This window comes from Cupriavidus necator (genome assembly GCF_016127575.1).
GTDB classification, from domain to species: domain Bacteria; phylum Pseudomonadota; class Gammaproteobacteria; order Burkholderiales; family Burkholderiaceae; genus Cupriavidus; species Cupriavidus necator_D.
Genome location: NZ_CP066018.1, coordinates 2,701,204 through 2,814,255, shown reverse-complemented (window position 1 = coordinate 2,814,255; position 113,052 = coordinate 2,701,204). Strand labels below are relative to the sequence as shown.

General features: G+C 66.5%; 107 protein-coding genes, 4 tRNA genes and 2 pseudogenes (1 of these 113 only partly in view). 30 read left to right on the top strand and 83 right to left on the bottom strand.

The annotated features are described in order from the left end of the window. Positions 1-759 carry the 3' portion of a LysR family transcriptional regulator gene (locus tag I6H87_RS13155; RefSeq protein ID WP_011615715.1) on the top strand. The gene continues 171 nt to the left of window position 1, outside the view, so 759 of the gene's 930 nt are visible here — the last part of the coding sequence; the start codon falls outside the window, past its left edge; it ends in the stop codon at positions 757-759. Between the two features lie 18 nt (positions 760-777). Here the strand turns inward: I6H87_RS13155 and I6H87_RS13150 are convergent, their stop codons facing one another. The 6 genes from I6H87_RS13150 to uvrC form a co-directional block, all read right to left on the bottom strand. Continuing rightward, the gene (locus I6H87_RS13150) at positions 778-2,022 is read right to left on the bottom strand and encodes a cation:proton antiporter domain-containing protein (RefSeq protein WP_010814700.1); all 1,245 of its coding nucleotides are present in this window, start codon (positions 2,020-2,022) and stop codon (positions 778-780) included. A gap of 394 nt (positions 2,023-2,416) precedes the next feature. Next, positions 2,417-2,490 (bottom strand) — tRNA-Cys (locus I6H87_RS13145). A gap of 120 nt (positions 2,491-2,610) precedes the next feature. After that, a tRNA-Gly gene (locus I6H87_RS13140) sits at positions 2,611-2,686 on the bottom strand. Between the two features lie 60 nt (positions 2,687-2,746). After that, positions 2,747-2,822: transfer RNA gene (locus tag I6H87_RS13135), tRNA-Gly, on the bottom strand. Positions 2,823-2,993: 171 nt separating this feature from the next. Continuing rightward, on the bottom strand, positions 2,994-3,593 hold the full coding sequence (pgsA, locus tag I6H87_RS13130) for a CDP-diacylglycerol--glycerol-3-phosphate 3-phosphatidyltransferase (RefSeq protein WP_010814699.1): 600 nt from the start codon (positions 3,591-3,593) through the stop codon (positions 2,994-2,996). Between the two features lie 103 nt (positions 3,594-3,696). Beyond that, positions 3,697-5,742, bottom strand: a complete 2,046-nt coding sequence (gene uvrC / locus I6H87_RS13125; RefSeq protein WP_011615716.1) for an excinuclease ABC subunit UvrC — start codon at positions 5,740-5,742, stop codon at positions 3,697-3,699. A 106-nt stretch (positions 5,743-5,848) separates the two neighbouring features. Here uvrC and earP point away from each other — a divergent pair, with 106 nt between their 5' ends. Both earP and efp read left to right on the top strand, forming a co-directional pair. Further along, the gene (gene earP / locus I6H87_RS13120) at positions 5,849-7,006 is read left to right on the top strand and encodes an elongation factor P maturation arginine rhamnosyltransferase EarP (protein WP_011615717.1); all 1,158 of its coding nucleotides are present in this window, start codon (positions 5,849-5,851) and stop codon (positions 7,004-7,006) included. Positions 7,007-7,218: 212 nt separating this feature from the next. After that, a complete protein-coding gene (gene efp / locus I6H87_RS13115) occupies positions 7,219-7,779 on the top strand; it encodes an elongation factor P (protein WP_010814696.1) in 561 nt (186 codons plus the stop codon). A gap of 88 nt (positions 7,780-7,867) precedes the next feature. Here efp and nagZ read toward each other — a convergent pair whose 3' ends face one another. The 23 genes from nagZ to I6H87_RS13000 all read right to left on the bottom strand — a co-directional run bounded on the left by nagZ (position 7,868) and on the right by I6H87_RS13000 (position 27,999). Further along, entirely contained in the window at positions 7,868-8,917 is a 1,050-nt protein-coding gene (gene nagZ / locus I6H87_RS13110) for a beta-N-acetylhexosaminidase (RefSeq protein WP_011615718.1), read from the bottom strand. 14 nt (positions 8,918-8,931) lie between these two features. After that, complete coding sequence (acpS, locus tag I6H87_RS13105; RefSeq protein ID WP_010814694.1) at positions 8,932-9,354, bottom strand: holo-ACP synthase; 423 nt, start codon at positions 9,352-9,354, stop codon at positions 8,932-8,934. Next, on the bottom strand, positions 9,351-10,133 hold the full coding sequence (gene pdxJ / locus I6H87_RS13100; protein WP_011615719.1) for a pyridoxine 5'-phosphate synthase: 783 nt from the start codon (positions 10,131-10,133) through the stop codon (positions 9,351-9,353). Before pdxJ ends, acpS begins: the two co-directional genes overlap by 4 nt. Positions 10,134-10,174: 41 nt before the next feature. Next, positions 10,175-11,068, bottom strand: coding sequence for a DNA repair protein RecO (recO, locus tag I6H87_RS13095; RefSeq protein ID WP_010814692.1), 894 nt, complete (start codon positions 11,066-11,068; stop codon positions 10,175-10,177). 19 nt (positions 11,069-11,087) lie between these two features. Continuing rightward, a complete protein-coding gene (era, locus tag I6H87_RS13090) occupies positions 11,088-12,026 on the bottom strand; it encodes a GTPase Era (protein ID WP_010814691.1) in 939 nt (312 codons plus the stop codon). Further along, on the bottom strand, positions 12,023-12,793 hold the full coding sequence (gene rnc / locus I6H87_RS13085; protein WP_010814690.1) for a ribonuclease III: 771 nt from the start codon (positions 12,791-12,793) through the stop codon (positions 12,023-12,025). Before rnc ends, era begins: the two co-directional genes overlap by 4 nt. Position 12,794: 1 nt before the next feature. After that, on the bottom strand, positions 12,795-13,187 hold the full coding sequence (locus I6H87_RS13080; protein ID WP_011615720.1) for a DUF4845 domain-containing protein: 393 nt from the start codon (positions 13,185-13,187) through the stop codon (positions 12,795-12,797). A 50-nt stretch (positions 13,188-13,237) separates the two neighbouring features. After that, on the bottom strand, positions 13,238-14,137 hold the full coding sequence (lepB, locus tag I6H87_RS13075) for a signal peptidase I (RefSeq protein WP_011615721.1): 900 nt from the start codon (positions 14,135-14,137) through the stop codon (positions 13,238-13,240). A 95-nt stretch (positions 14,138-14,232) separates the two neighbouring features. Beyond that, complete coding sequence (lepA, locus tag I6H87_RS13070; protein WP_010814687.1) at positions 14,233-16,026, bottom strand: translation elongation factor 4; 1,794 nt, start codon at positions 16,024-16,026, stop codon at positions 14,233-14,235. Between the two features lie 208 nt (positions 16,027-16,234). Beyond that, entirely contained in the window at positions 16,235-16,519 is a 285-nt protein-coding gene (locus tag I6H87_RS13065) for a glutaredoxin family protein (RefSeq protein ID WP_010814686.1), read from the bottom strand. 15 nt (positions 16,520-16,534) lie between these two features. Next, the gene (locus I6H87_RS13060) at positions 16,535-18,019 is read right to left on the bottom strand and encodes a DegQ family serine endoprotease (protein WP_010814685.1); all 1,485 of its coding nucleotides are present in this window, start codon (positions 18,017-18,019) and stop codon (positions 16,535-16,537) included. Positions 18,020-18,152: 133 nt separating this feature from the next. Beyond that, positions 18,153-19,232 carry a MucB/RseB C-terminal domain-containing protein gene (locus I6H87_RS13055; RefSeq protein ID WP_011615723.1) on the bottom strand — a complete coding sequence of 360 codons (1,080 nt, stop codon included), beginning with the start codon at positions 19,230-19,232 and terminating at the stop codon, positions 18,153-18,155. Positions 19,233-19,240: 8 nt separating this feature from the next. Continuing rightward, entirely contained in the window at positions 19,241-19,867 is a 627-nt protein-coding gene (locus tag I6H87_RS13050) for a sigma-E factor negative regulatory protein (protein ID WP_010814683.1), read from the bottom strand. A gap of 115 nt (positions 19,868-19,982) precedes the next feature. After that, positions 19,983-20,582 (bottom strand): RNA polymerase sigma factor RpoE, encoded by a 600-nt coding sequence (rpoE, locus tag I6H87_RS13045; protein ID WP_010814682.1) that lies wholly within the window; start codon positions 20,580-20,582, stop codon positions 19,983-19,985. A 111-nt stretch (positions 20,583-20,693) separates the two neighbouring features. Continuing rightward, a complete protein-coding gene (locus tag I6H87_RS13040) occupies positions 20,694-21,167 on the bottom strand; it encodes a hypothetical protein (protein ID WP_231881359.1) in 474 nt (157 codons plus the stop codon). A gap of 52 nt (positions 21,168-21,219) precedes the next feature. Beyond that, complete coding sequence (gene fabF, locus I6H87_RS13035) at positions 21,220-22,452, bottom strand: beta-ketoacyl-ACP synthase II (RefSeq protein WP_010814680.1); 1,233 nt, start codon at positions 22,450-22,452, stop codon at positions 21,220-21,222. A 190-nt stretch (positions 22,453-22,642) separates the two neighbouring features. Continuing rightward, complete coding sequence (gene acpP, locus I6H87_RS13030; protein WP_008644813.1) at positions 22,643-22,882, bottom strand: acyl carrier protein; 240 nt, start codon at positions 22,880-22,882, stop codon at positions 22,643-22,645. 170 nt (positions 22,883-23,052) lie between these two features. Next, positions 23,053-23,802 (bottom strand): 3-oxoacyl-ACP reductase FabG, encoded by a 750-nt coding sequence (gene fabG, locus I6H87_RS13025; protein WP_010814679.1) that lies wholly within the window; start codon positions 23,800-23,802, stop codon positions 23,053-23,055. Positions 23,803-23,818: 16 nt separating this feature from the next. Continuing rightward, a complete protein-coding gene (gene fabD / locus I6H87_RS13020; RefSeq protein ID WP_011615725.1) occupies positions 23,819-24,748 on the bottom strand; it encodes an ACP S-malonyltransferase in 930 nt (309 codons plus the stop codon). Between the two features lie 83 nt (positions 24,749-24,831). Next, a complete protein-coding gene (locus I6H87_RS13015) occupies positions 24,832-25,812 on the bottom strand; it encodes a beta-ketoacyl-ACP synthase III (RefSeq protein ID WP_010814677.1) in 981 nt (326 codons plus the stop codon). A 52-nt stretch (positions 25,813-25,864) separates the two neighbouring features. Continuing rightward, on the bottom strand, positions 25,865-26,944 hold the full coding sequence (gene plsX / locus I6H87_RS13010; protein ID WP_010814676.1) for a phosphate acyltransferase PlsX: 1,080 nt from the start codon (positions 26,942-26,944) through the stop codon (positions 25,865-25,867). 165 nt (positions 26,945-27,109) lie between these two features. Continuing rightward, positions 27,110-27,289: a 50S ribosomal protein L32 gene (rpmF, locus tag I6H87_RS13005; RefSeq protein WP_010814675.1), complete on the bottom strand. Its 180-nt coding sequence runs from the start codon at positions 27,287-27,289 to the stop codon at positions 27,110-27,112. A gap of 119 nt (positions 27,290-27,408) precedes the next feature. Further along, entirely contained in the window at positions 27,409-27,999 is a 591-nt protein-coding gene (locus tag I6H87_RS13000; protein ID WP_011615726.1) for a DUF177 domain-containing protein, read from the bottom strand. A gap of 205 nt (positions 28,000-28,204) precedes the next feature. Between I6H87_RS13000 and I6H87_RS12995 the strand changes: the two genes are divergently transcribed. Beyond that, positions 28,205-28,804, top strand: coding sequence for a Maf-like protein (locus tag I6H87_RS12995; RefSeq protein WP_010814673.1), 600 nt, complete (start codon positions 28,205-28,207; stop codon positions 28,802-28,804). 16 nt (positions 28,805-28,820) lie between these two features. Continuing rightward, positions 28,821-29,552 (top strand): SAM-dependent methyltransferase, encoded by a 732-nt coding sequence (locus I6H87_RS12990; RefSeq protein WP_010814672.1) that lies wholly within the window; start codon positions 28,821-28,823, stop codon positions 29,550-29,552. 57 nt (positions 29,553-29,609) lie between these two features. Here the strand turns inward: I6H87_RS12990 and I6H87_RS12985 are convergent, their stop codons facing one another. From I6H87_RS12985 to I6H87_RS12970, 4 genes are all read right to left on the bottom strand, one after another. Beyond that, positions 29,610-30,794 (bottom strand): S49 family peptidase, encoded by a 1,185-nt coding sequence (locus tag I6H87_RS12985; RefSeq protein WP_010814671.1) that lies wholly within the window; start codon positions 30,792-30,794, stop codon positions 29,610-29,612. A gap of 79 nt (positions 30,795-30,873) precedes the next feature. Next, the gene (locus tag I6H87_RS12980; protein ID WP_011615727.1) at positions 30,874-31,272 is read right to left on the bottom strand and encodes a Rieske (2Fe-2S) protein; all 399 of its coding nucleotides are present in this window, start codon (positions 31,270-31,272) and stop codon (positions 30,874-30,876) included. After that, complete coding sequence (locus tag I6H87_RS12975) at positions 31,265-31,924, bottom strand: HAD-IA family hydrolase (protein WP_011615728.1); 660 nt, start codon at positions 31,922-31,924, stop codon at positions 31,265-31,267. Before I6H87_RS12975 ends, I6H87_RS12980 begins: the two co-directional genes overlap by 8 nt. A gap of 30 nt (positions 31,925-31,954) precedes the next feature. Beyond that, entirely contained in the window at positions 31,955-32,959 is a 1,005-nt protein-coding gene (locus I6H87_RS12970) for an RluA family pseudouridine synthase (protein WP_010814668.1), read from the bottom strand. A 793-nt stretch (positions 32,960-33,752) separates the two neighbouring features. On the opposite strand from I6H87_RS12970, the gene I6H87_RS12965 reads away from it, so the two are divergent. The 5 genes from I6H87_RS12965 (at position 33,753) to I6H87_RS12945 (ending at position 40,563) form a co-directional block, all read left to right on the top strand. Then, positions 33,753-36,827 carry an Rne/Rng family ribonuclease gene (locus tag I6H87_RS12965; protein WP_011615730.1) on the top strand — a complete coding sequence of 1,025 codons (3,075 nt, stop codon included), beginning with the start codon at positions 33,753-33,755 and terminating at the stop codon, positions 36,825-36,827. Between the two features lie 220 nt (positions 36,828-37,047). Continuing rightward, the gene (moaA, locus tag I6H87_RS12960) at positions 37,048-38,172 is read left to right on the top strand and encodes a GTP 3',8-cyclase MoaA (RefSeq protein WP_010814666.1); all 1,125 of its coding nucleotides are present in this window, start codon (positions 37,048-37,050) and stop codon (positions 38,170-38,172) included. A gap of 20 nt (positions 38,173-38,192) precedes the next feature. Beyond that, positions 38,193-38,792 (top strand): molybdenum cofactor guanylyltransferase MobA, encoded by a 600-nt coding sequence (gene mobA, locus I6H87_RS12955; protein ID WP_010814665.1) that lies wholly within the window; start codon positions 38,193-38,195, stop codon positions 38,790-38,792. 6 nt (positions 38,793-38,798) lie between these two features. Beyond that, positions 38,799-40,088 (top strand): molybdopterin molybdotransferase MoeA, encoded by a 1,290-nt coding sequence (moeA, locus tag I6H87_RS12950; protein ID WP_011615731.1) that lies wholly within the window; start codon positions 38,799-38,801, stop codon positions 40,086-40,088. 193 nt (positions 40,089-40,281) lie between these two features. Beyond that, entirely contained in the window at positions 40,282-40,563 is a 282-nt protein-coding gene (locus I6H87_RS12945; protein ID WP_010814663.1) for a hypothetical protein, read from the top strand. Between the two features lie 77 nt (positions 40,564-40,640). On the opposite strand, the gene I6H87_RS12940 is transcribed toward I6H87_RS12945, so the two are convergent. The 6 genes from I6H87_RS12940 to I6H87_RS12915 form a co-directional block, all read right to left on the bottom strand. Beyond that, a complete protein-coding gene (locus I6H87_RS12940; protein ID WP_011615732.1) occupies positions 40,641-42,128 on the bottom strand; it encodes a DNA recombination protein RmuC in 1,488 nt (495 codons plus the stop codon). Between the two features lie 27 nt (positions 42,129-42,155). Then, positions 42,156-43,151 carry a 2-hydroxyacid dehydrogenase gene (locus tag I6H87_RS12935; RefSeq protein ID WP_010814661.1) on the bottom strand — a complete coding sequence of 332 codons (996 nt, stop codon included), beginning with the start codon at positions 43,149-43,151 and terminating at the stop codon, positions 42,156-42,158. 4 nt (positions 43,152-43,155) lie between these two features. Then, positions 43,156-44,580: a sodium:proton antiporter gene (locus I6H87_RS12930; protein WP_010814660.1), complete on the bottom strand. Its 1,425-nt coding sequence runs from the start codon at positions 44,578-44,580 to the stop codon at positions 43,156-43,158. 157 nt (positions 44,581-44,737) lie between these two features. Further along, positions 44,738-45,424, bottom strand: coding sequence for a LutC/YkgG family protein (locus I6H87_RS12925; RefSeq protein ID WP_010814659.1), 687 nt, complete (start codon positions 45,422-45,424; stop codon positions 44,738-44,740). A gap of 109 nt (positions 45,425-45,533) precedes the next feature. Then, positions 45,534-46,712 (bottom strand): nicotinate phosphoribosyltransferase, encoded by a 1,179-nt coding sequence (pncB, locus tag I6H87_RS12920; RefSeq protein WP_010814658.1) that lies wholly within the window; start codon positions 46,710-46,712, stop codon positions 45,534-45,536. Positions 46,713-46,787: 75 nt separating this feature from the next. Then, positions 46,788-47,351 (bottom strand): hypothetical protein, encoded by a 564-nt coding sequence (locus tag I6H87_RS12915; RefSeq protein ID WP_011615733.1) that lies wholly within the window; start codon positions 47,349-47,351, stop codon positions 46,788-46,790. Between the two features lie 312 nt (positions 47,352-47,663). On the opposite strand from I6H87_RS12915, the gene fdxA reads away from it, so the two are divergent. From fdxA to I6H87_RS12900, 3 genes are all read left to right on the top strand, one after another. Next, on the top strand, positions 47,664-47,987 hold the full coding sequence (gene fdxA, locus I6H87_RS12910; RefSeq protein WP_011615734.1) for a ferredoxin FdxA: 324 nt from the start codon (positions 47,664-47,666) through the stop codon (positions 47,985-47,987). Positions 47,988-48,064: 77 nt separating this feature from the next. Then, positions 48,065-49,174 carry an NAD(P)/FAD-dependent oxidoreductase gene (locus tag I6H87_RS12905; RefSeq protein WP_010814655.1) on the top strand — a complete coding sequence of 370 codons (1,110 nt, stop codon included), beginning with the start codon at positions 48,065-48,067 and terminating at the stop codon, positions 49,172-49,174. A 242-nt stretch (positions 49,175-49,416) separates the two neighbouring features. Beyond that, positions 49,417-49,492 (top strand) — tRNA-Asn (locus tag I6H87_RS12900). A gap of 138 nt (positions 49,493-49,630) precedes the next feature. On the opposite strand, the gene I6H87_RS12895 is transcribed toward I6H87_RS12900, so the two are convergent. The 7 genes from I6H87_RS12895 to I6H87_RS12865 form a co-directional block, all read right to left on the bottom strand. Then, positions 49,631-50,398: an IclR family transcriptional regulator gene (locus tag I6H87_RS12895; RefSeq protein WP_010814654.1), complete on the bottom strand. Its 768-nt coding sequence runs from the start codon at positions 50,396-50,398 to the stop codon at positions 49,631-49,633. Positions 50,399-50,466: 68 nt separating this feature from the next. Then, positions 50,467-51,630, bottom strand: a complete 1,164-nt coding sequence (locus tag I6H87_RS12890) for a CaiB/BaiF CoA transferase family protein (protein WP_010814653.1) — start codon at positions 51,628-51,630, stop codon at positions 50,467-50,469. Positions 51,631-51,642: 12 nt separating this feature from the next. Continuing rightward, complete coding sequence (locus I6H87_RS12885) at positions 51,643-52,809, bottom strand: acyl-CoA dehydrogenase family protein (RefSeq protein WP_010814652.1); 1,167 nt, start codon at positions 52,807-52,809, stop codon at positions 51,643-51,645. Positions 52,810-52,868: 59 nt separating this feature from the next. Then, the gene (locus I6H87_RS12880; protein WP_010814651.1) at positions 52,869-53,846 is read right to left on the bottom strand and encodes a Bug family tripartite tricarboxylate transporter substrate binding protein; all 978 of its coding nucleotides are present in this window, start codon (positions 53,844-53,846) and stop codon (positions 52,869-52,871) included. Positions 53,847-53,896: 50 nt separating this feature from the next. Beyond that, complete coding sequence (locus I6H87_RS12875) at positions 53,897-54,286, bottom strand: cupin domain-containing protein (RefSeq protein ID WP_010814650.1); 390 nt, start codon at positions 54,284-54,286, stop codon at positions 53,897-53,899. A 167-nt stretch (positions 54,287-54,453) separates the two neighbouring features. Next, a complete protein-coding gene (gene kdpE / locus I6H87_RS12870; RefSeq protein WP_010814649.1) occupies positions 54,454-55,149 on the bottom strand; it encodes a two-component system response regulator KdpE in 696 nt (231 codons plus the stop codon). 31 nt (positions 55,150-55,180) lie between these two features. Continuing rightward, positions 55,181-58,030, bottom strand: a complete 2,850-nt coding sequence (locus I6H87_RS12865) for a sensor histidine kinase (protein ID WP_011615735.1) — start codon at positions 58,028-58,030, stop codon at positions 55,181-55,183. 390 nt (positions 58,031-58,420) lie between these two features. On the opposite strand from I6H87_RS12865, the gene rpsU reads away from it, so the two are divergent. The 3 genes from rpsU to I6H87_RS12850 all read left to right on the top strand — a co-directional run bounded on the left by rpsU (position 58,421) and on the right by I6H87_RS12850 (position 60,625). Continuing rightward, complete coding sequence (rpsU, locus tag I6H87_RS12860) at positions 58,421-58,633, top strand: 30S ribosomal protein S21 (RefSeq protein WP_010814647.1); 213 nt, start codon at positions 58,421-58,423, stop codon at positions 58,631-58,633. 202 nt (positions 58,634-58,835) lie between these two features. After that, positions 58,836-59,747: a nodulation factor ABC transporter ATP-binding protein NodI gene (gene nodI, locus I6H87_RS12855; protein ID WP_026200447.1), complete on the top strand. Its 912-nt coding sequence runs from the start codon at positions 58,836-58,838 to the stop codon at positions 59,745-59,747. A 14-nt stretch (positions 59,748-59,761) separates the two neighbouring features. Continuing rightward, positions 59,762-60,625, top strand: coding sequence for an ABC transporter permease (locus tag I6H87_RS12850; protein ID WP_010814645.1), 864 nt, complete (start codon positions 59,762-59,764; stop codon positions 60,623-60,625). A 19-nt stretch (positions 60,626-60,644) separates the two neighbouring features. On the opposite strand, the gene sugE is transcribed toward I6H87_RS12850, so the two are convergent. Continuing rightward, entirely contained in the window at positions 60,645-60,965 is a 321-nt protein-coding gene (gene sugE, locus I6H87_RS12845; protein ID WP_011615737.1) for a quaternary ammonium compound efflux SMR transporter SugE, read from the bottom strand. Between the two features lie 56 nt (positions 60,966-61,021). On the opposite strand from sugE, the gene I6H87_RS12840 reads away from it, so the two are divergent. Next, positions 61,022-61,276: a hypothetical protein gene (locus I6H87_RS12840; protein WP_010814643.1), complete on the top strand. Its 255-nt coding sequence runs from the start codon at positions 61,022-61,024 to the stop codon at positions 61,274-61,276. 4 nt (positions 61,277-61,280) lie between these two features. On the opposite strand, the gene I6H87_RS12835 is transcribed toward I6H87_RS12840, so the two are convergent. The 29 genes from I6H87_RS12835 to I6H87_RS12700 form a co-directional block, all read right to left on the bottom strand. Continuing rightward, positions 61,281-62,486: an O-succinylhomoserine sulfhydrylase gene (locus tag I6H87_RS12835; protein WP_010814642.1), complete on the bottom strand. Its 1,206-nt coding sequence runs from the start codon at positions 62,484-62,486 to the stop codon at positions 61,281-61,283. A 340-nt stretch (positions 62,487-62,826) separates the two neighbouring features. Beyond that, positions 62,827-64,356 carry an amidophosphoribosyltransferase gene (gene purF / locus I6H87_RS12830; RefSeq protein WP_010814641.1) on the bottom strand — a complete coding sequence of 510 codons (1,530 nt, stop codon included), beginning with the start codon at positions 64,354-64,356 and terminating at the stop codon, positions 62,827-62,829. Positions 64,357-64,460: 104 nt separating this feature from the next. Next, the gene (locus I6H87_RS12825) at positions 64,461-64,958 is read right to left on the bottom strand and encodes a CvpA family protein (RefSeq protein ID WP_010814640.1); all 498 of its coding nucleotides are present in this window, start codon (positions 64,956-64,958) and stop codon (positions 64,461-64,463) included. A gap of 42 nt (positions 64,959-65,000) precedes the next feature. After that, the gene (locus I6H87_RS12820; protein ID WP_041687813.1) at positions 65,001-65,723 is read right to left on the bottom strand and encodes an SPOR domain-containing protein; all 723 of its coding nucleotides are present in this window, start codon (positions 65,721-65,723) and stop codon (positions 65,001-65,003) included. A gap of 108 nt (positions 65,724-65,831) precedes the next feature. Continuing rightward, the gene (gene folC / locus I6H87_RS12815) at positions 65,832-67,142 is read right to left on the bottom strand and encodes a bifunctional tetrahydrofolate synthase/dihydrofolate synthase (RefSeq protein ID WP_010814638.1); all 1,311 of its coding nucleotides are present in this window, start codon (positions 67,140-67,142) and stop codon (positions 65,832-65,834) included. Between the two features lie 156 nt (positions 67,143-67,298). Then, positions 67,299-68,171: an acetyl-CoA carboxylase, carboxyltransferase subunit beta gene (accD, locus tag I6H87_RS12810; RefSeq protein ID WP_010814637.1), complete on the bottom strand. Its 873-nt coding sequence runs from the start codon at positions 68,169-68,171 to the stop codon at positions 67,299-67,301. 180 nt (positions 68,172-68,351) lie between these two features. Beyond that, positions 68,352-69,149, bottom strand: coding sequence for a tryptophan synthase subunit alpha (gene trpA, locus I6H87_RS12805; RefSeq protein WP_011615741.1), 798 nt, complete (start codon positions 69,147-69,149; stop codon positions 68,352-68,354). 1 nt (position 69,150) lies between these two features. After that, positions 69,151-70,077, bottom strand: coding sequence for a DNA-methyltransferase (locus tag I6H87_RS12800; RefSeq protein WP_010814635.1), 927 nt, complete (start codon positions 70,075-70,077; stop codon positions 69,151-69,153). After that, the gene (gene trpB / locus I6H87_RS12795) at positions 70,077-71,270 is read right to left on the bottom strand and encodes a tryptophan synthase subunit beta (RefSeq protein WP_010814634.1); all 1,194 of its coding nucleotides are present in this window, start codon (positions 71,268-71,270) and stop codon (positions 70,077-70,079) included. The genes I6H87_RS12800 and trpB overlap by 1 nt, the downstream gene beginning before the upstream one ends. 124 nt (positions 71,271-71,394) lie before the next feature. Beyond that, positions 71,395-72,138, bottom strand: a complete 744-nt coding sequence (locus I6H87_RS12790) for a phosphoribosylanthranilate isomerase (RefSeq protein ID WP_010814633.1) — start codon at positions 72,136-72,138, stop codon at positions 71,395-71,397. After that, positions 72,125-72,943 carry a tRNA pseudouridine(38-40) synthase TruA gene (gene truA, locus I6H87_RS12785; RefSeq protein ID WP_011615742.1) on the bottom strand — a complete coding sequence of 273 codons (819 nt, stop codon included), beginning with the start codon at positions 72,941-72,943 and terminating at the stop codon, positions 72,125-72,127. Before truA ends, I6H87_RS12790 begins: the two co-directional genes overlap by 14 nt. Before the next feature lie 149 nt (positions 72,944-73,092). Beyond that, on the bottom strand, positions 73,093-75,948 hold the full coding sequence (locus tag I6H87_RS12780) for a motility hub landmark protein FimV (RefSeq protein ID WP_011615743.1): 2,856 nt from the start codon (positions 75,946-75,948) through the stop codon (positions 73,093-73,095). 286 nt (positions 75,949-76,234) lie between these two features. Next, entirely contained in the window at positions 76,235-77,371 is a 1,137-nt protein-coding gene (asd, locus tag I6H87_RS12775; protein ID WP_010814630.1) for an aspartate-semialdehyde dehydrogenase, read from the bottom strand. A gap of 90 nt (positions 77,372-77,461) precedes the next feature. Continuing rightward, positions 77,462-77,593 (bottom strand): hypothetical protein, encoded by a 132-nt coding sequence (locus I6H87_RS34695; protein ID WP_013957414.1) that lies wholly within the window; start codon positions 77,591-77,593, stop codon positions 77,462-77,464. Between the two features lie 113 nt (positions 77,594-77,706). Further along, positions 77,707-78,774, bottom strand: a complete 1,068-nt coding sequence (gene leuB / locus I6H87_RS12770) for a 3-isopropylmalate dehydrogenase (protein WP_010814629.1) — start codon at positions 78,772-78,774, stop codon at positions 77,707-77,709. 22 nt (positions 78,775-78,796) lie between these two features. Beyond that, the gene (gene leuD, locus I6H87_RS12765) at positions 78,797-79,447 is read right to left on the bottom strand and encodes a 3-isopropylmalate dehydratase small subunit (RefSeq protein WP_010814628.1); all 651 of its coding nucleotides are present in this window, start codon (positions 79,445-79,447) and stop codon (positions 78,797-78,799) included. Between the two features lie 19 nt (positions 79,448-79,466). Continuing rightward, complete coding sequence (gene leuC, locus I6H87_RS12760; RefSeq protein ID WP_010814627.1) at positions 79,467-80,876, bottom strand: 3-isopropylmalate dehydratase large subunit; 1,410 nt, start codon at positions 80,874-80,876, stop codon at positions 79,467-79,469. 332 nt (positions 80,877-81,208) lie between these two features. Then, positions 81,209-81,910, bottom strand: coding sequence for an ABC transporter ATP-binding protein (locus I6H87_RS12755; RefSeq protein ID WP_010814626.1), 702 nt, complete (start codon positions 81,908-81,910; stop codon positions 81,209-81,211). Beyond that, on the bottom strand, positions 81,910-82,677 hold the full coding sequence (gene livG / locus I6H87_RS12750) for a high-affinity branched-chain amino acid ABC transporter ATP-binding protein LivG (protein WP_010814625.1): 768 nt from the start codon (positions 82,675-82,677) through the stop codon (positions 81,910-81,912). The genes I6H87_RS12755 and livG overlap by 1 nt, the downstream gene beginning before the upstream one ends. Beyond that, positions 82,674-83,957 (bottom strand): high-affinity branched-chain amino acid ABC transporter permease LivM, encoded by a 1,284-nt coding sequence (locus I6H87_RS12745; RefSeq protein ID WP_011615744.1) that lies wholly within the window; start codon positions 83,955-83,957, stop codon positions 82,674-82,676. The genes livG and I6H87_RS12745 overlap by 4 nt, the downstream gene beginning before the upstream one ends. Positions 83,958-83,970: 13 nt before the next feature. Further along, positions 83,971-84,897, bottom strand: a complete 927-nt coding sequence (gene livH, locus I6H87_RS12740) for a high-affinity branched-chain amino acid ABC transporter permease LivH (RefSeq protein WP_010814623.1) — start codon at positions 84,895-84,897, stop codon at positions 83,971-83,973. 85 nt (positions 84,898-84,982) lie between these two features. Further along, positions 84,983-86,098, bottom strand: a complete 1,116-nt coding sequence (locus I6H87_RS12735) for a branched-chain amino acid ABC transporter substrate-binding protein (protein WP_011615745.1) — start codon at positions 86,096-86,098, stop codon at positions 84,983-84,985. A gap of 525 nt (positions 86,099-86,623) precedes the next feature. Continuing rightward, positions 86,624-87,925, bottom strand: coding sequence for a citrate synthase (gene gltA, locus I6H87_RS12730; protein WP_010814621.1), 1,302 nt, complete (start codon positions 87,923-87,925; stop codon positions 86,624-86,626). Between the two features lie 43 nt (positions 87,926-87,968). Next, the gene (locus tag I6H87_RS12725) at positions 87,969-88,256 is read right to left on the bottom strand and encodes an FAD assembly factor SdhE (protein ID WP_010814620.1); all 288 of its coding nucleotides are present in this window, start codon (positions 88,254-88,256) and stop codon (positions 87,969-87,971) included. A gap of 79 nt (positions 88,257-88,335) precedes the next feature. After that, entirely contained in the window at positions 88,336-89,037 is a 702-nt protein-coding gene (locus I6H87_RS12720) for a succinate dehydrogenase iron-sulfur subunit (protein ID WP_010814619.1), read from the bottom strand. A 34-nt stretch (positions 89,038-89,071) separates the two neighbouring features. Beyond that, positions 89,072-90,850, bottom strand: a complete 1,779-nt coding sequence (gene sdhA, locus I6H87_RS12715) for a succinate dehydrogenase flavoprotein subunit (RefSeq protein ID WP_010814618.1) — start codon at positions 90,848-90,850, stop codon at positions 89,072-89,074. Between the two features lie 3 nt (positions 90,851-90,853). Further along, a complete protein-coding gene (gene sdhD / locus I6H87_RS12710; RefSeq protein ID WP_010814617.1) occupies positions 90,854-91,219 on the bottom strand; it encodes a succinate dehydrogenase, hydrophobic membrane anchor protein in 366 nt (121 codons plus the stop codon). 11 nt (positions 91,220-91,230) lie between these two features. Next, a complete protein-coding gene (sdhC, locus tag I6H87_RS12705; RefSeq protein ID WP_010814616.1) occupies positions 91,231-91,641 on the bottom strand; it encodes a succinate dehydrogenase, cytochrome b556 subunit in 411 nt (136 codons plus the stop codon). A 280-nt stretch (positions 91,642-91,921) separates the two neighbouring features. Beyond that, entirely contained in the window at positions 91,922-92,803 is an 882-nt protein-coding gene (locus I6H87_RS12700) for a GntR family transcriptional regulator (protein ID WP_011615746.1), read from the bottom strand. Between the two features lie 430 nt (positions 92,804-93,233). Here I6H87_RS12700 and I6H87_RS12695 point away from each other — a divergent pair, with 430 nt between their 5' ends. The 7 genes from I6H87_RS12695 to I6H87_RS12665 all read left to right on the top strand — a co-directional run bounded on the left by I6H87_RS12695 (position 93,234) and on the right by I6H87_RS12665 (position 101,989). Further along, positions 93,234-94,217: a malate dehydrogenase gene (locus I6H87_RS12695; RefSeq protein ID WP_010814614.1), complete on the top strand. Its 984-nt coding sequence runs from the start codon at positions 93,234-93,236 to the stop codon at positions 94,215-94,217. A 133-nt stretch (positions 94,218-94,350) separates the two neighbouring features. Continuing rightward, positions 94,351-95,331, top strand: a complete 981-nt coding sequence (locus I6H87_RS12690) for an HpcH/HpaI aldolase/citrate lyase family protein (protein WP_010814613.1) — start codon at positions 94,351-94,353, stop codon at positions 95,329-95,331. A gap of 50 nt (positions 95,332-95,381) precedes the next feature. Next, positions 95,382-96,578, top strand: a complete 1,197-nt coding sequence (gene prpC, locus I6H87_RS12685) for a bifunctional 2-methylcitrate synthase/citrate synthase (RefSeq protein WP_011615747.1) — start codon at positions 95,382-95,384, stop codon at positions 96,576-96,578. A 165-nt stretch (positions 96,579-96,743) separates the two neighbouring features. Then, the gene (locus tag I6H87_RS12680) at positions 96,744-97,301 is read left to right on the top strand and encodes a hypothetical protein (protein WP_010813536.1); all 558 of its coding nucleotides are present in this window, start codon (positions 96,744-96,746) and stop codon (positions 97,299-97,301) included. A 279-nt stretch (positions 97,302-97,580) separates the two neighbouring features. Beyond that, the gene (acnA, locus tag I6H87_RS12675) at positions 97,581-100,286 is read left to right on the top strand and encodes an aconitate hydratase AcnA (RefSeq protein WP_011615748.1); all 2,706 of its coding nucleotides are present in this window, start codon (positions 97,581-97,583) and stop codon (positions 100,284-100,286) included. 238 nt (positions 100,287-100,524) lie between these two features. After that, positions 100,525-100,680, top strand: coding sequence for a hypothetical protein (locus I6H87_RS12670; protein WP_010813538.1), 156 nt, complete (start codon positions 100,525-100,527; stop codon positions 100,678-100,680). Positions 100,681-100,786: 106 nt separating this feature from the next. Then, on the top strand, positions 100,787-101,989 hold the full coding sequence (locus I6H87_RS12665; protein WP_010813539.1) for a DUF2863 family protein: 1,203 nt from the start codon (positions 100,787-100,789) through the stop codon (positions 101,987-101,989). A 65-nt stretch (positions 101,990-102,054) separates the two neighbouring features. Here I6H87_RS12665 and trmB read toward each other — a convergent pair whose 3' ends face one another. Then, the gene (trmB, locus tag I6H87_RS12660) at positions 102,055-102,741 is read right to left on the bottom strand and encodes a tRNA (guanine(46)-N(7))-methyltransferase TrmB (RefSeq protein ID WP_010813540.1); all 687 of its coding nucleotides are present in this window, start codon (positions 102,739-102,741) and stop codon (positions 102,055-102,057) included. A 137-nt stretch (positions 102,742-102,878) separates the two neighbouring features. Here trmB and I6H87_RS12655 point away from each other — a divergent pair, with 137 nt between their 5' ends. Continuing rightward, on the top strand, positions 102,879-104,510 hold the full coding sequence (locus tag I6H87_RS12655; RefSeq protein ID WP_011615749.1) for an ABC transporter substrate-binding protein: 1,632 nt from the start codon (positions 102,879-102,881) through the stop codon (positions 104,508-104,510). 52 nt (positions 104,511-104,562) lie between these two features. Here I6H87_RS12655 and I6H87_RS12650 read toward each other — a convergent pair whose 3' ends face one another. The 3 genes and pseudogenes from I6H87_RS12650 to I6H87_RS12640 all read right to left on the bottom strand — a co-directional run bounded on the left by I6H87_RS12650 (position 104,563) and on the right by I6H87_RS12640 (position 107,453). Beyond that, positions 104,563-105,435, bottom strand: a complete 873-nt coding sequence (locus I6H87_RS12650; protein ID WP_010813542.1) for a class I SAM-dependent methyltransferase — start codon at positions 105,433-105,435, stop codon at positions 104,563-104,565. 54 nt (positions 105,436-105,489) lie between these two features. Beyond that, the gene (locus I6H87_RS12645; protein ID WP_011615751.1) at positions 105,490-106,242 is read right to left on the bottom strand and encodes a tetratricopeptide repeat protein; all 753 of its coding nucleotides are present in this window, start codon (positions 106,240-106,242) and stop codon (positions 105,490-105,492) included. Between the two features lie 74 nt (positions 106,243-106,316). Continuing rightward, positions 106,317-107,453: pseudogene (locus tag I6H87_RS12640) on the bottom strand (PLP-dependent cysteine synthase family protein). Positions 107,454-107,776: 323 nt separating this feature from the next. Here I6H87_RS12640 and I6H87_RS12635 point away from each other — a divergent pair. Beyond that, positions 107,777-108,646: a spermine/spermidine synthase domain-containing protein gene (locus tag I6H87_RS12635; RefSeq protein ID WP_011615752.1), complete on the top strand. Its 870-nt coding sequence runs from the start codon at positions 107,777-107,779 to the stop codon at positions 108,644-108,646. A gap of 56 nt (positions 108,647-108,702) precedes the next feature. Beyond that, positions 108,703-109,512, top strand: a pseudogene (locus I6H87_RS12630) (YoaK family protein); the annotation flags it as partial. A 43-nt stretch (positions 109,513-109,555) separates the two neighbouring features. Here the strand turns inward: I6H87_RS12630 and I6H87_RS12625 are convergent. After that, entirely contained in the window at positions 109,556-109,993 is a 438-nt protein-coding gene (locus I6H87_RS12625) for a universal stress protein (protein ID WP_010813547.1), read from the bottom strand. A 52-nt stretch (positions 109,994-110,045) separates the two neighbouring features. After that, complete coding sequence (locus tag I6H87_RS12620) at positions 110,046-110,537, bottom strand: MFS transporter (RefSeq protein ID WP_162166394.1); 492 nt, start codon at positions 110,535-110,537, stop codon at positions 110,046-110,048. 29 nt (positions 110,538-110,566) lie between these two features. On the opposite strand from I6H87_RS12620, the gene I6H87_RS12615 reads away from it, so the two are divergent. The 3 genes from I6H87_RS12615 to I6H87_RS12605 all read left to right on the top strand — a co-directional run bounded on the left by I6H87_RS12615 (position 110,567) and on the right by I6H87_RS12605 (position 112,510). After that, positions 110,567-110,785 carry a type 2 periplasmic-binding domain-containing protein gene (locus I6H87_RS12615; protein ID WP_174549479.1) on the top strand — a complete coding sequence of 73 codons (219 nt, stop codon included), beginning with the start codon at positions 110,567-110,569 and terminating at the stop codon, positions 110,783-110,785. Positions 110,786-111,027: 242 nt separating this feature from the next. Further along, positions 111,028-111,708, top strand: coding sequence for a methyl-accepting chemotaxis protein (locus tag I6H87_RS12610; protein WP_041687462.1), 681 nt, complete (start codon positions 111,028-111,030; stop codon positions 111,706-111,708). Between the two features lie 13 nt (positions 111,709-111,721). Beyond that, positions 111,722-112,510, top strand: coding sequence for a type IV pili methyl-accepting chemotaxis transducer N-terminal domain-containing protein (locus tag I6H87_RS12605; RefSeq protein ID WP_011615756.1), 789 nt, complete (start codon positions 111,722-111,724; stop codon positions 112,508-112,510). Positions 112,511-112,528: 18 nt separating this feature from the next. Here the strand turns inward: I6H87_RS12605 and I6H87_RS12600 are convergent, their stop codons facing one another. Beyond that, on the bottom strand, positions 112,529-113,041 hold the full coding sequence (locus I6H87_RS12600) for a DNA-deoxyinosine glycosylase (RefSeq protein ID WP_011615757.1): 513 nt from the start codon (positions 113,039-113,041) through the stop codon (positions 112,529-112,531). Positions 113,042-113,052: the final 11 nt, after the last annotated feature.

Genomic DNA, 113,052 nt, shown 5'->3' with positions numbered 1-113,052 from the left:
CTCGACAGCCCGCTGTTCGACCGCGTGGCCCGTCGGCTCAGCATCAACGAGACCGGCCGCCAGTTTTTCCCGCGCGCGCTGTCGCTGCTGGACCAGGCCCAGGAACTGGAGCGCTTTGCCACCCAGACCGGCGTGCAGCTGCGCATCGCGGCCAGCAATACCATAGGCAGCTACATCCTGCCGCCGCTGCTGGCGGGCTTCCGCCATTCGCGCAGCGGCCCGTGCACGCTGGACCTGCGCATCGGCAATACCCGCGAGGTGCTGCAATCGTTGCTGCAGTTCGACGCCGATATCGGCCTGGTCGAAGGCGCCAGCCATGAGCGCGACCTGCGCAGCGTGCCCTGGTGCGATGACGAGATGGTGGTGGTAGTCGGCCCCTCGCATCCGCTTGCGGCCGTGCCGCACGACCTGGTGGCGCTGCGCGATGCCGAGTGGATCGTGCGCGAGCCGGGCTCGGGCACGCGCGAGGTCATCGAGGAACGGCTGGTGCCGCTGCTGGGCGAGCTGCGCTTCGCGCTGGAGCTGGGCAACGCCGAAGCCATCAAGCGCGCAGTGATGAGCGGCTTCGGCGTCAGCTGCCTGTCGCTGCATGTGGTGCACGATGAACTGGAGCGCGGCACGCTGGTGGCGATCCGCGACGGCCTGCCACGCATCGTGCGGCCGCTGCAGCTGGTGGTGCACCAGGACAAGTTCCCGACCCAGGGGCTGCTGGCCTTTACCGAATACCTGCGCACCATGGCGCCGCGGATCGGCGGCTGAGCCGCACCCAGGCTCCGGTCAGGCCGGCTGCGGATCCGCGCTGCGATTGCGCCGCGCCGTGTACAGGTCGAGCAGGTGGAACAGCACCGGATTGAGCATGATCGACAGCAGCGCCCCGGCCAGGATCAGCGCCTGGCCGCGCTCGGGCAGGATCTTCAGGTAGACGCCGAGGCTGGCGAGAATGAACGAGAACTCGCCGATCTGCGCCAGGCTCACGGCAATGGTCATGCCGGTCTGCCCGGAATGCCCGAAGGCACGCACGATGCCCAGCGCCGCCAGCGACTTGCCCACCACGATGATAAACACCGTCGCCAGCACACCCCACGGATCGTTGACCAGCACCATCGGGTCGAACAGCATGCCCACGGATACGAAGAAAAGCACGGCGAAGGCATCGCGCAGCGGCAGCGACTCTTCGGCCGCACGATGACTGAACTCGGACTCCGCCAGCACCATGCCGGCAAAGAACGCGCCCAGCGCGAACGACACGCCAAAGAGCGCATAGGCGCCGTAGGCCACGCCCAGCGCCGTCGCCAGCACGCCCAGGCGGAACATCTCGCGGTTGCCGGTCCAGACGATGCGCTCCAGCATCCACGGGATAAAGCGCCGGCCGATCACCAGCATCACCGCGACGAAAGCGGCCACCTTGCCCAGCGTCGCGAAGATCGCGAGCACCACGTCACCGGTAGCCGGCGCGGCCTCGCCCGATGTTTCGCCCGAGGTTACGCCGGAAGCCGCCAGCAGACCTGCCATCGCTGGCAGCAGCACCAGGGCCAGCACCATCGCCAGGTCTTCCACGATCAGCCAGCCGACCGCGATGCGGCCCTGCGGCGACTCCACCAGGTCACGCTCCTGCAAGGCCTTTAGCAGCACCACGGTGCTCGCCACCGACAGCGCCAGTCCGTACACCAGCCCCTGCCCCCATGACCAGCCGAAGCCCCAGGCCACCAGCATGCCCATCAGCGTGGCGATGCCGATCTGCACCACCGCCCCCGGAATGGCGATGCGCTTGACCGCCATCAGGTCCTTGATCGAAAAGTGCAGCCCCACCCCGAACATCAGCAGGATCACGCCAAGCTCGGCCAGCTCCGGCGCCAGGGCCTGGTCGGCGGTATAGCCGGGCGTGTGCGGACCGACCACGATGCCCGCGCACAGGTAGCCGATCAACGGCGGCAGGCGCAGCCGGCTGGCGATGGCGCCAAGGATAAAGGCCAGGACGATACCGCCGACGATGGTACTGATAAGCGGGGTGGCGTGATGCATGCGCGCGGGATTCCTCGTGTCAGGGGCTGAACGGCTAACCCGCTCCCGGCCCTGGCAACCGCGACAGCGCATCCGGCGCGCACCAGCGGTCAGCGCGGGGAAATCGCCGCAACAATTGGCAGCAGCATCGGAACGGGGAAGAACGGGAAGTGCCGCAGCGGCCCCGGACACGCCGGCGGCGCGTCACGGATCGGGGATGGCGATTGACATGCTGCCCCGCAATCCATCACGCGGAGCCCCCCGAAAAGCGTACGACAGGAGTAATGTAACATGCCCGCCACGTGCCCGAGGCGCGGAGATGGCGGACGATCCGGCGCCTGCTTGACTGAAGGCGAGGCAGGGAACTGGCCCGGAAAACAAAAACGGCGCCGCGAGGCGCCGTTCTGCATGCAACTGGAGGCGGAGGTCGGAATCGAACCGGCGTACACGGCTTTGCAGGCCGCTGCATAACCACTCTGCCACCCCGCCAGGTGACGTGCTGCTGGATTGTATCCGCATTCAGCCGATGCTGCCGGAGCGCAGCTTCCGGCAATGTCTTGCGGCGATTCAACCCAAACAAAAAGGGAAGCGGTGCTTCCCTTTGGGGATTGGAGCGGGAGACGAGTCTCGAACTCGCGACCTCAACCTTGGCAAGGTTGCGCTCTACCAACTGAGCTACTCCCGCATACAACTTTTTACTGCCAGCCCCGCACCGCGCAAGCACGCTGCCGGACCTTCTTTAACCTGGAGCGGGAGACGAGTCTCGAACTCGCGACCTCAACCTTGGCAAGGTTGCGCTCTACCAACTGAGCTACTCCCGCAGGGGCACTACCGAATTCCAATAAGGTGTTTTATGCCGCAACACGCTACTATCTCACAACATCTTGCGCTAAACCCACCTTATCTCGCTGCTTTCGTTTGTGTCGTCAGCAACGAGAATGAGATTATGCAAAGAACTGCTCTCGCCGTCAACACCTTTTCAAAAATTCTTTTCATTTCTGCGCGCCGGCGCGCGCCACCATCCCGCTGCGCTCGCGGATTTGCGGCCAGGCCAGCTTCATGTAATAGAACATCGACCACAGCGTCAGCACCGCCGCCACGTAGATCATCCACGTGCCGAGCAGGTGGGCATCGAAGCCGAACAGGCGGTCGCTGTACAGCAGCAGCGGGATCGCCACCATCTGCACCGTGGTCTTGAGCTTGCCGAGGAAGTTCACCGCGACGCTCTTGGAAGCGCCGATCTGCGCCATCCATTCACGCAGAGCCGAAATGGTGATCTCGCGCCCGATGATCACCAGCGCGATCAGGTCCGTGACCCGGCCCAGTGCCAGCAGCGAAAGCAGCGCTGCCGTCACCATCAGCTTGTCGGCGACCGGATCCAGGAAGGCCCCGAACGACGAGGTCTGGTTCCAGCGCCGCGCAAGGAACCCGTCCAGCCAGTCCGTGACCGCGGCAATGATGAAGAACGACGCCGCCGTCAGGTTCTTGGCGTGCATCGGCAACCACGCGTCGGGCAGGTAGAACACGCCAACCACCAGGGGAATCATGGCGACGCGAAGCCAGGTCAGCAGGATCGGGAAATTGAAGGGCATGGAACTCGGGCGGCGGGGGACGGTAACCAATCTTGCGATTGTCGCCGATTTCCGGACCAATCGACCATCACTGGTCAATTTCCCACCGCGCGGCCCCGCGCGCTCAGTGCAACTGCCGGTAGATCTCTTCGGCCAGGCCGCGTGAAATGCCCTCGACGCTGGCCAGTTCGTCGATGCTGGCGGCCATCACGCCGCGCAGCCCACCGAAGCGGGTCAGCAGCTTCTGGCGCCGGCGCGCGCCGATGCCCTCGATCTCTTCCAGCCTCGAGGTGGTGCGCGTCTTGGCGCGGCGCGCGCGCATGCCGGTGATGGCAAAGCGGTGCGCCTCGTCGCGGATCTGCGCCACCAGCATCAGCGCGGCGCTGCCCTGCCCCAGTTCCAGCGACGGACGGCCATCGGCGAACACCAGCGTCTCCAGGCCGACCTTGCGGCCCTCGCCCTTGGCCACGCCGACCAGCAGGCCGATATCCAGCCCGAGTTCTTCGAACACCTGCCGTGCCACCTCGACCTGTCCCTTGCCGCCGTCGATCAGCACGATCTGCGGCACCTGCGCCGCGGCTTCGCTGCCGGCCTCCATGCCGCCGTCTTCCTGGATCTGCTCGACCAGCTTCTGGTAGCGCCGCGTCAGCACCTGGCGCATGGCCGCGTAGTCATCGCCGGGAATGATGTCCTGGATGTTGTAGCGGCGGTATTCGCTGTTCTGCATGTCGTGGTGGTGGTACACCACGCACGATGCCTGGGTGGCCTCGCCGGCGGTATGGCTGATGTCAAAGCATTCCACGCGCAGCAGCGCCAGGTCTTCCAGGTCCAGCCCGATGGTTTCGGCCAGCGCGCGCGTACGCGCCTCCTGGCTGCCCTGCTCGGCCAGCCGGCGCGACAGCGCCAGCGCGGCGCCCTGCTGCGCCATCTCCAGCCAGACCTTGCGCTGGCCCTGCGGCTGGCGCACCAGCGTGACCTTGCGCCCGGCGTGCAGCGTCAGCGCCTCGAGCACCGTGGCATCGTCCGGCGCATGGCTGACGACGATGATGGGCGGCGCCGGCTGCTCCAGGTAGTGCTGCACCATGAAGGCCGACAGCACCCGGGTGGCGATGCGGTCGACGGTCAGCGGCGGCGCGGCGGCGGCGGCGCTGTCATCCTCGCGCTCATCGGCATCCTCGACGATCATCGCCGCTTCGTCGGCATGGGCCGGGAAGTAGGCCTTGTCGCCCAGATGGCGGCTGCCGCGCACCATGGCCAGGTTGACGCAGGCACGCCCGCCCTCCACGGCGACGGCCAGCACGTCGATGTCGCGCGCCTGCCCGCCTACCTCTTCCACCGCCTGGCGCTTGAGCACGGTCGACAGCGCCGCGATCTGGTCGCGCACGGCCGCGGCCTGCTCGAACTCCAGCCGCTCGGCGTGCTGTTCCATCTTGCCCTGCAGGCCTTCCAGCACCTCGGTCTGGCGGCCTTGCAGGAAGCGCGCCGCATTGGCGACGTCGCGCGCGTAGTCCTCTTCGCTGATGGCGTTGACGCACGGACCGGTGCAGCGATGGATCTGGTGCAGTAAGCACGGCCGCGTGCGGTTGTTGAAGACGGTGTCCTCGCAGGTGCGCAGCTGGAACACCTTCTGCAGGATCTGCATGCTCTCGCGCACCGCATAGGCGCTCGGGAACGGCCCGAAGTACTGATGCTTGCGGTCGGTGGCGCCGCGGTAGTACGCCATGCGCGGGAAGCGGTGCCCGGTCAGCTTCAGGAACGGGTACGATTTGTCGTCGCGGAACAGGATATTATAGCGCGGCGCCAGCGCCTTGATCAGGTTGTTCTCGAGCAGCAGCGCCTCGGCCTCGGTGCGCACCACCGTGGTATCGATGCGGGCAATGCGCGCCACCATCATCGCAATACGCGGCGACAACTGGGTCTTGTTGAAGTAGCTCGACACCCGCTTCTTCAGGTCGCGCGCCTTGCCCACGTACAGCACATTGCCTGCCGCGTCGAAATAGCGGTACACGCCCGGCAGGCCGGGCAGGCGGGAAATGACCGGGCGCGGGTCGAACGGCTCCGGCGGCGCTTCAGCAGCCGCCTCGGCAGTCACCTCGGCTGGCCGGGCGGCCGCCGCTTCGGCCGGAACTTCGTCGGCGGGATTTGGGGAATCGGGTTGCTGGTCGGACATTGGGGACGGTGACCGCTACACGGCCTGCGCGCATCAAAACGGCATGGCCTCTAAAATCGCAAGTTTAGAGCAATTCAGCGCGCGCCCCGCCCGCCCCTCACCCGCCATGCCTATCCGCTCCTGGGACATCTTCTGCACCGTGATCGACAATTTCGGCGACATCGGCGTCTGCTGGCGGCTGGCACGCCAGCTCGCACAGGAACACGGGCACGCGGTGCGGCTGTGGGTCGATGACCTGGCCAGCTTCGCGCGGCTGGCGCCGGAACTCGATACCGGCGCCACGGTGCAGCGCCTGGCGGGCGTGGAGATCCGTCCGTGGCGGCCGGGTGGCGACAGCGTGGATGACACCGCCGGGGTCGAGCCACACGATGCCGTCATCGAAGCCTTCGCCTGTGATGTGCCGCAAGCCTTCCTGGCCCGCATGGCCGCGCGTGACCCCAAACCCGCCTGGATCAACCTGGAATACCTGAGCGCCGAGCCCTGGGTACGGGAGCACCATGCGATGCCCTCGCCCCATCCCCGGCTGCCGCTGGTGAAGCATTTCTTCTTCCCCGGCTTCGAGCCCGGCACCGGCGGCCTGCTGCGGGAATCGATGCTGGGCGCGCAGCGCGCCGCCTTCCTCGGCGGCACGGCTGCCCAGGCGGCCTTGTGGCACCGGCTGAGCGTGACGCCCCGGCCCGATGCGCTGCGCGTGAGCCTGTTTGCCTACCGCAACCCGGCCCTGCCCGCGCTGCTGGAGCAGTGGCGCGATGCCGCCGAGGCGGTCCATTGCCTGGTGCCCGCAGGCCTGGCCGCGGACCAGGTCGCCGAATGGCTGGGTGCCCCGCTGCGGATTGGCGACCCGGTGGAACGCGGCAGCCTGTGCCTGCAGCTGATCCCTTTCGTACGCCAGGAGCACTTTGACGAACTGCTGTGGGCCTGCGACCTGAACTTCGTGCGCGGCGAGGATTCCTTCGTGCGCGCGCAATGGGCGGCGCGGCCGCTGGTGTGGCATATCTACCCGCAGGACGATGCCGCGCACCGGGTCAAGCTGGACGCCTGGCTCGACCTGTTCGGCCAGGGCGGCGTGGCGCCGGAAGCAGCCGCCGCGCTGACGGACTTCTGGCACGCCTGGAACGGCTACGGCAATGCCGTGGACTGGCCGCGTCTGCGTGCGCACCTGCCGGCACTTGCCGCGATCGCAGCGCGCTGGGAGCGGCGTTTGCAGCATCCTGGCGATCTTGCCGCCAACCTGGTGGCGTTTTGCGAAAATCGGGTAAAATGATCGGTTGATTCAAATGGCGACCTGGGCCGGAGAACCAGGGCCTTTCCCAGGCGTCAGACCGACACTGGGCGAAGACCTGAATGCAAGCTGAGCACGGGGTCGCGAGCGCGTGAACGCCTCTCGTTGGGGCTCACAGGCTCACCGCAGGTGATGCCGGCAGCGCGCCTTCGCCATTCCAAATTCCTACTTTCTATTTCAGGAAAACAGTTCAGATGAAAATCGCACAGGAACTCCGCGTCGGTAACGTGTTCATGATCGGCGGCGATCCGATGGTCGTGCAGAAGGCCGAATACAACAAGTCGGGCCGCAACGCCGCTGTGGTCAAGATGAAGTACAAGAACCTGCTGACGGACGCACCGGGCGAGTCGGTGTTCAAGGCCGACGACAAGTTCGAAGTTGTGGTGCTGGAGCGCCGCGAATGCACCTACTCGTACTTCGCTGACCCGATGTACGTGTTCATGGACGCCGACTACAACCAGTACGAAGTCGAGAAGGACAGCATGGGCGACTCGCTGAACTACCTCGAAGACGGCATGAACGTTGAAGTGGTGTTCTACAACGACAAGGCCATCTCGGTTGAAATGCCGACCACGCTGGTCCGTGAGATCGTCTACACCGAGCCGGCGGTCAAGGGCGACACCTCGTCGGGCAAGGTGCTCAAGGGCGCCAAGATCAACACCGGCTTCGAGCTGCAAGTGCCGCTGTTCTGCAACATCGGCGACAAGATCGAAATCGACACCCGCACCGGCGAATACCGCAGCCGCGCCAACTAAGGCGCTTGCCTCACCCCGCCTCAGCGCGGGGCCGGTCAACAAAAATGGCAGCCTCGGCTGCCCTTTTTGTTTGTGCACGCGGCCCCGTTCAGGCGATCAGGTCGTGCTCTTTCAGCGTGCGCAGCGCGGCGCGGTACTCGCCCTCCTGGTGCAGCTTGTTCCAGTCCAGCGGCTTCCTGCGCGCGAACAGCTTGCGGATGCGGCGCTGCGAGGTCTTGTCGATGCCCACGTCCAGCTCGGTCAGCAACTGGTCGGCGCGCTCCGGGTGGTTGCAGATCAGCACCATGTCACAGCCCGCGGTCAGCGCGGCGCGCGCGGCCTCGGTGACATTGCCGACGACGCTGGCGCCTTCCATGCTGAGGTCGTCGCTGAAGATCACGCCCTCGAAGCCCAGCTGGGCGCGCAGCACGTCCTGCAGCCAGTAGCGCGAGAAGCCGGCCGGGTTCGGGTCGACCTTGGGGTAGATCACGTGCGCCGGCATCACCGACGACAGCGACAGGCCCAGCCACTCGTACGGGCGCGCATCCTGCTCCAGGATCTCGTCCAGCGAGCGCTCGTCGACCGGGATCGCCACGTGCGAATCGGCCTCGACATAGCCGTGGCCAGGGAAGTGCTTGCCGCAGTTGCTCATGCCGGCCAGCAGCAGGCCATGGTTCAGGTGGCCGGCCAGCATCGACACCACGCGCGGATCGGCGTGGAAAGCGCGGTCGCCGATCACGGCGCTGCGGCCGTAGTCCAGGTCCAGCACCGGGGTGAAGCTCAGGTCGATGTCGCAGGCGCGCAGTTCGGCGGCCAGCACATAGCCGCAGGCCACGGCGGCCTTGGTCGCGGCCAGCACGTCGCGCTCCCACAGCTCGCCCAGGCAGTGCATCGCCGGCAGGTGGGTGAAGCCGTCGGTCTTGCAGCGCTGCACGCGCCCGCCCTCATGGTCGATGCAGATCAGCACGTCGTCTCGCACCGCGCGAATGGCGCGCGTCAGCGCCTGCAGTTGCGCGCGCGACTCGAAATTGCGCGCGAACAGGATCACGCCGCCGGTCAGCGGATGCGCGATGCGGCGCAAGTCCTCCGCGTCGAGCTGCTTGCCGACGACGTCGAGGACCACCGGGCCCGGCCGCTTGCCAGAGTTCTTCTTGGACATGGAAGTTGTTGGATTCACAAGGCTGTAGGTTGGGAAGCCGCCCCGCCCGCACGCTCGGCAATGGCGAAGGCGACGGCAAAGTCGTGCTCGTCACTGACACTGACCCGCACGGAGAGCCCGCGTTCCGCCAGCCATGCGGCCAGCTCGCCATGGCATATCGGCGTGGGCTCGCCGGACGGCAGGTTCATCAGCTCCATGGCGCGCCACGTCATCGGCCAGCGCATGCCCAGGCCAATGGCCTTGGAGAACGCCTCCTTGGCAGCGAAGCGCGTGGACAGGAAGGCCAGCCCGCGCTTCTCGGAGCGCGCCTTGCGCGCGTGGTACTTGGCCAGCTCATCGGGGCCCAGCACCTTCTCGGCGAAACGGCCGTTGGTGCGTTCCATCACGCCCTGCACGCGGGCGATCTGGATGATGTCGGTGCCGACGCCGTAGATCACGCCGGCGCGCCCGCGGCAGGATAGCGCGTGCCCAGGCGCGCGGCGACCATGATGGCCTTCATCTCGCGCACCGCGTTCTCCCAGCCCGCGAACACCGCATGCGCCACGATCGCGTGGCCGATGTTCAGCTCCTTGATGCCGGGCAGCGCGGCGATCGGCTGCACATTGGTGTAGTGCAGGCCATGGCCGGCGTTGACCACCAGGCCGTGCTTCTGGCCCGCATCGACGCCATCGGCGATGCGGCGGAACTCGAGCGCCTGCTCATCGGGCGTATGCGCATCGGCATAGCGGCCGGTATGCAGCTCGATCACCGGCGCGCCGCACGCGGCCGCCGCGGCGATCTGGTCGGCATCGGCATCAATGAACAGCGACACGCGGATGCCGGCACCGGCCAGCTGCGCGCACGCCGCCTTGACCTGCTCGAAACGCCCGGCCACATCGAGCCCGCCCTCGGTGGTCACTTCCTCGCGGCGCTCCGGCACCAGGCATACGTCCTGCGGACGGATCTCGCAGGCGATGTCGAGCATCTCCTGCGTGAGCGCGCATTCCAGGTTCATGCGCGTGGCCAGTTGCGGGCGCAGCGCGCGCACGTCGGCATCGCGGATATGGCGGCGGTCTTCGCGCAGGTGCAGCGTGATCAGGTCGGCGCCGGCCTGTTCCGCCAGCAGCGCGGCACGGATGGGATCGGGGTACACGGTGCCGCGCGCGTTGCGCAGCGTGGCGACGTGGTCGATATTGACGCCAAGGTCGATGACGCCCGGATTTGCGTGGAAGATCATGCGAGCAGGTGCAGGAGTAAGTCGGATGGTTCTTGAGTCGGTCAGAGATACTGCAGGTCGATCAGAATCTGGCGCGTCTTCAGCGGCGCGCCTTGCAGATAATAATGCAGCAGGAACCGCATCAGCGCGCGGCTTTGCGCGGCGGTCTGCGCGCGGCTGTAATCGTCCTGCGCCATGTCCAGCAGGGTCTGGCCGGTCACCACCGGCCACGACGACGGGTCGCTCGGCTGCGCGCGGCGCACGCCGCGCTCTGGCTGGTAGACATAGTCCAGGCCCGGCTGGACCCGCTCGCCGGTGCTCAGGCACTGGTCAAAGGCAACCGCGAAGCCAGTTTCCTGCAGCAGCACGCGTTCAAAGCTGCGCAGCACCAGCCCGGCTTGCTCGCCGTGCGCCAGCCGCGTCAGCGTCGTCAGGTAATGGCGGAACAAGGCCGGATGCGCATCCTCGCGCGGGCAGAAGCGCATCAGCAGCTCGTTCAGGTAGAACGCCGACAGCAACGCATCGCCGGCCAGCGGCGGCATGCCGCCGACCCACTCGGCCTTGGTCAGGGTCTTGACCTCGCCGCGGCCGCTCCATGACACCGAGACCGGGTGGAAATGCTGCAACACCGCACGCAACGCGGAGTGCGGGCGCTTGGCGCCCTTGGCCACCATCGAGATGCGGCCGTAGTCGCGCGTGAACAGGTCCAGGATCAGGCTGGTCTCGCGATACGGCCAGGCGTGCAGCACAAAGCCGGGCTGCTCGGCCACGCGCGACTCGGGCCGGGCCGGCACGATGCGCATGGCACGATCCATCATCGCGCGCGCGGCAGCGTCGGCCATGCCGGGCAGCGCCCTGCTGTCGAGCAGTTCGGCGGCCTCGTCGACCACGGGGTCGGCGCGGCGGGACCGTGGCGCCGGCGCCGGCGCGCGCGCGATGTCAGCCGTCTTGCTCACTGGTCGCTCGCTGTTGTGCTCACTCGTAGCCGTACGCGCGCAGCCCTGCTTCGTTGTCGGCCCAACCGCTCTTCACCTTGATCCACATTTCCAGGTAGACCTTGCCGTCGAACAGCTTTTCCATGTCCAGGCGCGCCTCGGTGGAGATCTGCTTGAGCTTGGCGCCCTTGTTGCCGATGATCATGGCCTTGTGCGCGTCTCGCTCGACCAGGATGGTGGCAAAGACGCGGCGCAGGCGGCCTTCGGTCTCGAACTTGTCGATGATCACGGTGCTGGTGTACGGGAGCTCGTCGCCGGTCCAGCGGAACACCTTCTCGCGGATGATCTCCGAGGCCAGGAAGCGCTCGCTGCGGTCGGTCATGGCGTCGGCGTCGTACATCGGCTCGCCTTCCGGCAGGTAGGGCCGGATGATCTCGAACAGGCGCGCGATATGGTCGTGGGTCTTGGCCGTCATCGGCACCACTTCGCGGAACGGGAACTGCTGCCCCATCTTTTCCAGGAAGGGCATCATCACTTCCAGGCGGTTCTCGCCGTTGACGCGGTCCAGCTTGTTGGCGACCAGCAGCACCGGCGTGTTCTTCGGCAGCAGCGACAGCACCTTCTCGTCGTCGGCGCCGTAGTAGCCGGCCTCGACCACGAACAGGACCAGGTCCACCGACGACAGCGTGGACGTGACCGCGCGGTTCAGCGAACGGTTCAGCGCGCTGGCGTGGCGGGTCTGGAAGCCCGGCGTGTCGACGAACACATACTGCGCGTCATCCGTGGTCTGGATGCCGACGATGCGGTGGCGCGTGGTCTGCGCCTTGCGCGAGGTGATGCTGATCTTCTGGCCGACCAGCGCGTTCATCAGCGTGGACTTGCCCACGTTGGGGCGGCCGACGATGGCCACGGTGCCGCAGCGGAACGCCGCGGCCGGGGTATCCGCCGCGTCTTGCTGCGGATGGGTAGATTCGGTCATTCCTTCAACCTGAGAGACAGCTGTGGGTCCTGCGGCACGGGTTGCTTGCGGGTCTTGCCGGTGCGCTCGGCGCGGCTGCGCTTGAGCAGCTGCGGCACCAGCTTCTGGACTTCGTCCAGCGCCAGCTTGGCGGCGGCCTGCTCGGCAGCGCGCCGCGAGGCGCCGGTGCCAAACACCCGGACTTCCAGTTTAGGCACCGTGCACTCGACTTCAAACTGCTGGCTGTGCGCGGCCCCGTGTGTGGCGATTACGTTATATTGCGGCAGGGCGATCTTGTGGCCCTGCAGGTATTCCTGCAGCAGGGTCTTGGCGTCCTTGCCCAGCGTGCGCGGGTCGACCTGCTCCAGGATCGGGATATAGAGCTTGCGGATCAGCGCGCGCGCGGCGTCGAAGCCGGCGTCGAGGAAGACCGCGCCGACGATCGCTTCGAGCGCATCGGCGAGGATGGACGGACGGCGGAAGCCTCCGCTCTTGAGTTCGCCCTCGCCCAGGCGCAGCGTGTCGGACAGCTGCAACATCTGGGCGATCTCGTACAGGGCCTGCTGCTTGACCAGGTTGGCCCGCACGCGCGACAGGTCGCCCTCGTCGAGCTTGCCGAACATGCCATAGAGCATGTCGGCCACGGCGCAGTTGAGCACCGAATCGCCCAGGAATTCAAGGCGTTCGTTGTGCTGGGCGCTGTGGCTGCGGTGCGTCAGCGCCTGTTGCAGCAATTCGGGCTTGCTGAATCGGTAGCCGAGTCGTTGCTGCAAGGCGTCAAGGTTCATATCAGTGCTGCGTTCCTGAATAGGTAATCAGTAGGCTCAGGGGTCCGTAGACGGGCACCTCGGTCCGGTACGAGAAATCGACCGACTGGATGGTGCCGTTCTCGTCTTCCCGGATCAGGAGGTCCTCGGCCTTGACTGCGGTAATCCGGTCGATGGCTGCCTGCTTTTCAAAAAAATCGGCCACTTCGCGCTTGTTGGCGGCGCGCTGCTTGGCATAGCTGGCGGCGCGCTTGACCGAAAAATACTCCACCAGGCTCGGGATCGCGCGCAGGGCCGGCAAGGCCACCCCGATCACGAACACCACGATCACCAGCAGCGTCCAGACGGAAAACCCGCCCATGCCTGCCCGGCGTCGTACCGGAATCCTGCCCACCACCTTCCCAAGTTGACCCATGATGCGCTCGTCCTCGTTTTGCGTTGAGTGTTCTTGCGCCGCGGGGATTCTTATTTGAACGTTCCCACGCGTCCGAAATTGCCGAGGTTCATCCAGATCACAAAGGCCTTGCCGACGATATTCTCATCCGGCACGAACCCCCAGAAACGGGAATCCAGGCTGTTGTCCCGGTTGTCACCCATGACGAAATAGTGACCTGCAGGTACCTTGCAGGTCACGCCCTGCTGATTGTAAGTGCAGTTTTCCCGGTACGGGAAATCCGGGTCCGCCCCCGCGATAAACGCCGGGCGGTCGGCGTCGTTCAGGATGCCATGATCGACGCTGCCTGGCAGCTTTTCGCGGAAATGCCTGGAATATGCCAGGCGCTCCTCGTCCAGGAAATCCGGCAGCGCGGCGTACTCGGCCGGCTTGCCGTTGATGGTCAGGCGCTTGTTGGCATACTGCACCACGTCGCCTGGCACGCCGATCACGCGCTTGATGTAGTCGAGCGACGGGTCTTTCGGGTAGCGGAACACCATGACGTCGCCGCGCTGCGGCTCGCCCATGTCCATGACCTTCTTGTTCACCACCGGCAGGCGGATGCCGTACTCGTACTTGTTGACCAGGATGAAGTCGCCGATCAGCAGCGTCGGGATCATCGAGCCGGACGGGATCTTGAACGGCTCGACCACGAACGAGCGCAGCACGAACACCGCCAGGATCACCGGAAAGAAACTGGCCGAATATTCCAGCCACCACGGCTGGCGCAGCTTTTCCTCGGCCAGGCGCTTGCGCGTGGCGTCAGCTTCCGCCGCGCCGAAGCGGCCCTGCAGGTCGGCCTGGCGCGAATCGAATTCGGCCAGCGCCAGCCGCGCCGAAGAGCGGCGCTGTCGCTCGAACACGAGCTTGTCCGCAACCCACGCGACGCCCGTAATCACCACCAGCACAAAAAGGATCAGTGCAAAATTCATGACGGCTTCTGGTTTTTTGAAATCCTGGTACAGCCTGTTCTTTCACCACGGCGGCAAGCCGCCGCGCGTGGCACTGCCCTGCTCGCGGCGCCTTCTTACTTGTCATCCACCTGCAGGATGGCCAGGAAAGCCTCCTGCGGGATCTCGACCGTACCGACCTGCTTCATCCGCTTCTTGCCCGCCTTCTGCTTCTCCAGCAGCTTCTTCTTGCGCGTGATGTCGCCGCCGTAGCACTTGGCCAGCACGTTCTTGCGCAGCGCCTTGACGTTTTCGCGCGCAATGATATTCGCGCCGATGGCGGCCTGGATCGCCACGTCGTACATCTGGCGCGGAATGATCTCGCGCATCTTGGCTGCGACCTCGCGGCCGCGGTATTGCGAGTTCGAACGGTGCACGATCACCGACAGCGCATCGACCTTGTCGCTGTTGATCAGGATGTCGACCTTGACCACGTCCGACGGGCGATATTCCTTGAACTCGTAGTCCATCGACGCATAGCCGCGCGACACCGACTTCAGGCGGTCGAAGAAGTCCATCACGATTTCCGCCATCGGGATCTCGTAGGTCAGCTGCACCTGCTTGCCGTGGTAGCTCATGTTGATTTGCGAGCCACGCTTCTGCGTGCACAGCGTAATCACCGAGCCGACATATTCCTGCGGCATATACAGGTTGACGGTGACGATCGGTTCCAGGATCGCCTCGATCTTGCTCGGGTCCGGCATCTTCGCCGGATTTTCCACGGTGATCACGGTGCCGTCGCGCATCTCGACCTGGTACACCACCGTCGGCGCGGTGGTGATCAGGTCCATGTCGAACTCGCGCTCCAGGCGCTCCTGCACGATCTCCATGTGCAGCAGGCCGAGGAAGCCGCAGCGGAAGCCGAAGCCCAGCGCCTGCGACACTTCCGGCTCGAACATCAGCGAGGCATCGTTGAGCCGCAGCTTTTCCAATGACTCGCGCAGCGCCTCGTACTGGTTGGCCTCAACCGGGTACAGGCCGGCGAACACCTGCGGCTTGACTTCCTTGAAGCCCGGCAGCGGCGCTTCGGCCTTGCGCTGCATGGTGGTGATGGTATCGCCCACCTTGGCCGCCTTCAGTTCCTTGATGCCGGCGATGACAAAGCCCACCTGGCCCGCCGTCAGCGCATCGCGGGGGATCGACTTCGGCGTAAACACGCCCACCTGCTCGACCAGGTGCTGTGAGCCGTTGGCCATCAGCAGTACCTTGTCCTTGGGACGCAGGGTGCCGTTGACCACGCGAACCAGCATCACCACGCCGACGTAGTTGTCGAACCACGAGTCGATGATCAGCGCCTGCAGCGGCGCGTCGGCGTCGCCCTCGGGCGGCGGCACCTTGGCGATCAGCGCCTCGATCACGTCCTGCACGCCCTGCCCGGTCTTGGCCGAGCACGGCGTGGCGTCCTGCGCGTCGATGCCGATCACGTCCTCGATCTCCTGGATCGCGTTATCGGGGTCGGCCTGCGGCAGGTCGATCTTGTTCAGCACCGGCACCACTTCCACGCCCAGCTCGATCGCGGTGTAGCAGTTGGCCACGGTCTGCGCCTCAACGCCCTGTGAGGCGTCGACCACCAGCAGCGCGCCTTCGCAGGCGGACAGCGAGCGGCTCACTTCATAGCTGAAGTCGACGTGTCCCGGGGTGTCGATCAGGTTCAGGTTGTAGACCTTGCCGTCGCGCGCCTTGTAGCTGAGCGCAGCGGTCTGCGCCTTGATGGTGATGCCGCGCTCCTTTTCGATATCCATCGAATCGAGGACCTGCGCTTCCATCTCCCGATCCGACAGCCCTCCACAAAGCTGAATGATCCGGTCGGCCAGGGTGGACTTCCCATGGTCGATATGGGCAATGATCGAGAAATTACGGATATGGTCCATCTAGTGTTCAGGGGGGCGCCGGCGTGAGAGCCCGCGCGGCAACAAGCGGTTGAGCGGCCCGGCGCCGCGCGCCGCAAGGCGGGCGCGGGCGTACCGCAGGTTCGGGGGGTGCAATTTTTGCGCCAATCCGCAATTTTACCGGATTTTCAATGACTTCCGGGTCGTCAAATGGCGGCGTGGCGCGGTTGGCGGCGGTTACCGACGGGGATCAGCGGGTTGTGCGCGCGCTGCCATGTGCGGCAAGCCACACCCTTACGGCAGCTTCGTCGAGGAAATAGTGGCAAAGCTCCACGGCGCCGCCCTGCAAGTCTGCTGGGGTGCCCGGCATCAGCACCGGCACCAGTTCGCCAAAGCGGTCTTCCAGCCCCGCATCGGCATCGACATCCACCTCGTGCAGGGCGAAAGAAAAATCGCGCCGGAGCGGCTCCAGCGCGACCTTCATGTCTTCGCAAAGGTGGCAGTATGCCCGACCGTACAGTGTCAGCGCAGGCATACCGGCCATTGCGGATCAGCGGCTGGACGTGGCGCCCGGACGCAGCGTCAGCACCTGGGTGGCATCGCCGCGCCGCACGAACACCGCGGCAATCCGGTTCTTGTCCAGGCTGCGCACCAGCTCGTTGAACTGGCGGGCGTTGGTCACATCCGTATCGCCCAGGCGCAGGATGATGTCGCCCGGACGGATGCCGGCACGCAGCGCCGGGCCGTCGGCCACTTCCACCTCGACGCCCGACTTGAGCTTGAGCTCCTTCAGGCGTGCCTCGGGCAGGTCGTTGACCACCAGGCCAAGCGCATTGGGCTTGCCGGCCTGTGCCGCGCTGTCGTCCTTGGGCGTTGCGCCGCTGCGAGCCTTGGCCTTGCCGTCCGGCTCCAGCTCGGTGACGGTGATGGTGACCTCGCGGACCGCGCCCTTGCGCCACAGCTGCAGCGGCACGCGCGTGCCCGGCTTGGTCTCGCCCACCATGCGCGGCAGGTCCGAGGCCCGCTCGATATCGCGGCCGTTGAACTTGAGGATGATGTCGCCGGCTTCGATGCCCGCCTTCTCGGCAGGACCGCCCGGCTCGACGCTGCCGACCAGCGCGCCGCGCGCACGGCCCAGGCCCAGCGAATCGGCCACCTCCTTGGTGACGTCGCCGATCGCCACGGCGATGCGCCCGCGCGTCACGCGCCCGGAGCTCTTGAGCTGCTCGGACACGCGCATCGCCTCGTCGATCGGGATTGCGAACGAGATGCCCATGTAGCCGCCGCTGCGGCTGTAGATCTGCGAGTTGATGCCGATCACCTCGCCGCGCAGGTTGATCAGCGGGCCGCCGGAATTGCCGGGGTTGACCGCCACGTCGGTCTGGATGAACGGCAGGTAGTCGCCCGTGTCGCGGCCCTTGGCCGAGACAATGCCGGCGGTCACGCTGTTGTCCAGCCCGAACGGCGAGCCGATCGCCAGCACCCATTCGCCGGCGCGGACCTTGTTGGAATCGCCCAGCGGCAGGCGCGGCAGGCCGCTGGCCTCGACCTTGAGCAGCGCCACGTCGGTGCGCTTGTCCGAGCCGATCAGCTTGGCCTTGAATTCGCGCTTGTCGGGCAGCGTCACATAAATGGTTTCGGCGTCGGCCACCACGTGCGCGTTGGTCATCACGTAGCCGTCCTGGCTGATGATGAAGCCCGAACCCACGCCGCGGCTCTGCTCTTCCTGCTGCGGCGGCTGGCCGCGGCGGGGGGCGCCGGGCGCCGGGGCACCGGGCATCGGCACGCCGAAGAAGCGCCGGAAGAATTCCGCCATCTCGTCATCGCCGCCGGGTGCACCGCGCTGGCGCACGAGTTCCGTGGTGCGGATATTGACCACGGCCGGGCTGGCCTTTTCCACCAGGTCGGTGAAATCGGGCAGGTTGTAGTTGGAGGCGGCAGCCTGGGCATGGCTGACTTCGGCAACAGTCGGGCCGAGCAGCATCATGGCAGCCATGACCACGGCCCGCGCCAGGGCTGGAGATCTGAACATCATCGACAACTCCCGGGATTCAGCGAATAGAAGAAAAACCGTCTGGATGTGATCCCGTGGCGGGGACCCCTGCGCAGGTTTCATGAAGCCGGCGCCGGGACAGAGTCCGGCGGCGTCGGCTGCACCTGCGTCAAGCTCAGTGTACCGCCTTGGGCGGGCGGTACTCCACGGCCGTCGCAAACTGCCGCACGGTGCTCGCCGGCACCTCGCCCACCACGGTAATCCAGAAATCGGCAATCCGGCGCACCACGACCTGGGTCGCGCCGAGCGCTGCCACGCCCTCGCGGCGCACGCGTTGCTCGGAAACCGGTTCAATGAAGACCGACAGGCCGGTCAGCCCGTCGCTGTAAACGACCTGCAGCACTTCGAAGACCTGGCCGCGCGCGTTGCCCGGCGCGGGTGCGCGCAGCTCGCCGAGCGGACGGCGCACTTCGCGGATCTTCTGGAAGCCCTTGAGCGGCACCGCAATCGACCAGCCCTCGTCGGCGATATTGGTCGGCTGGTAGGTCACCTCATAGCGATTCCAGCTGCTGGAATTCTTGATCGCACCGAGGATATGCTGCTTTTCGGACGGCACCCCGATCTGCACCTGCGAGAACGCGACCTGCTCCAGCACCTTGCCACCATCGCCGATGGTCTGCGCGCGCATCAGCAGGCCGGAGTTTTTCTCCGCCCACAGGCGCACCGCATAGCGCGCGGCATCGTGCGGCTCCAGCGCGAAGACCTCGCACTCCATGCCTGCCACCCGCTCGGCGGGCATCTTGCGCATGTCGTACAGGTCCAGCACGTCGTTCTTGTTGGTGGCGAGCAGCGCCGGGAAGCGATCCTTGGCTTCCTGCTTCTCCACCACCACCAGCTTGGCTTCCGGGATCAGGCTGTGCACCACGTCATTCTGACGCAGCACCTCGCGCGGCTTGCCGTCGAGCGTTTCCAGGCGTTCGTACTCGTTGTGGACGAGATCGCTGTAATGCTGGATACGCGAGGCGTGCATGACGCTGCCGCGCTGGTAGATCAGCGTGCCGACATAGTTCTCGCGCTGTGCGGCTTTGTGGATCTTGTTGAGCCAGGCGGTGGCGTCGCGTCGGTTCAGCGTACTGTCTGAAGGCTGTGCGGTGGCCGCGGCAGCGCTCAGACACAAGGCCAGAAAAAAGGACCTACGCAGGGCCCTGATTTTCTGCGCGCCCGCTACATAGGCGGGCGACCCTCCTTTATGCATGTCCGGCATTATTCCTGCGTATTTTCCTGAGTGAAGTTTGCACCGTTGGCAACCGTGCGCATGGTGGGCACGAACGCATCCGTTGCCACCGACGTGCGATGGGCACGCAGGTATTCGTCCAGGCGCGGGTCGCGGATCATCTGGGGAGTTTCCGCCGCCACGGTGACGATGCCAGAGGCCGGGCTGGCCGGCTGGTCGGCGCGTGCCACCACGGCATCGGGCGTGGCCAGCGTGGCGGGGCCGCGCATCTGCGGCACGACCACCCAGCTGACCGCTGCCACGGCGGCGGCGATCGCGGTGCCCGGCATCACGCGGCGCACCCACGACGGCCTGACCAGCAGGCGGTGGCGGGCGCTGGCCTGCGCCACTGCCGGCACCAGTACATGCGGCTCGGCTTCCAGGCGCGCGGAGAAACGAGAGAGGAAAGCAGAGGTGGAACCCGCGTGCGTCAGGTCTTCCGAACGCAGCGTGTCGCCGATCAACTGGTAAGTGGCCCAGTCGGACATGCCGGCATCGCTTTTCGCGAGGCCCAGCACGGCATCGACTTCGTGCGGCGCCAGTTCGCCATCCATCAATACGGAGATCTGCTCCGCTGCTTCCACTACATGAACCGACTGCTTATGAGCCTGACCCATTTCCCACCCCAAGACATTCCATTGAACACCGATAATCCCGTCACTTCTGTCGCTTATCGATGCAGGAATACGCTGCAACGCTGGCCGCACGACATTCTTCTTGACTACCCGACTACTACCACCGTTTGCCCTCTGCCGTTCCCAGCAGCGGACGCAATTTCTCGGCAATCGCCTCGCGCGCCCGGAAGATCCGCGAACGCACCGTGCCGATCGGACATCCCATCGCTTCGGCGATCTCCTCATAGCTGAGGCCCTCGATCTCGCGCAGCGTGATGGCGGTCCGCAATTCTTCCGGAAGCGCCTCCATTGCGCGGTTCACCGTCTCGGCGACCTGGCGTGTGTGGAGCATCGATTCCGGCGTATTGATATCCCTTAGTTGCTCACCGTCCGCAAAAGTTTCAGCCTCCTCTGCATCGATATCGCTGGACGCTTCCGGGCGGCGGCCCTGGGTGGCAAGGTAGTTCTTGGCCGTGTTGACGGCGATCCGGTACAGCCACGTATAAAAGGCCGACTCCCCGCGGAACTGGGGCAATGCGCGGTATGCCTTGATAAAGGCATCCTGCGCCACATCCTCCACCTCAGCGGGGTCCCTGACCAGGCGCGAAATCAGGCGAATGATCTTCCGATGGTATTTGGTCACCAGAAGTTCAAAGGCCCGCTTGTCGCCCTGCTGGACGCGTTCAACTAGGAGCTGATCGGCTTCGCGTTCGCTCACGTATGGCTCACCTGCAGTGTATCTCTTGGTTTGGTCGTCACGACAAACGTTGTATTTTACCTACGATTCTAAGCCCGCCCGGTGAAGCAACGCGCATCCTGTGACCGCAAGCTAACAAAATCGTTCCCCTGCCGGCATCTCAGGTTGCACCCGCAGTGCAACTCTGGCGGCGCGTTGCAACCGCCGCGCCATCTCGGGCGAACCTGCCTGCCAGGGAAGAAAGATGGCGCCGGGCATCCCGGGCGCTCCGGGCGCCAGGCGCACGACAGCGGCGCCGCCGGCCTGCCAGCATTGCCTGACCACAGCCTCGTGCCGGGCATCACCCGGCCCTTGCAGGCGGATCCGCAATGGGCCGTTGCCGTCGGGCGCATGCAGCACTGCCGTGCAGCGCCAGCGCAGGCTGCACCACCACGCCGGCCAGGCACGCACCGTTGCCGCTGCGGCAAGCACGAGTGCCAGCGCCATGGCGGCATGCCCCCAATGGAAACCAGCCTGACTGCCGGCTATTACAGCGGCCAGCGTCCGCGCCAGCAGCGCGAGCGCCAGCATTTCGCCGGCACAAAACACGAACAGGGTCCACCACAACGGGTGGACCCTGCCCTGGCGCAGCCCGCGAAGGGCCCGCCTCAACCTCGGATCAGGCGCGGCGGAAAACAAGCGTGCCGTTGGTGCCGCCGAAACCGAAGTTGTTCTTCACCGCGACCTCGATCTTCATCTCGCGCGCCGTGTTGGCCACGTAGTCCAGGTCGCACTCGGGATCCTGGTTGTCGAGGTTGATCGTCGGCGGCGACACCTGGTTGTGCAGCGCCAGCACGGTGAAGACCGATTCCAGGCCGCCGGCACCGCCCAGCAGATGGCCGGTCATCGACTTGGTCGAGTTCACCACCATCTTGTAGGCCTGGTCCCCGAATGCGGCCTTGATCGCATCGGATTCGTTCTTGTCGCCCAGCGGTGTAGACGTACCATGGGCGTTCAGGTAATGCACCTGGTCCGTATTGATGCCGGCGTCCTTGAGCGCATTGACCATGCAACGGCGCGGGCCGTCCATGTTCGGCGCGGTCATGTGGTAGGCGTCGCCGCTCATGCCAAAGCCGATCAGCTCGGCATAGATGCGCGCGCCGCGCGCCTTGGCCGACTCGTACTCCTCCAGCATCATCACCCCGGCGCCTTCGCCCAGCACGAAGCCGTCGCGGTCCTTGTCCCACGGACGCGAAGCGGCGGCCGGATCGTCATTGCGCGTCGACAGCGCACGCGCAGCGGCGAAACCGCCGATGCCCAGCGGCGACACGGTCGACTCGGCACCGCCCGCCAGCATGGCGTCGGCATCGCCGGCCTGGATCAGGCGGGCGGCCAGGCCAATGCTGTGCAGGCCGGTCGTGCAAGCCGTCACGGCAGCCAGGTTCGGGCCCTTGATACCGTGGATGATCGACAGGTGGCCGGCGATCATGTTGATGATCGAGCCAGGCACGAAGAACGGCGAAATCCGGCGCGGACCGCGCTCGGTCAGCACGGCGTGGGTCTCTTCGATCAACGGCAGGCCGCCGATGCCCGAGCCGACCAGCACGCCGATGCGCTCGGCATTGGCTTCGGTCACTTCCAGGCCGCTGTCCTTCAGCGCCTGCGTGCCGGCCGCAATGCCGAAATGGATGAAGGTATCCATCGCGCGGGCTTCCTTGGCCGGGATGTAGTCCTCGGCATTGAAACCCTTCACTTCACCGGCAAAGTGCACGGAAAGCGCGGAGTGATCGAATTTGGTGATGGTGGCGATGCCGGACTTGCCGGCAACCAGGTTGGCCCAGCCTTCGGCAACCGTGTTTCCGACCGGAGACACAAGGCCAAGCCCAGTGACGACGACGCGACGACGGCTCACTATGTTTTCCTACGGGTGCGTGAAACGGGAACGGAACGGAGATCAGCCCGCCGCCGGCCTTGCGGGCCGCGCGGCGAAGCACATTCCATTCTGCTTCTTCAAACAGACGAAAGCCACAGAAAACAGCAAGGCGCGGCCGCAACGGCCCGCCCACCTGCCTTCTGTGGCTCGGAATGCAGAGACGACGGGCTTAGGCCTTGACGTGCGCGGTGGCGTAGTCGATAGCCTGTTGCACGGTCGTGATCTTTTCGGCTTCCTCATCAGGAATTTCCATGCCGAATTCATCTTCCAACGCCATCACGAGTTCAACCGTGTCCAGCGAGTCCGCACCGAGATCGTTCACGAACGACGATTCGTTCTTGATATCTGCCTCGGCCACGCCAAGCTGTTCTGCCACGATTTTCTTGACGCGTTGTTCGATATTGTCCATGTAACCCTCCAGGGAAGTTCGACAAAAAGTGGGCGCATTTTAGCAGGTTTGAGGCGACAGAAATGCCGCCTGCCAAGCTTTGCAAGAATCGCGCCCGTTTGGTTCGGAAAACTACTACTTCAGGCGGCTTCTTCGGGCTTCTCCCCCGAAACCAGCCAGCCAAAACCCCATTAATTCATGTACATCCCGCCGTTCACATGCAGCGTAGTGCCGGTAATGTAAGCGGCATGCGGGCCAGCCAGGAAGGCCACTGCGTTGGCGATATCCTCCGGCTGGCCAAGGCGACCCAGCGGAATCTGCGTCTTGAGCGAAGCATGCTGCTCTTCGGACAGCGCCTTGGTCATGTCGGTGTCGATAAAGCCCGGCGCGACACAGTTCACGGTCACGTTGCGGCTGCCGATTTCCGCGGCCAGCGAGCGGGTCATGCCCGCCACGCCCGCCTTGGCAGCAGAGTAGTTCATCTGGCCGGGGTTGCCGACCGAGCCCACCACCGAAGTGATATTGATGATGCGGCCCTGGCGGGCCTTCATCATCGGGCGCAGCACCGCGCGCGACAGACGGAACACCGAAGTCAGGTTGGTCTGGATCACGGCCAGCCAGTCCTCGTCCTTCATGCGCATCGCCAACTGGTCCTGCGTGATGCCGGCATTGTTGACCAGCACGCCGATGCCGCCGTGGGTCTTGACAATCTCGTCGATGAGCGCGTCGCAAGCGGCCGCGTCATTGACGTTGAGCACGGCGCCCTTGCCCTTCAGGCCGTCGGCGCCGAGGTAATCGGTGATGCCGGCCGCGCCGGCTTCGCTGGTGGCGGTGCCGATCACGGTGGCGCCCTGGCGGGCCAGTTCCAGCGCGATGGCGCGGCCGATGCCGCGCGAGGCGCCGGTGACCAGCGCAACCTGGTTGTCGAGAAGTTTGGTCATGCGGATGTCCTCTTGCTTACTTCAGCAGTGCCAGCGTGTCTTGCAGCGAGGCCGGATCGAAGATCGCACCGCCGGTCAGGTTGCCGTCGATGCGCTTGGTCATGCCGGCCAGCACCTTGCCGGGGCCGCATTCGATCACGTGCGTGACGCCTTCGGCGGCCATCTTCTGCACGCACTCGACCCAGCGCACCGGCGCGGCGGCCTGGCGCACCAGGGCGTCCTTGATCGCATCCGGATCATTGACGATGGCGACGTCGACGTTGTTCACCAGCGGGATCGACGGCGCCGAGAAAGCCAGGCCGGCCATGCGCTCGCGCAGGCGGTCCGAAGCGGGCTTGAGCAGCGACGAGTGGAACGGCGCCGACACCGGCAGCGGCAGCGCGCGCTTGGCGCCCTTGCCCTTGGCGATTTCGCAGGCCTTCTCGACCGCGGCCTTGTGCCCGGCAATCACCACCTGCGACGGCGCGTTGAAGTTCACGGCCTCGACCACGCCGGCGGCCGATGCCTCGGCGCAAGCGGCGCGCACGTCGTCATCGGACAGGCCCAGGATCGCGGCCATGGCACCCTCGCCCACCGGCACGGCTTCTTGCATGGCTTGCGCGCGGAAGCGCACCAGCGGTACCGCGTCGGCAAACGGGATCACGCCCGCGGCCACCAGCGCCGAGTACTCGCCCAGGCTGTGGCCGGCAACCAGCGCCGGTGCCGGACCACCGGCATCCAGCCAGGCACGGTAGACCGCCACTGCGGCGGTCAGCATCACCGGCTGCGTGTTGGTGGTCAGGTTCAGCTCTTCGGCGGGGCCTTCGGCGATCAGGCGGCCGAGATCCTGGCCGAGCGCGGCCGAGGCCTCTTCCACGGTGGCGCGCACCACGGCGTTATCGGCGAAGGCATTGAGCATGCCGACCGACTGCGAACCCTGGCCGGGAAATACGAAAGCGAATTTCATCGGATTGGAACCCTAACAAGAAACGGGTGGCCGGCGCCGCGGCATGCCCCGCATGCGCGGCATGCCATGGCGCCGGCCGCGAATCACATGCGCAGCAGCACCGCGCCCCAGGTGAAGCCGCCACCCACGCCTTCCATCAGCACGGTCTGGCCCGCGCGGATGCGGCCGTCGCGCACCGCGACGTCCAGCGCCAGCGGGATCGACGCCGCCGAGGTGTTGCCGTGCTCATGCACGGTGGCGACCATGCGCTCCGCCGGCAGGCCCAGCTTCTTTGCCGTGCCCTGCATGATGCGGATATTGGCCTGGTGCGGAATCAGCCAGTCGATCTGGCCCGGCGTCACGCTGGCAGCCTCCATGGCTTCGCGCGCGACCTTGTCCAGCACGTTCACGGCCAGCTTGAACACAGCCTGGCCGTCCATGTGCAGGAACGGGTTGCCGGTGATGTTGCCGCCGGCGACGTTGCCCGGCACGCACAGGATATCGACATGCCTGCCGTCCGAGTGCATCGCGGTGGACAGGATCCCCGGCTCCTCGGACGCCGACAGCAGCACGGCGCCGGCACCGTCGCCGAACAGCACGCAGGTGGTGCGGTCGTTGAAGTCCAGGATGCGCGAGAACACCTCGGTGCCGATCACCAGCACGTTGCGGTGCGAGCCGCTGCGGATGAACTTGTCGGCGGTGGCCAGCGCGTACACGAAGCCCGAGCACACCGCCTGCAGGTCGAACGCCGGGCAGTGGTTGGTGATGCCCAGCTTTTCCTGCACGATGCAGGCCGTGCTGGGGAACACGAAGTCCGGCGTCGAGGTGGCGACGATGATCAGGTCGATGCTCTGGCGGTCGATGCCGGCGGCTTCGATGGCCTGCTCGGCAGCCTTGACCGCAAGATCGCTGCTGGTCACATCCGGCTCGGCCCAGTGGCGTGCCGAAATGCCGCTGCGCGAGACGATCCAGTCGTCGCTGGTCTCGATGCCCTTTTCGGCAAGCTGCGTGGCCAGGTCATGGTTGGTCACGCGCCGCGGAGGCAGGTAGCTCCCGGTACCGATGATTTTTGCGTACTTGGTCATGTATTGTCGGATCGTATGGCCCGCAGGCACCCTCGACCGGCGCGCGTGGCGCTCAGGCGACGTGGGGGCTGGGATGCGCGCCAGGCACCTCTGTCTCCGGGGCGGGCTGTGCAGCGCCTGCGGCGCTGGATTTATCGGCAAAAGCCCGGGTGATGCGGGCGATCACGCCATTCTTGGCGGCATCATACCCGCGTTTGATGGCCCACTCAAAAGAATGGGCATCGGCCGAGCCGTGGCTCTTGATCACCAGCCCGCGCAACCCAAGCAGCGAGGCGCCGTTGTAGCGCGCCGGGTCGAGCCGCCTGGCCAGGCGCGACAGCACCGGCATGGCGACCGCGGCCAGCAGCTTGGTGAACCACGAGCGGGTGAATTCTTCCTTGATCATACTGCCGATCATCTTGGCCAGGCCCTCGGTGCTCTTGAGCGCCACGTTGCCGACGAAGCCGTCGCAGACCACGATGTCGGTAGTGCCCTTGAAGATGTCGTTGCCTTCCACGTTGCCGTAGAAGTTCAGCTCCGAGGCGCGCAGCAGTTCACCCGCACGCTTGACCACCTCATTGCCCTTGATGACTTCCTCGCCGATGTTCAGCAGGCCCACCGTGGGGTGTTCCTTGTGGTCGACCACGGCCACCATGGCTTCGGCCATGCGCGCGAACTGCAGCAGGTGCTCGGGCTCGCAGTCGGCATTGGCGCCCAGGTCCAGCACGGTGGTGCCCCAGCCTTGCTCGTTCGGGATGGTGGTGGCGATGGCCGGCCGCTCGATGCCTTCGAGCGTCTTGAGCACATAGCGCGACACCGCCATCAGCGCGCCGGTATTGCCGGCGGAGATGCAGGCACCGGCCAGGCCTTCCTTGACCTGCGTGACGGCGACGCGCATCGAGGAATCCCTCTTCTTGCGCAGCGCCACCTCGACCGGGTCATCCATGGTGATGACCTCGGTGGCCTCGACGATGGTCACGCGCGGATGGTCCAGCGCGTGCAGCTTCTTCAGCTGCGTCCGGATGGCGTCGGGCAAGCCGACCAGCACCATCTCGGCGTCGTCGTGGCGGGAAAGAAAACTGATCGCCGCAGGCACCGTCACGGAGACTCCGTGATCGCCGCCCATGCAGTCGATAGCGATTTTGATCGTCATTGTTCCTGGTACGGATAGCGCGGCGGCGCACGCCACGCCCGGCGGGAAATCCGAGCGCCCAACAAAAAAGCGGCAACGATCTTGCCGCTTTTTTGTCTCTGACCTTTTAGTGTCCGACCTACAGGCATGCGCGAGCGAGACGCAACGTCACGCCGAACGAAGCTATCAGTCGTTCTTGGTCTTGATGACCTTGCGGCCACGGTAGTAGCCGTTCGGGCTGACGTGGTGGCGCAGGTGGGTTTCGCCGGTGGTCGGCTCAACTGCCAGCGGCGCTGCCGACAGGTGATCGTGCGAACGGTGCATGCCGCGCTTGGACGGCGACTTCTTGTTCTGTTGAACAGCCATGATGACTCCTTCGAGAATTTTTCAATATTAACACACGCATCCCGCCCAAGGCGTAGCCGGGGCCCGGCCGGATGCTTCAGATTCACCTGCAAGACCTTGCGCACCGCCTGCCGGCGGCATCAATGCTTGGTCTTCAGGCCGGCCAGCGCCGCAAAGGGCGAAGGCCGCTTTTCTTCCTCAGGCTCAGCCTCTGGCTGCGCCTCGCCGTCCGAACCGGTCACGAGGCTTTCGTGCACCGTCGGGCAGACGTCATGCTTGGGGGCCACCGGCAACGCCAGCAGCACTTCATCTTCAATCAGGTCCAGCAGCGAGAAACGCTTCGAGCCGGCGATCACGTCGACTTCGTCGTCGTCCATCGGCGCGGCGTCGGCCGCTTCCTCGCTTTCCACCACCTCGAAACGCGTTGCCGTATCGATCGGCTCGGCATAGGGGGCCAGGCAGCGCTGGCAATCCAGCCAGATCCGGCCCTCCACGGTCACGTCGAGAAACAGCCGCCGCGCCACCGCGGCGCCCGGCTCGGCCGCCTCTTCACGCATGAAGCCAGTGACCGTATAGGCAAACGTCTCATCGGGTGCCGAGGCTGGCGCTTGCGCGGCGGTCTCGGCTAAGATGCGCGGCAAATCCCGCACCGCCACGTCGCCGGCCAGGCTTTCACCCTTCCGGCACAAGGCGAAGAGATCAAGCGCGCGCAGGTCAATCGGCTGGGTCATGTGCGTGCTCCGGTCGCTATACAATGACTGGTTCGCCACATTCCACGCCTGCCGGACTACGGGCCGCGCACATTGGCGGCACTGCGCCCGGGTGCGGATGCGGCTAAACGCGCGATTGTACGACGTAAACCGCGTCGAGGTCAAAGGTCTTGCAACGCGGGCCGCACCTTTTACTGTTTCGCTTCCTGTTCCGATTCCATTACTTATGTCCACAGACCCCCGCCCCAGCCTGATCCTTGGCTCCGGCTCGTCCTACCGCCGCGAACTGCTGGAGCGCCTGCGCATCCCGTTCGAGGTGGCCGTGCCCGACATCGACGAAACCCCGCTTGCCGGCGAAGCGCCCGAAGCCACCGCGCTGCGCCTGTCGCAGCGCAAGGCCGAAGCCATTGCCGCGCGCCATCCGGGCGTGCTGGTGATCGGCTCGGACCAGGTGCTGACCCTGGACGGCGAACAGATGGGCAAGCCCGGCACGCACGAGAAGGCCGTGGCGCAGCTGCGCCGCATGCGCGGGCGCACCGCCACCTTCCACTCGGCGCTGTGCCTGCTGGACGCACGCACCGGCACCGTGCAGCTGGCCGACGTGCAGACCCGCGTGACCATGCGCGACCTGACCGATGCTGAAATCGAGACCTACCTGCAGCTGGAGCGCCCCTACGACGTGGCCGGCAGCGCCAAGTCCGAAGGCCTGGGCATCGCGCTGCTGGAACGCGTCGAGTCGGACGACCCGACCGCACTGGTCGGCCTGCCGCTGATCGCACTGACCGGCATGCTGCGCCAGGCCGGCTACCCTCTTCTTTCCGCATGATCCGCACGAGCCCACGATGAGCGGCACTCTCTACCTGATCCCCAACACCCTCGGCAAGCGCGATGAAGCCGACCCGCTGGCCGACGTGATCCCGGCCGGCGTGCAGCAGATCGCGGCCAACCTCGATTACCTCGTCGCCGAGAACGCCAAGACCGCGCGCGCCTTCCTGAAGAAGCTGGGCGAGACCACGCCGCTGGCACGCCCGATCCAGCAGATCGATATCCGCGAGCTGAACGTCAACACGCGCGCCGACGCCCTGGCCGCACTGCTAGCCCCGCTCGAAGCCGGCCGCGACGGCGGCCTGCTGTCCGAGGCCGGCGTGCCGGCGGTGGCCGACCCCGGCGCCGACCTGGTGCGGCTGGCCCATGCGCGCCGCATCCGCGTGCGGCCGCTGGTCGGGCCCAGCTCGATCCTGCTGGCGGTGATGGGCTCGGGCCTGAACGGCCAGAGCTTTGCCTTCAACGGCTATCTGCCGGTCGATGCCGGCGAGCGCGCGCAGCGCCTGCGTGAGCTGGAACAGCGCTCGCGCAAGTCCAGCCAGACCCAGGTGTTCATCGAAACGCCCTACCGCAATGCGGCGCTGCTGGAAGCCATGCGCCAGCACTGCGCCGGCACCACGCTGCTGTCCGTGGCCGTGGACCTGACCCTGCCGGGCGAGACCATCGTCACGCTGCCGCTGTCGGACTGGCGTCCCGAGCGGATCGACCTGCACAAGCGCCCGGCGATCTTCTCGCTGCTGGCCATGTAAGAAACGGCAAAGGGGGCGCGAACGCCCCCTTTGCCATTGCCGCCGCGCCATCCAGGCTCAGTGCATGCCCTGCATGCGGTTGCTCCACAGCATGGTCTTCATCGCCGCCGAGCCCACCGCCGCGCCAAAGCGCTTGGCCACGCGCTCGGCGATGTTCTCCTTGACGGTGTAGTCGACGATGTCCTCGGCCTTGAGCACATCGCGCGCGACATAGTCGGCACTGCCCAGCCCGTCGGCCAGGCCCAGCTCCACGGCGCGCTCGCCCGACCAGAACAGGCCGGAGAACAGTTCCGGATCATCCTTGAGCCGGTCGCCGCGCCCTTCCTTGACCACGTCGATGAACTGCTGGTGGATCTGCTTGAGCATGGCCTCGGCAAAGGCCTTCTGCTTGGGCACCTGCGGCGAGAACGGGTCCAGCATGCCCTTGTTGGCGCCCGAGGTATACAGCCGGCGCTCCACGCCCAGCTTGTCCATCAGCCCGGTAAAGCCAAAACCGTCCATCAGCACGCCGATCGAACCTACGATGCTGGCCTTGTCGACATAGATCTTGTCGGCCGCCGCGGCCACGTAATAGCCGCCCGAGGCACAGATCTCTTCCACCACCACATAGAACGGCTTGGACGGATAAAGCGTGCGCAGCCGCTGGATCTCGTCGTTGATGATGCCCGCCTGCACCGGCGAGCCACCCGGAGAATTGATCTTCAGGATCACGCCGGCGGCATTGCCGTCAGCGAACGCCGCCTGCAACGAGGCATTGATCGATTCCGCGCTGGCCGGGGTGCCAGCGGCGATTTCGCCCTCCAGCGTGACCATGGCGGTATGGCGGCCCGAGGTGCTGATGGCGCCATCGCCCTTGAAGTCGAACAGCGTGACCAGGATCAGCGCCAGCAAAGCCAGTCCGACAAAGCGGAAGAAGATGCGCCAGCGCCGTGCCGCGCGCTGCTCGCGCAGCGATGCGGTCAGCACTTTTTCCAGCAGATCGCGCTCCCAGCCGGCGCCGCCGCCAACCGGGGGCCCCGCCGTGGCTCCAGCCATGCGCGCCTTGCGCTCGCGCGCTTCACGCCTTGCGGCGTCGTCGCCGGCTCGCAATTCGTCTTCCAGCGGGTAGTCGGCGCGCGGTGCGGTGACCAGGCGCTCGGACTCCGCCTGGGGCGCCCCTTCGCCCGGCGCACCGTCGCCGGCTGGCTTGTGCTCGTCCGGCTGACCCGATTCACCCGATGGCGGCTTCTGTTGTTCTGTCATGCAAATCGCTCGTGGAAACGCCTGGAACCCCAGGCCTGGAAATACAACGGCCGGCCTGACTGCCGGCCCTGCCCGTCATTCAGGCACCGCCCATGCGCGCAGCAATCCGGTATGGCGCTTCCGGTAGCCAGTAGACCTGGCCGTCGCGCTCCTCGATGCGCAGCTTGGCCAGCGATGCGCCGCGGCAGGGACCGCCGACGCACTCGCCGCTGTCCGGCGCATAAACCGCGCCATGTGTGGCGCACATCAAGTATAGGCCCGAGGCATCGAAGAACCGGCCTTCCTGCCAGTCCAGTTCCATCGGCACATGGGCGCACTGGTTCAGGTAGCCGTGCGCGGCGCCGTCGAAACGCACCACGAAGGCGCCGATCTCGCGCTGGTCCAGCGCCACCGAGAAGCGCACGCCCAGGCCGCCTTCCTCCAGGTCCTCGGCGGCACACAGCCGCACCGGCGCCTGGCCGGCCGCTGCCTCAGGCATGGGCCAGCAGCCAGTCGGTCAGGTCGGGGATGGAAGTCGCGCAATGCACCGGCGCCATCGCGCGCAGCGAATCTGCGGGATGTGCGCCATAGCACACACCAATCCCCTTGGCGCCGGCATTGGCCGCCATCTGCAGGTCATGGGTGGTGTCGCCGACCATCACCGTGCGCTCCACGTCCTGGCCCAGTTCGCGGGTCAGTTCGTGCAGCATGGCCGGGTGCGGCTTGGAGAAGGTCTCGTCGGCACAGCGCGTGGCGTCGAACAGGCGGGTCAGACCGCTCGCGGCCAGCGCGCGCTGCAGGCCGACGCGGGTCTTGCCGGTGGCCACGCCAAGAAAATAATGTTCGCCGCGCAGGGCCTCCAGCATTTCGCGCACGCCGTCGAACAGCACCAGGTCGGCGTCGCGAGCGAGGAAGTGGTAGCGGTAGCGTTCGGCCAGGCGCGGGTAGTCGACGGGGTCCAGCGTCGGCACCGCGTAAGACAGCGCATCCTTCAGGCCCAGCCCGATCACGTGGCTGGCGGCGCTGTCATCCGGCACCGGCAGGCCCAGGTCGCGGCTGGCAAGCTGGATGCACTTCGCGATGGTCGGGGTCGAGTCCATCAACGTCCCGTCCCAGTCGAAAACGATCAGGTCAAATTGTTGCCTGGCCATGGAAATCCTTGTGGCGTTTGATGCACTACCCTACTCCGGGGCATGCAGTTCACGCAATTGTTGCAGGAATCCGACGCACTCGTCGGGCAGCGGCGCTTCCACCGCCAGCGGCTCGCCCGTGGCCGGGTGGATAAACACCAGCCGGTGGGCATGCAGGAACATGCGCTTGAGGCCCGGCCTGGCGCCGGAACGCGCCAGTGCCTTGTTCAGCGAGAAGTCACCATATTTTTCGTCGCCGACGATCGGGAAACCCGAGTGGGCCAGGTGGACGCGGATCTGGTGGGTACGGCCGGTCTTCAGCTCGGCCTCCAGCAGGGTGAAGCCCTGGAAGGCCTCGACCCGGTTGAACACGGTGTGCGAGGCCAGCCCGTCGGCCTGCACCCGCACCCGGCGCTCGCCGTCCGGCGTGCTGTACTTATATAGCGGCAGCTTCACGTGCTGGCGCGCGTTCGGGAATTCGCCGGCCACGCAGGCGAAATAGCGCTTGTCCATCGCGCTGCCGCGAATCTGCTCGTGCAGGTGGACCAGCGCCGAGCGCTTCTTGGCCAGCACCAGGATGCCGGAGGTCTCGCGGTCGAGCCGGTGCACCAGCTCCAGGAACTTGGCCTCGGGCCGCGACCGGCGCAATTGCTCGATCACGCCGAAGGCCACGCCCGAGCCGCCGTGCACGGCCACGCCGGCCGGCTTGTTGATCACCAGCAGCTGGGCGTCCTCAAACAGCACCGGGAACTCCCCCGCCGGCACATGCTGGGCATTGTCCGATTGCGCCGAATTCGCCACCCGCATTGGCGGAATGCGCACTACATCACCCGACTGCAGACGATAAGTGGCATCGATCCGCCCCTTATTGACGCGAACTTCCCCCGAACGCAGCACCCGGTAGATATGGCTCTTGGGCACGCCCTTGGCCACCTTCAGCAGGAAGTTGTCAATGCGCTGACCTTCCGAGCCTTCGTCAATCGTGACATACGCCACCTGTGGGCTGGCCGGCGCAGCTTCGGCAGCCTTTTCAATTTGATGGCGTAACTCATTCATTTTCAATATAATTTCCTCGCTGTCCCGGCTTGTGGCCGGCAGCGCAAGACCTGTGTAAGCGATTAATCTTCGAGTTTTCCTGGATTTTTCGCATTCTACACTTGGGGTTGCCGCCAACCCCGCCCGTCTCCCGCAACTTTGCGTTCCGCCAAGCGCCAGACGGGCAAATGGCAGTAAAAAGCAGCACGCACGGTGCCGCCGGCATGCAGGAAGTCGCCCAAAGGAGGCTTCGGCGAGGCAGGCGGTGACGTGGGAACTGAGTGTTCAGGTAAAACAGAATTTAAAGGCGGATGCCACTGCCGGCATCCGCTTCGGTGAGAGAAGTCCTGCCCGCACCGGGAAACGGTGCCGGCCGGCAGGTTAGCCTGCCGCCTGACTGGAAATACCGGCGCCCGGTCGCAGAATTCCAAGAAGTAGTAGGTGCGCCCGCCAGGAGTAGTCAGGCAGCAACGGCAACCATGCCGTGTCCGAAAAATTTGCTCTTTGACGCGTCTAGGCCTTCCGCGGCCGGCCGCGATGCCGCCGGCGCCGGTTGCGCCGGCGTTCAGCATCGCCTCCGGCACGGGAACGCGCCGGATGTCTGCGCAAGAGCAGCCTCCGGTGTTCTCTCCTGCCCCGCGGACGTTACCCCGACGTCATCGCTCTCTTTCACCCGCGCCCAGCCGCTCGCCTATCCCGCGCAGCGGCGCTTTCCGGCAATTCTCGCGCCTCGCTCGCTCCCTCGCGTGCTCCATGGATCGCCGCGGACACCGCCCAGACGGTGCCACCCGCGACACTGGAGTGAGGTATTGCGATGAAACGCATGCTGTTCAACGCGACGCAACAGGAGGAATTGCGCGTCGCCATCGTCGACGGTCAGAAACTGATCGATATCGACATCGAGACTGCCGGGCGCGAACAGCGCAAGGGCAACATCTACAAGGGTGTCATCACCCGCATCGAACCCTCGCTGGAAGCCTGCTTCGTCAACTACGGCGAAGAGCGCCACGGCTTCCTGCCGTTCAAGGAAGTAGCCCGCGCCTTCTTCAAGGAAGGCATCGACGTGCGCAACGCGCGCATCCAGGATGCCCTGCATGAAGGCCAGGAACTGATCGTCCAGGTCGAGAAGGAAGAACGCGGCAACAAGGGCGCGGCCCTGACCACCTTCATCTCGCTGGCCGGCCGCTACCTGGTGCTGATGCCCAACAACCCGCGCGGCGGCGGCGTGTCGCGCCGCATCGAGGGCGAGGACCGCCAGGAACTGCGCGAGACCATGGCGCAGCTGACCGTGCCGGAAGGCATGAGCATCATCGCCCGGACTGCCGGCATCGGCCGCTCGGCCGAGGAACTGCAGTGGGACCTGAACTACCTGCTGCAGCTGTGGAAGGCCATCGACGGCGCCGCCGGCGACAACAAGGCCCCGCTGCTGATCTACCTGGAATCGAGCCTGGTCATCCGCGCCATCCGCGACTACTTCCAGCCGGATATCGGCGAGATCCTGATCGACACCGACGAGATCTACGAACAGGCCCGCGCCTTCATGAGCGTGGTGATGCCTGACAACATGAACCGCGTGAAGAAGTACCGGGACGACGTGCCGCTCTTCTCGCGTTTCCAGATCGAGCACCAGATCGAGTCGGCCTACTCGCGCATGGTGATGCTGCCCTCGGGCGGCGCCATCGTGATCGACCACACCGAGGCGCTGGTCTCCGTGGACGTGAACTCGGCCCGCGCCACCAAGGGCGCCGACATCGAGGAAACCGCGCTGCGCACCAACCTCGAGGCCGCCGACGAGATCGCGCGCCAGCTGCGCCTGCGCGACCTGGGCGGCCTGATCGTGATCGACTTCATCGACATGGAGTCGGGCAAGGCCCAGAAGGACGTGGAAACGCGCCTGAAGGACGCGCTGCGCCACGACCGCGCGCGCGTGCAGATGGGCAAGATCAGCCGCTTCGGCCTGATGGAGCTGTCGCGCCAGCGCCTGCGGCCGTCGCTGTCGGAGGGCTCGCACATCACTTGCCCGCGCTGCAACGGCACCGGCCATATCCGCGATACGGAATCGTCCGCCCTGCAGGTGCTGCGCATCATCCAGGAAGAGGCGATGAAGGAAAACACCGCCGCCATCCACTGCCAGGTGCCGGTGGAAGTGGCCGCCTTCCTGCTGAACGAGAAGCGCCAGGAAATCAACCTGATCGAGCTGCGCTTCAAGGTCAATGTGCTGCTGATCCCCAACAAGCACCTGGAAACGCCGCATTACAAGCTGGAGCGCCTGCGCCACGACGACCCGCGCCTGGAAGAAAGCACCGCCAGCTACCGCATGGCCGAGGCCGCCGCCAAGGAACTGGAAGCCGACACCAGCTACAGCAGCCGCCGCAAGGAAGAAGCCAAGCCGCGCCAGGAAGCCGCGGTCAAGGGCATCACCCCGGAACAACCGGCCCCGGTGTCGGTGCCGCGCCCCGAGCGCGCACCCAAGCCGGAAGCCCCGGTCGCCCCGCCCGTGCCGGCCACCCAGCCGGTGGTCAGCGGCGGTTTTATCGCCTGGCTGAAGGGCCTGTTCGGTGCCCGTCCGGCAACCCCGCCGGTGGTGGAACCGGCCAAGCCGGCGGTTGCCACTGAGGCCCGCAGCGCCGAAGGCCGGCGCGAGCGCGGCCAGCGCGGCGAAGGCCGTGGCCTGCGTGGTGAGCGTGGCGACCGCGCCGAGCGTGGTGAGCGCGCGGAGCGTGGCGAGCGCCAGGGCCGCGGCCAGCGCGGCGACCGTGCCGAGCGCGCGGAACGTGGTGAACGCCAGGGTGCCGAGCGCGGCGAGCAACGCGAGGGCCGTGGCGAACGCCAGGGCCGCCAGCCGCGCCAGCAAGGTGAAGGCCAGGCCACCCCGGCCCTGGCACGCCAGGGCGAGGCGGTGCAAGCCGAGCGCGCCCAGGGCGAGCGCGTCGAGGGCCGTCAGGAAGGCCGCCGCGACCGCAACCAGGAACGCCGCGAGCGCCAGCGTGAACGCCAGCGCGAACGCAGCGAACTGCGCGAAGCCGAAGCCGGTGAAGCACCGCGGCCGGAAGCCGTCGCCGCCGCCCAGGCTCTGGGCGTGCTGCCGCAGGCCGTGACCGAAGAGACGCAAGCCGTCCGCGCCGAGTTGCCGGAAGGTGCCGAAAGCACCGCCGAGACCGCTGAGGGCGAAGAGCGCCGCCGCCGCAACCGCCGTGGCCGCAACCGCTATCGCCGCGAGCGCGACGAGTCGGTGCAAGTTGCCCAGGGCGAAGGCGACGAAGAGGCCGCCGCTGCTGAAGCCGTTGCCCCGGTACGTGCTGAAGCCCCCGTGCCGGCCGAGCCCGCACCGCAAGCTGCCGTGGCCGTGGCCGCTGCGGCCGAGGCCGTCGAAGCGATCCGCATCGCCGTGCCGGAAGATGTGACGCCCGCGCCGGTCGCCGAGGCAGCCCCGGTGACCGCGCCGGTTGCCGAGCCCGCGCCCCAGCAAGCTGCGCCGGTAGCCGTTGCCGTCACGGAAGCCATTGCCGCCGAAGCGATCGTCGAGACCACCGCAAGCGTGGCCGTCGAAGCGGCTCCGGTGGTGGCGGCACCTGCCGCTGCACCGGTCGCCGCCCCTGTCGCCGAAGCCGCACCGGCCGAAGTGTTCGCCCCGGCAGCCCCGGTCGTTGCTGCAGCGCCGGCCACCCCGGCAGCGCTGGAAAACCTGGAATCGATGCTGGCCACCGCCGGCCTTCAATGGGTCCATACCGACAGCGACAAGCTGCGTTCGGCCCAGGAAGCCGCCGCCCGCATTGCGCCCGCTCCGCGCGTGCAGCGCGAGCGCAAGGCGCTGCCGCCACTGCCCCACGGTCCGATGATCCTGGTGGAAACCGGTGGCCGCGAAGTGGAGATGGCATCGCAGCAGTAAGCGTTGCCGCTGCACCGCAGCCAAAGCAAGAAGGGGACGGCCACGCCGTCTCCTTTTTTCATGGGCAGCCGGCCGGATGAATCCCCGCCATCTCCGGGGGATGCGGGTGCCCCACCCCCGCCTCGGCTAGAATGGCAGCAGAAGGCATCCGGCCCTCGAGCGCCCCTGATTTGGCCACGCCGCCAGGCCGCTCCCCGGACGCCGTGCCCACCCACAGGCCATGACCGAATCCGTCATTCCGATTTTCGACCTGCGCGACCATCGCTACCGCTCGATGACGCCCAGCATTCCCGGCAAGCTGGCTGCCCCCACCGGCCTGGTGGCCGACACCCGCGGCCGGCCGCTGCATGACCTGCGCATCTCGGTGACGGACCGCTGCAACTTCCGCTGCGTCTACTGCATGCCGAAGGAAGTCTTCGACAAGGACTACACCTTCCTGCCGCACTCCGAGCTGCTGAGCTTCGAGGAGATCGAGCGCACCGCGCGCCTGTTCGTCGCCCACGGCGTCGAGAAAATCCGCCTGACCGGCGGCGAGCCGCTGCTGCGCAAGAATATCGAGCACCTGGTGGAGATGCTGGCGAAGATCGAGACGGTCTCGGGCAAGCCGCTGGACCTGACGCTCACCACCAACGCCTCGCTGCTGGCGCGCAAGGCGCGCGCGCTGCGCGACGCGGGGCTGACGCGGGTCAGCGTCAGCCTGGACGCGATCGACGACGCCACCTTCCGCCGCATGAACGACGTGGACTTCGCCGTCGCCGACGTGCTGCACGGCATCGAGACCGCGCAGGCCGTGGGGCTGGCGCCGATCAAGGTCAACATGGTGGTCAAGCGCGGCACCAATGACCAGGAAATCGTGCCGATGGCGCGCCACTTCCGCAATAGCGGCATCATCCTGCGCTTTATCGAGTTCATGGACGTGGGCGCCAGCAACCACTGGCAGATGGATGAAGTGCTGCCGTCCGCCGAGGTGGTGAAGCGCATCGATGCGGAATTCCCGCTCGAACCGGTGCAGGCCAACTACTCCGGCGAAACCGCCGAGCGCTGGCGCTACCGCGACGGCAGCGGCGAGGTCGGCGTGATCTCCAGCGTCACCCACGCCTTCTGCGGCGACTGCAGCCGCATCCGGCTGTCCACCGAAGGCCGGCTCTACCTGTGCCTGTTCGCCACCGAGGGCTTCGACCTGCGCGCGCTGCTGCGCGGCGGCTACAGCGACCTGGAAATCTCCAATGCGATTGCGCAGGTGTGGCAGGGCCGCACCGACAATTATTCCGAGCAGCGCAGCGACCCGACGGTGCGCGCCAGGCGTGCCGAGCGCAAGATCGAGATGTCCTATATCGGCGGCTGACCCCGCCGCACACAAAATCCATGATTGCACGCGACGACATCACCGGCCTGATCCTCGCAGGCGGCAGGGGCAGCCGCATGGGCGGCACCGACAAGGGCCTGCAGCCGCTGCACGGCACGCCGATGGCCATGCACACGATGATGCGGCTTACCCCCCAGGTGGGCGGGCTGATGATCAATGCCAACCGCAACCTGGCCGCCTATGAGTCGTTCGGCGTACCGGTCTACACCGATACCGTGCCCGACTTCGCCGGTCCGCTGGCGGGGATGCTGGCCGGCCTGGAGCAATGCGCCACGCCGTGGATGGTGACCGCCCCTTGCGATTCGCCGTTCCTGCCGACCGACCTGGTGGCGCGCCTGGCGCAGGCGATCGAGGCCGAAGGCGCGGACCTGGCGATCCCCGTCACGCTGGACGAAGACGGCCGGCGCCAGACCCAACCTGTGTTCTGCCTGATGCCGGTCAGTGCGCTCGACAGCCTGGTGGCTTATCTTTCCGGCGGCGGCCGCAAGATCGAGACCTGGGCCGCCTCGCACCGCCTGGCCGAAGTGCTGTTCGACGACGCCGCGGCCTTTGCCAATATCAACACCCTGGACGAACTGCGCACGCACGAAACGCGCTGAGCCACCATGCCCACCCTGCAATCCGTCATCTCCTGCCTTTCCGACTACGACCCCACCGCCCTGCCGGTGGACCAGGCCAACCGCATCATCGGCGAGGTAGTCGAGCCGGTGCGCGGCGTCGAGCAGTTGCCGATCCGCAGCGCCCTGGACCGCGTGCTGGCCGAGGACATCGTCTCGCCCATCGACGTGCCGGCGCATGACAACTCGGCGATGGACGGCTATGCCTTCCAGGGTGCCGCGCTGGCAGCCGCGCAGACCGCCACGGTCGAGCTGGAAGTCATCGGCAGCGCCTTCGCCGGCGGCGCCCGCGCGCTGGCGCCCACGGCGGCGCAGGCGGTGCGCATCATGACCGGCGCGGTGATGCCGGCCGGCTGCGACACCGTGGTGCCGCAGGAGTTCGTGGAAGCCGTGGACGACGGCGCGCGCATCCGCTTTGCCGCCGACTGCGTGCGCACCGGCGACAACCGGCGCCTGCGCGGCGAAGATCTGGCGCGCGGCCAGGCCGCGCTGCAGGCCGGACGCATCCTCCAGCCGGCCGACCTGGGCCTGCTGGCTTCGCTGGGCGTGGCCGAGGTGCGCGTGCGCCGGCGCCTGCGCGTGGCGTTCTTCTCCACCGGAGACGAGCTGCGCTCGATCGGCGAGCCGCTCGATCCCGGCTGCGTCTACGACTCCAACCGCTACACGCTGTACGGCATGCTGCGCCGGATGAACGTCGACCTGCTCGACATGGGCGTGGTGCGCGACGACCCCGAGGCGCTCGAAGCCGCCTTCCGCACCGCCTGCGAGACCGCCGACGCGGTCATCACCTCCGGCGGCGTCTCGGTCGGCGAGGCCGACTACACCAAGCAGATCATGGCGCGCCTGGGCGATGTCACGTTCTGGAAGATCGCGATGCGCCCGGGCCGGCCGATGGCCTTCGGCCGCATCAATTCCAACGGCCGCGACGCGCTCCTGTTCGGCCTGCCGGGCAACCCGGTGGCGGTGATGGTCACCTTCTACCACTTCGTGCGCGCCGCGCTGCAGCGGCTGATGGGCGCCAGCGTGGCACCGCTGCCGCTGCTGCGCGTGCGCAGCGCGCAAGCCATCCGCAAGAAGCCCGGCCGCACCGAGTACCAGCGCGGCATCCTGGCGCGCGCCGGCGACGGCCAGTGGGAAGTGCGCATCACCGGCCAGCAGGGCTCGGGCGTGCTGCGCTCGATGAGCGAGGCCAACTGCTTTATCGTGCTCGGTCATGAACAGGACTCGGTCAAGGCCGGCGATGCGGTCGAGGTGATGCTGTTCGACGGACTGGTCTAGCCGGACCGGCAGGCGCTACACGCAAGCGCTTGCCACACGCCGGAGCAATGTGTCGTTTTTGTGCCGCACATTTGCGGCCATAGCACAGCCGGCACGGGGCTTTCGCCTGCCCCCGCCGCCGGCGGGCTATGCTTGGCATCGGCCAATCGCTACACTTGGCGCACGATTCAGAACCATTCGAGTATCCCCCGTCATGAATCAGGAGATCGCCTACCTCCACCCCGTCAAGACCGCCCGCGCGCTGGTGCTGGTCTACTTGTGCTTCTCGCTGCCGATCGTGTCGCTGGGCCTGTTTGTCACCTTCGTCCGCTACGGTGACCTGCCCGCCATCACGGTCTTCAGCGCAATCATCCTGAATGCGCTGATCGGCTTTGGCCTGCTGTGGCTGGCCTGCAAGGCCTACAACTGGGTGGCCGCCCGCTTCGGCGGCATTGAAGTCCACGTGCGCGAACTGGCGCCCGAAGACGAGCGCTGAGCAGCGCGCCGGCGCCCAGGCCGGCAGCAATCCGCAAGCCCCGCGGGGGCTTGCCCTGACCCTTCCCTGCCGCGCGTTCAGCCGCCGTTGTCTTCGGCGGCCTCCGGCGCGTCCGCCGCTGCTGCCGCATTGAGGCCAAGCACCTGCTGCGCGGCCTCGCCCGGCAGCGCTTCCACCGTGCGCAGCTTGCGCGCCATCTGGCGCGTGCGCACTTCGGCCTGCTCGATATTGCGCGCGGCGCGCTCCAGCGTATCGCGGGTCTTGGCCAGCACGTCGCCGAACTTGCCGAACTCGGTCTTGACCGCGCCCAGCACCTCCCACACCTCGCTTGAGCGCTTTTCCAGCGCCAGCGTGCGGAAACCCATCTGCAGGCTGTTCAGCAACGCGGTCAGCGTGGTCGGCCCGGCCACGGTCACACGGTAGTCGCGCTGCATCAGGTCGGTCAGGCCCGGGCGCCGCAGCACCTCGGCGTACAACCCCTCGGTCGGCAGGAACAGGATGGCGAAATCCGTGGTCTGGGGCGGCGACAGGTATTTCTCGGCGATGGTCTGGGCCTCGCGCCGCAGCGCCACTTCCAGTTCGCGGCCAAAAGCGAGCACGCCATCCGGGTCGCCCCGCTCCTGCGCGTCCACCAGGCGCTCGTACTGTTCCTTGGGAAACTTGGCGTCGACCGGCAGCCAGACCGGCGCATTGTCGCCACCCGCGGCCTTGCCCGGCAGCCGGATCGCGAACTCCACCCGCGCGCCCGAGTTGCGCACGGTCTCGACATTCTTGCCGTACTGCTCCGGCGTCAGCATCTGCTCCAGCAGCATTTCCAGCTGGACTTCGCCCCAGGTGCCGCGCGACTTCACATTGGTCAGCACCTTTTTCAGGTCGCCCACGCCCTGCGCCAGCACCTGCATCTCGCCCAGCCCGCGGTGCACCTGCTCGAGCCGCTCCGACACCAGCCGGAAGGACTCGCCCAGGCGCTGCTCCAGCGTGGCATGCAGCTTCTCGTCGACAGTGCGGCGCATTTCCTCCAGCTTGGCGGCGTTGTTGGCCTCGATGTCCTGCAGCTTCTTCTCCAGCGTGGCGCGCACTTCGGCCAGGCGCCGCTCGTTGGCTTCGGACATCTGCGCCAGCTGCTGCTGCAGCCCGTCGCCGAAGCGGCGCAGCGTGCCGGCCTGCTCGTCGCGCGCCTGCTGGCCCTGCAGCATCAGGTGCTGGCGCACCTGCTCGAGCTGCCGGGTGTTGGTCTCGGTCAGCTTGGCCAGTTGCTGCGCGAAGGTGTCGATCTGGTTGTTCTGCAGCGTGGCGATGCCCGTCAGCTGCGACGACAGCGCCTGCTGGAAGCGCAGCATCTGCTGGGCCGACTCGTCGCGGCTGCCGCGCGCGGCGTCGGCCACGTCGGTGCGCAACTCCCGCTCCAGCCGCTCCATGCCGCGCGCGCTTTCCGCGCGCATGTCGGCCAGTTGCCGGCCAAGCTCGGCCCCCGGCGAGGCAGCCTGCTGGCGCAGCAGGACGATGACCAGCAGGACGACCGCGAGCAGCGCCACGGCCAGCGTCAGGAACGGAATCAGGGTCATGCAGCAGGAAACAGGTAAATGGCAGGCTTAGCGGCGCCGCGACATGACGTCGGGGTTGATCACGGTGGGTGGATGGCCGGCCTGCGGGCCCTGGTCGAGCGCGGCGATCAGGTTGTCGGCGGCCAGCATCGCCATCGCACGGCGGGTCTTCTCGGAGGCGCTGGCGATATGCGGCGTGAGCACGACGTTGGGCACCGTCAGCAGGTCCGGATTGACGCTGGGCTCGCCCTCGAACACATCCAGGCCGGCGCCGAAGATGCGCTTGTCGCGCAGCGCCTGCGCCAGCGCGGCATCGTCGACGATGCCGCCGCGCGCCAGGTTCACCAGCGTCGCGGTCGGCTTCATCAGCGCCAGCTCGGCCGCGCCGATGGCGTGGTGGCTCTGCGGGCCATAGGGCAGCACCAGCAGCAGGTGGTCGGACTGGCGCAGCAGGTCTTCCTTGCTGACATAGCGCGCGCTCAGCGCGCGCTCGGTGTCCGCCGGCAGCTGGCTGCGGTTGTGGTACAGCACGCTCATGCCAAACCCGCTCGCGCGGCGCGCCAGCGCCTGCCCGATGCGGCCCATGCCGAGGATGCCGAGCGTGCTGCCGTACAGGTCCATGCCTACCAGCATGTCATAGCTCCAGCGCTGCCACTTGCCGGCACGCAGGTAGTGCTCGGCCTCGGTCACGCGGCGCGCGGTGGCCATCAGCAGGGCCCAGCCGAAGTCGGCGGTGGTCTCGGTCAGCACGTCCGGCGTATTGGTGGCGACGATGCCGGCGGCCGTCAGCGCCGGCACGTCCAGGTTGTTGTAGCCGACCGCCATGTTGCACACCGCGCGCAGCGCCGGCAGCCCGGCGACCACGTCGCCGTCGATGCGGTCGGCGGCGTTGGCCAGCACGCCGGCCTTGCCCGCCAGGCGCGCCTTCAGTGCGGCGGCATCCAGCACCGCGTCCTGCTGGTTGTCGTCGACATCGAAGTACTGCGCCAGGTGCGCGATGACTTCGGGATAGATGGCGCGGGTGACAAGAACAGACGGCTTCATGGCATCAAACGTGGAAGAAGAGGAAGGTCATGATGACAAACAGCGGCACCAGGAAGGTGCCCGAGTACAGCATGTAGCCGAAGAAGCTCGGCATGCGCACGCCGCGGTTCTCGGCAATGGCCTTGACCATCAGGTTGGGGGCATTGCCGATATAGGTATTGGCGCCCATGAACACGGCCCCGGCCGAGATCGCGGCCAGCGTCGAGGCATCGCGCGTCATCAGCGTGGCCGCGTCGCCACCGGCGGTGTTGAAGAACACCAGGTAGGTCGGCGCGTTGTCCAGGAACGAGGACAGCAGGCCGGTGGCCCAGAAGTACATGCCGTCGACCGGCTGGCCGTTGCTGTCGCTGACCGCGCGGATCACCCCGGAGAAAGCGCCGTCGGTGCCGGCCTTGAGCATGGCAATGACCGGGATGATGGTGAGGAAGATGCCGGCAAAGAGCTTGCCGACTTCCAGGATCGGCTCCCAGTTGAATTCATTGCCGGCACGCGCCGCCTGCGGCGTCACCAGCAGCGACACCACCGCCACCACCACCAGCAGCGCATCGCGCACCGCGGCCTGCAGCGGCACCTCGGTGCCCAGGACGTCGAATGCGATGCCCGGCTGCCACAGCCCGCTCATCAGCACCAGGCCGATCACGGCCAGCAGCAGCACGAAGTTGAACTTGCCCTCGATGGCGATGCCGCCCGAGTCCGGCGTGGGGTCGCTGCGCGGTGGCAGCTCCTCTTCCTTGTTCTGGTAGTAGTGACGGTCGACCAGGTAGAACAGCACCAGCAGCACCACGCAGATAAAGACCGTCTCCGGGAAGATGTTGCGCATGGTCCAGAAGAAGTCCACGCCTTTCAGGAAGCCCAGGAACAGCGGCGGATCGCCCAGCGGCGTCAGCGAGCCACCGGCATTGGCCACCAGGAAGATAAAGAACACCACCACGTGCGCCACGTGGCGGCGGTTGTCATTGGCGCGCAGCAGCGGCCGGATCAGCAGCATGGCCGCGCCGGTGGTGCCCATGAAGCTGGCCAGCAGCGTGCCCAGCGCCAGGATGCCGGTATTGAGCCCGGGCGTGCCGTGCAGGTTGCCGCGCACGCAGATGCCGCCGGCCACGATATACAGCGAGGCGATCAGAACGATGAACGGGATGTACTCGGCCAGCAGCGCGTGCCCCGCGCTGGCCGCGGCCGCATGCGTGCCGAACGCTGCCGCGAACGGCAGCAGGAACAGCAGCCCCCAGCCCGCGGCGATCTTGCCGTAGTGGTGGTGCCAGAACTTGGGCGCAACCAGCGGCCACACCGCGATCGACAGCAGGATGCCGGCGAACGGCAGCCCCCACAGCGGGGACAGCGACGCCCCGTCAAGGTCCGCGGCATGGCCGGCGGCGGGAAATGCGGCCAGCACGGCCAGCAGCGGCAACAGCACGGAGGCACGTCGCATCAGGCAGGATCTCCTCGGGAATGCAGCATTCATTGGCGCACCGCCGGCACGAAGCCGCGGCACGCAGGCAAGCCTGCAAGTGTAATTCAAGCACCTCTTGCCCCGGGGCTTCCGGCATGGGTGGTGCATCGCATTCCGTGCGGCAAAAGCCGCGGGTTCAGGCCTCGTCGACCAGGATCACATGCACGCGGTACGGGCCATGGGCGCCGAGCACGATGGTCTGCTCGATATCGCCCGTGCGCGAAGGCCCGCTGATGATATTGGTGGCGCGCGGCAGTTCGCCGCGCTCGCTGCGCACCAGCGCAAAGGCGTCTTCCAGGCCGGCGACGATGCGCGAGCGCGGCACTACCGCCACGTGGGTCTCGGGCAGCAGCGCGGCCGAGGCAAAGGTGGCCGGGCCCGACAGCAGCATCAGCGAGCCGGTCTCGGCAATCGCGCAGAAGCAGCCAGTGATGCCGACCAGGTCGCCATGATCGTGGTCGGCCTCGACCTCGCGCACCGGCGGGCGGCATTCCACCGCCAGCCCCGCGGCCTGCCACGGCAGCGGGCCCAGCGCGTCCCACGCCACGGCACGGTGGACCAGGTTCAGGTTGTCCAGAAAGCGCACGGTGGCGGCGGGCACCTCGTCCATCCTCGCCACGCGGTCGACGGTCGAGGCCATGCGCTGGGCCTGCGCCAGGAAGGCCTCGGCCAGGTCGACGGCCACCGCCGGGCGCGGGCCCTGCGGGTGACGCGCCAGGTAGTCGGCCACGGCCTCGCGCTCGCCCGCGCTCGGCCGGGTCGGCCTGCCCTGGGCAGCACGGATGCGGGCAAAGATGCGGTCGCGGGCGTCGTTGGTTTCCATAAGGCCTGGCTGGAGAAGCGCAAAGCGCGGCGAACGCGCGATGCGCCGATTATAGTGGCGCCCGCCGCATGCAGAGCATGCGATGGCCGGCGCAAGGTGTTGAATTTTGCTACGCCGCGGGCTGAACCGAGTACACCTGGCGCAGGTAGGACAGGTAGCCGGGATCGTCGCACATGGTCTTTTCCGGCGTGTCCGACAGCTTGGCCACCGGCTGCCCGTTGCAGCGCACCATCTTGATCACGATCTGCAGCGGGGTATAGCCGAGGTCGTTGGTCAGGTTGGTGCCGACGCCAAAGGCGAGCCGGCAGCGGCCATGGAAGCGCTCGTACAGTTCGATCACGCGCGGGATGTCGAGGCTGTCGCTGAAGATCAGCGTCTTGGTGCGCGGGTCGACGCGGTTGGCGGCATAGTGGGCGACCATGCGCTCGCCCCACAGCATCGGGTCGCCGGAATCATGGCGCACGCCATCGAAGAGCTTGCAGAAATACAGGTCGAAGTCGCGCAGGAAGGCATCGAAGCCGTAGGTATCCGACAGCGCGATGCCCAGGTCACCGCGGTACTCGCGCGCCCAGCGCTCCAGTGCGTACACCTGCGAATCGCGCAGCCGCGGGCCCAGCGCCTGGCAGGCCTGCAGGTATTCATGCGCCATCGTGCCCAGCGGCACCATATTGTGCAGACGGGCAAAGTGGACGTTGCTGGTGCCGGCCAGCTGCGGCCCGAGCAGGCGCCGCATGGTCAGCAGCACCTCTTCCTGCCATTCGCGCGAAAAGCGCCGGCGCGTGCCGTAGTCGGCGATCACGCAATCGGCCAGCTCGGGTGTCTTCAGCAAGGCCAGCTTCTGGTCCAGCCGGCGGCGGCCTTCGGCCAGGTCGGGCCTGGGCTGGGTGCGGCGGAAATAGACCTCGTTGACGATCGCCAGGACCGGCACTTCGAACAGGATGGTATGCAGCCACGGGCCGATGATCGAGATCTCGATCTCGCCATTGCCCTGCGGGGACGGCCGCACCGAGACATATTTCTCGTTCAGGTGGAACAGGCCGAGGAAGTCGACGAAATCGCTCTTGATAAAGCGCAGCCCGCGCAGGTAGGCGAGCTCGTCGTCGGTGAAGCGCAACTGGCACAGGTGTGCCACCTCGGCGCGGATCTCATCGATATAGGGCGTCAGGTCGACGCCCGCGTTGCGGCACTTGAAGCGGTATTCCACTTGCGCCTGCGGGAACTGATGCAGCACCACCTGCATCATCGTGAATTTGTACAGGTCGGTGTCGAGCAGGGACGGGATGATCATAGCGGGCCAGACGGCGATGCCGGGTCAGTACGTCATGCTAACCGAAGTCTGGCCGCACCCGGCCACTCTTGCCGCTCAACCACCATCGAGGAAGGGCTGTGGCTGCCGCGGCGCCTCCCTGCCCCGGGCCTTGCCCTGCAGGCACCACAACTGGCGGCCGTCGGTAGCGGGGCACGACACCAGCGTGGCGGCGGCGCGCGGCACCCGCTGCGGCAGCGGCTCGGCAAAGGCGCCGTCGCCGGCCATGATGCGCTCGGTGTAGACCTGGGTCCCGGCGCGCTCGAAGCGCAACACCTGGACCCGGTCGCCCGGCTGCGGCTGCAACTGCGGCCCGCACGGCATCAGGCCGGCCCGGCCGCAATGGGCGATGGCGTCGCCCGCGGGCGAATCGGTCACGCTGAAGTGGTCCCACTCGAACGCGGTCAGCGCCGGCAGCGCGACCGGCGCATCGGTGCGCGCGCGCCACGCCACCAGGCGCGATACCACGCTGTCGGCCATGCCCGGCGACTGGGCCAGGGTCTGGGCGGCAACCGACCCGATCGGCGCCAGAAATGCCGTCAGCAGCACAACAATGGGTGCGAAGATCCGGCGCATCGCGGCATCGTGCCGCAGGCTGGCAAGGCAAGGCTGGCGTGGCATACGGGTCTCCCGGCACGGATGCAAGTGACTGTTGGCGGCCTCATCATGCCCGCTGGCGGGCCGACATGCCAGCAGGCCGCCATGCGTTAAATCAAAAGTACATAAAGAAATAAGAAAACTATCTGATCCGGCTATATAGACCCGCTATTCTTGCCAGAAGCCTCGGCTACAATATCGCTTTCCGAAAGGCCTCGGCCGGCGCTCGCCCAGCCCATGCTGCCATGCGGCACCATGCGGTGGATGCGGCGTCCGCCGGCAAGAAGCGGCCCCACAGTTTCCCATTAAAAGCCGACCTGTTTTCCTGGAACCGAAATGACTCACGTTGTCACCGAATCCTGCATCCGTTGCCGCTACACAGACTGCGTTGACGTGTGTCCGGTCGATTGTTTCCGCGAAGGCCCCAACTTCCTGGCTATCGACCCGGATGAGTGCATCGACTGCGCCGTGTGCGTGGCCGAATGCCCGGTGAACGCCATTTACGCCGAGGAAGACGTGCCGGGCGACCAGCAGCAGTTCATCAACCTGAACGCCGAGCTGGCCCGCAACTGGCCCTCCATCACCAAGACCAAGGCCCCGCTGGCCGAGGCCGAGGAATGGAAGGACGCCACTGACAAGCTGCAGTACCTGCAGCGCTGACAGAACAAGAAAGCCGTCCCCACGCGCTTTCCGCAACACCGGGCACAAGCGGCCCATGCAAACGTATCAGGACGAATATGGACTTGAGCATTCCAAATCCCGTCGCCGACACGACCAAGCAGGTCGACGGCGGCAGCCCTGCAGGCGGCCAGCCGCAGGAGATCGATGCGCTGATCGTCGGTGCCGGCCCGGTGGGCCTGTTCCAGGTCTTTGAACTGGGCCTGCTCGAAATCAAGGCACATGTCATCGATTCCCTGAAGGTGGTCGGCGGCCAGTGCGTGGAGCTCTATCCGGACAAGCCCATCTACGACATCCCGGCGGTGCCCATCTGCACCGGCCAGGAACTGACCGACAACCTGCTCAAGCAGATCGAGCCGTTCGAGCCCACCTTCCACCTGGGTCAGGAAGTCGCCGTCGTGGAGCGCCGCGAGGACGGCCGCTTCTTCGTCGAGACCTCGCTCGGAACCCGCTTCATCACCAAGACCATCTTTATCGCCGCCGGCGTGGGTTCGTTCCAGCCGCGCACGCTGAAGGTCGAGGGCATCGACAAGTTCGACGGCAAGCAGCTGTTCTACCGCGTCAAGGACCCGAGCCGCTTCCATGGCCGCAACCTGGTGATCATCGGCGGCGGTGACTCGGCGCTGGACTGGACGCTGGACCTGGTCGGCAAGGCCGAGTCGGTGGTGATGATCCACCGCCGCGACGGCTTCCGCGCCGCGCCGGCCTCGGTCGCCAAGATGAAGGAACTGTGCGAGCAAATGGAAATGCAGTTCCTGGTCGGCCAGGTCGGCGGCTATGAAGAGAAGGACGGCGTGCTCACCGAGATCAAGGTGACCGGCGCCGACGGCGTGACCCGCCGCCTGCCGGTGGATGACCTGCTGGTGTTCTTCGGCCTGTCGCCCAAGCTCGGCCCGATCGCCGAGTGGGGCCTGGACCTGGAGCGCAAGCAGATCAAGGTGGACACCGAGAAGTTCGAGACCAATATCCCGGGCATCTTCGCGGTGGGCGACATCAATACCTACCCCGGCAAGAAGAAGCTGATCCTGTCGGGCTTCCACGAGGCCGCGCTGGCCGCGTTCGGTGCCGCGCCGTATATCTTCCCCGAGAAGAAAATCCACATGCAGTACACCACCACCTCGCCGAAGCTGCACAAGATCCTCGGCGTGGATTCGCCGGTGTTCGACTGAGCCGGGCGAGTGCCGCAGAAAAAAACCGCCGCGAGGCGGTTTTTTTCTGGCACAAACCAAAAACCATAGCTATAATGCGGCCTCGCTGTTCGACACGACGGCACGAAGCCAGCAGAGATGCCCTTCGCACCGTACGGCAGGCAGCAAGCCGGAAGCTTTCAGACACCTTCTGACAAGAACAAAATGTCGAAAAGGTGTTGACGAAGAAAAGAGAAACTGGCTATAATTTCTCTCTCAGCTGTTCCCCGATAGCTCAGTCGGTAGAGCGACGGACTGTTAATCCGCAGGTCCCTGGTTCGAGCCCAGGTCGGGGAGCCAACCGATACGGAAGCCCGGTGCAAACGCACCGGGCTTTTTCGTTTTGGGCTTCGGTTCGCGCAACGCGCTTCGATCTTGTCCGGCCTCGACAGCCGTCACGACAGCCTGCGGGCCGCCGCAACGCCTGCCCTCTCCCACTTATCCCTGCAGCGAACCGCCAGCGGCCTTCAGCGCCACGACAATGGCGTCGGCATTGGCCTCGATCCGATGCAGCGGCCCCGCCACGGACATGCCATAGGTCACGCCCCCGATGGCCACCGGGAAGGCGATCGCGCCGAGATCAGGAAACGACTCGCCAAAGTTCGGATACCAGCCTTGCGCCTGCCATTGCTGCATGGCGGCTTCGAAAACGCGCAGCGAGTCCACCGTGCGCCCCGTGCGCGAGGCAAACGACACGCCGGCCAGCAGTTCGGCGCGGCTGTCCGCCGGCATCGTGCCAAGGATGGCGCGGCCGATCGAGTTCACGTGCGCATCGCGCAGCTCGCCCGGCGCGGCGATATAGCGCACCGGATTGCCGGACTCCCGCACCTCCAGGTACAGCACGCGGCCGTCATCCTGAAGCTTGCCGAAGATCACGGTTTCGCCGGTGGTGTCGCGCAGCGATTCCAGCACCGGCTGCACGCGTTCGAGCAGCGGGTCGTTGCGGGCGATGCGCTGGGCAATGTCGAGCAGCCGGCGCGTCGGGTAGTAGCCCTGGCGGCGGCCGGTCTCGTACAGGTAGCCGAGCGAGGCCAGTGTGCGGATCAGCCCCAGGCAGCTCGACATCGGCGCGCCCAGCAGCCTGGCCAGCTCGGTCAGCGTCAGCGAGCGCCCTTCGCGCGCATAGATCTCCATGATCTCAATCACGCGCAGCGCGGTCTTGACGCTGGCGTGACCCGATTTTTCTGCCGGTTCCTGTTCTGCCATCGTTGGCTTCCTCGACTTCAATATCTGTTGGCCGGGATTGTACGCGGCGGAGTCGGCCGGCAAGGGTGTCAGCCGCCCTCCGCGCCGCCTGGCCCGGGCAACGCCTGCGGCCAGCTGCGGATATTGCCGGGCGTGCGCGAGAAGCGCGTCGGGATGCCCACGCCACGCAGCCGGCCTTCGCTGGGATGGTCGTATTCGAACATCATGCCGGTGGCGCGCAGGTGCGGGTCGTCGGCCAGGCTCTCGAAATGCGGCACTTCGCTGTGCGGGATATCGGCATCACGCAGCAGGTCGAGCCATTCCGCAGTGCTGCGCTGCGCGACGATCTCGGCCAGTGTGGCGTAGAGCGCGTCGATATTGGCGCTGCGCGCGGCCGGGGTGGCATAGCGCCGATCCTGCGCCAGCTCCGCATGGCCTGACACATCGAAAAAACGCAGCCATTGGGCGCTTGTATAGGGCAGCAGCGCAATATGGCCGTCGCGCGTGCGATAGGGCTTGCGGTGCGCCGACATCACGCGCGGATAGCCGGCCTGCCCGAGCGGCGGGATGAAGGTCTGCCCGGCCAATTGCTCGGTGGCCAGGAAGGACACCAGCGTCTCGAACATCGGCACCTCGATGGCCTGGCCCTGGCCGGAACGCTCGCGCTCGTACAGCGCCATCGGGATCGCGTAGGCCACGGTCAGCCCGGCCACCTTGTCGGCCAGGATGGTGTTGACGTACTGCGGGCCTTCGTTCGAGTTCGCACCCTGGAACTGCGCCATGCCGCTGCGCGCCTGGATGATGTCGTCGAAGGCCGGCGCGCCCGCGTAGGGACCCTCTTCCGAATAGCCATAAGCGCCGCAGTAGATCAGCCGCGGATGGTCCGCGCGCAGCGACGCATAGTCCAGCCCAAGCTTGCGCAGCGACTGCGGCCGCACGTTGGAGACAAAGACATCGGCCGTGGCGATCAGGGCTTTCAGCGCGGCGAGGTCATCGGGCTGCTTCACGTCCAGCACCACGAACTGCTTGTTGCGGTTCAGGTTCAGGAAGCTGGCGCCCATGGCCGCGTGCCGCGCCGGCTCGGCGTGGCGGAACACATCGCCGGCGGGCGGCTCGACCTTGATGACTTCAGCCCCCATGTCGCCGAGGATCTGGGTGGCATACGGCCCCATCGCGACCGCGGTCATGTCGATCACGCGGATGCCGGCCAGCGGCCCGGTGGCCGCGCTCGCCTGCGCTTGCTCGTCTGGCATCGTCGCTCCCTCTCAGTACGACTTGGGCAAACCCAGCACGCGCTCGGCGATAAAGCACATGATCAGCTGCGGGCTGACCGGCGCGATGCGCGGGATATAGGACTCGCGCAGCAGCCGCTCGACGCGGTACTCGCGCGAGTAGCCCATGCCGCCCAGCGTCAGGATCGCGGTCTGGCACGCGTTATGGCCGGCCTCGGCGGCGAGGTACTTTGCCGTGTTGGCCTCGGCGCCGCAGGACTGCCCGGCGTCATAGCGCGCGGCGGCCTTGAGCATCATCAGGTTGGCCGACTCCAGCTGCATCCAGGCCTGCGCCAGCGGATGCTGCACGCCCTGGTTCATGCCGATGGGGCGGCCGAACACCACGCGCTCCTTGGCGTACTGCGTGGCAATGGCCAGCGCCGCGCGGCCCAGGCCGATGGCCTCCGCCGCGATCAGGATGCGCTCCGGGTTAAGTCCGTGCAGGATGTACTCAAAGCCCCTGCCCTCTTCGCCGATGCGGTCTTCCTCCGGGATGAACAGGTCGTCGATAAACAGCATGTTGGTATCGACGGCGGCGCGGCCCATCTTGTCGATCTCGCGGATCTCGATCTTGCTGCGGTCGACTTTGGTGTAGAACAGCGACAGCCCTTCGGTCGACTTCTTCACCGACTCCAGCGGCGTGGTGCGCGCCAGCAGCAGCATGCGGTCGGCCACCTGCGCTGTCGAGATCCAGATCTTGCGCCCGCTCACCGAATAGCCGCCCGGCACCTTGCGCGCAAAGGTCTTGAGCTTGGTGGTGTCCAGGCCCGCGTCGGGCTCGGTCACGCCGAAGCAGGCCTTCTCCTGGCCGGCGATCAGCGGCGGCAGAAAGCGGCCCTTCTGTTCGTCGGTGCCGAACACCACCACCGGGTTCAGGCCGAACACATTCATATGCACTGCCGAGGCGCCGGTCATGCCAGCGCCCGACTGCGAGATGGTCTGCATCACCAGCGCCGCTTCCAGGATGCCCAGGCCCGCGCCACCGAAGGCCTCGGGCATCGCCACGCCCAGCCAGCCGCCTTCGCACAGCGTCTTGTAGAACTCGTGCGGATAGGTGCCGGACTTGTCCAGGCGATCCCAGTACTCCATGTCGAACTGCGTGCAGACCTGCTGCACGGCCTCGACGATGGATGCCTGTTCTTCGGAGAGGTCGAAATTCATAGCGTTACCTGCCTGATGTCGTTGTCTTGTTGGTTGTCTGATGGTTGCCCGAAGAGCGCCTATTCCGGCTGGATGCCAGCGTCTTTCACCAGCCGCGACCACTTCTGCAGCTCGGCCACGACAAACTGGCTGAGCTCGGCCGGCGTGCTGCCGAACGGCTCGAAGCCCAGCGCGTGGAACCGCGGCGCATGCTGCTTGCTGGTGGCGATGGCAACCAGTTCACGATTGAGCCGCTGCACCACCGGCGCCGGCACCCCGGCCGGCGCGAACACGCCGTTCCATGAGGTCACGTCGAAACCCTTCAGCTCCGGCACGCTCGCCAGCGGCGGCAGGTCGGGCAGCAGCTCGCTGCGCTGCGCGGTGGTCACCGCCAGCGCGCGCAGCTTGCCGGCGCGCACGTTGGCGATGCCTGCGGCAAAGTCGACGAACATCGCCTGCACCTGGCCACCCATCACATCGGTCATCGCCGGCGGCGTGCTCTTGTATGGCACGTGCAGCATGTTCAGCCCGGCCATCTTCGACAGCGTGGCGCCCGAGACGATGCCGGTGCTGTTGCCGCTGGCATAGCTCAGGCCCGGATGCGCCCTGGCATAGTCGATGAACTCGCGCAGCGTCTTCACCGGCAGCGCCGGGTTGACCACCAGCATGAACGGCAGGTTGCCCATGCGCGAGACCGGCGTGAAATCCTTGACCGGGTCATAGCGCAGCTGCTTCATCAGCGACGGGTTGGCCGAATGCGTGGTGTTGGTGGTCATGAACAGCGTGTAGCCATCGGCCGGGGCCTTGGCCACGAACTCGGCGGCAATGGTGCCGTTGGCGCCGGGCTTGTTGTCCACCACCACCGGCTGCTGCAGCGCCTCGCCCAGGTATTTGGCAGTCAGGCGGGCCACGGCATCGGTGCCGCTGCCGGCAGCGAACGGCACCACCAGGCGCAGCGGCCTGGACGGGAATTCATCGGCCGACAGCGCCGGGGTGGCGGCCAGCGCCGCGGTGCACCCGAGCACCAGGCTGGCAAAGGCATTGCTGAAGGACTTCACGGTAGTTGTCTCCTGTAGTTGTTCAATCCCTTGCCGTGACCAGCCGCGTCTTATGCGGGCCGTATCACGCGCTCGGGGGATTCCTCATATGGCGGGGAATAGATGACCAGAATCTTGGCCGGCTCGTCGCTGACCACGGTGAACACATGCATCTGGTCCGGCGGGAAGAAGCAGCAGTCGCCAGGGCCCAGTTCCTTTCGCTGGCCGCCGACCTCGGCCACGGCGCGGCCTTCCAGCACGTAGCAGACCTGCTCGATGCCGGGATGCGCGTGCGGCAGCGCGCCCTTGCCCTTCTCGATGGTGCCGTGGATCACTTCCAGATGCCGCGATCCGACGGTCTCTGGGCCGATCAGCCGGCGATTGAGGGTGCCGACATGGTTGGCGGGGTGGTAGCCCTCGACCTCGTCGGTCGAGATGAAATAGACGGGTTGGTCCTGCATGCGGTGCTCCTGCCTTAATTCATATCTATGAATAACAGTTTATTACCTTGAATTTATCCGTCAAACAATTTCGACATCGCTGCGGGTTTACCGGGAGTGCAAGGGGCGAGCGCCAGCCTCACGCGGCGCGTGATCGGCAAGAAAGTGTTGTGGGAGTGACCCGGCGCTCAGCCGGCGAAGCGGTAGCCCACGCCGATCTCGGTCAGCAGGTAGGCAGGCCGGGCCGGGTCGGCTTCCAGCTTGTGCCGCAGGTGCCCCATGTAGACGCGCAGGTACTGGCTGCTGTCGGCATGCGACGGCCCCCACACCTCGCGCAGCAGTTCGCGGTGGGTCATGACCTTGCCGCGATGCGCCAGCAGCACCGCCAGCAGCCGGAACTCGATCGGCGTCAGGTGCACCGGCTCCCCCGCGCGCGTGACCTGGCGGTTGGCCAGGTCCACGGCGATCTCGCCGAACGCCACCTGCGCCCGCCCCTGCGCGCCGGCACGCACATGGCGGCGCTGCAGCACGCGCAGGCGCGCCACCAGCTCGCCCACGCCGAAGGGCTTGGTCAGGTAGTCGTCGGCGCCGGCGTCGAGCGCGCGGATCTTCTCGGCCTCGCCGGTGCGCGCCGACAGCACCAGCACCGGCACTTCGGTCCAGGTGCGCAGGTCGCCGATCATCGATACGCCGTCGCCATCGGGCAGCCCCAGGTCCAGGATCACCAGGTCCGGCTGGCGCGTGCCGGCCTCGATCAGTCCGCGCTGCAGCGATTCGGCCTCGTGCACGGTGCAGCCCTCGTCCTGCAGCGCCGCGCGCACGAAGCGGCGGATATGGGGCTCGTCTTCCACCAGCAGCACCGTGGGCGAAAACTCGAATGGCATAACGCGTCAGATCCTTGAAAGGTTGTCGGGTTCAGGCCGGCAAGCCGGCCGCTTCCAGTTCCAGCACTGGAGGGTTGCCGCGCGGCAGCGTGACCACGAAGCGCGCGCCGGTGCCTTCGCCCTGCGCCCGAGCATGCACCGGCTCGACGCGGATGCTGCCGCCGTGCGCCTGCACGATGGCCTCGCACACGGCCAGCCCCAGGCCCACCCCGGTGGTGGCGGACTCGCGCTCGCCGCGGGTGAATTTCTCGAACACCTGCCGCGCCATCGCCGCCGGCACGCCGGGGCCGTCGTCCTCGACGACGAGGTGCACGGCGTCGTCGGAGAGCTCGCCGCGCACGCGGATCTCGGTACCCGGCGCGGTGTACTTGGCCGCATTCTCCAGCAGGTTGCACAGCACGCGCTCCATCAGCACGCCATCGCATTCCACCAGCGGCAGTGCCGACAGGTCGGCCACCACCACGCGGTGCCGCGCCAGCGCATCGCGCAGCGACGCCAGCGCCGCGCCGGCCAGTTCTTCGAACGACTGCCATTCCTTGCGCAGCGCCACACTGCGGCTTTGCAGCCGCGCCATGTCGAGCAGGTTGGCCACCATCGCGTGCATGCGGCGCGCCTGGTCGCGCATGGCGCCGACGGTCTCGGCCACCTCCGGCGCCAGCGGCGTCGTGCCGCGCTGCAGGGTCTCGGCCATGCCGATCAGGCTGGTCAGCGGCGTGCGCAGGTCGTGAGACACCGCCGCCAGCAGCGAGCTGCGCAGGCGCTCGGACTCCATCGCCAGCAGCGCCTGCTGCGCCACCTCGACATAGTGCAGCCGCTCGATCGCAATCGCGATCAGCGTGGCAAAGACATCGACCTGGCGCCGCAGCGCGGGCTGAGCAAATGCGCGCCAGGTGCGCGGCTCCACTGCCAGCACGCCGCGCACCTGCATCGGCGCCTTCAGCGGCAGGTACAGCACCGTGCCGGAAGGCAGCGTGTCGGTGCCGGTGCCGGCCGGCTGGCCGTGGTTGAAGACCCATTGCGCCAGCACGTGGTCGACGGCATCGCTCTGTGCCGCGCCGCCGGCCTCGGGAGCCGTGGCCGCGGGCAGCAGCCGGCCGTCCGCGCCGACCAGGAAAAACGCGGCACGCGCATCGAACGCCGCGCGCAGGAAGCGGCTGCCGATACCGACGATCTGCGCGTCGGTCAGCGCCGCCGACAGCTCGCGCGCCAGCTCGTACAGCGTGCGCGCATCGGTCTCGCGCTGCACCGATACCTGGGCCTGCTCGCGCAGTCCGGCCGTCAGCTGTCCAATCACCAGCCCGACTGCCAGCATCACCAGGAAGGTCACCAGGTATTGCACGTCGGTGACCGCAAACGACAGCTGCGGCGGCACGAAGAAGAAATCAAACGCCCCCACCGCCACCAGCGCGGCGAACGCCCCCGCGGTACGTCCGTGGCGCAGCGCCACGCCGGCCACCGCCAGCAGGAACAGCATGGCGATATTGACCAGGTCGAACCATGGCCGCGCCAGCGCCGACAGCGCGGTGGCGCCGGCGCACCAGGCCACCGCCCACAGCAGGCCCGGCCACTGCGCAGGCCGGGCGTCTGCCTGCGGCGGCTCGGTGCCGGGCAGCACGGGCGCATCAGCGGGGGTCTCCTGTCGGACGCTGTCGTCCGCCACGCGGATCACGTCGATCTCGGGACACGCCGCAGCCAGCGCATCGGCAAAACTGGTGCGCCCGAACAGCCACGCGCGCGCGCCCAGCCATGGCGCCAGCGCGCGCGCCAGCAGCGCGTGCATGCGGCCGGACAATGAAGCCCCGCCATCGGCCCAGCGCGCCGGCGTGCGGCCGATCAAGACCTTGGTCAGATTGTGCCGCCGCACATAGCCGGCCACCGCCGCCACCATGTCGCTGCCGGCCAGCGTTTCGGTACGCGCGCCCAGCGCCTCGGCCAACCGCATGGCCTGGTCGAGCTGCTCGCGCTGGGCGTCGGGCACGGGTGCCAGGCGCGGCACCGACACCGTCACCACATGGCAGTCGCAATCGAGCTGCCCGGCCAGCCGGCGCGCGCTGCGCACCACCTGCGCAGCATCGCTGCCGTGGCCGACACAGGCCAGCACCGCTTCACGCGTGCGCCAGACCGGTTCGATCGAGGCTTCCTGCCGGTAGGCGCGCACGTCGTCGTCGACGCGGTCGGCAGTGCGGCGCAGCGCCAGCTCGCGCAGCGCAATCAGGTTGCCCTTGCGGAAGAAATGCTGCACGGCATGGCGGGCCTGCTCGGGCACGTACACGCGCCCTTCGCGCAGGCGGCGCAGCAGCTCGTCGGCGGGCAGGTCGACCAGCACCACCTCGCCGGCATCGTCGAAGACCGTGTCGGGCACGGTCTCGCGCACGCGGATGCCGGTGATGCCGGCCACCGCCTGGTTCAGGCTGTCCAGGTGCTGGACGTTGACCGTGGTCCAGACATCGATGCCGGCCGACAGCAGTTCGGCGATGTCCTGCCAGCGCTTGGGGTGGCGGCTGCCGGGCGCGTTGCTGTGCGCCAGCTCATCCACCAGGATCAGCGCAGGCCGGCGTGCCAGGGCCGCATCGAGATCGAATTCCTGCAGCGTGCGGCCGCGGTAGTCGACGCGGCGCAATGGCACGCGCTCGATGCCTTCGGCCAGCGCCTCGGTTTCGGCGCGGCCATGGGTTTCGACCACGCCCACCACCACGTCGCCGCCCTGCTCGCGCTGCGCGCGCGCCGCGGCCAGCATGGCGAAGGTCTTGCCGACGCCGGCCGAAGCGCCGAAATAGATGCGCAGGCACCCGCGCGCGGCGCGTTCGCCGGCGGCCTGCATGCGCTGCAGCAGGTGGTCGGGGTCGGGGCGGGGATCGTCGGGTTGGCGCGGCTCAGGCATGGTGGTCGCGCTTGCCTCGCAGCGGCGGGAGCGCAGCCAGATTGTGCCACGCAGGCGCCGGCGTAAAGTGCGCCAAGGTAGACTAGCGGCGATTTCCGATCGCTACGCCCGCGCGCGCATTGCACTACATTCTTGACAGTGCAGTCGTATACATGCCATAGTTACGGGCGTATAGCATTCATGGAAACCGGTACTGTCAGGCTCCAGTTGTATAGGACCTGGCGCTATCACCCCTGACACTGGTTGCACGGACTGAAACGTCCACATCTTTCAGGTTCGCGGGGGCGCACCAGGGCATTAGCCCGGCGTGCAATACCAGTCGCTCCGGCGACCGCAGTTTCCCCCCGTGTGAACCAGCCGCTCCTTGCGGCAATCCCCTAAAGGACTGAATTGACTAAGATCGTCTTGAAACCCGGTGAGCCCGTTGAAGTTGCAATGCGGCGCTTCCGTCGCGCCATTCTGCAGACTGGCCTGATCGTTGAACTCAAGAGCCGCACCGCTTACGAGAAGCCGACGACCGAGCGCAAGCGCAAGAAGAAGGCCGCCGAAGCGCGTCTGCGCAAGCGCCTGCGCATGCAGATGCTGCCGAAGAAGATGTACTGATCCGGTACGCTTCGCCGCCTGGCACCGCCGGGCATAAAAAAACCGCCAGTTCGCTGGCGGTTTTTTTATGCCTCGCGCCCAGGCCGGCCCCCGCTGCGCCTTGCCGCCGCGGCTTTTGCTGCACTGCGCCACCTGAGCATTGCGCCGATGACCGGCATAATGGCGGATATTGCGCCCGTGCGGCGCCACACCGGACCCTGCCTTGACTGCCATCCTAGAGTTGCGCAAGGTGCGCAAGCAATACGGCGACACGGTCGTGGTCGACGACCTCGATCTCCAGGTATTTCGCGGCCAGTGCTTCGGCCTGCTGGGGCCCAACGGCGCCGGCAAGACCACCACGCTGCGCCTGCTGCTGGGCCTGACCACGCCCATGGCCGGCACGCTCACGCTGTGCGGCGAGCCCATCCCCGAGCGCGCGCCGCAGGCGCGCATGCGCGTGGGCGTGGTGCCGCAGTTCGACAACCTCGACCCGGATTTCTCGGTGATCGAGAACCTGCGCATCTTCGGGCGCTACTTCGGACTGTCGTCGGCCGAGATCGAGCGGCGCGTGCCGATGCTGCTGGAATTCGCCCGGCTGGAAAACCGCGCCGATGCGCAGGTGCGCGACCTCTCCGGCGGCATGCGCCGGCGCCTGACGGTGGCACGCGCGCTGATCAACGACCCTGACCTGCTGGTGATGGACGAGCCCACCACCGGCCTGGACCCGCAGGCGCGCCACCTGATCTGGGAGCGCCTGAAGTCGCTGATGGCCAGCGGCAAGACCATCCTGCTGACCACGCACTTCATGGAAGAGGCCGAACGGCTGTGCAACTACCTGTGCGTGATCGACGGCGGCCGCAAGATTGCCGAAGGCAAGCCGCACGAGCTGATCGACAGCCAGATCGGCTGCGACGTGGTCGAGGTCTATGGCGATGAACTGGACACGCTGCGCGGCAGCCTGACGCCGCTGGCGCAACGTACTGAAATGAGCGGCGAGACGCTGTTCTGCTATGTGCGCGAGCCCGCCCCGCTGCTGGCGGCGCTGCACGGCAGGAACGGCGTGCGCTACCTGCACCGCCCGGCCAACCTGGAGGACGTGTTCCTCAAGCTGACCGGCCGCGAGATGCGGGACTGAACCGAGGGACTGACATGAGCGAACAGGATCCCCGCGCGGATACCACCACTGCCCCCGCGGCCGCTGGCGGCCACGCCGCCGCGACGCCGCGCCAGCGCTATCCGCAGCCGCTGCTGCCGCGCAACCTGCGCAACTGGATGATGGTCTGGTACCGCAACTACATGGTGTGGAAGAAGCTGGCCATCCCGTCGATGATCGGCAACCTCGCCGACCCGATGATTTACCTGTTCGGCCTCGGCCTCGGGCTGGGGCTGATGGTGGGCCAGGTCAACGGGGTGTCGTATATCGCCTTCCTGGCCGCCGGCACCACCGCGTCCAGCGTGATGATGTCGGCCAGCTTCGAGTCGATGTATTCGGCGTTCTCGCGCATGCACGTGCAGCGCACCTGGGAGGCGATCATGCATGCCCCGCTGACGCTGGGCGACGTGGTGCTGGGCGAGATCGCCTGGGCGGCCAGCAAGGCGGTACTGTCCGGGCTGGCCATCATGCTGGTGGCGGGTGCGCTCGGCTATGCGCAGATGCCCGGCGCGCTGCTGGCGCTGCCGGTGATCGTGCTGGCCGGCATTGCCTTTGCCGCGCTGGCGATGACTGTCACCGCGCTGGCGCCCAGCTACGACTTCTTCATGTTCTACCAGACCCTGGTGATGACGCCGATGCTGCTGCTGTCGGGCGTGTTCTTCCCGCTGGAACAGTTGCCCGAGGGCGTGCAGGCAGCCACCAAGGTACTGCCGCTGGCGCATGCGGTGGCGCTGATCCGGCCGCTGATGCTGGGCCGTCCGTCGGAGGATGTCGGCCTGCACCTGGCGGTACTGGGCGCCTATGCAATGGTGGCGCTGGTAGTGTGCCTGATGCTGCTGCGCCGCCGGCTGCTGCGCTAAGACTGCCGCATGCCGGGCCTCAGGCGCTGCCCACGAGCTTGAGCCCGGCAATCCCGCACACGATCAGGCCGATGCAGGCCAGCCGCGCCGCAGTGGCGGGCTCATTGAAGAGTATGATGCCGAGGATCGCGGTGCCGACCGCGCCAATCCCGGTCCAGACAGCATAGCCGGTCCCGACCGGGATATGCCGCAGCGCCAGCGCCAGCAGCAGCACGCTGATGGCCATGCCGATCAGCGTGATGACGCTGGGCACCAGCCGCGTAAAACCTTCGGTGTACTTCAGCCCGATCGCCCACACCACCTCGAACAGCCCTGCCAGGGCCAGCAGTGTCCATGCCATATCGATTTCTCGGATTGCGTCGCAACGTGCGCAACGATAGCGGAGATTCCGCCACCTTGCAGCGCACCGTCCTGGCGCTGGCGGCCGCATGCGCCACGGCGTCACTGGCCGGGTGCATGGTGATGGCCGTGGGTAGTGCCGCGGTGTCGACGGTGGCTACCGTCGGATCGGCCGCCGTCAGCGTGGCGACAACCGCGGTCAGCACCACCTACGACGTCACGGCCGCAGGCGTGAAGGCCGTGGCCGGCAGCGACGAACCCGCGCCGCCCCCGTCGCCACAACCTGCACAGCCGCCACAGCCGGCGCAGTAAGCCCTCAGTCGCCCAGGCCGCGCAGCAGGTCGGCCTTCAGGTCATCGACCGACTCCAGCCCCACCGCCAGCCGGATCAGCCCTTCGCCGACGCCCGCGGCCGCCTTGGCCTCGGGGCTCACGCGCGCGTGCGTGGTGGTGTACGGGTGCGTGATGGTGGTGCGGGTGTCGCCCAGGTTGCCGGTGATCGAGCACAGCCGGGTGTTGTCGATCACGCGCCAGGCATTGGCCCGCTGCTGCTCGGGCGTGGCGCCCTTCAGCTCGAACGACACGATCGCGCCGCCGCCGCTTTGCTGGCGCATGGCGATCTCGTGCTGCGGGTGCGACTTCAGCGCCGGGTGGAACACGCGCGCCACCGCCGGATGCGATTCCAGGAACTGCGCCAGCGCCAGCGCGCTGGCCGAATGGCGTTCCATGCGGATCGCCAGCGTCTCCATGCCCTTGAGCAGCACCCAGGCGTTGAACGCCGACAGCGTCGGGCCCGCGGTGCGAACGAACGGGAACACCTTGCCCATGATGAAGTCGTGCGAGCCCAGCACCGCGCCGCCCAGCACGCGGCCCTGGCCGTCGATATGCTTGGTGGCCGAATGCACCACGATGTCGGCGCCGAACTTCATCGGCTGCTGCAGCGCCGGCGAACAGAAGCAGTTGTCGACCACCAGCAGCGCGCCGGCGTCGTGGGCGATGTCGGCCACGGCGGCGATATCGGCCACTTCGGTCAGCGGGTTCGACGGCGTTTCCAGGAAGAGCAGCTTGGTGTTCGGGCGCACCGCGGCGCGCCATGCGTTCAGGTCGCTCGGGTCGACGAAGGTGGTCTCGACGCCGAACTTCGAGAAGATATTGCCGAACAGCGTCATGGTCGAGCCGAAGATCGCGCGCGAGCTGACCAGGTGGTCGCCCGCCTGCATCGACGACAGCACCACCGACAGGATCGCGCTCATGCCCGAGGCGGTCGCCATGCAGGCCTGCGCGCCTTCCAGCGCGGCCAGGCGCGACTGGAACATCGACACGGTCGGGTTGGTGAAGCGCGAGTAGGTGAAGCCCTCTTCCGAGTTGGCGAAGCGTTCGGCGGCCTCGGCGGCGCTGTTGAAGCAGAAGCTCGAGGTCAGGTAAATGGCTTCGGAGTGCTCCATGAATTCGCTGCGCAGCGTGCCGGCGCGCACGCCGAGGGTGTCGATGCCGAGCGATTCGGGGTTGAGCGGTTCGTTCATGCTGGTGGAGCGCGGTCGTACCCGCGCGAATGCGATGGTTTCGACGAGCCGGCGCCGGCCAGGTGGACCGGCGCGCGGCCATGAAAAAAGCCCGTGCGATCGGGTGGTCGGATCGACGGGCTTGCTGTTCTGCGAATGGCCTTCGGCTTCAGGCTGTGGCGGCCGGCTTCCGGAAATCGCTGCGCCGCGAAGGCACTGCGCATCGGGAATCGTTGCTGACCGCCATCTCTTTAGCTGTTTCGGGCTGGACCCGCGTCCGCAAGCTGACTATCAAATCGACGCCCGGCCATGTTACGGCCGGGCTCCGCATTCGTCAACGCGCGGACAGCGGCGGCACGGCTTACTCGTTGCCGCCGGAGCGCTGCAGGTGCAGTTGCGAGCGCTCGGTGTCGCCATTGGTGCCGTCGCGGTCGGCCTGGCTGCGCGCCGTTTCCAGGCGGTTCAGGTAGGCCTCGTCGATATCGCCGGTGATGTAGCGGCCATCGAAGCACGAAGCATCGAAGTCCTTCAGCGCCGGGTTGATGTCGCGCACGGCCTGCTTCATCGCTTCCACGTCCTGGTACACCAGCTTGTCCGCGCCGATGATCTTCGCAATCTCTTCGTGGGTGCGGTTATGGGCCACCAGCTCGCTGCGGGTCGGCATGTCGATGCCATACACGTTGGGGTACTTCACCGGCGGCGCGGCCGAGGCGAAGATCACCTTGTTGGCGCCGGCATCGCGCGCCATCTGCACGATCTCGAACGAGGTGGTGCCGCGCACGATCGAGTCATCGACGATCAGCACGTTCTTGCCCTTGAACTCCACGCCCATGGCATTGAGCTTCTGGCGCACCGACTTCTTGCGCACCGCCTGGCCGGGCATGATGAAGGTGCGGCCGACGTAGCGGTTCTTGAAGAAGCCTTCGCGGTAGTTCACGCCCAGGCGGTTGGCCACCTGCATCGCGGCCGGACGGCTGGAATCGGGAATCGGCATGACCACGTCGACATCGCCGGCTGACACTTCCTGGCGGATCTTCTCGGCCAGGTAGTCGCCCATGCGCAGGCGCGCGTCATAGACCGGCACGCCGTCGATGCACGAATCCGGGCGGGCCAGGTAGACGTACTCGAAAATGCACGGCGTCAGCACCGCGTTCTCGGCGCACTGCTTGCTGTAGAGCTTGCCATCCAGGTCGATGAAGATGGCCTCGCCCGGCGCCACGTCGCGCTCGAGCTTGTAGCCGATGCCTTCCAGCGCCACGGACTCGGATGCCACCATCCACTCCTTGCCGGTGGGGGTCTCGACGCTGCCCAGGCACAGCGGGCGGATGCCGAACGGGTCGCGCACCGCCAGCATGCCGTAGCCGGCGATCTGCGCGGCAATGGCATACGAGCCGCGTACGCGGCGGTGCAGGCCGCTGACCGCCGTGAAGATGGTGTCCGGGTCCAGCGCCATGCCGTTGCTGGCGCGCTGCAGCTCGTCGGCCAGCACGTTCAGCAGCACTTCGGTGTCCGAATGCGTGTTGATGTGGCGGCGGTCGCGGCGGAACATCTCCTCGCGCAGCTGCTCCCAGTTGGTCAGGTTGCCGTTATGCGCCAGGATCACGCCATAGGGCGCGTTCACGTAGAACGGCTGCGCTTCTTCCTCGCTGGATGCCGAGCCAGCGGTCGGATAGCGCACCTGGCCGATACCGGCGGCGCCGGGCAGGCTGCGCATATTGCGGGTGCGGAAGACATCGCGCACCAGGCCGTTGGCCTTGTGCATGTGGAAAGTACTGCCGTTGGCGGTGGCGATGCCGGCAGCATCCTGTCCGCGATGTTGCAACAACAGCAGGCTGTCGTAAATCAATTGGTTGACAGGCGTGGCTGAAACCACGCCGACGATACCGCACATTGCCAAGCTCCCAGGAAAGGCTTTGAATCAGGGGGCGCAGCCTGGTCCGGAAATCCCCCGGACCCAAAGGCCTGCGTACTACCGACCGGGCACCATGCCCGGCTTCATGTCTTGACGTACTTCGCCAGCTCCGGCGGCAGCCATGGCTTCACCGATTCCATGGCCTGCATCACATAAGGGCGGCTTACCGCGTCGCGCCAGAACGGTTCTTCCGGCAATTTGGTCAGGCTGGCCAGCGTGACCATCACCATCACCAGCAGCACGCCGCGCAGCAGGCCGAACATCAGTCCCAGCCCGCGGTCGGCGGGCTTGAGCCCGGTGCTCTCCAGCAGCTGCCCGACCACCATGCCGGCCAGCGAGGCGCCCAGCACGGTGCCGATCAGCAGCACCACGAAACCCAGCGCATGGCGCGCCAGCTCGCCGCCAGGCATCGATTCAGGCATCCAGCCCGCGGCCACCGCGCCATAGCGGAACGCCACCCAGAACGCCACCACCCAGCCGATCAGCGAGAGCACCTCGCGCACCAGGCCGCGCAGCACGCCGAGCACGCCCGAGGCCAGCAGGATGAAGACCACGGCATAGTCGAAGAAAGTCGGCTGCATCATTGCTTGCGGCCGGGCACAGGCGCCGGCCGTGCTTGCCCCTTACTGTTCCACGACCTTCGAGGTCAGCCCCACCGCGCGCACACGCTTGTCGGCGGCGTCGGCGGCGTCACGGTCGCTGAAGGGGCCGGCACGCAGCAGGATGCGCTCGCCATCGGCCAGCATTTTCTTTTCGACATAGGCCGGGACCTTGCTCGCCTTGAGCTTGGCCAGCCAGCCCTTGGCGCGCTCTTCGGAAGAGAAGGCGCCGATCAGGATCAGGTACTTGCCGCTGCCCGGCTTGGCTTCGGGCTTGGCTTCAGCCCGTTGCGCCGGCTTGTCCGCAGCGGCTGCGGCGGCCGCGGGCTTGGGCGCGCTGACGATTTCCTCGCCGGCGTCGAGCGCCTCGGCATCATTGCGCGCCGCCGGCGTGGGCGGCAGCGGGTCGGCCTTGCGCGGCTCGACGCGGGGCTTCTGCGCCCCCTGCGCGCCCGTGACCCCGTTTGCGACCTTTACCGAGACGTCATCGGACACCGGCCGCGGCTTGGTCTCGAACACGATCGGCAGCACGATCACGGCGGCCACCATCAGCACCACGGCGCCGATCAGGCGGCGGCGCGCGCGCTGCTTCTGCGGGAATTCGGGGTCGAGCGTATCGTCGGCATAGTCATCGGCCAGACGGCGCGACGAGGCGATGCCTGCACCCGTGTCGGTGCGCTGGCGCCGCGCACGCTCGGGTGCCGGGTCGTTGCCCTTGCGGGAAGAAAACAGCGAAAGCAGGCCCATAGATTGGTTCGGTGATACGGCCTTGTGGGGCCGCTCGTTGCGTTTGCCGCTCATTGATCGGCCAAGGCCGCCGGGGTTGCCAGGTCAGCGGGCGCCGGGGCGCCTGCTTCAGTTAGCCTGCGTGGCACGATACGCCATCACGCCGGCGACGGTATAGAACGATCCGAAGACCAGAATTCTATCATTCTCGGTGGCTCGCTCGATGGCATCGCGGAATGCCGCCTCGGGGCTGGAGAAGCAGGCCGCGGTGGCGTCCGGGCCGGGGCGGAATCCGCCCGCCTCCAGCTTGGCGAGCAGGTCCGCGGCCCTGGCGGCGCGCTCGGTCGGCAGGTCGCACAGGCACCAGTGGTCGACCTTATCGGCCACGTGCTGCAGCACCCCGGCGATGTCCTTGTCCTGCATCGCGCCGAACACCGCGTAGGTGTAGCGGAAGAACCCCATGTTCTCCAGGTTCTGCCCCAGCGTGGCCGCCGCATGCGGATTGTGCGCCACGTCCAGGATCACGGCCGGGCGGCCTGGCAGCACCTGGAAGCGGCCCGGCAGCTCGACAAAAGCCAGGCCGTTGCGCACTTCCTGTGCGCTGACCGGCAGGCGCGGGCGCATGGCCTGCAGCGCGGCCAGCGCCGCCGCCGCGTTGAGCAGCTGGTTGGCGCCGCGCAGCGCCGGGTAGCCCAGGCCGTTAAGCTTGCGCCCGCCGCCGCTCCAGTCCCATTGCTGGCGCTCCTGGCCCTTGGCGGCGTGGAAATGGTAGTCGCGCCCCACCAGCCACAACTCGGCGCCGACGGCCTCGGCGTGCGCCACCAGCGACTTGGGCGGCATCGGGTCGCCGCAGATCGCGGGCACGCCCGGGCGGAAGATGCCGGCCTTCTCGAAGCCGATCTCCTCGCGCGTATGGCCCAGGTACTGGGTATGGTCGATATCGACGCTGGTGACGATGGCGCAGTCGGTATCGATCACGTTGACCGCGTCCAGGCGCCCGCCCAGGCCCACTTCCAGGATGATCGCGTCCAGCCCGGCCGCGGCGAAGGCATGAATGATCGCCAGCGTGGTGAACTCGAAGTAGGTCAGGCTGACCGGGTCGGCAAAGCTGTTGCGCGCGCGCTCGACCGCCTCGAAATGCGGCAGCAGCTGCGCATCGGTGGCGATCTCGCCATTGATGCGGGCGCGCTCGTTGAACGAGATCAGGTGCGGCGAGGTATGGCAGCCCACCTTGTAGCCGGCCTCCAGCAGGATGCGCTCGAGCATCGCGCAGGTAGAGCCCTTGCCGTTGGTGCCGCCCACCGTGAACACCACGGCGTCGATGCGCAGCCCGAGGGCCTCCTTCACGCGCGTGATGCGCGCCAGGCCCATGTCGATGCCCACGGGATGGGCGGTTTCGAGATGGGCAAGCCATTCGGGGAGCGTATGGAAGACAGGCATGTGGGGTGCGAGGAAAAGCTGTTGCTACCAGATTTGGCCAGCCAGCGGCAAAGTCAAGGCCGGGCTTGCACCCGGCCCGACATAGCCACCGGGGCGGCCAGGAAAAGCGAAAGGCGCGTCAACCACCCGCGCCCTTGATCTGCCATGCAGACGTTGTTATGCCACCGCGTCGGCCGGCTGCTTCTGCAGCAGCGCCAGCAGCTGCGCCAGTTCCGCGCGCATCTTGCGGCGGTCGACGATCATGTCGATAGCGCCCTTCTGGATCAGGAACTCCGAGCGCTGGAAGCCTTCAGGCAGCTTCTCGCGCACGGTCTGCTCGATCACGCGCGGGCCGGCAAAGCCGATCAGCGCCTTGGGCTCGGCGATCACCACGTCGCCCAGGAAGGCGAAGCTGGCCGACACGCCGCCCATGGTCGGGTCGGTCAGCACGCTGATGAACGGCAGCTTGGCCGCGCTCAGCTGGTTCAGCATCGAGGTGGTCTTGGCCATCTGCAGCAGCGACAGCAGGCTTTCCTGCATGCGCGCGCCGCCGGTGGCGGTAAAGCAGATGAACGGCACCTTCTGCTCCAGCGCAGCCTGCGCGCCGCGCACGAAGCGCTCACCCACCACCGAGCCCATCGAACCGCCCATGAACTCGAACTCGAAGCAGCTGACCACCACCGGGATGGTGTGGATGGCACCGCCCATCACCACCATGGCATCGGTCTCGCCGGTGTCATCCATGGCGGCCTTGATGCGGTCCGGGTACTTCTTGGAATCCTTGAACTTGAGGGCGTCGACCGGCACGATCTCCTGGCCGATCTCATAGCGGCCTTCGGCGTCCAGCAGCCCGTCCAGGCGTGCCCGCGCGCTGATGCGCATATGGTGGTCGCACTTGGGGCAGACGTGCAGGTTGGCCTCGACGTCGGTCCGGTACAGGGTGGACTCGCACGACGGGCACTTGACCCACAATCCCTCAGGGATGCCCTTGCGGGTGCTGGGGTCGGTCTGTTGAATCTTGGGGGGCAGGAGTTTATCCAACCAGCTCATGAAAGCTCCTTTCGGATGACTGCGGTCCGCCGGCAAGCCCGGTGTCGGGACGCCTGTTGGCAGATGGCAGGGAATCAACCCGCGAATTTACCATGCCGGCCCGGTGACCTCGAAGCGCAACGCGCGATTTGCGCACATTGAAGCACTTAAAAATGATCATCAGGCCGACATTAGATCACTTCAACTATCCAGCGCCTGGCGGATCTCGGCGATAAACGCCTGCAGCGTCGCCACCGCCTGTTCGCGCGGGGTGTCCTCCAGCAGCTGCACCAGGCGGCTGCCGATCACCACGGCATCGGCCACGCTGCCGATCGCGCGCGCGGTCGGCGCGTCGCGGATGCCGAAGCCCACGCCCACCGGCAGGTTTGCATGCTGCTTGATCAGCGGCAGGCGCGCCGCCACGCTGTCCAGGTCGATCGCGGCCGAGCCGGTCACGCCCTTGAGCGACACGTAGTACAGGTAGCCGCTGGCCACGCGCGCCACGGCCTCGATGCGGGCATCGGTCGAAGTCGGCGCCAGCAGGAAGATCGGGTCCATGCCGTTGTCGCGCATCAGCGTGGCGAACGACTCGCACTCCTCGGGCGGATAGTCGACCACCAGCACGCCGTCGACGCCGGCTTCGCGCGCGGCGGCGGCAAAGACCTGCTCGCCCATGCACTCGATCGGATTGGCGTAGCCCATCAGCACCACCGGGGTATCGGCATTGGTCTGGCGGAACTCGCGCACCCACTGCAGCACCTGGGTCAGCGACACGCCCTGCGCCAGCGCGCGCTCGGAGGCGCGCTGGATCACCGGGCCGTCGGCCATCGGGTCGGAGAACGGCACGCCCAGCTCGATCACGTCAGCGCCGCCCGCCACCAGCGCATGTATCAGCGCCACGGTCAGGCCGGGCTCGGGATCGCCGGCGGTGATAAACGGAATCAGGCCCTTCTTCTGCTGCGCGGCCAGCGCCGCGAACGTCTTCTGGATACGGGACATATCAGGGAATCAGGTGAGGCCGCGGCGCCGGCGAGACATCGTCGTTGGCGGCGGCCAGGGTTGGGGTGGCGGCAGGCTCGGCGGCTGCATTCGTGACGGCAAGGGCTGCAGCGGCGGCAGACACGCGATCGCATGCCACCTGCACATACTCCGGGTTGATCTCGAAGCCGGCAAAGCGCCGTCCGTGGCGCAGGCAGGCCACCGCGGTGGTGCCGCTGCCGGCGAACGGATCCAGCACCAGGCCGCCCGGCGGGCAGCTTGACAGCACCATGCGCTCGACGATTTCCAGCGGCTTCTGCGTCGGGTGGTTGGCGCGCTCCGGGTCCTGGCGGTGGATGCGCGAGACGCTCCACAGGTCCTTCGGGTTGTAGCCCACCTCCAGCCACTTCTTGCCTTCGAAACGCGGACGGCTGCGCGCCTTCTTGGTCTCGGGGTCGTAGGGAATGCGGACCGGGTCGAGATCGAAGTAGTAGTCGCGCGCGCGGGCAAAAAAGCCGATGTTGTCGTGCACCGACGAGAACTTGCGCGTGGTGCCGCCCATGCTGGGCACGCGGCGGTCCCAGATGATCTCGTTGATCATGGTCAGGCGCCGCTTGAGCATCACGAACAGCTCGGGCGAATACTGCCAGGTGCAGAACAGGTAGAGCGTTCCCTTGGGCGCGAGCTTGGGCACGACCGCGTTCATCCAGCGCTCGGACCAGTCCAGATACTCCTGGCCCGACAGCAGGTCGGAATCGTTGCCGTAGTCCTTGCCCAGCCCGTAGGGCGGATCGGCGACGATCAGGTCGACCGAGCCGTCCGGCAGGCGGGCAATGCCCTCGAACATGTCTTCCTGGAACAGGCGCAGCTGGGCGGAATCGGGCGCTCCGGACGCATCCGGCGCGCCCGCGCCGCCCACGGCAAGTCCGGTCGGAGGCAGCGCGCGCATCAGAGCTTGAGCCCCGCGCGCTCGGCCACGGTGTGCATGTCCTTGTCGCCGCGGCCGGACAGGTTCACCAGCAGCAGCTTGTCCTTGGGCAGCGTCGGCGCCAGCTTGCAGGCATAGGCGATGGCGTGGCTCGATTCCAGCGCCGGGATGATGCCCTCGATGCGGCAGCAGTCGTGGAAGGCCTTGAGCGCTTCTTCATCCGTGATCGGCACGTACTGCGCGCGACCGCTGTCCTTGAGCCACGCATGCTCGGGGCCCACGCCCGGGTAGTCCAGGCCGGCCGACACCGAATGGGTCTCGATGATCTGGCCGTTGGCGTCCTGCAGCAGGTAGGTGCGGTTGCCGTGCAGCACGCCCGGCGTGCCGCCGGTCAGCGAGGCCGCGTGGCGGCCGGTGTCGAGGCCGTCGCCGGCGGCTTCCACACCGATCAGCTGCACGTCCTGGTGCTCGATATACGGGTAGAAGATGCCCATGGCATTGGAGCCGCCGCCGACGCAGGCGATCACGGCATCCGGCTGGCGGCCCGTCATCTCCGGCATCTGCACCTTGGCTTCCTCGCCGATCACGCACTGGAAGTCGCGCACCATCATCGGGTACGGATGCGGGCCGGCCACGGTGCCGATGATGTAGAAGGTGTTCTCGACGTTGGTGACCCAGTCGCGCATGGCTTCATTGAGCGCGTCCTTGAGCGTGCGCGAGCCGCTTTCCACCGGCACCACGGTGGCGCCCAGCAGCTTCATGCGGTAGACGTTGGCGGCCTGGCGCTTGACGTCCTCGGCCCCCATGTAGACCACGCACTCCATGCCGAAGCGCGCGGCAATGGTGGCGGTGGCCACGCCGTGCTGCCCTGCCCCGGTCTCGGCGATCACGCGCGGCTTGCCCATGCGCTTGGCCAGCAGCGCCTGGCCGATCACGTTGTTGATCTTGTGCGCGCCGGTGTGGTTCAGGTCTTCGCGCTTGAAGTAGATCTGCGCGCCACCGAGCGTCTCGCTCCAGCGCTGCGCGTGGTAGATCGGCGACGGGCGGCCGACAAAGTGCTTCAGTTCGCGGCGGTATTCGGCATCGAACTCCGGATCCTTCTGGTAGTGCGCATAGGCCTCGCGCAGCTCATCGAGCGCGTGGACCAGCGTTTCGGACACGAAGGTGCCGCCATAGGGGCCGAAATGGCCACGGGAATCGGGCAAGTCGTACATGTCTAGACTCTTCGGAACAGCGGCCTTGCCTCATCCGGCAAGGGCGCATGGTTGACTGCGATGCGTGTGCGCGCATGCGGCAGGCCACGGGCGGCATGGGGAAAGACGCGGGACACGGCCCGGCTCATCCTGCCTCGGCACTGCGCACAGCGCGCACGAACGCGGCGATGCGGGCGTGGTCCTTCACGCCCTTGGCGGCCTCTACCCCGCTGCTGACGTCCACAGCGTAGGGCCGCACGCGTTCAATCGCGCCAGCGACGTTTTGCGCGTTCAACCCACCACTCAAAACGATGCGAGGAGCGCCGCTTGCGTTCGGGTTGCCGGTAGCTGGTACCGGGGGAGTAGGCGGAAGCCATGCCGGGGGAATCAGGGTCCAGTCGAAGACGTGGCCGCCACCGCCGTAGCCTTCGACGAAGGCATCGAGCAGCAAGGCAGCGGCATCACGGTATTGATCGGCAAATTCTACCAAATCAAGCCCCGGGCGCACACGGGCGGCGCGCATGAAGGGCAGCCGGCAGCGCTGCGCCGCCTGCGTGCAGAACTGCGGGGTCTCGTCGCCGTGCAGTTGCAGCAGCGTCAGCGGCACGCGCTCGGCCACATGGGCGATGTCTTCCAGGTCGGCATTGACGAACAGCCCGGTGATCGCCACGAACGGCCCGGCGGCCTCGGCCAGCGCCGCGGCGCGCGCCACGTCGACGCAGCGCGGGCTGTTCGGGTAGAACACCAGCCCGATGGCATCGGCGCCGGCGTCCACGGCGGCGCGCACGTCGTCCTCGCGCGTCAGGCCGCAGATCTTGATGCGGGTGCGGGCCGGCATGTGCACTGTGCTGCCCGCCGTGCTGCCTTCAGCGGCCTCAGGCTGCGTCATCGAACACTCCATGGAACAGGCTCGCGGACGGATCGGCCGCGGGGATCTGGTAAGGATCAGGATACTTGACGCCGACCAGGTAGAGGCCGTCCGGCATGAAGGTCGGCGCCGCCAGCTTGCGCTCGCGCCCGGCCAGCACCTGCGCCAGCCAGTGCGCGGGGTAGCGTCCGCGCCCCACCGCCACCAGGCAGCCCATCAGGTTGCGCACCATGTGGTGCAGGAAGGCGCTGGCGCGAAAGCGCAGGAACACCCAGTTGCCGTCATCCCTGATGGTGACGTCGTACATGGTCTTGACCGGCGACTTGGCCTGGCATTCGGCGGCGCGGAAGGCGGAGAAATCATGCTCGCCGAGCAGGCATGCGGCGGCCTCGCGCATGGCGTCGACGTCGAGCCGCTGGCCCGGCGGCAGCATCTGGTAGCCGGCGCGGCCGTGCACCAGCGGCACGCGGTGTGGCCCGGTGTAGAGCGCGTAGTAATACATGCGCTCGAACGCCAGGAAACGCGCGTGGAAACCCTGGTCCACCGGCAGCGCCCATTGCAGCGCGATCGACGGCGGCAGGAAGGCGTTGACGCCGCGCACCCAGGAAAATGGCTCGCGCTCGAGCGCGGTGTCCAGGTGGATGACCTGGCCGAGCGCATGCACGCCGGTATCGGTGCGCCCCGCCACGGTGGTCAGCAGGCGCACCCCGGCAAAACGCTCGATGGCGTTTTCCAGGTGATCCTGCACGGTATTGCGGTGCGGCTGCGACTGCCAGCCGGAAAAGGCGGCGCCGTCGTAGTGCAGGCCAAGAGCGATGCGGTTCATGTCAGGGGATCGGGCAAGGCGGCGGGTACGTCCGGACGCAGCGGTTCACGCCAGGTCCGCCGAAAAAGCAAATGCGCCGGAAGGGACGCTTCCGGCGCATCGCTTCAGGCTGCGGCAGCGCGTGCCGCGGCCGGACCGTCAATGATAGCTCAGGCCACTTCCTGCAGCAGCGAACGGGCCTCCGCCTGCAGCGGATCCTGCGACTGCTCGACCACTTCCTGCAGCAGTTCGCGCGCCCCTTCCTTGTCGCCGATCTCGATATAGGCACGAGCCAGGTCAAGCTTGATCTGCATGTCCCGCCCGCCGTCCACGCCGTCGACCGACAGCGTGCTCGGCGAACCCCCGTGCGTGAGGTCGCCGCCGGTTTCAGGCGCCACGCGCGACAGGTCGATCGGCTCGGCCAGCTTGCCGTCGCGCAGCATGGTGGTGGCGGGCAGCGGCATGGTGGCCTCGTCCAGCACATCCTTGCCGCGGGCGTCGGCTTGCGCGGCGCTGCCCAGGTCAAGCGACAGCCCGGACATGTCGAACTCCAGCGGACGGCTGCGGGTCGGCGTGTCGAGGGTGGGCACGTCATCGGCAAGCGGGTCGGCGCCGGTGCGAGGCAGGCCGAGATCCAGCCGTACCGGCTCGCCGGCGTCGTGCGCGTCAGCGCCAAACACCATCGCCGCGGAAGCAGGCGCCACGATCGGCTCGCCGGCCGCCGGGGCCGGGAAGGCATCCAGCGGCAGCGCCAGGTCACCCAGCGACGGCTCCAGCCGCGGGATCGAGGCCGGATTCTGCGACGGGTCCTGGGTGCGCCACTGGTCGGTTGCCGGCGAGGTCGTATCCGGCCCCGCCGCTTCGGGCGTCACCGCCAGGAAGAGCGCGTTGCCCGGCTCGAGCGCGCGCCCCATTTCTGCTGCCTTCAGCCATTCCGCCCCGTGTCCGCCGGTCTGGGCGAACATTTCTTCTGCAATCACGCGGAAACCTTCCACATCCTGTCTGTTGCTGTAAATCTCCAGGAGCTTGAGCCGCACCGGCTGCTGCTCCGGGTTCTTCTCCAGGGCTTCGCGCAGGATTTCCTCCGCCTGCACATCGCGCCCATAGGCGATATAGACCTCGGCCTCGGCGATCGGGTCAACCTCGTTGGCTTCCGGCGTGTTGTTGCCGATGCGGAAGTCCGCGCCGAACACGCTGTGCTGCGAGGTGTCGACGCTCTGCCCCCCGGCCGTGCCGAACAGCGAATTGGCACCGGCCATCACCGTGCTTTCCTGCGACAGGATGCTGTCGCCGAAGCCGGTCGCCTCGCCCGCCTTCTGCTGCTGGCGGCGGCGATAGATCGCATAGACGCCGAGCAGCGCCACCAGCAGGCCACCGCCGGGCAGCAGCATGGGGTTGGCCAGCAGGCCATCGATGAACGACGGTTCGGGCACCGGCTCGGGCTGGGCCGCCACCACCGGCGGGCGCTTGGCCGCGGGGGCCGATGCGGCGGCGGCCTGCGTTGCACTGGCAGGAACGGCGGCAGCCGGCTGCGAAGCGGGGGCCGCTGCCACGGCTGAGACTGCCGCAGGCGCCACGGCGTCCGCGGCGCTGGCGCCGGCCGCTGCCGGGGCGCTGGCTGCGGTCGCTGCGGTTGCGGCAGCCGTCGCGGCGGCCGCAACCGGGGCCGGGGCCACGGCATCGGCCTTCGGCGGCTGGGCCGCCACCACGGTCGGCGCCGCCGCCGCGGCCTTGGCCGCGGCCTCAGCCTTTTCCTTCTCGGCCAGCACCGCCTGGTTGGCCTGGCTCAGCTTGGCGATCTCGGCGTTCTTCAGCTCGAGCAGCTTCTGCATGTCGCCGACGTTCTTTTCCAGCTGCGCCAGGCGGGCCTGCGCCTCCTTGAGTTCACGCTCGCGCGCGACGCCGGCTTCGGCCTTGGCCGCGGCGTCGGCCTGCGCGCCGCGCGCGGCCTTGCTGAGCTTCAGTTCATCGCGCGGGCCGTCGGTCGGGGCGGCCTGCTCCTGCACCCGGGCGGTCACGTTGCCGGACTGCTGGCGGCCGCTGTCGGGCTCGACCGACTTGGCCGCGGCAGCGCTGGCCAGCCGGCCGCGGTAGGCATCGAAGCCCTGCGTGCGCGCCACCACCTCGCGGCGGGCGGCCTTGGGTGCGACGGCTTGCGCCTGTTGCTGGGTCGGGACCTGCAGCACCGCGCCGCTGCGCAGCCGGTTCATGTTGCCGCCGATAAAGGCGTTGGGATTGTTGCGGTAGAGCGCCACCAGCATCTGGTCCAGCGAGACCGATTCCTGGCCTTGCACGGCCTCGCCGGCAATGGCGTAGAGCGTGTCGCCGCGCTGCACGGTGTAGCCGCCGCCGGGTGCCATCTCGGTGCTGCCGCTGGCGGCCGGTGCCGGCGCCCGCTTTGCGCTCTGGCGGGCAGGGCGCGCGGGCACGGCTGGCTTGACTGCCTCGGCAGCCGCGGCCGGCGCAGCTTCCTGGGCCGGCGCAGGCTGCGGCGCGGCGGCAGGTGCCGGTGCCGCTACGGGCGGCGCATCCGGCGTCGCCGCCTGCACCACCGTCGCCGGCGAGAAAGTCTGGTTCGAAGGCTTGGTCCCGGCGGGGTCAAGCAGGAAGGTATAGGCGCGCGAGACCTTGCCGCTGGCCCAGCTCATGTCGACCAGGATGTCGACAAAGGGCTCGCTGATCGGCTGGTTGGAGCGGACCCGGGCCACATAGCTGCCGTTCGGGCGGCGCTCCACCTCCAGCCGCAGGCTGCTGACGGCCGGCAGGTAGGTCAGCCCGGCCGCGGCATACGCCGCTGGCGACGCCAGCTTGACACTGAGCCCGGCGGCCTCTTCGGCACTGACCCCACTGATGTCGATCTCAGCCTGCAGCGGCTGACCCAGATTCGACTGAACCCGCAATTGCCCGAACCCCGCGGCATATGCGGCCGGCTGCGCAAGCAGCAGGCCCAGTGCCGTGACGGCCAGCGTTGACCAGCGCTGACGGACAGTAGGCGCATCTTTCCGGCGATGTTGGCTCACACTCACCTTATGCTCCGTTATGTTTTAGTAGCGATATGAATCGACAGACCGACCCCAAAACCAGGTCCGGCAGGCTGGCGGGGCGTTCTCGGCGCACCCCTTCTCCAGCCGCGCGCAGACGCCAAACCCTGCCTGGCGCGAAGCGCATGCCGGCGTATTGTGACGCATCACCAGGGAAAATAGGCGTCCGGATACAACAACGCCGCGCACGGGCGCGGCGTTGTCTGCAAAGCGGTCCATTCTGTTGCCTGGCTGCAACGGACGCAACCAGGCAACAGGCGGGAGCACCGGATCAGGACTCGATCAGGATACGCAGCATGCGGCGCAGCGGCTCGGCCGCGCCCCACAGCAGCTGGTCGCCGACCGTGAAGGCAGACAGGTACTCGCCGCCCATCTGCATCTTGCGCAGGCGGCCGACCGGGATGTTCAGCGTGCCGGTCACTGCTGCGGGCGTCAGGTCGGTCATGCTGGCGTCGCGCGTGTTCGGCACCACCTTGGCCCACGGGTTGTGGGCGGCGAGCATGCCTTCGATCTCATCGAGCGGCACATCCTTGCGCAGCTTGATGGTCAGCGCCTGCGAGTGGCAGCGCATGGCGCCGATGCGCACGCACAGGCCGTCGACGGCGATCGGCGTGGCGCCGGTCGCACCCAGGAAGCCTTCACCGCGGCCCAGGATCTTGTTGGTCTCGGCGCCGCCCTTCCATTCTTCCCTGGACTGGCCGTTGCCCAGGTCCTTGTCGATCCAGGGGATCAGGTTGCCGGCCAATGGCACGCCGAACTGCTTGGTTTCCTCGGCGGACAGGCCGTGCTGGGTCGCCAGGATGGTGCGGTCGATTTCCAGGATGGCCGAGGCCGGGTTGTCCAGCAGCGGCTTGACCGACGCGTTCAGCGTGCCGAACTGCGTCAGCAGCTCGCGCATATGCTGCGCACCGCCGCCGGAAGCGGCCTGGTACGTCATCGACGTCATCCACTCGATCAGGTCGGCCTGGAACAGGCCACCGAGGCCCATCAGCATGCAGCTGACCGTGCAGTTGCCACCGATGAAATTCTTGACGCCCTTGGACAGCGCGTCCTTGATCACACCCTGGTTGACCGGATCCAGCACGATGATGGCATCGTCCTTCATGCGCAGCGAGGAGGCCGCGTCGATCCAGTAGCCCTTCCAGCCGGCCGCGCGCAGCTTGGGGAAGACCTCGTTGGTGTAGTCGCCGCCCTGGGCGGTCAGCACCACGTCGCACTTCTTCAGCGCTTCGATGTCATTGGCATCTTTCAGCGTGGTTTCGTTCTTCGCCATGGCGGGCGCCTTGCCGCCGGCATTGGACGTGCTGAAGAAGACGGGCTCGATCTGGTCGAAATCACGCTCTTCCTGCATGCGCTGCATCAGGACGCTGCCGACCATTCCCCGCCAACCGACGAGACCTACAATCATGATTTACCTCGGATGTGATTTTTACTTCCCCGCCATTTTCCTCGCCCGGCGTGGCTGCGCGGGGAAGACGGGCAGGCACGACGAACGGATCTAGGCGATCGCGGTTTTAATAATGGTTTTAATCGTCGTTGCGGTCTGGCCGAGCGAAATCGTGCCGACCGGGCCGCGGGTAGCGGTCAGGGCAGCAACAGCAGTCAGGGTGGACTGGGAAAATCGGGCCATCGGCAGAGTCTACACGATTTTGCGGCGCTGCCGCAGCGTGCAGATAGGGGAAATAACGGGGACAAATCAGACAAAGGGGGCATTACTCGCGCAGTGCCCCCTTCCGGTGTGACTTACAGTGCCGCCAGCACAGCGTCACCCATCTCGCGGGTGCCGACCTGCTTGCAACCCGGCGTCAGGATATCGCCGGTGCGGTAGCCCTGGGCCAGCACCTTCTTGACGGCGTTCTCGATGCGGTCGGCCTGCTCGGCGCGGTTCAGCGAGTAGCGCAGCATCATCGCCGCCGACAGGATTGTCGCCAGCGGGTTGGCCACGCCCTTGCCGGCGATGTCGGGTGCAGAGCCGTGCGACGGTTCGTACAGGCCCTTGTTGTTGGCATCCAGCGACGCCGACGGCAGCATGCCGATCGAGCCGGTCAGCATGGCGGCCTCGTCCGACAGGATGTCGCCGAACATATTGCCGGTGACGATCACGTCGAAGCTCTTGGGCGCCTTGACCAGCTGCATGGCCGCGTTGTCGACGTACATGTGCGACAGTTCGACCTCCGGGTACTCCTTGTGCACCTCGATCACGATGTCCTTCCAGAACTGGAAGGTCTCGAGCACGTTGGCCTTGTCGACGCTGCACAGCTTCTTGCCGCGCTTGGCCGCGGCCTGGAACGCCACGTGGGCGATGCGGCGGATTTCGGGCTCGCTGTAGCGCATGGTGTCGAAGCCTTCGCGCGCACCCTTGAACAGGCCGTCCGGCGCTTCGCGCACGCCGCGCGGCTGGCCGAAGTAGATGTCGCCGTTCAGTTCGCGCACGATCAGGATGTCGAGGCCGGCCACCAGCTCGGGCTTCAGGCTCGAAGCGCCGGTCAGCTCCGGATAGCAGATTGCCGGGCGGAAGTTGGCGAACAGCTGCAGGTGCTTGCGCAGGCCCAGGATGGCCTGCTCCGGGCGCAGCGGACGATCCAGGCTGTCGTACTTCCAGTCGCCGACGGCACCGAACAGGATGGCGTCGGCTTCCTTGGCCAGCTTCAGGGTGTTCTCCGGCAGCGGATGGCCTTCGGCCTCGTAGCCGGCGCCGCCCACCGGGGCGGTTTCCAGTTCGAACTTCTCGTCGAGCGCGTTCAGGACCTTGACGGCCTCCGCGACGATTTCGGGACCGATGCCGTCACCCGGCAGGACTGCGATCTTCATTGTTGTCTTTCCTCGTTGAGTCTTATCCGACCAGGCGGTTGTTCAGCCACGGCATCTTGGCCACGCGCTCGGCCTCATAGGCCTTGATCTTGTCGGCATGGCGCAGCGTCAGGCCGATATCGTCGAAGCCGTTCAGCATGCAGTACTTGCGGAACGGGGCGATGTCGAACTCATACGCCTGGCCGCCCGCCGTCAGCACCACCTGCTTGTCCAGGTCGATGGTCAGCTTGTAGCCGTTGAAGGCGTTGGTCTCGTTGAACAGGTGGTCGACCTGCTGTTCGGTCAGCACCACCGGCAACAGGCCGTTCTTGTAGCAGTTGTTGAAGAAGATGTCGGCAAAGCTGGGCGCGATCACGGCGCGGAAGCCGTATTGCGTCAGCGCCCACGGTGCGTGCTCGCGCGAGCTGCCGCAGCCGAAGTTGCGGCGCGCCAGCAGGATCGACGCACCCTGGTAGCGCGGCTGGTTCAGCACGAAGTCCGGGTTCAGCGGACGCTTGCTGTTGTCCATGCCGGGCTCGCCGACGTCCTTGTAGCGCCACTCGTCGAACAGGTTGGGGCCGAAGCCGGTGCGCTTGATCGACTTCAGGAACTGCTTCGGGATGATGGCGTCGGTATCGACGTTCTCGCGGTCGAGCGGGGCTACGAGGCCGCTATGTACGGTGAACTTGTCCATGTTCTCTTTCCTTGCTTCTTCAGCCCAGCTTGCGGATATCGACGAAATGGCCTTCGATGGCTGCGGCCGCTGCCATCGCCGGGCTCACCAGGTGGGTGCGCCCGCCCGCGCCCTGGCGGCCTTCGAAGTTGCGGTTCGAGGTCGACGCGCAACGCTCGCCAGGATCGAGGCGGTCGGCATTCATGGCCAGGCACATCGAGCAGCCCGGCTCGCGCCATTCAAAGCCCGCGGCCTTGAAGATCTTGTCCAGGCCTTCGCGCTCGGCCTGTTCCTTGACCAGGCCCGAGCCCGGCACCACCATCGCCAGCTTCACGTTGCCGGCGACCTTGCGACCGAGCTTCTGCACCACCCACGCGGCGGCGCGCATGTCTTCGATGCGGCTGTTGGTGCACGAACCGATGAAGACCTTGTCGATATTGATGCTCTCGACCGGCACGTTGGGCTGCAGGCCCATGTATTCGAGCGCGCGCTCCATCGCGTTGCGCTTGTTCGGGTCCTTCTCCTTCTCGGGATCCGGCACGCGGTCTTCGATGCTGATCACCATTTCTGGCGAGGTACCCCAGGTCACCTGCGGACGGACGTCCTCGGCGCGCAGCTCGACCACCTGGTCGAACTTGGCCCCGGCATCCGAATGCAGCGTGCGCCAGTAGGCCACGGCCTGCTCCCACTCCACGCCCTGCGGCGCGTAGGGGCGGCCCTTCACGTATTCGAGCGTGACGTCGTCCACCGCCACCAGGCCGGCGCGCGCGCCCGCCTCGATGGCCATGTTGCAGACCGTCATGCGGCCTTCCATGGTCAGGTCGCGGATGGCCGAGCCGGCGAACTCGATGGTGTAGCCGGTGCCGCCCGCGGTGCCGATCTTGCCGATCACGGCCAGCACGATGTCCTTGGCGGTGCAGCCGCGCGGCAGCTTGCCTTCCACCTTGACCAGCATGTTCCTGGCCTTCTTGCCCAACAGCGTCTGGGTAGCCAGCACATGCTCAACTTCCGAGGTGCCGATGCCATGCGCGAGCGCGCCAAACGCGCCATGCGTGCTGGTATGCGAGTCCCCGCACACCACCGTCATGCCCGGCAGCGTGGCGCCCTGCTCCGGCCCGATCACGTGCACGATGCCCTGGCGGTGGTCGTTCATCTTGAACTGGGTGATGCCGTAGCTGTCGCAGTTGGCATCCAGCGTATCGACCTGCAGCTTCGACACCGGATCGGCAATGCCGTGGCTGCGGTCGGTGGTCGGCACGTTGTGGTCCGACACGGCCAGGTTGGCGCTGATGCGCCATACCGGACGCTCCGCCAGCTTCAGCCCTTCGAACGCCTGCGGGCTGGTCACTTCATGCAGCAGGTGGCGGTCGATGTAGAGCAGCGTGGTGCCGTCTTCCTCGACGTGGACGGTGTGGTCATCCCAGAGTTTGTCGTAGAGCGTCTTGGCCATGATGCGATGGCGGGCCGGAAGACCGATCCTTTGCAGGAGTGGTCCGCGGTGACCGCGCGGTAGTTTGCAGGGGTTTTATTCGCTTCGGTCGCGGTGGCGAGCGGGTGGCGATAGCGATAATCGCGCCGGAAGCCGCCTGAAGCGAGCGTTATTTCAAGCGTTGCCGCAATGCTTGACTTGGCAATTGATTATGCCACAGGGGGTGTGGCGGTCAGCCCCCTGCCCGGCCCGGGCAGCGGCTGCAATGTAATGTGATTGGCGAAAGGGGGATTTCGCGGATGGCGAAAAGGAAAAGGCCGCGGCCCGCCAGGCGGGGCCGCGGCCTCTTGGGATCAGCCGCCCAGGTAGGCGGCCTTGATCCGGTCGTTTGCCAGCAGGTTGGCGCCGGTATCGGCCAGCACCACCTTGCCGGTTTCGAGCACATAGCCGCGGTCCGCGACCTGCAGTGCCTTGTTGGCGTTCTGCTCGACCAGGAACACAGTGACGCCTTCGTCACGAATGGTGCGGATGATGTCGAAGATCTGCGCGATGATCAGCGGCGCCAGACCGAGCGTGGGCTCGTCCAGCAGCAGCAGGCGCGGCCGGCTCATCAGCGCGCGGCCGATCGCCAGCATCTGCTGCTCGCCGCCCGACATGGTGCCGGCCCGCTGGCTGGCGCGCTGGTTCAGGCGCGGGAACAGCTTGAACACGTGCTCGATGCCCGCCTCGATCTCGTCGCGCCTGGCGAAGAACGCGCCCATCTTCAGGTTCTCCAGCACCGTCAGGCTCGGGAACACGCGCCGGCCCTCGGGCGAGATCGCGAGCCCCAAGCGCATGATCTCGTGCGTGGACCGGTTGGTGATGTCCTGCCCTTCGAACGTCACGCGCCCGCTGGACGCGCGCGGCGTGCCGCACACGGTCATCATCAGCGTCGTCTTGCCGGCGCCGTTGCTGCCGATCAGGGTGACGATCTCCCCCTTGTTGACTTCGATCGATACGCCCGACAGCGCCTCGACGGCGCCGTAGTGGGTATGGACCTGTTCCAGCTTCAGCATCAGTCCTCTCCCAGGTAGGCCTTGATCACGCGCGGGTCGTTGCGCACTTCCTCAGGCGCGGCCGTAACGATCGGCTTGCCGTGCTCCATCACCAGGATGCGGTCGGACACGCCCATCACCAGGCTCATGTCGTGCTCGATCAGCAGCACGGCAATGCCGAACTCGCGCCGCAGCTGGTCGATCAGCTGCTGCAGCTCGATCTTCTCCTGCGGGTTCAGGCCGGCCGCCGGCTCGTCCAGCATCAACAGGCGCGGCTTGGTGATCATGCAGCGCGCGATCTCCAGCCGGCGCTGGTGGCCGTACGACAGCGTGCCCGCCTCGCGGTTGGCCACCGAGGTCAGCCCCATGCGTTCAAGCCAGACCGCGGCGCGCTCCAGCGCCTCGCGCTCGGCGCGGCGGTAGGCCGGCGTGGCGAACAGGCCGCGCAGGATGCCCGCCTGCACCTGGCGGTGCTGCGCCACCAGCAGGTTTTCCACCACCGTCAGCGACTTGAACAGGCGGATGTTCTGGAAGGTCCGCACCAGGCCCTTGCGCGCTACCTGGTGGCTGGGCAGGCCGGCGATGGCGTGGCCGTCCAGCGTGACCTCGCCCGCGGTGGGCTTGTAGAAGCCGCCCACGCAGTTGAACACCGTGGTCTTGCCGGCGCCATTAGGGCCGATGATGGCGAAGACCTCGTCGCTGCGCACATTGAAATCAATACCGTCCACGGCCAGCAAGCCGCCGAAGCGCATCTGCAGGCCGGAGACTTTCAGCAAATCCGCGCTCATTTCGGCAACTCCACGTGGGGACGGCTCGCGGGCAGCAGGCCCTGCGGACGCCACATCATCATCAGCACCATCACCAGGCCGAAGATCAGCATGCGATATTCGGCAAAACCGCGCGCCACCTCGGGCAGCACCGTCAGCAGGATCGCCGCCAGGATCACGCCCAGCTGCGAACCCATGCCGCCCAGCACCACCACGGCGAGGATCAGCGCCGACTCGATGAAGGTGAACGATTCCGGATTGACCAGGCCCTGGCGCGCCGCGAAGAAAGCGCCGCCGATGCCGGCGAACGAAGCTCCCAGCGTGAACGCCGACAGCTTGATGCGGGTCGGGTTCAGGCCCAGCGAGCGGCACGCGATCTCGTCGTCGCGCAGCGCTTCCCAGGCGCGGCCCATCGGCATGCGGATCAGGCGGCTGGTGACGAACAGCGTGAAGCCCACCAGCAGCAGCGCCAGCAGGTACAGGAAGATCACCATGTGCTGGCCGCTGTAGTCCCAGCCCAGCAGGTCATGAAAGGTCTTGGCGCCCTCCACGCTCGCGCTGCGCGCCATCTCGATGCCGAACACGGTCGGCTTCGGGATGCCGGACACGCCATCCGGGCCGCCGGTCAGGCTGGTCAGGTTGTTGGCCAGCAGGCGGATGATCTCGCCGAAGCCAAGTGTCACGATGGCCAGGTAGTCGCCGCGCAAACGCAGCACCGGGAAACCCAGCAGGAAGCCGAAGGTGGCCGACATCGCGGCGGCGATCGGCAGGCATTCCCAGAAGCCCAGCCCGAAATACTGGTTGAGCAGCGCGTAGGTGTAGCCGCCGATGGCGTAGAAGCCGACATAGCCCAGGTCGAGCAGGCCGGCATAGCCCACCACGATATTCAGGCCCAGGCCCAGGATCACGTAGATCAGCGCCAGCGTGGCCACGTCGACCGCGCCGCGCGAGCCGAAGAACGGCCACACCAGCCCGACCGCCAGCAGCATCCATACCGCCGCGCGCTGCTGCCGGGCGCCCAGCTGCGGCACCGCCGGCAGGCGCACCGCGCTGCCGGCGCGCGACAGCAGCGGCTTGAACAGCTGGAACAGGAAGACCGCCGCCACGGCGATCCACACCGGCCGCCAGTGCGGCTCCAGCACGACCTTGTAGCCTTCCAGCTTGAGCTGCAGGCCCAGGATGGGAATGGTCAGGATGGCCGTCATCACGGCGGCCGTGATCGCATTCTTGAGCGATTGTCCCGGTGCGGCGCCGCGTGCGGCGGCCTTGCCCGCGGGCATCGCGGAAACGTTGTTGGTCATGTCTCGTCCTCTTTCAGACCTTTTCGACGTCAGGCTTGCCGAGCAGCCCGGTCGGACGGAACAGCAGCACCAGCACCAGCAGGCTGAACGCAACCACGTCCTTGTACTCGGCCGGCATATAGCCCGAGGCGAAGGTCTCCGCCAGGCCCAGCAGCACGCCGCCGAGCATCGCGCCCGGGATGCTGCCGATGCCGCCCAGCACCGCCGCGGTAAAGGCCTTGATGCCGGCGATAAAGCCGATAAAGGGATTGAGCTTGCCGATGGTCAGCCCGATCAGCACGCCGCCCACCGCCGCCAGCATCGCACCCAGCACGAAGGTGAACGAGATCACCTTGTTGGTGTCGATGCCGAGCAGGTTGGCCATGCGCATGTCTTCGGCGCAGGCTCGGCAGGCACGGCCCATGCGCGAACGGCCGATAAACAGCGTCAGCGCGATCATCAGCACCAGCGTCACGCCGACGATCAGCAGGCGCGAGTACGGCACCGTCACGGTGAAGTCACTGCCCATCTGGAACTCGATGGCGCCCGAGATCAGCACCGGCACCGACACGTCGCGTGCGCCCTGCCCGATCTGGACATAGTTCTGCAGGAAGATCGACATGCCGATGGCCGAGATCAGCGGCACCAGCCGCGGTCCGCCGCGCAAGGGCCGGTATGCCACCCGCTCGACCGCATAGCCGTACACCCCAGTGACCAGCACCGAGACCAGCAAGGCGGCGCCCAGCACCAGCGGCAGGGGGTAGCCTGCCTGGGCGCCGATCGCGGTGAGCGTGACCAGGCCGACATAGGCACCGATCATGTAAATCTCGCCGTGCGCGAAATTGATCATGCCGATGATGCCGTAGACCATTGTGTAGCCGATGGCGATCAGCGCATAGATCGCACCCAGCGTCAGGCCGTTGACCAGCTGCTGGGTGAACTGTGGAAGGAATTCATTCATTGGGGAAGCCTCAGGAACTTGAAGCCCGATACCAGAACGCCCCGCCCGGGGTCCGGGCGGGGCGTGTGCGTGGAAAAGCTCCGGCTTAGTTGGCGGCCGTCTTGCTGGCGTCCTTGTGCCAGGTGTAGACCACGAACTTGAAGGACTTCAGGTCGCCCTTGTCGTCGTACTCGACCTTGCCGATCGGGGTGGTGAAGGCGTTCTTGTGCATGTACGCCGCGACCTTGGTCGGGTCGGTGCTCTTGGCGCCGGCAATGGCGTCGCCGATGATCTTGACGGCGGCATAGGCCGGCATCTGGAACGGACCGTTGGCGTCACGCTTCTTGTCGGCAAAGGCCTTCACCAGCGCGGCGTTGGCCGGGTCGGCCGAGAAGTCTGCCGGCAGCGTCACCAGCATGCCTTCCGAGGACGGGCCGGCGATCGCCGTCACGTCCTTGTTGCCCACGCCCTCGGGGCCCATGAACGCGGCCTTCACGCCCTGCTCGCGCGCCTGGCGCAGCAGCAGGCCCATTTCCGGGTGGTAGCCGCCGAAGTAGACGAAGTCCACGCCCTGCGACTTGAGCTTGGTGATGACGGCGGAGTAGTCCGAATCGCCGGCGTTGATGCCTTCGAACACGGCGACCGGGATCTTGGCGGCTTCCAGGTCCTTCTTCACCGAGCTGGCGATGCCCTGGCCGTACGACTGCTTGTCGTGCAGCACCGCGACCTTCTTCGGCTTGACCTTGCCGATGATGTACTGGGCGGCGGCCGGGCCCTGCTGGTCGTCGCGGCCGATGGTGCGGAAGATGTACTTGCGCTTCTTGGTCTCGGTCAGCTGCGGTGCGGTCGCCGACGGCGTGACCATGACGATCCCTTCGTTCTCGTAGATGTCCGAAGCCGGGATGGTCGAGCCCGAGCACACATGGCCGATCACGTACTTGATGTTCTGGCTGACGATCTTGTTGGCAACTGCCACGGCCTGCTTCGGCTCGCAGGCGTCGTCCATCATCACCACTTCGAACTTGTTGCCGCCGGCGCCGCCGTTGGCATTGAGTTGTTCGATCGCGGTCAGCGCACCGGCCTTGACCATGTCGCCATACTGCGCCACCGAGCCGCTCATCGGGCCGGCAATGGCGATCTTCACGGTTTCGGCGTTGGCAGCGGCGCCAAGGGTGGCCAGCACGGCGGCCAGCGAGATGGACGTAAGACGGGACAGCGTCATCAGGAGCTCCTCGATTTATGTTTGGGTCAACCGGGCAGAAACGGTGTGACCTGCGCAATCGAACAACACCCGCGGACTACGAATAAAGACGCCCGAGACGCGGAAGACGGGCCTGCAAGGGAGAGACAGCTTATGCGGGGCCCGGCATGTGTCAGTCCCGCTGAGGTACGGGGACCAAGGTTCGGAAAGACAACGTTTGATGCGTTCTCTATTGCGCAAGCGATTCGCCTGCCCCGCTTGCCGCACCGCATGCCGGAAGGGTGGCCCGGCTGCCGTCGGCAAAGCAGCCCGCATTATAGGGTCAAATTTCCTGCCGTAGGCGAAAATCGCACAACAAATGCGGAACTGAATTGACAGACTGAGACACAATTCTCCGCAAATTGCCGTTCTCACCACTTATCCGGCAATTTCCTGCTCCCTGCCCTGCTGCGACGCACAAGGCACTCCGGCCCAGAAACACAAACGCCCCGGCGGGCCGGGGCGTTTGTGATTGCTGCATCGCGCAGCCGGATGACAAGCCAGCGATCAGCGCTTGGCAACGTCCGGCACGTCGCGGGTAGCTGCGCCAACGAACAGCTGACGCGGACGACCGATCTTGTATTCCGGATCGGTAATCATCTCTTCCCACTGCGAGATCCAGCCCGGGGTGCGGGCCAGCGCGAAGATGCAGGTGAACAGCGAGGTCGGGATGCCCAGCGCGCGCTGGACGATGCCCGAGTAGAAGTCCACGTTCGGGTACAGCTTGCGGCTGACGAAGTACTCGTCTTCCAGCGCGATCTTTTCCAGCTCCATGGCCAGCTTGAACAGCGGGTCGTTGTGCAGGCCCAGCTCTTCCAGCACTTCGTGGCAGGTTTCGCGCATCAGCTTGGCGCGCGGATCGTAGTTCTTGTACACGCGGTGGCCAAAGCCCATCAGGCGCACGCCCGAGTTCTTGTCCTTGACCTGCTTGATGAACTCGTTGATGTTGTCGACGCTGCCGATTTCTTCCAGCATCTTCAGCGCGGCTTCGTTGGCGCCGCCGTGGGCCGGGCCCCACAGGCAGGCCACGCCGGCGGCAATGGCTGCGAACGGGTTGGTGCCCGACGAACCGGCCAGGCGCACGGTCGAGGTCGACGCGTTCTGCTCGTGGTCTGCGTGCAGGATGAAGATGCGGTCCAGCGCGCGCTCCAGCACCGGGTTCACGGTGTACGGGGCGCACGGCGTGCCGAACATCATGCGCATGAAGTTGCCCGAGTAGGACAGGTCGTTCTGCGGGTAGATGTACGGCTGGCCGATGTTGTACTTGTACGCCATGGCGACCAGGGTCGGCATCTTGGCGATCAGGCGGATGGCCGAGATCTCGCGCTGGTGCGGATCGTCGATGTCCATCGCGTCGTGGTAGAACGCGCTCATGGCACCGACCATGCCGGTCAGCACGGCCATCGGGTGCGCGTCGCGGCGGAAGCCGCGCATGAAGAACTGCATCTGCTCGTGAACCATGGTGTGGTTCATCACGTGGCCGACGAATTCTTCCTTCTGCTTGGCGTTGGGCAGTTCGCCCTTGAGCAGCAGGTAGCAGGTTTCGAGGTGGTCGCACTTCTGCGCCAGTTGCTCGATCGGGTAGCCGCGGTACAGCAGTTCGCCCTTGTCACCGTCGATATAGGTGATCTTGGAATTGCACGAAGCCGTCGACATGAAACCGGGGTCGTAGGTGAACTTACCGGTCTGTCCGTACAGCTTGCGAATGTCGATTACGTCCGGGCCAACGGTACCCGTGTAGATCGGCAGCTCAACGCTGGGGGAACCATCGGAGAACGATAGCGTGGCTTTCACATCGGACGGCGTCATGTCGGATCCTTCAAATGCTGTGAATAATAATGTTGACCAAAACTCAGACCGTACGCAGCAGGGTGATCACTCGCTGCATCGGGGGCGTGTCGAGCTCACCGTCCAGTTCCTTGCGCGCAAGGAGCAGGTCCATCAACTCGTTGTCGCTGAGTTCGAACAGCTCGCTCAACGAAGCCACGTCCTCGTCGGACAGGCTCTCCTCGTAACGGTTGAAAAAACGTTCGACGATGATGTCGTTCTCCAGCAGACCGCGGCGGGCGCGCCAGCGCAGACGTGCGCGCTTGTGCGGGTCGGCCTGATGGGAGAAGGTGGTGGCAGGACTCTCAGTCATGGCTTCCTACTTTCGGCGCGCCAGCCAGATATAGCCGCTCTGGCTGACGCGCCGCTTACTACTGCAGACAGCCGCAGGCTCAGACCGCGCGGCGGACCATCAGCTCCTTGATCTTGCCGATGGCCTTGGTCGGGTTCAGACCCTTCGGGCACACATCGACGCAGTTCATGATGCTGTGGCAGCGGAACAGGCGGTACGGGTCGTTCAGGTTGTCCAGGCGCTCGTTGGTGGCCTGGTCGCGGCTGTCCGCGATGAAGCGGTAAGCCTGCAGCAGGCCGGCGGGGCCGACGAACTTGTCCGGGTTCCACCAGAACGACGGGCACGACGTCGAGCAGCTGGCGCAGAGAATGCACTCGTACAGGCCATCCAGCTCGTCACGCTCTTCCGGCGACTGCAGGCGCTCTTTCTCGGGCGGCGGCTCGTCGTTGATCAGGAACGGCTTGATCGAGTTGTACTGCTTGAAGAAGTTCGTCATGTCGACGATCAGGTCGCGCACCACCGGCAGGCCGGGCAGCGGACGCAGCACGATGCGGTCCGGCAGCTCGCGCATATTGGTCAGGCAGGCCAGGCCGTTCTTGCCGTTGATGTTCATCGCGTCCGAGCCGCACACGCCTTCGCGGCACGAACGGCGGAACGAGATGGTCTCGTCCAGCTTCTTCAGCTTGACCAGCGCGTCCAGCAGCATGCGCTCGTGACCGTCCAGCTCGACCTCGTAGGTCTGCATGCGCGGTGCCGCATCCTTGTCCGGATCGTAGCGGTAGACTTCGAAAATACGCTTCATTTCTGTGGGTCCTGTTGTCTCTACGATGCGGTGCTCAGAAGGTACGGGCCTTCGGCGGCACGCTTTCCACCGTCAGCGGTTCCATCTTCACCGGCTTGTAGTCGAGGCGGTTGCCTTCGCTGTAGAACAGCGTGTGCTTGAGCCAGTTCTGGTCGTCGCGATTCGGGAAGTCGCTGTGCGCGTGGGCACCGCGCGATTCCTTGCGGGCGGCCGCCGAGATCATGGTGGCCTTGGCCACTTCCACCAGGTTGGCCACTTCGAGGGCTTCCACCAGCGCGGTGTTGAAGACCTTGGACTTGTCCTTCAGGTGGATGTTGTCGGCACGCTGCGACACTTCCAGGATGCGCTCGACGCCTTCGTCCATCAGCTTCTGGGTACGGAACACGCCGGCATGCGACTGCATGTTCTTGCGGATGTCGTTGGCAACGTCCTGCGTGTACTCGCCCGAGGACGACGACTGCAGCTTGGCCAGGCGCGACAGCGCCAGGTCGGCGGCGTCGGCCGGCAGCGGCTTGTGCTCTTTCTGCTTCAGGTTCTGGGCGATGATGTGGTTGCCGGCGGCGCGGCCGAACACCACCAGGTCCAGCAGCGAGTTGGTGCCCAGGCGGTTGGCGCCGTGCACCGACACGCACGAGCATTCGCCGATCGCGTAGAAACCGTTCAGGACTTCGTTCGGGTTGCCGTTCTTAGGCACCACGACCTGGCCGTGATAGTTGGTCGGGATACCGCCCATCTGGTAGTGGATGGTCGGGACCACCGGGATCGGTTCCTTGATCGCGTCGACGTTGGCGAACTTCATGCCGATTTCGCGGATCGACGGCAGGCGCTTCATGATGGTCTCGGCACCGACGTGGGTCAGGTCGAGCAGCACGTAGTCGCCGTTCGGGCCGCAGCCGCGGCCTTCCTTGATTTCCTGGTCCATCGAGCGCGAGACGAAGTCACGCGGCGCCAGGTCCTTCAGCGTCGGGGCATAGCGCTCCATGAAGCGCTCGCCGTCCTTGTTGCGCAGGATACCGCCTTCGCCGCGCACGCCTTCGGTGATCAGCACGCCCGCGCCGGCCACGCCGGTCGGGTGAAACTGCCAGAACTCCATGTCTTCCAGCGGCACGCCTGCGCGCGCTGCCATGCCCAGGCCGTCACCGGTGTTGATGAAGGCGTTGGTGGAAGCTGCATAGATACGGCCGGCACCGCCGGTCGCGAACAGCGTGGTCTTGGCTTCGAGGATGTAGACCTCGCCGGTTTCCATTTCCAGCGCGGTCACGCCCAGCACGTCGCCGTCCTGGTCGCGGATCAGGTCCAGCGCCATCCACTCGACGAAGAAGTGGGTCTTGGCGCGCACGTTGCGCTGGTACAGCGTGTGCAGCAGCGCGTGGCCGGTACGGTCAGCCGCGGCGCAGGCGCGCTGCACCGGCTTTTCACCGTAGTTGGCGGTGTGGCCGCCGAACGGACGCTGGTAGATGGTGCCGTCGGGGTTGCGGTCGAACGGCATGCCGAAGTGTTCGAGCTCGTACACGACCTTCGGGGCTTCACGGCACATGAACTCGATGGCGTCCTGGTCACCCAGCCAGTCCGAGCCCTTGATGGTGTCGTAGAAGTGGTAGTGCCAGTTGTCTTCGCTCATGTTCCCCAGCGAAGCGCCGATGCCGCCCTGTGCCGCCACCGTGTGCGAGCGCGTCGGGAACACCTTGGACAGCACGGCCACGTTCAGGCCGGCTTCCGCGAGCTGGAGGGATGCGCGCATCCCGGCGCCGCCAGCACCGACGATGACCACGTCGAAACGGCGACGCGGCAATCCAGTCTTGACTGCGACCATTTATTACACCCTCCAGAGAATCTGAGCAGCGTAGCCCGCGCAACCGACGAGCCACAGAATCGTAAGAACTTGCAGCACGAGGCGAACCGCCATCGGACGCACATAGTCCATCCAGATGTCGCGCACGCCGATCCAGGCGTGATACAGCAGCGACAGGATGGTCAGGAACGTGATGATCTTCATCCACTGGTTGGAGAAGAGCCCTGCCCACGCTTCATACGAAGCGCCGTTCGACAGCAGGAAGGCAATGGCCAGGACCACGGTGAAGACCACCATGATCACGGCCGTGACGCGCTGCGCCAGCCAGTCTTTCAGGCCGTAGTGCGCACCGACGACAAGACGCTTGGGACCGATATTATTGTTTGCCACCTTGATTCTCCTCAGAACAGGCCGAACAGCTTCAGGCCGAAAATCAGGGTAAGCAGCAGGCTCACAACCAGCACGCCGATGGCAGACTTGGCCGAGGCCGGCTTGGAAACGCCGACGTGCACATCCAGCAGCAGGAAACGGATACCCGCGCAGAAGTGATGCAGATAACCCCAGATCAGGACCAGCAGAACCAGCTTGACGAAGCCACCGGACAGAAGCGCCGAGAACTTTGCGAAGCTCAGTTCCGAAGTTATGCTCTGCTCAAACAGATACAGGACGAAGGGAAGGAGGAGGAACATCAGTGCACCGCTCACGCGATGCAGGATGGATACCTTGCCGGCCCAGGGCAACCGGTAGCGCGCAATCTGCGCGATACCGATATTCCGGTACTCCGGCCTGGCTTGTTTGACGGCTTCAGCCATGCGAGACCCCATTTGCGGTAAACAAAAAACGAAACTGCCACTGCCCTGCATGCAACGGGATGCATTAGGGCAAATCCATGAGATTTTAGCGCCTTTGTTGCGCGCTGCACCAATAATTTTCAGCTATCAGGCACCAACAGGTGCCGCCCGACAATCGCACACCAATCACATCCGGCGGGCAATCCAGCGCAACATTAGCCGCGCCGCGCAACAGCCCGCACCGTCATGACGAAAGCCACAATAATCAACGCCAGCGGGCGCATCATGCCATGCGCCGGCGTCAGCTCAGGTCGTTCTGGTAATAGTGCCGCGTAGTCACGTACAGCCCGCGGCGCACTTCGACGGGGCGGTCGCCATAGGTGTACGACACCCGCTCGACTGACAGCAGCGGCGAGCCTACCGGGACAGACAGCAACTCGGCCGCGGTTTCATCGGCAGGCACGGCGCGGATCTTCTCCGAGGCGCGGATCATGCGCGTACCGAACTCGGCCTCGAACAATGCATACATGGGGCCCTTCCACTCGGTCAGCTTTTCAGCGGTGAGGCCCTTGAAGTTGGCGCCGAGCAGCCAGATTTCATCCAGCACGGTCGACTCGCCCGAGAAATTCAGCACGCGGCGGATCTGCACCACGCTGTCGCCGGTGCGGATGTCGAGCAGCCGGGCAATTTCGGCGGGGGCGCGCAGGCGCTTGCATTCCAGCACGCGGCTGGCGCCATAATGGGGTTCGCCTTCGTCCGGGACGAGGCGCAGGAAGCGGAACTTGACCACGTCTTCATGGTGCGTGGTCACGAAAGTGCCCTTGCCCTGCCGGCGCGCCACCAGGTTCTCGGCGGCGAGTTCATCGATGGCCTTGCGCACCGTGCCCTGGCTGACCTTGTAGCGCGAGGCCAGCTCCATTTCGCTGGGGATCATCTCGCCGGGCTTCCATTCGCCGGATTGCAGGCTGCGCGTGATCAGCGCCTTGATCTGCTGGTAGAGCGGACTGAAGGTGGGCGACGGCACGGACTGCAGACCAGAGGCGGGACCAGATTGCGGGGCCGCCTGCGGCACAGGCGCGGGCGGCGAAGAAGGCGGCTGCGCCCCGGCGCCAGGCGTGGCGGCGCCAGATTCCGGCGCGCCGGGTGCGGCTGCGCCAGTCAGGGACGTAGGCAGGGAGGACATAGCGGGATTTCACCACAAAAGGGCAAGATACGTCCAGCCTTACGTTAATTGTCTTATGTCTTATATAAGACATATGAGTTGACATCACGGGAGGCCCGGCCTACACTCGCGCTGGTCCACGCCCGCGATGGCCCCAGGCACGCCAGCAGCAGTCAGGATACCGGAATGTGTCGGCCCGGCAGAATCTCGGCAGCGCTCCGGTCTGGAAATGGCGCCACGCTTCGCAGTAGACTAACGCTTTGTTGCATCACCATGACCCGTTGTGGCTCTCCCTCACCGGTTCCGCCCCGTGGCCCCGCCACCTGGCTCCGGCGGACGGCCGCTCCCCGCTGTGGCGACAACCAGCACCCGGTGACCCGCCGCACCCCTTGTTACGGCAACGGCATGCCACCGACCGGCTTCCCCCCTTCTATCGTTTGGAGATTTACTCATGGCTAAAGCCCCAATGCGCGTCGCAGTGACCGGCGCCGCTGGCCAGATCGGCTACTCCCTGCTGTTCCGCATCGCCAATGGCGACATGCTGGGCAAAGACCAGCCGGTCATCCTCCAACTGCTCGACCTCCCGCAAGCCCAGCAAGCCGTCAAGGGCGTGGTGATGGAACTGGAAGACTGCGCGTTCCCGCTGCTGGCCGGCGTGGTCATCACCGACGACCCCAAGGTTGCCTTCAAGGACGCCGACGTGGCCCTGCTGGTTGGCGCCCGTCCGCGCAGCAAGGGTATGGAGCGCAAGGACCTGCTCGAAGCCAATGCCCAGATCTTCACGGTGCAGGGCAAGGCGCTGGACGAAGTCGCCAGCCGCAACGTCAAGGTGCTGGTGGTCGGCAACCCGGCCAACACCAACGCCTACATCGCCATGAAGTCGGCACCGAACCTGCCGCGCGAGAACTTCACCGCGATGCTGCGCCTGGACCACAACCGTGCCCTGTCGCAAATCGCCGCCAAGACCGGCAAGCCGGTGTCGTCGATCGAGAAGCTGTTCGTGTGGGGCAACCACAGCCCGACCATGTACGCCGACTACCGCTATGCCACCGTCGACGGCAAGAGCGTCAAGGACCTGATCAACGACCCGGTGTGGAACAACGACGTGTTCCTGCCGACCGTCGGCAAGCGCGGCGCCGCCATCATCGAAGCGCGTGGCCTGTCGTCGGCTGCTTCGGCCGCCAACGCTGCCATCGACCACGTGCGCGACTGGGTGCTGGGCACCAACGGCAAGGTCGTCACCATGGGCATCCCGTCGAACGGTGAATACGGCATCCCGGCCGACACCATGTTCGGCTACCCGGTGACCACCGCCAACGGCAAGTACGAGATCGTCAAGGGTCTGGAGATCGACGCCTACAGCCAGGAAAAGATCAATATCACCCTGAACGAACTGGAAGAAGAAAAGGCCGGCGTGCAGCACCTGCTGGGCTGATCCTCCGATCGCTCGAGGAAAGACCGGGGTTCCGCAACGATTCACGAATCAGTGCGGACCCCGGTTTTTTAATATCCAGGGGCTACGATGTCCCCTTGCTCTCCCCCCTCAACCCAAACCGGTCCGAATCAACGTGCATCCTTCCGAGGTCTTGTTCCAGGGCGAAGCCATCCCGGTCCAGTTGCCGGTGTGTGACCACTACGCGGGCAGCGAAAAGCTGATGCGCAAATCGCTTGCCCTGCAACAAGAGCTTGGCCCGGTCTTCGACATCACCTTCGACTGCGAGGACGGCGCCGCCGTCGGCCGTGAGAGCGAGCATGCCGAGCTGTGCGCGCAGCTGGTCAACAGCCCGCTCAATGCCCACAATCGCGTCGGCGTGCGCATCCATGACCCGGCCCACCCGAACTGGCGCGAGGACGTCGACGTGCTGGTGCGCGCCGCCGGCGCGCGCCTGGCCTATGTGGTGGTGCCCAAGGTCAGCGACGTGGTCGAGGTTGCGCGCGTGACCGATCATGTCAACCAGGTGGCGCGCAATGCCGGCATCGCCCGGCATATCCCGATCCATGTGCTGGTCGAGACCCACGCCGCGCTGGAACAGGCCTTCGATATTGCCGCGCTGGTGCAGGTGGAATGCCTGAGCTTCGGCCTGATGGACTTTGTCTCGGCCCATCATGGCGCCATCCCGGGCGAAGCCATGCGCTCCCCACAGCAATTCGAACACCCGCTGATCCGCCGCGCCATGCTGGAGATCTCCGCCGCCTGCCACCGCCACGGCAAGGTGCCGTCGCACAACGTCAGCACCGACGTGCAGGCGCCGCAGCGCGCCGGCGACGATGCGCTGCGCGCGCGCAGCGAGTTCGGCTACCTGCGCAAATGGAGCATCCATCCGGGCCAGATCGCGCCGATCGTGGCGGCGTTCCGCCCCGGTGCCGAAGAAATCGGCGCGGCCAGCCAGATCCTGCTGGCCGCGCACGAGAACAGCTGGGCCCCGATCCGCCACGAGGGCCAGCTGCACGACCGCGCCAGCTACCGCTACTACTGGTCGCTGCTGCAGCGCGCGCAGGCCACCGGCACGCCGCTGCCGGCCAATGTGGAGGCATTGTTTTTCGCCTGAAGCCGATACCCGTACCAAAAACAAACAGGGCAGCGCCCAAGGAGACACGGATGTCCGCCTCGAAGTTCGCCGCACCCGACGCTGCACCCGACGCCACGGCCAGCGAGCCGGCCGCGCCCCGGGTCAAGAAATCCGTCGCCCTGTCGGGCGTGACCGCCGGCAATACCGCGCTGTGCACCGTCGGCCGCACCGGCAACGACCTGCACTACCGCGGCTACGACATCCTCGACATCGCCGAGACCTGCGAGTTCGAGGAAATCGCCCACCTGCTGGTACACGGCAAGCTGCCGACCAAATCCGAACTGGCCGCCTACAAGGCCAAGCTCAAGAGCCTGCGCGGCCTGCCCGCCAATGTGAAGGCCGCGTTGGAATGGGTGCCCGCCAGCGCCCACCCGATGGACGTGATGCGCACCGGCGTGTCGGTGCTGGGCACCGTGCTGCCGGAGAAGGAAGACCACAACACCCCGGGCGCGCGCGACATTGCCGACCGGCTGATGGCCAGCCTCGGCTCGATGCTGCTGTACTGGTACCACTACAGCCACAACGGCCGCCGTATCGAAGTCGAAACCGACGATGACTCCATCGGCGGCCACTTCCTGCACCTGCTGCACGGCGAGAAGCCGTCGGCGCTGTGGGAGCGCGCCATGCACACCTCGCTCAACCTGTACGCCGAGCACGAGTTCAACGCCTCGACCTTCACCGCCCGCGTGATCGCCGGCACGGGCTCGGACATGTATTCGTCGATCAGCGGCGCCATCGGCGCGCTGCGCGGCCCCAAGCACGGCGGCGCCAATGAAGTCGCGTTCGAGATCCAGAAGCGCTACGACAACCCCGACGAGGCCCAGGCCGACATCACGCGCCGCGTCGGGAACAAGGAAGTCGTGATCGGCTTCGGCCACCCGGTGTACACCACCGGCGACCCGCGCAACCAGGTGATCAAGGAAGTGGCGAAGAAGCTGTCTAAGGATGCCGGCTCGATGAAGATGTTCGACATCGCCGAGCGCCTGGAAACGGTGATGTGGGACATCAAGAAGATGTTCCCGAACCTGGACTGGTTCAGCGCGGTGAGCTACCACATGATGGGCGTGCCGACGGCGATGTTCACGCCGCTGTTCGTGATCGCGCGTACTTCGGGCTGGGCCGCGCACATTATCGAGCAGCGCATCGACAACAAGATCATCCGCCCGAGCGCCAACTACACCGGTCCGGAGAACCTGAAGTTCGTGCCGATCGGCAAGCGCAAGTGAAGCGGGGCCAACTAGCCCCCGTCGATAATGTAACCAAAGACCAGAGCACTACGCCGCTCTGGGCAAATCGTAGAGAATAGCGGCGGAAATTGTCCCGGCGCCGCCCGGTTTGACGGCGGCGAATGAAACATAAATCGATTTCAGTATCCGAAAGGCACTCACAATATGAAACATCTTGTCCTTGCCGCCTGCATCGGCGCATTCAGCCTGACCACCGCCACCGCCGTGATGGCGCAGGAACCCGCCAAGAAGACCACCAGCAAGAAGGCTTCGACCAAGAAGAAGGCGGCCGCCGGAACCGCCGCAGCGGCCGGCGCTGCTGCCGCGGTCACCCCGAACGGCGAAAAATGGCAGTGTGAACTGGGCAACAACCTGTATATCGCCGGCGACATGCTGCGCGACGAAGTCCTGACCGTGCACTGGCAAGGCAAGGACTACAAGCTGCCGCGCCAGGCCACGGTGACCGGCGCCGACCGCTACTATGACGCCCGCACCGGCCTGGACCTGGTGGTGATCCCGAGCAAGGCCATGCTGTTCAACAAGAACCTGGGCCAGCGCCTGGCCGACGACTGCCAGAGCGCCGCCATGCAGGCCGGCGCCGCGGCCCCTACCCAGGCCGGCGGCCTGCGCGCCCCGGCCACCACCCCGCTGCTGGTCACGCCCCCGGGCGGCCCGACGCAGGTGCCGGAAGGCGCCCAGCAATCCGCAGCACCCAAGCAGTAAGTCCGTACCGGGGCGCTGGCGGCCGCTGAATTCCGGCCGCCAGCGCCCTTTTTTGCCTTGCCGGACGGCCAATCCCGGGTGGGCATGCTGTCGGGCCGGCGCCGTCGCGGCCGGCGGGTTGCCGAGCCGGGTGGCGCCAAAGCCGCGCGGCGGTTAGAGTATGCAGTTGCAGTGCGCTGCCGGCCTCGGACCGCGGTCAAATGCCGCGGCAGCGCACCGGGGTCTCGATTCAGGTCCGAGCCAAATGCCATCGCATCATCCTTCGATCGGAGTACGGCAATGCCCCACAACCTCAAGAACACGCTAAAAGAATTCAAGATCGGCTCTTCCGGCAAGGGCCAGTATTACTCCCTGCCCCAGTTGGGCGAGGAGCTGGACGTGGCAGTCGGGCGACTGCCGGTGTCGATCCGCGTGGTGTTGGAATCGGTGCTGCGCAACTGCGACGGCAAGAAGGTCACCGAAGAGCACGTCAGGCAACTTGCCAACTGGAAGCCGAACGCCGAGCGCGTCGACGAAATTCCCTTCGTGGTGGCCCGTGTGGTCTTGCAGGACTTTACCGGCGTGCCGCTGCTGGCCGACCTCGCCGCGATGCGCAACGTCGCCGAGAAGATGGGCAAGAACCCCAAGAAGATCGAGCCGCTGGTGCCGGTGGACCTGGTGGTCGACCACTCGGTGCAGGTCGACCATTTCCGCGAAAAGAAGGCGCTGGACCTGAACATGCAGCTGGAATTCCAGCGCAACAACGAGCGCTACCAGTTCATGAAGTGGGGCATGCAGGCGTTCGATACCTTCGGCGTGGTGCAGCCGGGCTTCGGCATCGTGCACCAGGTCAACCTGGAATACCTGGCCCGCGGCGTGCACAAGAAAGACGGCGTCTACTACCCGGACACCCTGGTCGGCACTGACTCGCACACCACCATGATCAACGGCATCGGCGTGGTGGGCTGGGGCGTCGGCGGCATCGAGGCCGAGGCCGGCATGCTGGGCCAGCCGGTCTATTTCCTGACGCCGGACGTGGTTGGCGTGGAGCTGAAGGGCCGCCTGCGCGAAGGCGTCACCGCCACCGACCTGGTGCTGACCATCACCGAGATGCTGCGCAAGGAGAAGGTCGTCGGCAAGTTCGTCGAGTTCTTCGGCGAAGGCACCGCCAGCCTGGCCCTGCCCGACCGCGCCACCATCGGCAACATGGCGCCGGAATACGGCGCCACCATGGGCTTCTTCCCGGTGGACGAGAAGACCATCGACTACTTCAAGGGCACCGGCCGCACCGAAGAGGAAATCGCCGCGTTCGAGGGCTATTTCCGCGCACAGAAGATGTTCGGCATTCCCAGGGCCGGCGAGATCGACTACAGCAAGGTGGTGACGCTGGACCTGGGCACGGTGGCGCCGTCGCTGGCGGGCCCGAAGCGTCCGCAGGACCGCATCGAGATCGGCAACGTCAAGAGCACCTTCGCCTCGCTGTTCAGCAAGCCGGTGGCCGAGAACGGCTTCAACAAGGAGGCGGCCGACCTGGACCGCGCCTACACCACCACCGACGGCCTCGAGGTGAAGAACGGCGACGTGCTGATCGCCGCGATCACGTCCTGCACCAACACCTCCAACCCGAGCGTGCTGCTGGGCGCCGGCCTGCTGGCCAAGAAGGCGGTGGAAGCCGGCCTGACGGTGGCGCCGCACATCAAGACCTCGCTGGCCCCGGGCAGCCGCGTGGTGACTGAATACCTGACGGCCGCCGGCCTGCTGCCGTACCTGGAAAAGCTGGGCTTCGGCGTGACCGCCTATGGCTGCACCACCTGCATCGGCAACGCCGGCGACCTGACGCCCGAGCTGAACGAGGCCATCACCAGGAACGACCTCGTGGCCGCTGCCGTGCTGTCGGGCAACCGCAATTTCGAGGCCCGCATCCACCCGAACATCCGTGCCAACTTCCTGGCCTCGCCGCCGCTGGTGGTGGCCTACGCCATCGCCGGCAATGTCACGCGCGACCTGATGACCGAGCCCGTGGGCAAGGGCAAGAAGGGCCGCGACATCTACCTGGGCGATATCTGGCCGACCTCGGAAGAAATCCACGCACTGATGAAGTACGCGATGGATGCCAAGACCTTCAAGGGCAACTACGAACAGGTCAAGAAGCCGAGCAAGCTGTGGGCCGGCATCAAGGGCACCAAGGGCCAGGTCTACGACTGGCCCAAGTCGACGTACATCGCCGAGCCGCCCTTCTTCCAGGACTTCAGCATGCAGCCCGCCGCCACCAGCGCCAGCGTGCGCGGCGCGCGTGCGCTGGGCATCTTCGGCGATTCGGTGACGACCGACCACATCTCACCGGCCGGATCGATCAAGGACACCTCGCCCGCGGGCAAGTACCTGCTGTCGCACGGCGTGCTGAAGGCCGACTTCAACAGCTACGGTTCGCGCCGCGGCAACCATGAAGTCATGATGCGCGGCACCTTCGCCAACGTGCGCATCAAGAACCTGATGATCCCGCCCAAGGCCGACGGCTCGCGCGTGGAAGGCGGCATCACGCTGCACCAGCCCACCGGTGACGAAATGTCGATCTACGATGCCGCCATGAAGTACGTGGCCGAGGGCACGCCCACGGTGGTGTTCGGCGGCGAAGAGTACGGCACCGGCTCGTCGCGCGACTGGGCCGCCAAGGGCACGCAGCTGCTGGGCGTGAAGGCCGTGGTGGCACGCAGCTTCGAGCGCATCCACCGCTCCAACCTGGTCGGCATGGGCGTGCTGCCGCTGCAGTTCAAGGGCAACGACAGTGCGCAGACGCTGGGCATCACCGGCAACGAGACCTTCGATATCGAAGGCATCGAGGGCGACCTGAAGCCGCAGCAGGACGTGGTGCTGGTGATCCATCGCGCCAATGGCGACGTGCAGCGCGTGCCGGTGCTGTTGCGCATCGATACGCCGATCGAGGTCGACTACTACAACCACGGCGGCATCCTGCCGTTCGTGCTGCGCCAGCTGCTGGCCGCCTGAGATCCACCTGAGGCGCCCGCAGCCTGCCAAGGCTGACGCCGCCTGCCCGGGCCCCGTTGCGGGGCCCGGGCAGGCGGCGTTTTTCATTGAGGTCCTGCGCCCCTTGCATCACCCCGAACGAAGCCGGGCGCGTGTAAGTTCCACGCAAGCCAGTGCTGCCACACTGTGTTGCACAAGAACAGCGGTCGCACGACCGGAAGCCGGGTCCGCCCGGCATCATCCAGAATCAGGAGACACCATGGTTAAGATCCTTATCGCATTCGTCGTGGTTGCCGGCGCGGCCCTCTACCTGCTGACCAAGGGCGGCAGCGACGTTTCCATGTCCGGCGAGTCGCACAGCGTCGAAAGCCACGCGCCCGCGGCCCCTGCCGCCTCCGCTCCGGCCCAGAAATAAAGCCACACGCCCGGGCGCGTCCGCACACGCTGCACGCATATAGCGGCCTGCGTGTCAACGCAACGAGTAGAATACCGTTTTACGCATAAACGGACGGTTTCTTTCTATGGCAGGTTTTCGCCCCAAGGCTTCCCCACGACTCTCCCCTGACGCCGAGCGTCTGGTGGCCGATGCGCTCGCCCTCGACGCTTCGGGCAGCCGCATGGAGGACGCGTACTGGGAACGGCGGCTCTCGCAGCGCCTGGGCCGCCTGCTGAAGAACGGGAGCCAGACCGCGCTCGACGCGGCGCTGGAACACCTGTTCAAGCACAATGCAGACGCCTCCGACGTGCTGGCCGAGCAGGCCGAGACGCTCGCCGAATCCGCCACCATTGAGGTCGACGGCCAGCGCCATGACGCGCTGCTGATCGCCGCCCCGATCCTGGCGCACACGCGCTACGCCATTCCCTCCGGCTCGCTCAAGCCGGAGCTGGCGCAAACGTTGGCGGTGCACTTGCAGGCACATGTGCTGGCCACCGGGACCAAGGTCTCGCTGTCGCCCTACCTATACAGCATCGACCAGCTGCCGCGCACGCACAGCGACACCTTTGCGCTGACGCACAAGCTGTCCGCGGCCGCCCTGGCCGGCACGGTACCCAAGGTCGACTTGCGCGACCTGCCCGAGACCGCGCCGATCCTGGCCGATCCGCGCTACCTGCTGGCCGTGGTGGTGGCTCCGCACGAGCAGGCGCTGTTCCGCTGGCAGGAAGACGCCAAGGAGCACCACGCCGAGCGCTCGACCTGCCTCGACCAGTGGCGCACCCAGGTGCAGCCGTCGGTGGCGCTGCTGCTGCCGGGCTGCGAGTTCGAGCTGCTGCTGCCCGACGCATTCTTCCTGTCCTGCCGCGAGTCCGACAAGAGCATCCGCCCGCTGACCGTGCGCGCCGCGGTCAACTACCTGTGCGGCACGCTCGACATCTCCGCCGGCCAGCTGGCCGCCGTGGTGGCTGCCTTCGGCGAGGAAGTGGTCGAGGAATACCGCGTGGGCTTCACCATGCGCGGCGAGAAGGATGTGATCTACGGCATCGTGTGGCCGGTCTACGGCCGCGAAGCCGGCGAGGTCGATGCCGACGAAAAGGGCAACCCGCTCGAGCAGATCTGCGAGGAACTGCGCAACGCCGGCGTAGAAGACATCTTCCGCCACGCCGCGCTGTTCGATCCGGAATACTGCGAGGACTGCGGCACGCCGCTGTACGCGGACCGCAACGGCGAGATCGTGCATGCCGAACTGCCCGAGGACGCCCCGACGCAGCAGCCGCTGTTCCACTGACGCGCCCGGCTGCGCCTGGCAAAAAGACGGCCCGCATGCGCGGGCCGTTTTCATTGGCGAGCCGCTCAGGCGCGCTGGCGCTCGCTGACGCAGCGCCACAAGCCGTGGCCCGATGCCCCGTACTTGCGCTCGAACGGCGTCATCGGTTGCGCCGGGGCCCACGCCTCTACCCGCGCCGGGCGCCCGACCAGTGCTAGCGCCTGGGCAAACTCATCGATATAGATGCGCCAGTTGCTGCGGCACTCCAGATAGTCGCCGCAGGCGGCCAGCGCCGGGAACACCGCATGCCCCTGCCAGCGCCGCCCCAGGTGGCCGATCTTGGGCCACGGGTTCGGGTACAGCACGTAGTGGCGCGCCACCGGCACGGCCTCGGCCTGCAGCAGGCGCCACACATCGACCAGGTCGGCCCGCGCCCAGCAGAAGTTGGCTGGCATCGGCGCCTCGCCCCACCAGTCCTTGCCGGCGGCCAGGCGCTTCTCGGACTGGTCGATGCCGATCACGAAGTGGTCCGGGAACGCTGTGGCCAGCCGCAGCGTGCTTTCGCCCACGCCGCAGCCCGCATCCAGGATCAGCGGCGCACCGCCGGCCTGCTGCCAGCTTTGCAGCGCCGCGCCGAGCTCGCGCCGGCTGGCTTCGCCGATGGGCTTGCGGAACGGCTCGGCCAGGTGGCGCGCGACGCGCGCGGCCAGGTGTTCGTGGACATCGGCCTGGGCCGAGACAATGGTGCGGGAATTGGCAAACATGGGCGCCATTCTAACGGCGCCGTCCCGCATCGGCTTGCCTGCCCGCGCCAAAGGCTGCAACCAAGCCACTTTAGCGGCACAATGCGGGACAAACCCGCCTGAGGACCCGGCCGCGCCCGCGCGGACCCGTACGAGGAGCCAGCCAGATGACACCGACCCACGCCCTGCCGCCGCAACGTCCGCCCCGCCGCCCTGCCCGTCGCGCCGTGCTCCATGCCGCCACCGCGCTGGTGCTTGGCAGTGCCGCCTTCACGCTGCTGCCGGCGGGTGCCGCCCACGCCGAAGACCTGCGCATCGGCCTGGCGGCCGACGTGACCTCGATGGACCCGCACTGGAACAACTCGGGCCCCAACAACGCCATCGCGCTGCATGTGTTCGAGTCGCTCGTGTTCATGGACAAGAACGCGCGCTACATCCCCGGCCTGGCGTTGTCGTGGAAGCCGGTCAACGCCATCACCTGGGAGATCAAGCTGCGCCCCAACGTGAAGTGGCATGACGGCTCGCCCTTTACCAGCGAGGATGTCAAGGCCTCGCTGGAGCGCCCGGAGAAGCTGGTCAACAGCCCCGGCTCGTTCACCAGCTACACCAAGCCGATCGCGCGCATCGACACGCCCGACCCGCTGACGGTGCGCCTGACCATGAGCGTGCCCAATTACGCCAACCTGGCCAACGACCTGAACAGCGTGCCGATCATGCCGAAGAAGGTCGCCGCCACGCTGACGCAGGCGGACTTCGACTCGGGCAAGGCGATGATCGGCACCGGCCCGTTCAAGTTCGTGCGCTTTGCGCGCGGGCAGGAAATCGTGATGGAGCGCAACCCCAACTACTGGGGCCCCAAGCCCGAGTGGGACCGCGCCATCTTCCGCATCATCACCGACAACGGCGCGCGTTCGTCCGCGCTGCTGGCGGGCGATGTCGACGTGATCGAGAGCGTACCGTCGGCCGACGTCGCGAAGCTGAAGCAGAATCCGAAGTTCAAGATCGAGCAGCAGGTGTCGTGGCGCACCATCTTCTGGCAGATGGACCAGTCGCGCGACAACCCGCCCTTCGTCACCGACAAGGCCGGCAAGCCGCTGGGCAAGAACCCGTTCAAGGATGCGCGCGTGCGCGCCGCAATCAGCAAGTCGCTGAACCGCGACGCCATCATCAGCCGCATCATGGAAGGGCTGGCGGTGCCGGCATCGTCGATCGTGTCGCCGCAGATCTTCGGGCATCCGGGCACCAAGCCGGAGGCCTATGATCCGGAAGGCGCGAAGAAACTGCTGGCCGACGCGGGCTACCCCGACGGCTTCGGCCTGACGCTGCACGCCACCAACAACCGCTACCTGAACGACGCCGCAGTGGCGCAGGCCACCGCCAGCATGCTGACGCGCATCGGCATCCAGACCAAGGTGGAGACGTTGCCGGTGGCGGCCTACTTCACGCGCGCACGCCAGGGCGAGTTCGCCTTCCAGATGCTGGGCTGGGGCTCGGCCGCGGCCGACGTGGCCTTGCGCTCGATCACTGGCACGCCCAACCCCAAGACCGGTTACGGCACCTGGAACTGGGGCAAGTACAGCAACCAGCAGCTGGACCAGCTGATCGAGAAATCGCTGACTACCGTCAGCAGCGACAAGGCGCGTGAGGAGAATGCCCGCATCGCGGCCAAGTTTGCGCTGGCCGACCACGCGATCATTCCGTCGCACAGCCAGCTGGCGATGTGGGCAATGAAGAAGGGACTGAAGTACGAGGCGCGCACCGACGAGTGGTCGCTGGCGCAGTTCTTCCACAAGGAGTGAGGGCGGGACTGCCTGCTGCCGCTCTCCCGCGCAGCGGGAGAGCGGCCGTTCCTCAGATCTTCAACCGCTCTTCCTGCCGCGCATTCGCCGCGCGCAGCTTCTGCACCCAGTCGCGCGCAGGCAGGCCGGTAGTCTTCTCGACCACATCGGCGCGCGCCTCGATCACTTCCCACGACACATCGATCTCCGGCCCATTGAATGCCAGCGCAATGACGTTGCCGTCATGCACTTCCGGGAACACCAGCACGCGGTTGTCGAAGGCATCGCAGATGCGTTCGATATTCTTCGGAAAGCTGTCGTGGTCGCCGAACAGGTTGATGGTCATCACCCCGGGTGCCTTCAGCGTGCGGCGGCAGGCGCGGTAGAACGCGGTGGTGTCCAGCACCGGGCCGCGCGCGGTGGCGTCGTACAGGTCCACCTGCAGCACGTCGATGGCGCCGGCGTGGGTGCCGTCCATCACGTAGTCCCAGGCATCCTGCTCGCGCACGGTCAGGCGCGCGTCGTCCTCGCGCAGGCCGAACATGCTGCGCCCGGCGATGATCACCGCGGGGTTCAGCTCCACCGCGGTCACGCGCGCGCGGCTGAACTGGCGGTGGCAGAACTTGGTCAGCGCCGCTGCGCCCAGGCCCAGTTGCACCACGTGGAATTCTTCGACCGAGGGCGACAGGAACAGCAGCCAGGCCATCATCTGCTGCGCGTATTCCAGCTCGATCGCATCGGGCTTGCGCAGGCGCATCGCGCCCTGCACCCACTCGGTGCCGAAGTGCAGGTAGCGCACTCCTTCCATTTCCGAGAACGTCACCGGCGCAAAGCGCGGCGTCATGCGTTTTTCTTCGCGTGCCGGCGCCTCGCCACGGGTGCGGGTGCCACGTGCCGGACGGCGCGAGGCCACGGCTTCAATCGATTTGCGTTTCAGTAGGGTCATGTTGTCGAGAAAGGCGTTCAGCACCCGTTCCAGCATGGATGGGGGAAACGCGGATTACTTGCCCAGCGCCGCCTGCGCGCGCTGCAGCCATTCGCGGTTGTGTTCGCGGGTGTGGCGCGGCCAGTGGCGGGCGTCGTGGACGATATCGGCATAGAGCTGCTGCGCGCGTTCGCGGTCGGCGGCGTCGGGCTGCGCCGCCAGCCAGTCGGCGAAAAGGCAGCGCGGCGCGGCATCGCTGGCGCTGGTCAGCGCCTGCTCGAACGCGGCGCGCGTGCCGGATGCGCCGGTGGCCGCCAGCGCGCGCGCATACAGCAAGGCCGGATCGGGCTGCTGGCGCGACTGCGGATTGGTGGCGAACAGCTTTTCCAGCGTTGCCAGCGCGCCGGCCGCATCGCCGGTGGCGAACTGCGCCTGTGCCAGTCCTTGTAGCAGCGCCGGATCGGTCGCAAACGGTCCGCTGGCCGCTGCCTGGTAGTGCTGCAGGGCTTCCGACGGCTCCCCGGCCGCCAGCAGCGCGGCGCCCAGGCGCATGCGGTGCGCCACCGTCGGGGCGCGGTCAAAGTCTGAGCGGGCCTCGCGCACCGCGCGGTTCGGATCGACCAGTTGCGTGATGGCACGCGTGGCCGCACGCGCGCCGCGCGACTGGCGCAGCTCGGGCAGGTAGATCGCGAAGAAATACACCACGCTGCCCAGCCCCGGGAACAGGAACAGGATCAGCAGCCAGTACATGTTCTGGTGTGTGCGCACCGCGTGCACCGCAAAGAACAGTGCAACGATGATATGGATGCTGATGCCGAAGATACGCATAGGGAATTCACCTTGAAATCAATGGCCGGCGCGCCAGCCGCCGGCATTGTGACAGAAAGGCGGGGCCACGGGTTTCAGCCGCCCGCCGGGATGCCGGCGCCGGCCGACCGCAGCCCCGCCACCGCCTGCGGCGTCAGCACGGCCTCGCCATTGACCGCGCGCGCCACCAGCGCATCGGCCGCCTCGATGGCAATGCCCTGCGCGCTGTACCAGGCATCGTCGTAATAGGTGTTGCCGTAGCGCTCGCCGCTGTCGCACAGCAGGCTGACGATGGCGCCGCCCTCCCCCGCCGCGCGCATCTGCTGGGCCAGGTACAGCACGCCGACGAAATTGGTGCCGGTGGACCCGCCCACGCGGCGCCCGAAGCGCCCGGCGAGGTAGCGCATGGCCGCGAACGAGAGCGCGTCCGGCACCTTAAGCATGGCGTCGATACAGGTCGGGATAAACGAATGCTCCACGCGCGGCCGGCCGATGCCTTCAATGCGCTAGCCCTCCGCCAGGGACAGGTCCGGCTGCGGCTTGCCGTCCAGGCAGCTGCGGAAGTAGTCAAAGAACACCGAGTTCTCCGGGTCCGCGCACAGCACGCGGGTCTTGTGGCGCCGATAGGCCACATAGCGCCCCAGCGTGGCGATGGTGCCGCCGGTGCCGCCGCTCGATACCAGCCAGGCCGGCACCGCATGCTCTTCGTGCGCCATCTGCTTGAAGATCGACTCGGCGATATTGTTGTTGGCGCGCCAGTCGGTGGCGCGCTCGGCGTAGGTGAACTGGTCCATGAAATGCCCGCCCGTCTCCTGCGCAATGCGGCGCGAGGCGGCGTAGATCCCGGACGGGCTGCCCACCAGGTGGCAGTGCCCGCCGTAGAACTCGATCGCCTCGATCTTGGCGCGCGAGGTCCCCGCCGGGATCACCGCCACGAACGGCAGCCCGAGCAGCCGCGCAAAGTAAGCCTCGGAGATCGCGGTCGAGCCGCTGGATGCCTCCACCACCGTGCTGCCCTCGTGCAGCCAGCCGTTGCACAGCGCATACAGGAACAGCGACCGCGCCAGCCGGTGCTTGAGGCTGCCGGTCGGGTGGCTGGACTCGTCCTTGAAATAGACGCGGATGTCCGGGTAGCCCGGCAGGTCCAGCGGGATCAGGTGGGTGTCGGCGGAGCGGTTGAAATCCGCATCGATCTTGCGGACGGCTTCGTGGGTCCAGTCGGAAAGTGGCATGGCAGTGTTCCGGGCAGGCCGGACGTCAGGACAGACCGTCAGGATGCCAGAAGCGCACGCCGCAAATCCAGTTTCCGGGATGGGCAGGCGGGCTGGCACAGCCCGCAAAGGGCGGTTTCACCACAACCGCGGGACCGGGCATGGCATTTCCCGGCCGGATGCAGCCACCGCGCGGGTGCTGGGATATGATAATACGATTAATATTATATGTGACTGAAACAGATGTCCCCGATGTCCGCGATACCCGGGCGAGCCACCCGCCGCCTTGCCCGCCCCAGCCAGCCGGCTGGTCCCCGGATCCTGCATTGCGCAAGGCTGCCGTCATGAACGAACGCAAACCGGACGCCGACCCCGGCGTCGCAGCGGGTAGCCGCCGCACATCCTTTGAGTCCTATATGCGCTTCCTGGCCGAAGCCCCGCGCGACGGCACGCCCGTGGTGCTGGAGACCGAGACCGCCCTGTCGCTGCACTTCGACGTGCTGGCCACGCAGAGCTTCATGTCGCGGCGCGATCCCGACCGGCTGGTGCTGGGCTACACGCGCACCATGATGGGATTCCTGCTGTTGCATCCGTCGCCGGCACGGATTTCGGTGATCGGACTCGGCGGAGGCTCGCTGGTCAAGTATTGCTACCGGCACCTGCCCGCCACGCGGGTGGTCGCTGTCGAGATCGACCCGGCGGTGATCGCACTGCGCGAGCGCTTCCGCATTCCGCCCGACGATGTCCGCCTGCAGGTGGTCTGCGCCGATGGCGCCGAGTACGTCAGGGGCCGGGAAGCGCGCCCCGAGGTCATCCTCGTCGACGGCTTCCTGGCTGACGGCATGCCGCTGCAGCTTGGCTCCGCCGGCTTCTACGCTGCCTGCCACGCGCGGCTGGCCGACGACGGCATGCTGGTGGCCAACTTCCTTGCAAGCGACCGCGGCATGCCGCACTACCTGGGCGCGGTGCGCGCCGTGTTCGGGGCCTCGATGTCGGTCGCACGCGCCGAGGACAGCTGCAACTACACCTTGTTTGCCTGGAAAGGCCCGCCCCGGCTGCCGTCGCTGCAGACGCTGCTGGCACGCGCACGGGCGCTGGAAGCCGTGCATGCATTGAAGCTGACACCGACTGCCCGCCGCATGAAGCGCGGCGAGGCGGTTGCCGCCGACCCCGACGCCTGGCACGCCCTTGCCCGGCCCCGGGACACCCTGTAGCGGCAACGCAGGTCCGCCGCCGCCCTTCCCAATCCGCCAGACGCCGCCCCATCGCCATGCCGATCCTGTACCTGCGCAAACTGACCGGGAAGCGGCGTAGCCCCCACGCCAACCGGCACCTGGCCGGCTACCTCTGCTTTGTCGCCGGCGCCATCAATGCCGGCGGCTTCCAGGCCGTGCAGCAATACACCTCGCATATGTCCGGCGTGGTCTCGGCCATGGCCGACAACCTGGCGCTGGGCAGCTTCGCGCTGGTGCTGGATGGGGTCGGGGCGCTGCTGTCGTTTCTCGGCGGCGCCGCGTGCTCGGCGGTGCTGGTCAACTGGGGACGACGCGAACGGCTGCACAGTGAATACGCGCTGCCGCTGGCGCTGGAGGCGGGGCTGCTGCTGTGCTTTGGCCTGATCGGCGGCAACCTGGGGCAGCACCAGTGGCTGTTCGTGCCAGCCACGGTGATGCTGCTGTGCTTCATCATGGGGCTGCAGAATGCCATGATCACCAAGCTTTCGAACGCCGAGATCCGCACCACACACCTCACTGGCATGGTCACCGATATCGGCATCGAGCTGGGCAAGCTGTGCTACTGGAACGCAGCCGCGCCGGCGCGCACGCCATCACGCACACAAGCGCGCCCACTGCCCCGCGTGCTCGCCAACCGGCGCAAGCTGCGCCTGCTGGTGGTGCTGGTCACGCTGTTCTTTGCCGGCGGCATCGCCGGCGCGCTGGGCTTCAAGCACATGGGTTTCAGCGCCACGCTGCCGCTGGCCGCGCTGCTGCTGGCGCTGATCGCAGTGCCGCTGAGCGACGACCTGCGCAGCCGCTGGCGCACAGGCTCACTGCCGCGCCTGGCGGCGCGGATGCGGCAATGCGTGCAGGCGGGCGCGCCGCGCCGGCGGCGCTAGGCGCCGCCTAGCGGTACACCAGCACCGGGATCTTGCTGTGGGTCAGCACCTTCAGGGTTTCGCTGCCGATCAGCATGCCCTGGACCCCGCGCCGCCCGTGCGAAGCCATCACGATCAGGTCGCAGCCTTTTTCCTCGGCCGTCTTGATGATAGCCTCGTAGGGATGGTCGTTGACGACGTATGCCGTGTCACAGGCCACGCCCGCGGCGACGGCCTCATCGGCCAGTCCGCGCAGGTAGCGGGTCGCGTTTTCCCAGGCCTCCTTCACGTAGGTTTCGCGCGTGTCCTCCAGCATCTCGACCTGGTAGGTCAGGACGTGGTAGTTCGGACAGACGCGCACCGCGGTGGCACTCGCCCCCATGTCCCGCGCCAGCGTGAGAGCCTTGCGGAACGCCGATTCAGACAGGTCGGAACCATCGACCGCCAGCAGGAGATGCTTGAACATGATTGCCTCCTTGCCAGCATGGTTGCCGGCTAAGGCGCTCACTTCCGATGCGTCATCGCCATGCGTCCGAAAGTGCAAGCCCGCAAGGCGCACTACAAGGAGCGATCGATACCCCCGGTTTCGAATGATTCGTCGCTCGACTCCAGTATAGGTGCGCCATGGCCCACGGCAATCCGGCATGCGTCACATGCTCACGGGTGGATTCAGTACGGGCGATTTGCGAAGCCGTTGGCTGGCTGCGGGCCGCGTCAGGCCCGGCATAGGCCATCAGCGCGATGAAGACAGCCATGACGGTGGCGCCGACCGCCATGAACACGCGCTCGCGGCCCTGCCCGACCTTGTCGAGCAGCCAGCCCACCACGAGCAGGCAGGCAAAGGCCACCACATAGGGCACCGCCGAGGCGATGCCGGCGTGCAGGACGTGGCGAGGCACTGTCAGGAAATCATGCCGTGATGATCGGATCCGCAGCCATGTCCTGGCACCGGGCGGCGCGACGCCATGGCGCTCACCGATGCGGGCGCGAATACCTGGCTGAAATTGCACCGCTGCTGCGGCAGCTGGAGCGGGCCACCATGAACGTGATGGCCCTCAAGGGCAGAGGTGGCGCCCTGTCGCTCTCGGTAGGTGCGTCGCTGGGCAGCTACTGGCTGATCCCGCGCCTGCCCGCATTTACGCGCGCGCACGGCGAGATCACCCTGAACCTGCGCACGCGCGTGGGTCCGGTGGACTTCAGCACCGCGTCCGTGGATGCGTCGCAGCAGCACGAGGCAGGTGTCGCCGAAAGAAGCTGATGCAACTTCCGTGAGCCATGGCATGGATATTGCGAAGCGGTCGCACAGGCCAACGGCGGCCTTGAAACAAGCTGGCAAGTCGCGATGACATGCTCCGAAAAGGAGCATCCCGGGCAACGACGCCCCGAAGCGAATGGACCACGAACCGGACAACCGGTTCGCAGGCATCTCGCTTCGGGGCGCTTTTGCTTCGCCGGTCAGCGCGGTGCGCGTCTGCGTCGACACTACCTGCAAGGCATGGCATGAACGCTCTCTCCACTCAGTCACCCGAGACCGAAGTGTCCGCCGAGACCATCGGCGCATTGATCAACCTTTCCGGCAGGCAGCGCATGCTGTCGCAACGGATCGTCCTCCAGATGCTGCTCGCTTCGCGGGGGGACACTGCCGCGCTCGATATCGCACGCAAGTGCCTGTCAATGTTCGAGTCGGCGCATTCGGATCTCGTGACGGGCAGTGAGCGCTTCCCCGGCACATTCTCCGGCGCCTTGCAGCAACTGTACTTTGGCAGTGCGCGCGCTGACGCTCGCATCCGTGAATTCATCGCCCGGGTCAGAACAGCGATAGACACACCACTGGCCGACACCAGCCGGCAAGCGTCATTCCTCGATGTGCTTGTGACGCAGGCCACGCCGATACTTGAGCTGCTGCAGACTGTCACGCAGGCCTACCAGGAGGAAATGCACCGTTGCGAGCTCGCTGTGCGCAAACGCCAGACCGACCTCGCCGATCGCCTCAGCGGTATTTCGATGCAGGCCAACATCGTCGCAATGAATGCACGCATCTCGGCGGCGCGGGCGGGAGAGTACGGCAGGGAGTTCTCGGTGATCACGCAGGTGCTTGCGGACATCATCAAGGAAATGGATCAGCTGATCCGCCACGTCGTCGGCTCGAACGACGGGCCCAAAGGACCAACCAGAGCCTGACGCGGAGACGCCCTTGAAACGTTACCTCAGCTCCTTCTGCCTGATTGTCTGCAGCGTCCTGGCGCTGGCCGGGACCGCTTGCGCCGAAACGCTGACGATCAACGCGGCGATCAACAAGGCGGGCCGCCAGCGCATGCTGTCTCAGCGCATGGCCAAGGCTTACTGCCAGGCTGGCCTCGGCGTTGAAGTCGAACGTTCGAAGAAGATTCTCGAGCAGTCCGTGGCGCTCTTCGACAAGCAGCTCATGGAGCTGACGGCGTTCGCACCCACGCCGGAGATCAAGGATTCCTACGCCAGGCTCGAGCAGACATGGATTCCCTATAGACAGTTGCTGTCCGGCGGCGATCCGAATCCCGATAGCGCGAAAACCATCGCAAGAATGAGCGAGGACGTGCTGAAGCTTGCGCAACAGGCGACCCTCCTGCTCGAGAAACATTCGGGCACCGCGACGGGCAAGCTGATCAACGTTGCCGGCCGCCAGCGGATGCTCTCGCAGAGAATCGCCAAGATCAGCATGTTCCGCGCCTGGGGCATTACCTCCCCCCGGATGGCGCAGGATCTGGACATGGCTACCAGGGAATTCGCAGCCGCGCAGGAGCTTCTCACCTCGGCGCCGCAAAACACCGAGGCAATCCGTCGCGAACTGCTGCTGGCCGGGTCTCAGTGGCTGTTCTTTGAAGAGGCACTCAACCAGACCGGGGTCAGTCGCGCGGAACAGTTGAGGAACATCGCCACGACCAGCGAGCGTATTCTTCAGGTAATGGATGACGTCACCGGCATGTATGAAGGGATGCCCAGGTAACGTGGGTGCGTGAACGAGCTATGCCAGACGCTGCCTTACAGGCAGCCACTCTCGCAATGCCTGCCAGGCGCCCAGCTTTTCCGTGTAGGGCAAGGTATGAGCGGGACTACTGGAAGGAAGCCTGATGATCCGGTGATGGTCGCCATGCTGCCCAAGGGCCTTCAAACCGATACGCGCGGCAGTGCCGCCATTGAAGGCGATGACAGCCAGCCTGGGTAGTGATTCGATCAGGCTCGCCAGGTCGTTGCCGGCGTGATCCCGGATATTGCTGTCCAGGCTGCCCTCACGCTTCGCTTGCGCCACCACGTCCCACAGACCGACGTGATGCGCCAGAAGCGTTTGCAGCCGCGCGGCATATTCCATGCGGACCAGGTCTTCACCGAGAACTTCGCCGGTCAGGCGCCAGAACTGATTCTGCCGATGCGCGTAATACTGGCATTGCGCCAGTGACGCCTCGCCCGGCAGGCTGCCGAGAATAAGGATGCGCGTGCCGGCGTCAACGACAGGCGGGAAGCACCGCTTCAGTGTCATCGGTCACGCGC

Excerpts from the sequence above, each read along its gene's own strand:
- I6H87_RS13150 (WP_010814700.1), bottom strand. The coding sequence starts at position 2,022 with ATGCATCACGCCACCCCGCTTATCAGTACCATCGTCGGCGGTATCGTC.
- pgsA (WP_010814699.1), bottom strand. The coding sequence starts at position 3,593 with ATGCCCTTCAATTTCCCGATCCTGCTGACCTGGCTTCGCGTCGCCATG.
- uvrC (WP_011615716.1), bottom strand. The coding sequence starts at position 5,742 with ATGTCCGACCAGCAACCCGATTCCCCAAATCCCGCCGACGAAGTTCCG.
- earP (WP_011615717.1), top strand. The coding sequence starts at position 5,849 with ATGCCTATCCGCTCCTGGGACATCTTCTGCACCGTGATCGACAATTTC.
- efp (WP_010814696.1), top strand. The coding sequence starts at position 7,219 with ATGAAAATCGCACAGGAACTCCGCGTCGGTAACGTGTTCATGATCGGC.
- nagZ (WP_011615718.1), bottom strand. The coding sequence starts at position 8,917 with ATGTCCAAGAAGAACTCTGGCAAGCGGCCGGGCCCGGTGGTCCTCGAC.
- pdxJ (WP_011615719.1), bottom strand. The coding sequence starts at position 10,133 with ATGATCTTCCACGCAAATCCGGGCGTCATCGACCTTGGCGTCAATATC.
- era (WP_010814691.1), bottom strand. The coding sequence starts at position 12,026 with ATGACCGAATCTACCCATCCGCAGCAAGACGCGGCGGATACCCCGGCC.
- rnc (WP_010814690.1), bottom strand. The coding sequence starts at position 12,793 with ATGAACCTTGACGCCTTGCAGCAACGACTCGGCTACCGATTCAGCAAG.
- I6H87_RS13080 (WP_011615720.1), bottom strand. The coding sequence starts at position 13,187 with ATGGGTCAACTTGGGAAGGTGGTGGGCAGGATTCCGGTACGACGCCGG.
- lepB (WP_011615721.1), bottom strand. The coding sequence starts at position 14,137 with ATGAATTTTGCACTGATCCTTTTTGTGCTGGTGGTGATTACGGGCGTC.
- lepA (WP_010814687.1), bottom strand. The coding sequence starts at position 16,026 with ATGGACCATATCCGTAATTTCTCGATCATTGCCCATATCGACCATGGG.
- I6H87_RS13065 (WP_010814686.1), bottom strand. The coding sequence starts at position 16,519 with ATGCCTGCGCTGACACTGTACGGTCGGGCATACTGCCACCTTTGCGAA.
- I6H87_RS13060 (WP_010814685.1), bottom strand. The coding sequence starts at position 18,019 with ATGATGTTCAGATCTCCAGCCCTGGCGCGGGCCGTGGTCATGGCTGCC.
- I6H87_RS13055 (WP_011615723.1), bottom strand. The coding sequence starts at position 19,232 with ATGCATAAAGGAGGGTCGCCCGCCTATGTAGCGGGCGCGCAGAAAATC.
- I6H87_RS13050 (WP_010814683.1), bottom strand. The coding sequence starts at position 19,867 with ATGGGTCAGGCTCATAAGCAGTCGGTTCATGTAGTGGAAGCAGCGGAG.
- acpP (WP_008644813.1), bottom strand. The coding sequence starts at position 22,882 with ATGGACAATATCGAACAACGCGTCAAGAAAATCGTGGCAGAACAGCTT.
- fabG (WP_010814679.1), bottom strand. The coding sequence starts at position 23,802 with ATGACCAAACTTCTCGACAACCAGGTTGCGCTGGTCACCGGCGCCTCG.
- fabD (WP_011615725.1), bottom strand. The coding sequence starts at position 24,748 with ATGAAATTCGCTTTCGTATTTCCCGGCCAGGGTTCGCAGTCGGTCGGC.
- I6H87_RS13015 (WP_010814677.1), bottom strand. The coding sequence starts at position 25,812 with ATGACCAAGTACGCAAAAATCATCGGTACCGGGAGCTACCTGCCTCCG.
- plsX (WP_010814676.1), bottom strand. The coding sequence starts at position 26,944 with ATGACGATCAAAATCGCTATCGACTGCATGGGCGGCGATCACGGAGTC.
- rpmF (WP_010814675.1), bottom strand. The coding sequence starts at position 27,289 with ATGGCTGTTCAACAGAACAAGAAGTCGCCGTCCAAGCGCGGCATGCAC.
- I6H87_RS13000 (WP_011615726.1), bottom strand. The coding sequence starts at position 27,999 with ATGACCCAGCCGATTGACCTGCGCGCGCTTGATCTCTTCGCCTTGTGC.
- I6H87_RS12995 (WP_010814673.1), top strand. The coding sequence starts at position 28,205 with ATGTCCACAGACCCCCGCCCCAGCCTGATCCTTGGCTCCGGCTCGTCC.
- I6H87_RS12990 (WP_010814672.1), top strand. The coding sequence starts at position 28,821 with ATGAGCGGCACTCTCTACCTGATCCCCAACACCCTCGGCAAGCGCGAT.
- I6H87_RS12985 (WP_010814671.1), bottom strand. The coding sequence starts at position 30,794 with ATGACAGAACAACAGAAGCCGCCATCGGGTGAATCGGGTCAGCCGGAC.
- I6H87_RS12980 (WP_011615727.1), bottom strand. The coding sequence starts at position 31,272 with ATGCCTGAGGCAGCGGCCGGCCAGGCGCCGGTGCGGCTGTGTGCCGCC.
- I6H87_RS12975 (WP_011615728.1), bottom strand. The coding sequence starts at position 31,924 with ATGGCCAGGCAACAATTTGACCTGATCGTTTTCGACTGGGACGGGACG.
- I6H87_RS12970 (WP_010814668.1), bottom strand. The coding sequence starts at position 32,959 with ATGAATGAGTTACGCCATCAAATTGAAAAGGCTGCCGAAGCTGCGCCG.
- I6H87_RS12965 (WP_011615730.1), top strand. The coding sequence starts at position 33,753 with ATGAAACGCATGCTGTTCAACGCGACGCAACAGGAGGAATTGCGCGTC.
- moaA (WP_010814666.1), top strand. The coding sequence starts at position 37,048 with ATGACCGAATCCGTCATTCCGATTTTCGACCTGCGCGACCATCGCTAC.
- mobA (WP_010814665.1), top strand. The coding sequence starts at position 38,193 with ATGATTGCACGCGACGACATCACCGGCCTGATCCTCGCAGGCGGCAGG.
- moeA (WP_011615731.1), top strand. The coding sequence starts at position 38,799 with ATGCCCACCCTGCAATCCGTCATCTCCTGCCTTTCCGACTACGACCCC.
- I6H87_RS12945 (WP_010814663.1), top strand. The coding sequence starts at position 40,282 with ATGAATCAGGAGATCGCCTACCTCCACCCCGTCAAGACCGCCCGCGCG.
- I6H87_RS12940 (WP_011615732.1), bottom strand. The coding sequence starts at position 42,128 with ATGACCCTGATTCCGTTCCTGACGCTGGCCGTGGCGCTGCTCGCGGTC.
- I6H87_RS12935 (WP_010814661.1), bottom strand. The coding sequence starts at position 43,151 with ATGAAGCCGTCTGTTCTTGTCACCCGCGCCATCTATCCCGAAGTCATC.
- I6H87_RS12930 (WP_010814660.1), bottom strand. The coding sequence starts at position 44,580 with ATGCGACGTGCCTCCGTGCTGTTGCCGCTGCTGGCCGTGCTGGCCGCA.
- I6H87_RS12925 (WP_010814659.1), bottom strand. The coding sequence starts at position 45,424 with ATGGAAACCAACGACGCCCGCGACCGCATCTTTGCCCGCATCCGTGCT.
- pncB (WP_010814658.1), bottom strand. The coding sequence starts at position 46,712 with ATGATCATCCCGTCCCTGCTCGACACCGACCTGTACAAATTCACGATG.
- I6H87_RS12915 (WP_011615733.1), bottom strand. The coding sequence starts at position 47,351 with ATGCCACGCCAGCCTTGCCTTGCCAGCCTGCGGCACGATGCCGCGATG.
- fdxA (WP_011615734.1), top strand. The coding sequence starts at position 47,664 with ATGACTCACGTTGTCACCGAATCCTGCATCCGTTGCCGCTACACAGAC.
- I6H87_RS12905 (WP_010814655.1), top strand. The coding sequence starts at position 48,065 with ATGGACTTGAGCATTCCAAATCCCGTCGCCGACACGACCAAGCAGGTC.
- I6H87_RS12895 (WP_010814654.1), bottom strand. The coding sequence starts at position 50,398 with ATGGCAGAACAGGAACCGGCAGAAAAATCGGGTCACGCCAGCGTCAAG.
- I6H87_RS12890 (WP_010814653.1), bottom strand. The coding sequence starts at position 51,630 with ATGCCAGACGAGCAAGCGCAGGCGAGCGCGGCCACCGGGCCGCTGGCC.
- I6H87_RS12885 (WP_010814652.1), bottom strand. The coding sequence starts at position 52,809 with ATGAATTTCGACCTCTCCGAAGAACAGGCATCCATCGTCGAGGCCGTG.
- I6H87_RS12875 (WP_010814650.1), bottom strand. The coding sequence starts at position 54,286 with ATGCAGGACCAACCCGTCTATTTCATCTCGACCGACGAGGTCGAGGGC.
- kdpE (WP_010814649.1), bottom strand. The coding sequence starts at position 55,149 with ATGCCATTCGAGTTTTCGCCCACGGTGCTGCTGGTGGAAGACGAGCCC.
- I6H87_RS12865 (WP_011615735.1), bottom strand. The coding sequence starts at position 58,030 with ATGCCTGAGCCGCGCCAACCCGACGATCCCCGCCCCGACCCCGACCAC.
- I6H87_RS12850 (WP_010814645.1), top strand. The coding sequence starts at position 59,762 with ATGAGCGAACAGGATCCCCGCGCGGATACCACCACTGCCCCCGCGGCC.
- sugE (WP_011615737.1), bottom strand. The coding sequence starts at position 60,965 with ATGGCATGGACACTGCTGGCCCTGGCAGGGCTGTTCGAGGTGGTGTGG.
- I6H87_RS12835 (WP_010814642.1), bottom strand. The coding sequence starts at position 62,486 with ATGAACGAACCGCTCAACCCCGAATCGCTCGGCATCGACACCCTCGGC.
- purF (WP_010814641.1), bottom strand. The coding sequence starts at position 64,356 with ATGTGCGGTATCGTCGGCGTGGTTTCAGCCACGCCTGTCAACCAATTG.
- I6H87_RS12825 (WP_010814640.1), bottom strand. The coding sequence starts at position 64,958 with ATGCAGCCGACTTTCTTCGACTATGCCGTGGTCTTCATCCTGCTGGCC.
- I6H87_RS12820 (WP_041687813.1), bottom strand. The coding sequence starts at position 65,723 with ATGGGCCTGCTTTCGCTGTTTTCTTCCCGCAAGGGCAACGACCCGGCA.
- folC (WP_010814638.1), bottom strand. The coding sequence starts at position 67,142 with ATGCCTGTCTTCCATACGCTCCCCGAATGGCTTGCCCATCTCGAAACC.
- accD (WP_010814637.1), bottom strand. The coding sequence starts at position 68,171 with ATGAGCTGGTTGGATAAACTCCTGCCCCCCAAGATTCAACAGACCGAC.
- trpA (WP_011615741.1), bottom strand. The coding sequence starts at position 69,149 with ATGTCCCGTATCCAGAAGACGTTCGCGGCGCTGGCCGCGCAGCAGAAG.
- I6H87_RS12800 (WP_010814635.1), bottom strand. The coding sequence starts at position 70,077 with ATGCGCGCGCTGCCTCCGACCGGACTTGCCGTGGGCGGCGCGGGCGCG.
- trpB (WP_010814634.1), bottom strand. The coding sequence starts at position 71,270 with ATGTACGACTTGCCCGATTCCCGTGGCCATTTCGGCCCCTATGGCGGC.
- I6H87_RS12790 (WP_010814633.1), bottom strand. The coding sequence starts at position 72,138 with ATGACGCAGCCTGAGGCCGCTGAAGGCAGCACGGCGGGCAGCACAGTG.
- truA (WP_011615742.1), bottom strand. The coding sequence starts at position 72,943 with ATGAACCGCATCGCTCTTGGCCTGCACTACGACGGCGCCGCCTTTTCC.
- asd (WP_010814630.1), bottom strand. The coding sequence starts at position 77,371 with ATGATTGTAGGTCTCGTCGGTTGGCGGGGAATGGTCGGCAGCGTCCTG.
- I6H87_RS34695 (WP_013957414.1), bottom strand. The coding sequence starts at position 77,593 with ATGGCCCGATTTTCCCAGTCCACCCTGACTGCTGTTGCTGCCCTGACC.
- leuB (WP_010814629.1), bottom strand. The coding sequence starts at position 78,774 with ATGAAGATCGCAGTCCTGCCGGGTGACGGCATCGGTCCCGAAATCGTC.
- leuD (WP_010814628.1), bottom strand. The coding sequence starts at position 79,447 with ATGGACAAGTTCACCGTACATAGCGGCCTCGTAGCCCCGCTCGACCGC.
- leuC (WP_010814627.1), bottom strand. The coding sequence starts at position 80,876 with ATGGCCAAGACGCTCTACGACAAACTCTGGGATGACCACACCGTCCAC.
- I6H87_RS12755 (WP_010814626.1), bottom strand. The coding sequence starts at position 81,910 with ATGCTGAAGCTGGAACAGGTCCATACCCACTACGGCGCCGTCGAGGCG.
- livG (WP_010814625.1), bottom strand. The coding sequence starts at position 82,677 with ATGAGCGCGGATTTGCTGAAAGTCTCCGGCCTGCAGATGCGCTTCGGC.
- I6H87_RS12745 (WP_011615744.1), bottom strand. The coding sequence starts at position 83,957 with ATGACCAACAACGTTTCCGCGATGCCCGCGGGCAAGGCCGCCGCACGC.
- livH (WP_010814623.1), bottom strand. The coding sequence starts at position 84,897 with ATGAATGAATTCCTTCCACAGTTCACCCAGCAGCTGGTCAACGGCCTG.
- I6H87_RS12735 (WP_011615745.1), bottom strand. The coding sequence starts at position 86,098 with ATGACGCTGTCCCGTCTTACGTCCATCTCGCTGGCCGCCGTGCTGGCC.
- gltA (WP_010814621.1), bottom strand. The coding sequence starts at position 87,925 with ATGACGCCGTCCGATGTGAAAGCCACGCTATCGTTCTCCGATGGTTCC.
- I6H87_RS12725 (WP_010814620.1), bottom strand. The coding sequence starts at position 88,256 with ATGACTGAGAGTCCTGCCACCACCTTCTCCCATCAGGCCGACCCGCAC.
- I6H87_RS12720 (WP_010814619.1), bottom strand. The coding sequence starts at position 89,037 with ATGAAGCGTATTTTCGAAGTCTACCGCTACGATCCGGACAAGGATGCG.
- sdhA (WP_010814618.1), bottom strand. The coding sequence starts at position 90,850 with ATGGTCGCAGTCAAGACTGGATTGCCGCGTCGCCGTTTCGACGTGGTC.
- sdhC (WP_010814616.1), bottom strand. The coding sequence starts at position 91,641 with ATGGCTGAAGCCGTCAAACAAGCCAGGCCGGAGTACCGGAATATCGGT.
- I6H87_RS12700 (WP_011615746.1), bottom strand. The coding sequence starts at position 92,803 with ATGTCCTCCCTGCCTACGTCCCTGACTGGCGCAGCCGCACCCGGCGCG.
- I6H87_RS12695 (WP_010814614.1), top strand. The coding sequence starts at position 93,234 with ATGGCTAAAGCCCCAATGCGCGTCGCAGTGACCGGCGCCGCTGGCCAG.
- prpC (WP_011615747.1), top strand. The coding sequence starts at position 95,382 with ATGTCCGCCTCGAAGTTCGCCGCACCCGACGCTGCACCCGACGCCACG.
- I6H87_RS12680 (WP_010813536.1), top strand. The coding sequence starts at position 96,744 with ATGAAACATCTTGTCCTTGCCGCCTGCATCGGCGCATTCAGCCTGACC.
- acnA (WP_011615748.1), top strand. The coding sequence starts at position 97,581 with ATGCCCCACAACCTCAAGAACACGCTAAAAGAATTCAAGATCGGCTCT.
- I6H87_RS12670 (WP_010813538.1), top strand. The coding sequence starts at position 100,525 with ATGGTTAAGATCCTTATCGCATTCGTCGTGGTTGCCGGCGCGGCCCTC.
- I6H87_RS12665 (WP_010813539.1), top strand. The coding sequence starts at position 100,787 with ATGGCAGGTTTTCGCCCCAAGGCTTCCCCACGACTCTCCCCTGACGCC.
- trmB (WP_010813540.1), bottom strand. The coding sequence starts at position 102,741 with ATGGCGCCCATGTTTGCCAATTCCCGCACCATTGTCTCGGCCCAGGCC.
- I6H87_RS12655 (WP_011615749.1), top strand. The coding sequence starts at position 102,879 with ATGACACCGACCCACGCCCTGCCGCCGCAACGTCCGCCCCGCCGCCCT.
- I6H87_RS12650 (WP_010813542.1), bottom strand. The coding sequence starts at position 105,435 with ATGACCCTACTGAAACGCAAATCGATTGAAGCCGTGGCCTCGCGCCGT.
- I6H87_RS12645 (WP_011615751.1), bottom strand. The coding sequence starts at position 106,242 with ATGCGTATCTTCGGCATCAGCATCCATATCATCGTTGCACTGTTCTTT.
- I6H87_RS12635 (WP_011615752.1), top strand. The coding sequence starts at position 107,777 with ATGAACGAACGCAAACCGGACGCCGACCCCGGCGTCGCAGCGGGTAGC.
- I6H87_RS12625 (WP_010813547.1), bottom strand. The coding sequence starts at position 109,993 with ATGTTCAAGCATCTCCTGCTGGCGGTCGATGGTTCCGACCTGTCTGAA.
- I6H87_RS12615 (WP_174549479.1), top strand. The coding sequence starts at position 110,567 with ATGAACGTGATGGCCCTCAAGGGCAGAGGTGGCGCCCTGTCGCTCTCG.
- I6H87_RS12610 (WP_041687462.1), top strand. The coding sequence starts at position 111,028 with ATGAACGCTCTCTCCACTCAGTCACCCGAGACCGAAGTGTCCGCCGAG.
- I6H87_RS12600 (WP_011615757.1), bottom strand. The coding sequence starts at position 113,041 with ATGACACTGAAGCGGTGCTTCCCGCCTGTCGTTGACGCCGGCACGCGC.